This window comes from Streptomyces sp. NBC_01474 (genome assembly GCF_035918215.1).
GTDB classification, from domain to species: domain Bacteria; phylum Actinomycetota; class Actinomycetes; order Streptomycetales; family Streptomycetaceae; genus Streptomyces; species Streptomyces aureus.
In genome coordinates this window covers 5441445-5556192 of sequence record NZ_CP109449.1, presented here as the reverse complement: position 1 = coordinate 5556192, position 114748 = coordinate 5441445, and the positions used below count along the sequence as shown (strand labels likewise).

Genomic DNA, 114748 nt, shown 5'->3' with positions numbered 1-114748 from the left:
CCGTCCCAGAACCACACCTTCGTGGGACCTGCGAGAGAGCGTGCCCTGTGGCTGACGTACCTGCCGATCTTGCCGCAGTGTGGCCACGAGTTCTGGAGCAGCTCCTCGGGGAGGGCCGTGGGCAGGGCGTCGAGACGAAGGATGAACACTGGATCCGGCGCTGCCAGCCTCTCGCGCTGGTCGCCGACACCGCGCTGCTCGCCGTGCCGAACGAGTTCGCGAAGGGCGTACTCGAGGGACGGCTCGCGCCGGTCGTGGCCGAGACGCTGAGCCGCGAGTGCGGCCGCCCGATCCGGATCGCGATCACGGTCGACGACTCCGTCGGTGAACAGCCCGCCCCGTCCGCACCCCCCGTACCGCAGCACCGCTACGAAGAGCCCGAGCTGCCCTCGGCCCAGGGCCAGGGCCAGCCCCATGAGCCGTACGACCCGTACGGCCGCCGCGCGGACGACCATGCGCAGGGCCCCCGCGGTGATCAGCCCCCGGGCGCTCGCGCCGACCAGCTCCCGACCGCCCGCCCCGCGTACCCGGACTACCAGCGTCCGGAGCCGGGCGCATGGCCGCGGTCGCAGGACGAGTACAGCTGGCAGCAGCCGCGGCTCGGCTTCCCCGAGCGCGACCCGTACGCGAACCCGCCCCAGCAGCCGCAGCACGACTACCGGCAGCAGGAACGCTCTCCGTACGAGCAGCAGAACGAGCGCTCCCCTTACGAGCAGCAGCAGGAACGCTCTCCTTACGAGCAGCAGGAGCGGTCGCCCTACGACCAACAGCCGGACCGGACGGGATACGACCAGCAGTCGGACCGCAACGGTTACGACCAGCAGGTCGAACGCTCCGGATACGAGCAGCAGTCCGAGCGGTCGTCGTACGAGCAGCAGATGTCCGACCGTCAGGGGCGGCACGGCCGGCACGAGCGCCGTGACCTCAACGAAGGTCCCATGGGCGGGCGCACCGGTCGCGGTGTCCCCAGTGGTGCCCCCGGACCGCTCGCCGCGCAGCCCGCGCCCGCGACGGGTCCCGGCGAGCCGACCGCGCGACTGAACCCGAAGTACCTGTTCGACACCTTCGTCATCGGTGCCTCGAACCGTTTCGCCCACGCGGCCGCGGTCGCCGTCGCCGAGGCGCCGGCGAAGGCGTACAACCCCCTCTTCATCTATGGGGAGTCGGGGCTCGGCAAGACCCACCTGCTGCACGCGATCGGGCACTACGCGCGCAGCCTGTACCCGGGCACGCGGGTGCGTTACGTGAGCTCGGAGGAGTTCACGAACGAGTTCATCAACTCGATCCGCGACGGCAAGGGCGACAGCTTCCGCAAGCGGTACCGCGAGATGGACATCCTTCTTGTCGACGACATCCAGTTCCTCGCGGACAAGGAGTCGACGCAGGAGGAGTTCTTCCACACCTTCAACACGCTCCACAACGCGAACAAGCAGATCGTGCTCTCCAGTGACCGGCCGCCCAAGCAGCTGGTGACCCTGGAGGACCGGCTGCGCAACCGCTTCGAGTGGGGTCTGATCACCGACGTCCAGCCGCCCGAGCTGGAGACCCGAATCGCCATCCTTCGTAAGAAGGCGGTGCAGGAGCAGCTGAACGCTCCTCCGGAGGTCCTCGAGTTCATCGCGTCCCGCATCTCGCGCAACATCCGCGAGCTGGAGGGGGCGCTGATCCGGGTCACGGCGTTCGCGTCGCTGAACCGGCAGCCGGTGGACCTCGGTCTGACGGAGATCGTCCTCAAGGACCTGATCCCCGGCGGCGAGGACTCGGCCCCCGAGATCACGGCGACGGCGATCATGGCGGCGACGGCCGACTACTTCGGCCTGACGGTGGAAGACCTGTGCGGATCGTCGCGCAGTCGCGTCCTGGTGACGGCACGCCAGATCGCGATGTACCTGTGCCGTGAGCTCACCGACCTGTCCCTGCCGAAGATCGGGGCACAGTTCGGCGGCCGCGACCACACGACCGTCATGCACGCGGACCGCAAGATCCGCGCGCTGATGGCCGAGCGGCGGTCCATCTACAACCAGGTCACCGAGCTCACCAACCGCATCAAGAACGGCTGACAGCAGCCTTCAGACCCCTCTGTACGCCGTCAAAGGGCGCCCCGGGACAACTCCCGGGGCGCCCTTCTTCGTTGCGGCAGGACGGCGCGGCCGGACGCGGTGTTCGATTCCGGTCCCTGGTTACGGGTGTTCTCCACAGATGTGCGGACTTTCTTGCGTCCACACCCTGGGGACTGCCAAGTTGTCCAGACTGTGTCCACAGGGGGCCGCGTTGAATGACGATCAGACCAGGTCAGGCGGCTGTGGATTCGTGGACAAAAGATCTCCACAGGCTGTGGACAAGATTTTCCTCCACAGGGTGTGGGTTTCGTTGTCCACCGTCGACCCACAGGTCAGAGGCCCTTGTGCACAGCTGCGGGCGGCTTCTCCACACGGCTGTCCACTGTTCGGCAACGCAACGCGCAAAATCACCATGCCGAGTGAAAGGCGTCACATCGAGGGGTGTGGTTGGGCTGTGGGGAACCGGGGTAAAGCTGGGGACAGCCCTGGGGAGAAGTGGCCCCGGCCTGTGTATCGGGTGTGCAGAACTTTTCCCCGTCCACAGAGAACCTCGGTTGTCCACCGCTCGCGCCCACAGGCCCGGTGGACAAAAAACCGACTCTGACCTGCGAAAAGGCAGTTATCCACGGTTTCCACAGCCCCTACTACTACTCCCAACTAGAGAGAGCTGGGAATCAGGATTGAAGTGGGGGCTGTGCACAACTCGGGGTCCGGTGCCCGACAGCGGGCCGGCACGACTTGACCCCGAGCGGCAACGACTGTCAGCGCCGTACGTCAGACTGTTCCCCGGTGTCCTTCCCATGTGGCGGCTGAGCGACACCGAGTGACACGACGAAGACCGAAGACCAACGCAGGGCGAGAGCAGCCAGCAACAGCAGGAGGCGGCTTACGGTGAAGATCCGGGTGGAACGCGACGTACTCGCGGAGGCAGTGGCCTGGGCGGCGCGGAGCCTCCCGGCCCGACCGCCTGCGCCGGTCCTCGCGGGCCTTCTCCTGAAGGCCGAGGAGGGCGCACTGAGCCTGTCGAGCTTCGACTACGAGGTCTCGGCGCGGGTCTCGGTCGACGCGGAGATCGACGAGGAGGGCACCGTCCTCGTATCGGGTCGGCTCCTGGCGGACATCTGCCGTGCCCTGCCGAACCGTCCGGTGGAGATTTCCACAGACGGTGTACGAGCGACCGTGGTCTGCGGCTCCTCGCGATTCACACTCCACACCCTGCCTGTGGAGGAGTACCCGGCACTGCCGCAGATGCCGACAGCGACGGGCACTGTCCCCGGTGAGGTCTTCGCCTCCGCCGCGGCCCAGGTGGCCATCGCCGCCGGCCGTGACGACACCCTGCCGGTGCTCACGGGTGTACGCATCGAGATCGAGGGCGACACGGTCACCCTCGCGTCCACCGACCGCTACCGCTTCGCGGTCCGCGAGTTCCTGTGGAAGCCGGAGGACCCCGAGGCGTCCGCGGTCGCCCTGGTGCCCGCCAAGACGCTCCTGGACACCGCCAAGGCGCTCACGAGCGGTGACACGGTCACCCTGGCCCTGTCGGGCTCCGGCGCCGGTGAGGGGCTCATCGGCTTCGAGGGCGCGGGCCGCCGTACGACGACGCGTCTCCTCGAGGGCGACCTGCCGAAGTACCGCACCCTTTTCCCGACGGAGTTCAACTCCGTGGCCGTGATCGAGACCGCCCCCTTCGTGGAGGCCGTCAAGCGTGTGGCACTCGTCGCCGAGCGGAACACCCCGGTGCGGCTCAGCTTCGAGCAGGGTGTGCTGATCCTGGAGGCCGGCTCCAGCGACGACGCACAGGCTGTGGAAAGGGTCGACGCCCAGCTCGACGGCGACGACATCTCGATCGCCTTCAACCCGACGTTCCTCCTGGACGGTCTGAGCGCGATCGACTCCCCGGTCGCCCAGCTCTCCTTCACGACCTCCACGAAGCCGGCGCTGCTCAGCGGCAGGCCCGCCGTGGACGCCGAGGCGGACGACGCGTACAAGTACCTGATCATGCCGGTGCGGCTGTCGGGCTGACCCTCCACAGGGCATGGCCGCCGGGCGTTCGCCTGAGCGGCTATGCCCACAGGTGGGCGTGAGCTCCCCCTCTGCCCGAAAGGCGTGGGTGGTACCCCCAGGTTTAGGCTCGGAACACAGGTGCGGGAGTGCCTCACGCACCACCTCACGCCCCGTCGCAACTTAAGGAACCACCTGATGGAGCTCGGTCTCGTCGGTCTCGGCAAGATGGGCGGCAACATGCGCGAGCGCATCCGCCGCGCAGGCCACACCGTCATCGGATACGACCGCAATCCGGACCTCGCGGACGTCCACAGCCTCGGAGAGCTTGTGGGCAAGCTCAAGGCCCCGCGCGTGGTGTGGGTGATGGTCCCCGCCGGCGGCCCGACCCAGGCCACCGTCGACGAGCTCGCCGAACTCCTCGAGCCGGGCGACGTCGTCGTGGACGGCGGCAACTCGCGCTGGACCGACGACGAGAAGCATGCCGTCGAGCTGGGCATCAAGGGCATCGGCTTCGTCGACTGCGGTGTCTCCGGCGGCGTCTGGGGCCTGGAGAACGGCTACGCCCTGATGTACGGCGGCAGCAAGGAGCACGTCGCCAAGGTCCAGCCGATCTTCGATGCCCTCAAGCCGGAGGGCGAATTCGGCTCCGTACACGCGGGCAAGGTCGGCGCGGGCCACTTCGCGAAGATGGTTCACAACGGCATCGAGTACGCCATGATGCAGGCCTACGCCGAGGGCTGGGAGCTCCTGGAGAAGGTCGACTCCGTCACCGATGTGCGTGAGGTCTTCCGCTCCTGGCAGGAGGGCACGGTCATCCGTTCCTGGCTGCTCGACCTGGCGGTCAACGCGCTGGACGACGACGAGCACCTGAACAAGCTGCGCGGCTTCGCCGCCGACTCCGGAGAGGGCCGCTGGACCGTCGAGGCGGCCATCGACAACGCGGTGCCGCTGCCCGCGATCACCGCTTCCCTCTTCGCACGCTTCGCCTCGCGCCAGGACGACTCGCCGCAGATGAAGATGATCGCCGCCCTGCGCAATCAGTTCGGCGGCCACGCCGTCGAGAAGAAGTAGCCCAGAAAGCGAACGCACAAAGCGAACGCACAACGCATCCACGAAGCTCCACGACGAAGTAGTCCACACCCGCTCCACACCTTGGGGGAGGTCGGCGAACGACCATGCACGTGACGCATCTGTCGCTGGCCGACTTCCGCTCGTACGCCCGGGTCGAGGTCCCTCTCGATCCGGGCGTCACCGCGTTCGTGGGCCCGAACGGGCAGGGCAAGACCAACCTTGTCGAGGCCGTCGGCTATCTCGCCACCCTCGGCAGCCACCGGGTCTCCTCGGACGCGCCGCTGGTCCGCATGGGCGCCGAGCGCGCCGTCATCCGGGCGGCGGTCCGGCAGGGCGAGCGACAGCAGCTCATCGAGCTCGAACTCAACCCGGGCAAGGCGAACCGCGCCAGGATCAACCGGTCCTCGCAGGTCAGACCCCGTGATGTGCTCGGCATAGTGCGCACGGTCCTGTTCGCGCCGGAGGACCTCGCCCTCGTCAAGGGCGACCCCGGCGAGCGCCGCCGCTTCCTGGACGAGCTGATCACCTCCCGCTCCCCGCGCATGGCCGGTGTCCGGTCCGACTACGACCGCGTGCTCAAGCAGCGCAACACGCTCCTCAAGTCGGCCGCGCTCGCCCGCAGGCACGGCGGTCGGTCCATGGACCTGTCGACCCTCGACGTGTGGGACCAGCACCTCGCGCGGGTGGGCGCCGAGCTGCTCGCGCAGCGGTTCAACCTGATCGCCACGCTCCAGCCGCTCGCCGACAAGGCGTACGAACAGCTGGCGCCCGGCGGCGGGCCGCTGGCCCTGGAATACAAGCCCTCCTCGCCCGAAATCGACGGCCACGCGCGCGAAGAGCTCTACGAGCAGCTGATGGCCGCCCTCGAAGCGGCCCGCAAACAGGAGATCGAGCGGGGCGTGACCCTCGTCGGACCGCACCGCGACGACCTGGTTCTCAAGCTCGGCCAGCTGCCGGCGAAGGGGTACGCCAGCCATGGCGAGTCCTGGTCGTACGCGCTGGCGCTGCGCCTGGCCTCGTACGATCTGCTGCGGGCCGAGGGGAACGAGCCGGTGCTCGTGCTCGACGACGTCTTCGCGGAGCTCGACGCGCGGCGCAGGGAGCGTCTCGCCGAGCTGGTCGCCCCCGGTGAGCAGGTCCTGGTGACCGCCGCGGTGGACGACGACGTGCCGGGCGTCCTGGCGGGCACGCGGTACGCGGTGTCCGAAGGCACGGTGGAGCGGGTATGAGCGAGAACACATCCGGCGACGTCCCGCCGAAGGCCCCCGAGCCGTCAGGCGTCGACCTCGCGCGCGTGGCCCTGCGCGCCGCGAAGGAGCAGGCACGCGCGCGTGGAGTGGCCGACCAGCAGAAGAAGCAGGCCCGGCGCGGTGGCGGACTGAGGTCCGGGGCGCGTGCCGACGGCCGCGACCCGGTCGCGTTCGGCGCCGCGATCAACCGGCTGATCACCGAGCGCGGCTGGGAGGCGCCGGCCGCCGTCGGCGGTGTCATGGGCCGCTGGCCGGAGATCGTGGGCGAGGACCTCGCCAGGCACTCCGAGCCCCTGAAGTACGACGAGGACGAGCGCGTCCTGACCGTCCAGTGCGACTCGACAGCCTGGGCGATGCAGCTGCGGTACCTGGCTCCGACGCTGGTGGCGCGGCTCAATGAGGACCTCGGGCACGGCACCGTACGGCTCCTGAAGATCCTTGGGCCCAACGGCCCCGCTCGCCGCTTCGGCCCCCTGCGCGCCCCCGGAAGCAAGGGCCCCGGCGACACCTACGGGTGAGTCCGGAGAGCCGTCGGCCGGGCGTTGACACCCGGTTGACGCCCGGAAGCGCTGAGTGCCGCTGTGAGCCTCTTGGAGCCCCGGGACGCATATGGGGAGTCGGCAGAGGCCGGTTCAGGGCGGCACATGCGGACTCAGGTACCGGCAAACCCCCATCACTGTCAGCGCTACCGGTAGACTGAGAGTTAATCCCGCCCCACTTGTGGGACGCACCGAGCAACGCTGACTATCGCTGAACGACGCAGCCGCTCCGGCCACCGCCGGCTTGGCTTGTGCTGTGCCAGAAAGGGCGCTTCGTGGCCGATTCCGGCAACCCCAACGAGAACATCCCGTCCACTGCCGCCGACGCCGTCGGCGAGGCCCCCGCGGAGGCGCACCAGTCCTCCGGCGGAGTGACCTCGGCGTACGACGCCAGCGCCATCACAGTCCTCGAGGGTCTGGACGCGGTTCGCAAGCGGCCTGGCATGTACATCGGTTCGACCGGTGAGCGAGGACTGCACCACTTGGTGCAGGAGGTCGTCGACAACTCCGTCGACGAGGCGCTGGCCGGCCACGCCGACACGATCGACGTCACGATCCTTCCCGACGGCGGCGTCCGCGTCGTCGACAACGGCCGTGGCATCCCGGTGGGCATCGTCCCCTCCGAGGGCAAGCCGGCCCTTGAGGTCGTGCTGACCGTGCTGCACGCGGGCGGCAAGTTCGGCGGCGGCGGCTACGCGGTCTCCGGTGGTCTGCACGGCGTGGGTGTCTCCGTCGTGAACGCGCTGTCCTCGAAGGTCGCTGTCGAGGTCAGGACCGACGGCCACCGCTGGACGCAGGACTACAAGATGGGCGTCCCCACGGCGCCGCTCGACCAGCACGAGGCCACGGACGTGACTGGCACGTCGGTCACCTTCTGGGCCGACCCGGACATCTTCGAGACCACCGAGTACTCCTTCGAGACGCTTTCGCGGCGCTTCCAGGAGATGGCCTTCCTCAACAAGGGTCTGCGGATCACCCTCACCGACGAGCGCGAGTCGGCGAAGGCCACTGCCGGGGCGGACGAGGCGGGCGAGGACGAGAAGCACGAGGTCAAGAGCGTCTCGTACCACTACGAGGGCGGCATCGTCGACTTCGTGAAGTACCTCAACTCCCGCAAGGGAGACGTGGTGCACCCCACCGTGATCGACCTCGAGGCAGAGGACAAGGACAGGAGCCTGTCCCTCGAACTCGCGATGCAGTGGAACGGCGGCTACAGCGAGGGTGTGTACTCCTTCGCCAACATCATTCACACCCACGAGGGCGGTACGCACGAAGAGGGCTTCCGGTCCGCGCTGACCTCGCTGATCAACAAGTACGCGCGGGACAAGAAGCTGCTGCGGGAGAAGGACGACAACCTCACGGGTGACGACATCCGCGAGGGTCTGACCGCGATCATCTCGGTGAAGCTGAGCGAGCCCCAGTTCGAGGGGCAGACCAAGACCAAGCTGGGCAACACCGAGGTGAAGACCTTCGTCCAGAAGGTCGTCTACGAGCACCTCAACGACTGGCTCGACCGCAATCCGAACGAGGCCGCGGACATCATCCGCAAGGGCATCCAGGCGGCCACCGCGCGTGTGGCGGCCCGCAAGGCCCGCGACCTCACCCGCCGCAAGGGCCTGCTGGAGTCGGCGTCGCTGCCGGGCAAGCTCTCCGACTGCCAGTCGAACGATCCCACCAAGTGCGAGATCTTCATCGTCGAGGGTGACTCCGCCGGCGGCTCGGCTAAGTCCGGCCGCAACCCGCAGTACCAGGCCATCCTGCCCATCCGAGGCAAGATCCTGAACGTCGAGAAGGCGCGGATCGACAAGATCCTGCAGAACCAGGAGATCCAGGCGCTGATCTCCGCCTTCGGCACCGGAGTCCACGAGGACTTCGACATCGAGAAGCTTCGCTATCACAAGATCATCTTGATGGCGGACGCCGACGTCGACGGCCAGCACATCAACACCCTGCTGCTGACCTTCCTGTTCCGCTTCATGCGCCCCCTCGTCGAGGCCGGATACGTGTACCTGTCGCGCCCGCCGCTCTACAAGATCAAGTGGGGTCGTGAGGACTTCGAGTACGCCTACTCGGACCGCGAGCGCGACGCCCTGACCGAGCTCGGCCGCCAGCAGGGCAAGCGGATCCGCGAGGACTCGATCCAGCGCTTCAAGGGTCTCGGCGAGATGAACGCCGAGGAGCTGCGCATCACCACGATGGACATCGAGCACCGCGTGCTCGGCCAGGTCACCCTCGACGACGCCGCCCAGGCGGACGACCTGTTCTCCGTCCTGATGGGCGAGGACGTCGAGGCACGCCGCTCGTTCATCCAGCGCAACGCCAAGGACGTCCGCTTCCTCGACATCTGAGTCGGTCTCAGCTGACCGCATCAGAAAGGATCTTCACCAGCAATGACCGACGAGAACACTCCCCCCACGCCTGAAGAAGGCGTCGAGATCAGCGTCAGCGTCGAAACGGTGCCCGAGGAGGGCGTCCAGCGCATCGAGCCCGTCGGGCTCGAGACCGAGATGCAGCGCTCGTACCTCGACTACGCGATGTCCGTCATCGTGTCGCGCGCCCTGCCCGACGTACGGGACGGCCTCAAGCCCGTCCACCGCCGCGTCCTCTACGCGATGTACGACGGCGGCTACCGGCCCGAGAAGGGCTTCTACAAGTGCGCCCGCGTCGTCGGCGACGTCATGGGCAACTACCACCCGCACGGCGACTCCTCGATCTACGACGCCCTGGTCCGCCTGGCGCAGCCGTGGTCGATGCGTATGCCGCTGGTGGACTCGAACGGAAACTTCGGCTCCCCGGGCAACGACCCCGCGGCCGCCATGCGCTACACCGAGTGCAAGATGGCGCCGCTGTCCATGGAGATGGTCCGTGACATCGACGAGGAGACCGTCGACTTCACGGACAACTACGACGGCCGCTCCCAGGAGCCGACCGTCCTGCCGGCCCGCTTCCCGAACCTGCTGATCAACGGTTCGGCGGGCATCGCGGTCGGCATGGCCACCAATATCCCGCCGCACAACCTGCGCGAGGTCGCCTCCGGCGCCCAGTGGTACCTGGAGAATCCGGAGGCCTCGCACGAGGAGCTTCTGGACGCGCTCATCGAGCGCATCAAGGGCCCGGACTTCCCGACCGGCGCCCTGGTCGTGGGCCGCAAGGGCATCGAGGAGGCGTACCGCACGGGCCGTGGCTCCATCACGATGCGCGCGGTCGTCGAGGTCGAGGAGATCCAGAACCGCCAGTGCCTGGTGGTCACCGAACTCCCGTACCAGGTCAACCCGGACAACCTCGCGCAGAAGATCGCCGACCTGGTGAAGGACGGCCGCGTCGGCGGCATCGCCGACGTCCGCGACGAGACCTCGTCGCGCACCGGCCAGCGCCTCGTCATCGTCCTGAAGCGCGACGCCGTCGCCAAGGTCGTCCTGAACAACCTCTACAAGCACACCGACCTCCAGACGAACTTCGGCGCCAACATGCTGGCGCTCGTCGACGGCGTGCCGCGCACCCTCTCCCTGGACGCCTTCATCCGCCACTGGGTGAGCCACCAGGTCGAGGTCATCGTCCGCCGTACGAAGTTCCGCCTGCGCAAGGCCGAGGAGCGCGCCCACATCCTGCGCGGCCTCCTGAAGGCCCTGGACGCCATCGACGAGGTCATCGCGCTCATCCGGCGCAGTGACACCGTCGAGATCGCCCGCGAGGGTCTGATGGGCTTCCTGGAGATCGACGAGATCCAGGCCAACGCGATCCTCGAGATGCAGCTGCGCCGACTGGCCGCCCTGGAGCGCCAGAAGATCGTCGCCGAGCACGACGAACTGCAGATCAAGATCAACGAGTACAACGCGATCCTGGCCTCGCCGGAGCGTCAGCGCCAGATCATCAGCCAGGAACTCGGGGCGATCGTCGAGAAGTTCGGCGACGACCGGCGCTCCAAGCTGGTGCCCTTCGACGGCGACATGTCCATGGAGGACCTGATCGCCGAAGAGGACATCGTCGTCACCATCTCGCGCGGCGGCTACGTCAAGCGCACCAAGACGGTCGACTACCGCTCACAGAAGCGCGGCGGCAAGGGCGTACGCGGCACGAAGCTCAAGGAAGACGACATCGTCGACCACTTCTTCGTGTCGACGACGCACCACTGGCTGCTGTTCTTCACGAACAAGGGCCGCGTCTACCGCGCCAAGGCGTACGAGCTCCCGGACGCCGGCCGTGACGCTCGCGGCCAGCACGTGGCCAACCTGCTGGCCTTCCAGCCGGACGAGTCGATCGCCGAGATCCTCGCGATCCGCGACTACGAAGCGGCCCCCTACCTGGTCCTTGCCACAAAGGGCGGCCTCGTAAAGAAGACCCCCCTCAAGGACTACGACTCGCCCCGTTCGGGCGGCGTCATCGCCATCAATCTCCGCGAGACGGAGGACGGTTCCGACGACGAGCTGATCGGCGCCGAGCTGGTCTCCGCCGAGGACGACCTGCTGCTGATCAGCAAGAAGGCGCAGTCCATCCGCTTCACCGCCACGGACGACGCGCTGCGCCCGATGGGCCGTGCCACATCCGGTGTGAAGGGCATGAGTTTCCGCGAGGGCGACCAGCTGCTCTCGATGAATGTCGTCCGGCCGGGTACGTTCGTGTTCACCGCCACTGACGGCGGGTACGCGAAGCGGACCGCCGTCGACGAGTACCGCGTCCAGGGCCGCGGTGGCCTCGGTATCAAGGCCGCCAAGATCGTGGAGGACCGCGGGTCACTCGTCGGCGCGCTGGTGACCGAGGAGACGGACGAGATCCTCGCCATCACGCTGTCGGGCGGTGTGATTCGTACGCGAGTCAACGAGGTCAGGGAGACGGGCCGTGACACCATGGGCGTCCAACTGATCAACCTGGGCAAGCGCGATGCCGTGGTCGGTATCGCTCGCAACGCCGAGGCCGGTCGCGAGGCGGAGGAGGTCGACGGTGACGTCATCGTCGACGAGTCCGCCGAGGTCGAGACGGCTGTCGAAACGGACGAGGGCACGGAGTCCACGACCGAGTAGCGCGAGGAGTGAGTCATCGTGAGCGGAGCCACGGGCGCCGGATCGACCGGTACGGAATCGGACGGCGGCCGTGGCCCCGCCACTGACTCGAACGATTCGCACAAGTCTGATGGATCCCAGGGGGGAACTGTGACGGACACCCGAGGTCCGCAGACGCAGCAGTACGCGGCCGACACGGACGGGGCGCTGCCCGGGGAGAGGCAGCAGCCTCCGCAGCCCTCGCAGCCGTACCACCCGCCGCAGGCCTACCAGGCGGCTCCGCCGGCCGGAGCGGTCCGCAGGCCGCGCACTGGGGCCCGCACGACGCCTCGTACGCGCAAGGCGCGCCTGAGGGTCGCCAAGGCCGATCCGTGGTCGGTGATGAAGGTCAGCTTCCTGCTCTCCATCGCGCTCGGCATCTGCACGGTCGTCGCGGCCGCGGTGCTGTGGATGGTCATGGACGCCATGGGCGTCTTCTCGACCGTGGGCGGCACGATCTCCGAGGCCACGGGTTCGAACGAGTCCAACGGCTTCGACCTCCAGTCGTTCCTGTCGCTGCCGCGTGTCCTGATCTTCACGTCGATCATCGCGGTCATCGACGTCGTCCTGGCGACGGCGCTGGCCACGCTCGGCGCGTTCATCTACAACCTCTCCGCGGGCTTCGTGGGCGGCGTCGAGCTGACCCTCGCCGAGGACGAGTAGCAAGCCGAGCAGCAGGCCGAGCAGCGACCGCTTCAGTCGCTGCGACACATGTGGAGCGCATTCCCTGACGGGGGTGCGCTCCACAGGCGTTTTGGCCGGTGGGGCGGGGTCCCGGCTATCGATTTTGGGACTGGCCGGGTCGTGCGCTAATCTTCAGAGGTCAGCGCGCGGGACACACACCGCAAAGCGCGGCGGGGCTATAGCTCAGTTGGTTAGAGCGCATCCCTGATAAGGATGAGGCCACAGGTTCAAATCCTGTTAGCCCCACAAGACAGAAACCCTCAACCCATCGTGGTTGGGGGTTTTTGGCGTCTCTGGGGGGCCGGCGAGGCAGGGCCGTTGTCCGGGCGCACGCCAACGCCGAGAAGACCCTCAGCCTGTGGTGGCCGGGGTCGTGAAAGGTCGAGGGCGCAGGGGGCGCGGTCTATCGGTGTCGTGCCGTCGTGTCCGTCGCGGTCAAGCGGTGGGGCGCTTTGCCTGCGGTTGGTGCCGTCTGGATCTGGAGTGCGGCCGGCAGGTTCGGGGCGTGGCTGCGCTGATGAAGCGCTGCCTGGTGCCGCCGTGGCTCTGCGGTGCCGCGCTGCGGTGGTGCGGTGGTGCGGGTGGTGCGTTGGTCTGTGGTGCTCGTACTTGTACTCGTGCTTGTACTGGCTGCTGAGCGGCGCTGTCGGCCTGGGCCGATGAACCGTGCTGCCGGACGATCTCTGCGGTGGTGCCTGCCGGTGGTACCTGTCGGTCTTCCTCACCGGCTGTTCTTGCGGTGGAGCTTTTGCTACGGAGGGTCTGCCGCGGTTCTCAAGGGCCGGCCTTCTTGCCGTCGCCGCTTTCGTCACCGCTGGTGTCACTGCTGGTGGGGCTTCGTCTTTAGGTACTGCTGTTGTTACGACTGCGAGTGGAGTGCGTTGATTCCTGCCGCGGTCTCGTCGAACTCGCTCGCGGACTCCGTGCCGGCCGGCGGGCGGTGGCGGCTGCTGGGGGAGGAACCGTGTGCCTCGGCGCGGATGCGCTGCTTCATCGTGGGAGGCAGAGACCGTTTGAAGGCCCAGGGGGACCGGACGGCGGTAACGGCGGGGGTGTTCACTGCCGCGTTGCGGGTGCCCTCCGAGTGCTGTACGGGCGCGGCCGCGGCGGCCGGGGAGGTGAGACCCATCGCGGTCAGCACCGCGAGGAAGGCGGTGATGAGGACGGTCCACAGCTTGATGACCTTGTTGGTGGCCATGATCCCTCACTTTCGGGTTGGGCGATTTGCGTACTTTCCTCATGATGTGTATGTGGGCTCCGGAGTGGGGGACCGACGCCCGTGGCGCGTCGATGTTCAGATGAACACCACCCGGATGGCCTTAATCGCCCCTTAAGGCGGCCAATCACGCTGAATGTCACATTCTGCGAAGTGTGATCGGAGCTCCGTGATCCGGTTCGACTGGTCGTCGGGGTGCGGGAGTTGGGCCCGGGTGCAGGTCACTGATCGGTATCGGTCGGTGTGTATAGTCGGGCGCCAGAGGTCCCCTACGTCAAAGAAAGACGAGGTCGCGCGGTGAAGAAGCTTCTCCTGGTCGCACTGGCCGCCATCGGCGGGCTCCTCGTGTACCGCCAGATCCAGGCGGATCGCGCCGAGCAGGATCTGTGGACGGAGGCGACTGACTCCGTGCCCACGGGTTCGTGAGTATCGACGACAGTCTCTTCAAGGCCCCGATCGCATGAGCGGTCGGGGCTTTGTGCTGTCCGGGGTGGGGCTGGGTGTGAGGCCGCCCTGGGTCGTTTATTCGCTTGAGTAAATTATTTGCTTGCTTTGGCGAATGTCGGTGGGGTGCATGGGGCCCTGGCGGCAGGATGGTCGTCCGGCGATGAGGCGATGGCGGGGGCGACGAAGGGGCGCGTGATGAGTCGGCGCGTAGGGCGGCGCGTGGTGGGGCGCGGGCATGGGCGGCCGGTGCCGGCGCTCGGGGCTGCGATGTGTGCGGTGGCCGTGCCGGTCGTGGTGGTGGCGCTGCCCGGGATCGCGGCAGCGCAGGACTCGCCTCCGTACGTCTTCGCACAGGGGGCAAAGACAGTCCAGGGTGCGGTGACCAGCGCGGATGCGGCGGAACTCAAGGCCGGGGAGACGTATCGGAGCTCCATCGAGGCAGGGGTGAAGGGCACCGGGCTCGGTGGTGGGTCGGGCGCGATGGGAGGGGTCGGCACGCGTTATTACCGCGTCGACCTGGACGGCTCCTCCGGTACGTATGTCTCGGCGGTGGCGGTGCCGAAGGTCGGGGCGGACGTGAAGGTGGCGTTCAACGACAGCATTTCCGTGACCCTCCAGGATCAGCAGGGCAATCGCTGTGACTCCGAGGTGGCGGCGTTCCGCTCCGCCGAGTACCCGAGGCCGATAGCCGCCACCGCGGAGCGGGTCGTACGGGAGGGCGGCGGGCGCTGCCAGGATGCGGGCACGTATTACGTGGTCGTCGCGCGCAAGACTGCGCCGGATTCCACGCGGGAGCGCTGGGACCTGGAGTTGAGCGTCTCCTCGGAGCCCACGCTCAAGTCGCCGCCCGCCACCACCGGGCCCGGGGTCTGGTCGTCCGTTTCGCCGCGGCCGCCCGCCGGGATCCCTTCCGAACGACCGGGCGGCACAGGCTTCAACGACGCGCGGAGCCTGCGGCAAGGCGTGTGGAAGGACCGGATCCGCCCGGGACAGACGCTTTTCTACTGCGTACCGCTGGACTGGGGACAGCAGCTCTTCACCGAGGCCGAGCTGGGCACTTCGGCGGGGGACGCGCAGCGTAAGGGCTTCGTGCCCAGCGCACTGAATGTGACGCTGTACAACCCGGCGCGGACGCCGGTCACTTCGAAGGACGCCTCCTACGGAGGGGAGCCCTCCGTGGCGGCCCTGGACTCCCTGCCTCCGGTCGCCTACGAGAACCGCTATCTGTCGCGAGCGGACGAAGCGGGCGTGCGGTTCGCCGGCTGGTACTACCTCAAGGTCTCCCTCACGCCGGAGATGAAGGGGACCTTCGGGAACAAGGAGTCCGGGGTGACGCTCCGTCTGACGGTCCATGGGGAGGCGGCGTCCGCGCCCGCATATGTGCGGGATCCGGGTGCGTTCCAGGTCACGGACGCGGACCGGGGCGCCGCCGAGAACGGGTCCGCGCAGGGCGGTGGCTCATCGTTGCCCTCGGCGGGAGGTCAGGACGGCGGTCAGGCGGGGCAGGGCGGGTCCGTTCGGACGAACCGCATGACGGTCGTCGGGATCGCCGGGATCGGCACGGGGTCCGTGCTGGTGCTGGGGCTCGGCGTATGGACGTATGTCGCCCGCCGGCGGGCACCCGCTGGTTGGTAGGCGGGGCGTCAGGTTTTCTCAGGCCTGGGTCAGCGCCCAGATGCCCACCGCGAAACTGACCAAGGCAACGAACAGCACCGGGATCGCCACCTTCGCGGGCGGTCCCGGCCGCCGTTTCCGCACCCGCCGATGAGGGGTCGGGTTCGGGGCCGTTCCGCCGGGATTCGGGTGGCCGACGAGTTGAACCTGAACGCGCTGGGCGGTGTACGTAGAGATAGAGGCGGGCTGAGCGGGCGCCGGAGCAGGGCCTGGAGCGGCGTAGGAGCGCTGCGTGGCGGGGGTCGTGGCCGGGGTGTGAGGGGAGTGCTCGTGGGCGTGCGAGCGAGTCGGTGGGGCTGGTGGTGGTGCTTGTGGTGTCGTGAGGTGGGGGCGTGGATGGGCGGTGTACTCGGGAGCGTCGGGAGCGCTGGTGGGGGTGATCGGCCGCGGCTCGGGTGCGGTTTGCGCGAGTGGTTGTGCGGGGGGCTGCGCGGGAGGGGGCGGCGGCAGGTGGAAGCTGCCGGTCTCGGACATGCTGGTGCCGGACAGTCCGGCACCCGACGGGGCGGTCCCGGGCATGACGGTTCCGGACTGGGTGGTCCCGGACGGGGTGGTTCCGGGCGTGATGCTGCTGCCGCGCATGCCGGTCTGCGACGTGGTGGATGCCGGCCCCGGGGGCGCGGGGGTGGGCCTTGGGGCGGACGGTTCTGCCGGTGCGACGTCCGGCATCGCCGGTGCATACAACGGCGGTGGGGGTGGCGCCGGTGTCGGGGGCTCCGTGGGGAGCGCCGGCAGGGCCTCTCCTGGCGCGGGCGCGGGCTTCAGAGTCGTGGACCGGCCGGTCGTGCCGTGGTTCCGGTTCCGGTCGTGCACGAGGCCGAGGGCGACCGCCCGGGAGGTCGTGGTCGGGCCGTTCCGGGCGAACCCCGGTGGGAGCGAGCCGAGTTGGTCGAAAACCTCGACCAGTTCGTCGTCGGGTCCGGGCTCGGGAAGGAGTTCGGAGGCCGCCAGGAGGGCCTTGCGCGCGCCTGTCGCGGTACGGAAGCGCGCTTCGGGATCAGGCTGCAGCAGACCGGCCACGACGGTCCACAGCGGGCCGGGAATGCCCTGGGGCGCGCCAGGGGTGCCGTGGTCGGTGAAGTGCTCGATCAGTGCCCTGGAGTCCGGCCGGGCGCCCTGGAGCAGATACAGGGCGACGAGACCGACGGCGAACAGGTCTGCCGGGAAGTCCGGCTCACCGCCCATCGCCTGTTCTGGGGCGAAGTAGCCGGGCGTTCCCACCACATAGTCGGTCTCGGTGAGCCGGGGCTCGCCCTTGCGCATCGCGATGCCGAAGTCCGAGAGGCGCAGATGAGGCCGGGCGGTCCCGGTCGCCTCCAGAAGGATGTTGGCGGGCTTGATGTCGCGGTGTACGACCCCCTCCGCGTGCACCGCGGTGAGGCCAGCCAGGAGCTGATCCAGGAGGAGGCACACGAACGACGGTGGCAGGGGCCCGTAGTCACCGATCAGATGCGCCAGCGAGCCACCCGCGACGAGGTCCATGGTGAACAGGACCTTGTCGTCGTCCGCCGCCCAGCTGGCCGGGGCGAGGACGTGGGGGTGGTCGATCCGCAGTGCCTGTTCGCGCACGAAGCGGAGCAGGGTGTGAGCATCGCTCTGCAACAGGACCTTGGCGGCCACATATCTGCGGCGCCGGTGGTCCCAGGCGCGCCATACGGCGCCTGTTCCCCCGCGACCGATCGGGTCGGCCAGTTCGTAGCGTCCGGCGAAGACCTCACCCATCGTGGTGCGTCGCTCCCCCCTCGGCCGTCACGACGCGTCCGGCCTCTCGGATGGTCCCGCGGCCCAGGACCGGCCGCGGGACTCGCGGCCGGCCCGATGTCGCTACCGTTCGGCCGGGATCAGCTCTGGTGCGCCTGATAGTGGGTTACGGCGTCGGAGGTGCGCCCGGCGCCGTAGACCCGGAGGAACTCTGCCAGTTCCGGGTGGCTCGGGGCGAGGGTGTCCGCCGCATCGATGATGTCCCCGGCCGCGGAGACGGAGCGCAGCAGCGACTGGATCTCGCGGACCACGCGCTTCACCGTGGGTGCGCCCGAACTGGTTGTTGTCTGCGCGGTGTTGGTGAGCACCGAGCCCCCCTGTGACTTCTTGATCTCGTCCATACGCTCGGTGGCCTCGGCGGCGCTGACGCTTCCGTCGGCGACCTGGCCCGCCAGGTCCTGGAGCAGCTGGACACGCTGGACGACGGCTGGATTGCCTATCTTCGCGCGCTGACCGCTCATCAGCTGCGACAGCATGGGCGCGGACAGACCGAGTACCCCTGCGAGCCTGGCCTGATTGAGGCCCAGATCATCGATGAGGCGACGGAAGAGCGCCCCCAGCGGCTCTCCGTACCAGTTTCGCTGGAGCTCCCGGGCTCTTGCGGTAGCTTCCTGCTGTGCGGCGTCCATTGCGTCTCCCCATCGCTTCCCCAAATACGGCGGTTCGCTGCCGCGAACCACGTGGGGCATCTTACGGAGAGTGGTCGTGGACCGGGACCCCCAATCCTTTTGCGAGATCCGGGGGGTGACCCGGTACTCTGGTCTGCGATGCGCACCGGATCGCACTTCTTCCGGGTCGACGTATCGTTTTCGGGGCCTTAGCTCAGTTGGTAGAGCGCTGCCTTTGCAAGGCAGATGTCAGGAGTTCGAATCTCCTAGGCTCCACAGGTTCCATGTGAAACACGTGAACGCCGTAGGGCGGGAGACCACTGGTCTCCCGCCCTACGGCGTTACTGCTCGGTCGAGGCTCAGCCGCGGTCGTCGCGGTCGGCGGAGTCCGCCTCCGCTTCGGCCTGCTTGGCCCGGACCTCGGGGTCGAGGGCATTCTGGCCGCTGCCGTCCTCCGACGACAGGGACGTGGTGTCCGGGACCTCGGTCGCGGCCGGCGGTTCCACCAGCCAGTCCGGGTTGGCCTGCTTGTCCCACCACTTCCAGGCGGCATAGGCGCCCCCGGCGACGATGCCGACGACGAGCAAGGCCTTGGCGACACGTCCGGCCCGGGCCCGCCGTTCGTGCTTGCGGGCGAGCTTCTTGATCTCCTTCGGCGACACCTGTCCACGCAGGGCGGCGAGCGCCGCGAGACTGCGGGCGGTCGCCTCCTCGCGGACGGGCTGGGCGGCGGCGACGGCCTGCTCGATCCGCGGCCTGGCATAGACGGCGGCCTGGCGGGCGGCCTTCCGGGTGCGGACGGCTGCCTCCTGCGCGGCCTGGTCGACCTTCGGTGGCACGTGGGCGCGGGCCTGTTCAAGATGCGGCGCGAGGTACGTGTCGTACTGGTCGCGGGTTTGTTGCGCAGCCTGCGACATCACGGGCGCGAGTCGTACGCGCGCTTCCTGCGCATACAGTGCGGCCCGGTCCTTGGCCGTCTCGGCGTAGGGCGCCACCACTTCCGCGGCGTGCAGCACGCTGTCCTTCGCCGAGCCGGTGGCGGCGCGCACGCTGTCGATGCGGGTCACGGGATCCTCCTCCTCGGTGGCGTACAGGTTTTCACCTTTCCACCCTTTTTCGGATCATGCCTGCCGGGCGGCAGTGGGGCATGCGAGGGCGAGCATTCGGGGTACAAGCCGCCTTTGTACGTACCGAGGTACTCCAGGCGATAGCTGATCAATACGGTGCAAGGGGGGCTTGCGGACGACAATGCCACGGATCGCCGTACGACGCGCCTCCTCGGTGGCGACTCGGCCGGAAATTCTGCGGCTGCCGCCGGGCGACGGGTCCGCGGGGGCGTGCGAGGATCGGATCGTCACAGAAGGCAACGGAAGGCAGATCGTGGCTGAGCAGCTCTACGCCACCCTGAAGACCAACCAAGGCGACATCGAAGTCCGGCTGCTGCCGAACCACGCGCCCAAGACGGTCAAGAACTTCGTCGAGCTCGCTCGGGGCGAGCGGGAGTGGACCAACCCGGAGACGGGCGAGAAGTCCACTGACAAGCTCTACGACGGCACGGTCTTCCACCGCGTGATCAGCGGTTTCATGATCCAGGGCGGTGACCCGCTGGGGAACGGCACGGGTGGCCCCGGCTATCAGTTCGGGGACGAGTTCCACCCCGACCTGGCCTTCGACAAGCCGTACCTGCTGGCCATGGCGAACGCCGGCCCGGGCACCAACGGCTCCCAGTTCTTCATCACGGTGTCGCCGACAGCCTGGCTGACCCGTAAGCACACGATTTTCGGCGAGGTCGTCGACGAGGCCAGCCAGAAGGTCGTGGACACCATCGCGACCGCGCAGACCAACCCGCGCACGGACCGTCCGGTCAACGACGTGGTCATCGAGTCGGTCGTCGTCGAGACCCGCTGACGCGAACCGGGCCGACGCGAACCGGGCCGACGGGAACCAATCCGCCCCGCTCATCCGTAAGGATGGGCGGGGTCATGTGTTGATCGCGCGCGTTTCGTACGAGGGGATTTCCGATGGAACAGGTGCCGGGCAGTCCGCAGGGCCCCCAGGACGCGCAGGGTCCGCCCCACTGCTACCGGCACCCCGACCGCGAGACCGGGATCCGCTGCGCCCGCTGTGACAAGCCCATCTGCCCGGACTGCATGGTCAGCGCCTCGGTGGGCTTCCAGTGCCCGGACTGTGTGCGGGGCGGTTCCGGTACGGGGCACGGTCCGGCGGCCAGCCGGCCGAGGACCATCACGGGCGGCACGATCGCGGCCGACCCGCGCCTGGTCACGAAGATCCTGATCGGGATCAACGTGGCGGTGTTCATCGCGGTCCATGTGTGGGACCGGCTGCTCTCCGACTTCGTTCTGATCGGGGCGTGGCCTCCCGCGCCCTACGTCCCGAACCAGGGCGTGGCCGGCGGCGAGTGGTATCGCCTGGTGACGTCGATGTTCACGCACCAGGAGGTGTGGCACATCGCGTTCAACATGCTGGGCCTGTGGTGGCTCGGGGGCCCGCTGGAATCGGCGCTCGGCAGGGCCCGCTACATCGCGCTGTACATGGTCTCGGGGCTGGCCGGCAGTGCGCTGACCTACGCGATCGCGGGGCCGAGCGAACAGTCCCTCGGTGCGTCCGGGGCCGTCTTCGGACTCTTGGGCGCGACCGCGGTGCTGGTGCGGCGCCTCAACTACGACATGCGCCCCGTCATCGGCCTGCTTGCGCTGAACCTGCTCTTCACGTTCACGTGGGGAAACATCGCCTGGCAGGCCCACGTCGGCGGTCTCGTCGCCGGTGTGGTCGTCGGGTACGCGATGGTCCACGCCCCCAGGGAGCGCCGCTCGCTGGTGCAGTACGGGACCTGTGCGCTCGTCCTCGCCGTGGTGGTCGTCACTGTGCTTGTGAGGACGTCCCAGCTCACTTGAGCTCGGTCTGTGGCCCACGTTGTCCACAGACGGTGCCGGATCCTGTGCACTCGGTGGGGAACAGGTGTGCCCCTCGTCGCTGACCTGGGTTTCCCCAGCCAGGACAAGGGGCGAACATGTGGGCGAGCCGCGATGCGTCAGTCACACCGGCGTCAACGCCCGGTGGGTTATCCACAGATCTTCCGACCTTTTCCCCACTGTGGAAACAGCTGTGGATAACTCAGTGGATAGCTAGGGGCAGAGCTACTTCCACTGCGTGGAAACGCCGAACCCGGCGGCGATGAAGCCGAAGCCCACGACGATGTTCCAGTTGCCGAGCGCGTCCAGCGGCAGGGTGCCGTTGGTCACGTAGAAGACGACGATCCAGGCAAGCCCGATCAGGAACATCGCGAGCATCACCGGGGCTACCCAGCCTCGGTTGGTCAGCTTTATATTCGCCGCCTGCTTCGACGCCGGCGGCGGCGTGTAGTCGGCCTTCTTGCGGATACGTGACTTCGGCACGAGGGGCTCTCCTGTCGATGCGCTGCGTGGCCGCGCAGGGAACGTGGGCTGGCTCCGGGCAGCGTACAAGGGGAATCTGGGCGCTCCCCCGGGCGTCCGTTAGCGTAGTGCTTCCGCGGCGCTGAAGGAGATAAGGGTACGTTGAGCAATTCTGCCGACTCCCAGGGTGAGCCCCCCGGCGGGGGCCGCCCCCGTGCGCGCCTGCGACCGGTGCGAATTCTGACGGTGGCCGTGTTCGCCCTGGCCGGGCTGATCTTCGTCACCAGCTTCAACACCGCCAAGGGCACCAACATCCGCACGGACGCCTCGATGCTGAAGCTCTCCGATCTCATCCAGGAGCGCAGCCACAAGAACGGCCAGCTCGAGGAGTCCAACGGCGCGATCCGTGACGACGTCGACGCCCTCACCGAGCACGGCGGCGCCGGCACCAAGGCCGAGGACGCCAAGCTGTCCGCCCTGGAGAAGGCGTCCGGCACCAAGAAACTGCGCGGGCAGGCCGTCTCGGTCACGCTCGCGGACGCCCCGCCGAACGCCACCGCCAAGCTCCCCGGCTACCCCGAACCCCAGCCGAACGACCTCGTCATCCACCAGCAGGACCTCCAGGCCGTCGTGAACGCCTTGTGGAACGGCGGCGCGCAGGGAATCAAGGTCATGGACCAGCGGCTCATCGCCACCAGTGCCGTGCGCTGCGTCGGCAACACCCTGATCCTCCAGGGCCGCGTCTACTCGCCCCCGTACAAGATCACCGCGGTCGGGGACCCGGAGAAGCTGAAGCAGGCCCTCGCCGCCTCACCCCAGATCCAGAACTACATGCTCTACGTCAACGCCTATGGGCTCGGCTGGAAAGTCGAGGACGACGGGGCGGTGACTCTTCCCGGTTACTCGGGCACAGTGGATCTCCACTACGCGAAGCCCGTGGAGTAGCCGCCTGGGGGAGCCTGTGTCGGTCCGAGTGGTCGTCAGGACATTCAGTGAACTGTGCATCACGGTCGGCGCCCTGATCGTCCTGTTCGTCGCCTACGTGCTGTTCTGGACCGGCGTGAAGGCCGACAGCGCCATGGACCACCAGATCGACACCCTCCAGAACCAGTGGTCCAAGGGATCGGTGGCGGTCGAACAGCCCCGCCCGGGCCCGTCGCCGAGCCAGAGCCAGAGCGACAACCAGAGCCCCTCCCAGGACCAGGAACAGGGCCAACCCCATACCCCGGCCCCCTACAAGGACGGCAAGCCGTTCGCCGTCATGTACATCCCCCGGCTCGGTTTCACGTGGAACAAACCGGTGCTCCAGGGGACGGGCGTGGACATCCTCAAGAAGGGCCTCGGCCATTACGCGGGCACGGCGCAGCTCGGGCAGAAGGGGAACTTCTCCGTCGCCGGCCACCGCCGCACCTACGGCGACCCGTTCAAGGACTTCCCGAAGCTGCGCCCCGGTGACGCGGTCGTCCTCACCGACGGCACCACCTGGTTCACGTACCGCATCGACACCAAGCCCTACAAGACGCTGCCCAGCGATGTCGCCGTCATCGACCCGGTGCCGCGCAAGTCCGGATACAAGGAGCCGGGGCGCTATCTGACGCTGACGACGTGCGAGCCGGAGTGGGGTCACAGCCACCGGCTGATCGTCTGGGCGCACCTTGATGCCACCCAGCCCGCGGAGGCCGGGAAACCGGAGGCCCTGCGCCGTTAGTCTGTTGCCGTACGGCGACGGAAGGGACGGCATGTACGGCTGGATCTGGCGGCATCTGCCGGGAAACACGTGGATCAGAGCACTGATCTCGCTACTGCTCGTCCTCGTGGTGGTCTACGTACTGTTCCAGTACGTCTTCCCGTGGGCCGAGCCCCTGCTGCCCTTCAACGATGTGACGGTGAACAACTAGTGGGCGAGCGCAGCCGCAGCCGCATTCTCGTGGTCGACAACTACGACAGCTTCGTCTTCAACCTCGTCCAGTACCTGTACCAGCTGGGCGCAGAGTGCGAAGTGCTGCGCAACGACGAGGTCGAGACGCGGCACGCGCAGGACGGCTTCGACGGCGTACTGCTGTCCCCGGGCCCGGGTACCCCTGAACAGGCCGGTGTCTGCGTCGAGATGGTGCGCCACTGTGCGGCGACCGAGGTGCCCGTCTTCGGCGTCTGCCTCGGCATGCAGTCCATGCAGGTCGCGTACGGCGGCGTCGTGGACCGTGCCCCCGAGCTGCTGCACGGCAAGACGTCCCTGGTGCGGCACGAGGGCAAGGGCGTCTTCGCGGGGCTGCCGGACCCGTTCACGGCGACCCGCTACCACTCGCTCGCCGCCGAACCGGACACGGTCCCCGGCGAGCTCGAGGTCACGGCGCGCACCGAGGACGGCATCATCATGGGCCTGCGCCACCGTGAACTGCCCGTCGAGGGTGTGCAGTTCCATCCCGAGTCCGTCCTCACGGAACATGGTCACCTGATGCTGGCCAACTGGCTGGCCGCCTGCGGCGACAAGACCGCGGTGGCACGATCGGCCGGGCTCGCCCCGGTCGTGGGCAGGGCCTCGGCGTGACCGCCCTGCGCCCCGAGCGCGAGGGAGCCTCGTACGAGCAGGAACCGTACGAGGCTGCCGGTGCGTTCGAGGCGGCCGTTCAGAGTCTCGACGACCCACTGAACGATCCACTGCCCGGGCAGCACCCCTCGCCCTGGTTCCGCGCCACGGACGAGTCCGAGGAGCCCCAGCCGTACCCTCAACCCCAGCCCCACGCTCAACAGCCGCTCCAGGCCCAGCCGTCGCCCCAGCCGGAGCAGGAGTGGTACGACCCGCAGGGCTACGCGCAGGACTGGTACGGCGGCGAACAGCAGACCCCACAGGCCCCGTCGACGGCACAGCCGCAGGTACAGCAGGCGCCGCAGCCCGCGTACGTGCCGCCCGTCAGCGAGTACGAGGCGAGACCGCCGCAGCCCGTCCCGTACGACGAGACGGTAGCCCTGCGCACCGCGGACACCCGGCGAATAGTCGAAACCGGCACAGACGCAGACGCGTATTCAGACGTAGACACCGACACCGACACCGCCTCCGAGTCCGACTCCGGCATGCCTGGGCGCTCCGCCGCCGCGCCCGTGGTGACCGGTGGCCGGGCCGCGCGCAGGAAGGCCGCCAAGCACGGCGGCAGGCGCTCGGCGGCGGCCGCGCAGACCCCGGAGCCCGCCTCCCCGCCGCGCAGCCGCCTGGAGGCGCGCAGGGCCGCGAGGGCGAGCAGGCCCAGTACCGGCGAGGTCGCCAGCCGGGCGATCGGCGAAACGTTCATCACCATCGGCGTGCTGATGCTGCTCTTCGTCACCTACCAGCTGTGGTGGTCGAACATCCGGGCCCACCAGCAGGCGGGCAGCGCGGCGCACCACCTTCAGGACGACTGGGCGAACGGCAAGCGCGAGCCTGACAAGTTCGCGCCCGGCCAGGGCTTCGCGATCATGCACATCCCGAAACTGGACGTCGTCGTGCCGATCGCCGAGGGCATCAGCAAGACGAAGGTCCTCGACCGCGGCATGGTCGGCCACTACGGCAAGGACAGCATCGAGACGGCGATGCCGAGCGCCAAGACCGGCAACTTCGCGGTCGCGGGGCACCGCAACACGCACGGGGAGCCGTTCCGCTACATCAACCGCCTTCAGCCGGGCGATCCGATCGTCGTCGAGACGCAGGACACGTACTACGTGTACAAGATGACGAGCATCCTTCCGCAGACCCCGCCGAGCAACACCACCGTCCTCAATCCGGTCCCGCAGGGATCCGGGTTCACGGCTCCGGGCCGGTACATCACGCTGACCACGTGCACGCCGGAATTCACCAGTACGTATCGAATGATCGTCTGGGGCAAGATGGTCGAGGAACGGCCGCGCAGCAAGGGGAAGCCGGACGCGCTCGTGCAGTAGCGAGGCAAGCAGCAAGGCACAGGTTCAGGTTCAGGGACAGGGACGGGGCACAAGCAGTGGCAGCGACGACCGACCACGACGAGCGGGCCGGCGAGGCGCCGCCCGCGCCACGACGCGGCCGTGGCCGCATCGCCGGCGCCGTCAGTCTCTTCGGTGAACTCCTCATCACGGCGGGCCTGGTCCTCGGCCTGTTCGTCGCCTACTCGTTGTGGTGGACGAACGTGGTCGCGGACCGCGCCGCGCACAAGCAGGGCGACCAGGTGCGCGACCAGTGGGCCGACCATGGCCCCGGCGCGCTCGACACCAAGAACGGCATCGGCTTCCTGCACGTGCCGTCGATGAAGAACGGTGAGGTGCTCGTCGAGAAGGGCACCTCGTCGAAGATCCTCAACGATGGTGTCGCCGGCTACTACACCGACCCGGTCAAGTCCGCGCTGCCGACAGCCGCGAAGGGCAACTTCACGCTCGCCGCGCACCGGGACGGGCACGGGGCGAAGTTCCACAACATCGACAAGATCAAGAAGGGCGACCCGATCGTCTTCGAGTCGAAGGACAAGTGGTACGTCTACAAGGTGTACGACATCCTCCCCGAGACGTCGAAGTACAACGTGAAGGTCCTCGCCCCGGTCCCCAAGGAGTCGGGCGTGAAGAAGCCCGGCCGCTACATCACGCTGACGACGTGCACGCCCGTCTACACGTCCATGTACCGCTATGTGGTGTGGGGCGAGCTGGAGCGGATCGACAAGGTCGACAGCGAGCGGACGCCGCCGGCGGAGCTGCGCTGACGGCGCCACCGGCACCGGTAAGCGACCCGCACGCAAGCCCCCTCGCACCTGAGCGCCCCCGTGCGTAAGCACCTCCGCATGTAAGAACCTCCGCATGTAAGAACCTCCGCATGTAAGAACCTCCGCACGTAAGAACCTCCGCACGTAAGAACCTCCGAGTCACCACCCGAAGAGCCCGCATGAAAGAACCCCGGCACCGCGTCTGCGATGCCGGGGTTCATTCATGACGGGCGGGCGCCTACTGGCCGGTGACGCCTCCGAAGATCCCGCCACCGTTGTTCCCGCCGCCGTTCTGGCCGGGCGGGGTGGTGAGCAGGGTGACCGTGTCGCCCTTGTTCACCGGCGAGTTGGGGCCGGGCTGGCTGGTCACGACCGTGGCGTTCGGGTCGTTGGACGAGCCGGGCGACAGAGCCGGGACGAGACCGAGGTCCGTCAGCTGCTTCTGTACGTCCTTCAGCTTCTTGCCGGCGATGTCACCGGGCACCGTGATCTGCTGGGCCGCCTTGGCGACCTTCAGGGCGACCGTGGAACCGGGCTCGGCCTGGCTGTTGGCGGTGAGGCTCTGCGAGAACACCTTGCCGGGATCGACCGACGCGTTCTCCTCCTCGGTGCAGGTGCCCTTCAGGTCGTTGTCTGCCAGCTGCGCCTTCGCCTCGTCGCACGTCTTGTTGGAGACGTCCGGCACGGTGGAGAGCTTCTTCTCCTTGGCGACAGTCAGGGTAATGGTGCTCCCCTTCTGCTTCTCGGTGCCGCCTGACGGGTCCTGGCTGATGACGACATCGGGAGTCTGGCTCGACTCCTTGGTCTCCTTCACCACCTCGAAGCCCTTGTCGTTGAGCTGCGACTCGGCCTCGGTGAAGTCCAGGCCCCTGACGTCGGGCACCGCGACCTTCGGCGCACCGGTCGACACCGTCACCGTGATGGTGTCGCCCTTCTTGACGTCGGTCCCCGCGGCCGGGCTCTGCGTGCAGATCTGGCCCTTGGGGAACTTGTCGCAGGGCTCCTTCTTCGAGGCGTCCAGCTTGAGGTGCGTGTTGTCGGCGGCGAGCTTGGCATCGGGGACCGTCTTGCCGACGAATTTGGGCGCCGCGAACGGAGCGTTGTTTCCGCTCCCGTCGGTGAACCACTTGCCGATCAGGATCGCGCCGACCAGGACGAGGATGCCGGCGAGGACGAGCAGGATCGTCGACGTGCGGCTCTTGCCCTGGCTCTGGCGGCGCCGGTCGGGGCGGTCGTCGTAGCCGTAGCCGCCGTCGTCCGGATTGACCGGCGGCAGCATCGACGTCTGACCGCCTCCGTTCTGCGGGTGCAGCATCGCGGTCTGCTGGTCGTCCGGGTGGCCGCCGTAGCCGACGGCGCCCATCGCCGCGGTCGCCCCGACCGGCTGCCCGTCGAGGCACGCCTCGATGTCGGCGCGCATCTCGTCCGCGGACTGGTAGCGGTAGTCCGGGTCCTTGGTGAGGGCCTTGAGGACGATGGCGTCCATCTCGGGGGTGATCTCGGAGTCGAAGACGCTCGGCGGCTGCGGCTCCTCTCGCACGTGCTGGTACGCGACCGCGACCGGGGAGTCGCCCACGAAGGGCGGCCGCACGGTCAGCAGCTCGTAGAGGAGACAGCCCGTCGAATAAAGGTCGGACCGCGCGTCGACCTGCTCGCCCTTGGCCTGCTCCGGGGAGAGGTACTGGGCGGTGCCGATCACGGCCGACGTCTGCGTCATCGTCATGCCGGAGTCGCCCATGGCGCGGGCGATGCCGAAGTCCATCACCTTGACCTGGCCGGTCCGCGTCAGCATGACGTTGGCCGGCTTGATGTCACGGTGGACGATGCCCGCGCGGTGCGAGTACTCGAGTGCCTGGAGGATGCCGATCGTCATCTCCATGGCACGCTCGGGCAGCAGCTTGCGCCCGGAGTGCAGCAGCTCACGCAGCGTGGATCCGTCGACGTACTCCATCACGATGTACGGGATGGAGGTCCCGTCGATGTAGTCCTCACCGGTGTCGTACACGGCGACGATCGCGGGATGGTTGAGCGAGGCGGCCGACTGGGCCTCCCGGCGGAACCGGGCCTGGAATGACGGGTCGCGCGCGAGGTCGGCGCGAAGCGTCTTCACCGCCACGGTGCGACCGAGCCGGGTGTCATGGGCGAGATAGACCTCCGCCATGCCACCACGGCCGAGCACCTGGCCCAGCTCGTACCGGCCGCCGAGGCGACGCGGCTCTTCCATGGTTACCTACCAGCCCTCTCCGTCGGTCCCGACCGTCACCCGTACGGGGTCGGGCGGTGTGCTGTCCGGGCATACCGTACCCGGCCTGTCGTGCCTGACCTGCCCGAGACCGTCACCCGATACAGGACCGGTATCGCAACGTGCACCGTTGTGAAGAAGACGTGATCGGGGTCACTTCTTCGCGAGCACCGCTTCCATCACGCTCTTGGCGATCGGGGCGGCCAGACCGCCACCGGAGATGTCGTCACGGTTCGCGCTGCCGTCCTCGACGACCACGGCCACGGCGACCGGCGAGCTGCCGTCCTTGGCCTTCGCGTACGAGAGGAACCAGGCGTACGGCTTCTCACTGTTGTTGAGGCCGTGCTGGGCGGTACCCGTCTTGCCGCCGACCGTGTAGCCGGGGATCTGCGCGTTCGTACCGGTGCCCTCGCTGACGACCGTCTCCATCATCGACTGGAGGATCTGGGCGTTCTTCTCCGACAGCGGCCGGCTCATTTCCTTCGGCGTGTGCTGCTCGATCGTGTCGAGGCTCGGCGCCTGCAGCTCGTTGACCATGTACGGCTCCATGAGCTTGCCGTCATTGGCGACGGCGGAGGCCACCATGGCCATCTGCAGCGGAGTCGCCGCGGTGTTGTACTGACCGATCGAGGACAGCGCCGTCTGCGACTTGTTCATGTTGTTGGAGAACACGGACGCGTTGGAACGGACCGGCGTGAACTGCTGCTTGTTGAAGCCGAACTTCTCCGCCGTCTCCAGCATCTTGTCGTTGCCCAGGTCGGCGCCGATCTTGCCGAAGACGGTGTTGCAGGAGTAGCGCAGGGCGACCCGCAGCGTCGCGTCCTTACAAGGGATGTTGCCCTCGTTCTTCAGCGGCGTCGTCGTGCCGGGCATCGTCCACGGCAGAGGCGTGTCCGTCTTCGCGTCCGGATCTGTGTAGAGGTTGTGCTCCAGCGCGGCCGCCGCGGTCACGATCTTGAAGGTCGAGCCGGGCGGGTACGTCTCGCGCAGGGCGCGGTTCGTGAGCGGCTTGTCCTTGTTCTTGTCGAGCTTGCTGAAGGTGTTGCCGTCCTTCTGCAGGATCCCGGCGAACGACGACGGGTCGTACGAAGGTGTCGACGCCATCGCGAGGATCGCACCCGTCCTCGGGTCGATCGCGACGGCGGCACCCTTGCCACGGCTCTTGAGACCGTCGTACGCGGCCTTCTGCGCGGCGGCGTTGAGGGTGGTGACGACGTTGCCACCCTCCTTCTTCTTGCCGGTGATCATGTCCATGGTGCGGCGGAAGAACAGCCGGTCGTCGTTGCCGGTGAGGATGCCGTCCTCGATGGACTCGATCTGGGTCGCGCCGACCAGCTGCGAGGCGTACCCGGTGACGGGCGACCACATGGGCCCGTCCTTCCAGGTCCGCTTGTACTTGAGGTCGGTGCCGTCCGTCGCCACGGAGCCCGTGATCGACTTGCCGTCGACGATGATGTCGCCGCGCGGCTGCGCGTACCGCTCGATGGCGACGCGCGGGTTCTGCTTGTCGGACTGCAGCTTGTCGGCCTGGGCGTACTGGAGCCAGTTGTCGCGGATCAGCAGGGCGAGGACGAGGAGCCCGCAGAAGATCGCGATCCGGCGCAGGGGCTTGTTCACGGTCGGACCACCTGGGTCATCTCGGCGTCGGGGCTGGGGGCGGGGGCCGGCGCCGGGCGGCGCGCGGTATCGCTGATACGGATCAGGATGCCGATCAGCGCCCAGTTCGCGATCACGGAGGAACCGCCGTACGCGAGGAACGGCATGGTCATACCGGTCAGTGGGATGAGACCCATGACACCACCGGCGACGACGAACACCTGGATCGCGAACGCGCCGGACAGACCGGCCGCGAGCAGCTTGCCGAACGGGTCACGGGCCGCGAGCGCCGTACGCAGACCGCGCTCGGCGATCAGCCCGTACATCAGCAGGATCGCCATGATGCCCGCGAGGCCGAGCTCCTCGCCGAACGTGGCGAGGACGAAGTCGGAGTTCGCGGCGAACTTGATCAGGTCGGAGTGGCCCTGGCCGAGGCCCGTGCCGAGCACACCACCGGAGCCGAACGCCCACAGGGCCTGCATCGCCTGCTCGGAGTGACCGCCGACGCCCTGCCTGCTCAGCAGGTACTCGTGCATCGGGTCGAGCCACGCCTGGACACGGCTCTGCACGTGCGGCTCGAACGAGGCGACACCGACCGCGCCGACCGCCGACATCAGCAGACCGAACACGATCCAGCTGGTGCGCTCCGTGGCGACGTACAGCATCACGACGAACATGCCGAAGAACAGCAGCGACGTACCGAGGTCCGTCTCGAAGACCAGGATCAGGATCGACATCACCCAGACGACGATGATCGGTCCGAGGTCACGGCCACGCGGCAGGTACAGGCCCATGAAACGGCGGCTGGCCAGCGCCAGCGCGTCCCGCTTCACCATCAGATAGCCCGCGAAGAACACCGCGATGACGATCTTCGCGAACTCACCGGGCTGGATGGAGAACCCGCCGATGCTGATCCAGATCTTCGCGCCGAACACGTTCATACCGAGACCCGGCACGAGCGGCAGCAGCAGCAGGATCAGCGAGCCCACCATCGAGATGTACGTGTAGCGCTGCAGGATGCGGTGGTCCTTGAGCAGCATGAGTACGCCCACGAACAGGGCGATGCCGATCGCGGAGTACATCAGCTGGTTCGGCGCGTCCGGGCTGAACGACCCGTACTGCGACTTGGCCAGCTGCTGCAGGCGCTCCGACTGGTCCAGGCGCCAGATGATGACCAGACCCATGCCGTTGAGCAGGGTCGCGATCGGCAGGAGCAGCGGATCGGCGTACGGCGCGAACCGGCGTACGACGATGTGCGCGACGCCCGCGAGCAGGCCGAGGCCCAGGCCGTAGCCCAGGAGCCCGGCGGGCAGCGAGCCGTCGATCGCCAAGCCCACGTTCGCGTACGCGAAAACGGGGATGACGACGGCGAACGCGAGGAGCGCGAGCTCGGTGTTGCGCCGGCTCGGCGCACCGATCGCGCCGATGGTCGACGTGTGTGTAGTGCTACTGCTCATGGCGTGCAAAGGCCCCCAACGGCTGCTTACTGCTTACCGCACAGCGGGACCAGCTTCTGCTCATCCTCCGAGAGGCTGGGGCCAGGTGTGGGCGTCGGTGCGGTCTTGGACTTGGCCGTTCCGGACGGCGTGGGTGTCGGACTCGGCGCTGTCTTCGCCGAGGCGCGTGACGTGGTGAAAGACGTCTTGGTGGCGCCTGTGGTGCCACCCGCCTCGCCCTCGCCGGTCTTCGCGTTCTGCTCGTTCTCCGCCTGGCGGCGCTCGGCGTCCTTCCTGCAGGCCGAGGCCTGCAGCGACAGCTCGCCGATCTTGTCCTTGGCGTCACCGAAGCTGCCCTCGGTGATCGTCGCCTCGACCTGCTTGCGCTGGTACGGCGGCAGGTACTTGAGTTCGATCTCGGGGTGGTCCGTCTCGACCTTCGACAGATTCACCCACGCCAGGTCCTGGCTGATGCCGCGGTACAGCGCGACATGCGACTCGTTCGAACCGACGTAGTACTGCGTCTGCGTCCAGCGGTAGCCGCCGTACAGGCCACCGCCCACGACGGCCAGCGCCAGGACGATGAAGAAGGATCTCTTGAGCCACTTACGGCCGCGCCGCGGCTTGACGAAGTCGTCGTCCCCGTACGAGCCGAAGCTTCCCTCGGGAGCGTAACCGGTCGGGTCACCGCTGCCGGGCGGGCCGAACTCGCCGCCGCCCTGCCCGGGCACCTGCCTTCCCGAACCGCGGCCGAGCTCCGACGCACGGCCCGCGGGGGTCTGCATCGCACCGCCGTCGTGCAGTTGGTGCTGCTGGTTCTCGGCGACCGCGCCCACGATGACCGGAGCGTCGGACAGCTGACCGGCGAGCGTGTCACCGCTGTCGATGTCCAGGACGTCCGCCACGATCACCGTGATGTTGTCCGGGCCACCGCCGCGCAGCGCCAGCTGGATCAGGTCCTGCACGGTCTCCTGCGGGCCCTGGTAGCTGGCGAGGGTCTCCTCCATCGTCTGGTGGGAGACCACGCCGGACAGGCCGTCGGAGCAGATCAAGTACCGGTCGCCGGCCCGCACCTCACGGATGGAGAGGTCGGGCTCGACGTGATCACCACTGCCCAGCGCGCGCATGAGGAGGGACCTCTGCGGGTGAGTGGTGGCTTCCTCTTCCGTGATGCGGCCCTCGTCGACGAGGCGCTGCACCCAGGTGTGGTCCTGTGTGATCTGCGTCAGCACACCGTCGCGCAGCAGATACGCGCGCGAGTCGCCGACATGCACGAGGCCGAGGCGCTGACCCGTCCACAGCAGAGCGGTCAGGGTCGTCCCCATGCCTTCCAGCTGGGGGTCCTCCTCGACCATCATCCGCAGCTGGTCGTTGGCCCGCTGCACGGCCGTGCCGAGCGACGTGAGGATGTCGGAGCCGGGAACGTCGTCGTCGAGCGCGACGATCGTCGAGATCACCTCCGACGAGGCGACCTCACCGGCGGCCTGACCCCCCATGCCGTCGGCGATCGCGAGGAGGCGCGGACCGGCGTAGCCCGAGTCCTCGTTCCCCTCGCGGATCATGCCTTTGTGCGATCCGGCGGCGAAGCGCAGTGACAGACTCATGCGCACCTCGCCCGTCGGCTCCGGGTACATCCGCACGGTGCCCACCCTCCGGTCGGGAGCGCGCTCAGGTCTTGGGTGACCGCGTCGGCTCGCTCGCTCCGCTCGCTCATTGTCGTACTACTTCCGCAGCTCGATGACGGTCTTGCCGATGCGGATCGGCGCGCCCAGCGGAATCGGTTGCGGGGTGGTCAGCCGGGCCCGGTCGAGATAGGTGCCGTTGGTGGACCCGAGGTCCTCCACGATCCACTGTCCGTCCCGGTCCGGGTAGATCCTGGCATGCTTGCTCGACGCGTAGTCGTCATCGAGGACGATCGTCGAATCGTGCGCACGGCCCAGCGTGATGGTCTGGCCCTGCAGCGCCACCGTGGTGCCCGTGAGGGTGCCCTCGGAGACGACGAGTTTCGTGGGGGCGCCGCGGCGCTGCCGCCCGCCGCCTCCACCGCTGTTCTGCTGCTGGGCGCGCTGCTGCGGCGGCGCGGCCTGGCGGGCCGCCGCCTGCTGCTGGCGCCCGCTGTCACGACGCGACCCGCGCTGGGTGACGCGCGTGCCGAACAGGTCGCTGCGGATGACCTGGACGGCCACGATCACGAACAGCCATAGAACGGCCAGGAAACCCAACCGCATGACCGTCAGGGTCAGCTCTGACATTGCCCCCGCTTCACCCTTCGGCTTGCCGGTAAATGATGGTGGTACTGCCCACGACGATCCGCGAGCCGTCGCGGAGCGTAGCGCGGGTGGTGTGCTGCCCGTCCACCACGATGCCGTTGGTGGACCCGAGATCCTGGATCGTCGAGGGCGTTCCGGTCCGAATCTCACAGTGCCGGCGAGAGACGCCGGGGTCGTCGATCCGCACATCGGCTTCGGTGCTGCGGCCGAGGACCAGCGTGGGGCGCGAGATCTGATGGCGTGTGCCATTGATCTCGATCCAGTGACGCACTTGAGCGCCGGGCAGCGGTCCTGCCTGGTTACGCGGCCGAGCTCCCGCCGGTGCCTGCCCGGGGCGGCCCGGAGGCGGCCCCGCGGGCATCGGCGGCGCGCTCGCCGGCGGCTGGCCGTACCCCCCGGCAGCATTTGCCGCCGGCGGATAGCCGTAGCCTCCGCCCGCCGCCGGGGGCGCCGAAGCGGGACCCCGGCCGGGCTGCGGCGGCTGCTGGGAGGGCTGGGACTGCTGCTGGCTGGAGCTCGACGCGAGCGTGCGGCTGCGTACCCGGTACAGACCCGTGTCCAGGTCGTCCGCCTTCTCCAGGTGGACCTTGATCGGTCCCATGAAGGTGTAGCGCTGCTGCTTCGCGTAGTCGCGCACCATGCCGGACAGCTCATCGCCGAGCTGCCCCGAGTAGGGGCTGAGGCGCTCGAAGTCCGGCGCGCTCAGCTCCACGATGAAGTCGTTGGGGACGACGGTCCGCTCGCGGTTCCAGATCGTCGCGTTGTTGTCGCACTCGCGCTGGAGGGCGCCGGCGATCTCGACGGGCTGGACCTCGGACTTGAACACCTTGGCGAAGGTGCCGTTGACCAGACCCTCGAGACGCTGCTCGAACTTCTTCAGGACTCCCATGGGGCACCTCCTCCTTCGTTTTCGTCCTGGTACTGCTTACTGATCGTATCCACGCACCGGGAAATCGGCTGGTTCCCCCTGTCAGCCCGGTCGATGAGTGTCGACCCTCACAGCTGGATCGTAGAGGGGGTCCCTGGACAGTGTCCCGCACGCGGCGGGGGAGCCGGGAGGGGACGGGGAAGGTGGGGGTGCGGGGCTTGGGGGCGGAGGCGGGATCGGAGGTGTGGACGGGGTCGCCGGTCGGGTTGCGGAGTGGGGGCGCTGTGGGGTGGCGTGGATCCCCTTCAGAGGGCTTCGGACGGCCGGCGGAGTACCGGCGGACCGCTGTCGGAGTGCTCAGGACTGCTGGCGGACCGCATCGGATGCGAGGTCAGCGGGGGTGGGCCTGCCCAGCAGGTGCCCACGAAAACGGATGTGAATCCACCCTCTGCAGCGTGCTAATCTTCTGGATGTCGGAAGGCGCTCACCCCGAAAGGGCGAGGGACCGGAAGGCACACCCAATGCGCGGGTGGCGGAATAGGCAGACGCGCTGGATTCAGGTTCCAGTGCCCGAAAGGGCGTGGGGGTTCAACTCCCCCCTCGCGCACAAGTCGGAAGCCCCGCAGATCTCAGATCTGCGGGGCTTCCGCGTTTTTTCCGGACGTGAGTGGTCCTGTGCGGGTCCTGGCTCGGGCGGGTGCGGGTCTCGGCTCCGGCGGGTTCGGCCGGTTCGGCCGTGAGGACAATCACAGTGATTGGTGAAGGGTCCCCCAGCGTCGTACGGGACGGGGGGACCCTCGGGACAGCGGTGCTTCCGTGAGCGTCGGTGACGGCGCGGAGCGTCAGGCGGCGTCGGCGGAGAAGCGTGCGGCGAGCTCCTTGGCCCGGGCGTCCGCGTCCTCCAGGGCCTTGGTGCGAGACGCCTCGGCGAGCGGGATGAGCTCGCTCATCGCCGGAGTCGTGTGCGCCAGGGTCAGCTCGGGAACGATGAAGTCCACGTCCAGGCCCAGCATCGTGCCGAGAAGGTCACGCAGGTAGTTCTGCACGTACTCGAAGGGCTCGCGCGGGGTGCCCGGCGCGTACGAGCCGCCACGGCTGGCGACGACCGTGACCGGCGTCCCCTTCGCGGACGGCGTCTCGCCGGCGGTGCGCCCCATGAGGATCACCTGGTCCAGCCAGGCCTTCAGGGTCGACGGAATCGAGAAGTTGTACATAGGGGCGCCGATCAGCACCGCGTCCGCCTGCTCCACTTCCTCGATGAGCTTCAGACGCTCGGCGAAGGCCGCGGCCTGCTCGGGGCTGTGGGTGGCGGGGTCGGCGAAACCGGCGGAGGCGCCGACCGCGTCCAGGTGCGGGACCGGGTTCACGGCCAGATCGCGGTAGATCACGGTGCCGTCGGGGTGCTGCTCCTCCCAGGTCTTGCGGAAGGCGTCGGCGACGGTGCGGGAAGCGGAGGCCGAGCCGGGCCAGACGGACGAGTCGACGTGCAGAAGGGTGGGCATTGGGGCCTCCAAAGATGCGGGTGGTCGTCCGCGTAGGTAGGTGCAGTTCTGTTCGGAGCTACTGTATGAACAGTAACTTACTTTTATTTAGTCCCCTACGAGAGGGCAGTACTCTGAAGACATGGCGGGCAACGGGGAACACGAGAGCGGTGCCGCATGCGAGGCGGGGATCCACAACCCCGAAGCGTGCAAGCGGGTCGACAGCGGCATCACCCGCGTCTTCGGGCTGCTCGGCAAGCGCTGGACGGGACTCGTCGTCTCCGTCCTCCTCCAGCACCCCGTCCACTTCGCCGACCTGCGCCGAGCCATCCCCGGCATCAGCGAGCGCATGCTCTCGGACCGCCTCACCGAACTCGGCGTCGCCGGCCTCGTCGTACGCGAGGTCGACGAAGGACCCCCGCTCCGCGTCGCCTACCGCCTGACAGAAGCAGGCGCCGCCCTCGAACCGGCACTGAAGGAACTCGGGCTCTGGGCCGAGGCGCATCTGCCTGAGGGGTAGCGGGGGCTGCGCGAGGGGAGAACCCGACCGCGCCCGTACGTCCCGATCGCGCCCTTACGTTCCGACACCGCCCCGCATGCCCCGACGCCGTGGCGGCGGTCGAGGGCTCGGGTTCGGCGCTCGGGTTCCGTCCTGCGGTTCCGCGCTCGGGTTGGGGCTTCAGGTTGGGCCCTGCGGTTCCGCGCTCGGGGTCGGTGCTCCTGTCTCCGCACTCCGATTCCGCACTCCGGTTTCCACAATCGCGGGGTTATCCACAGGCTCTGACGGGTTCCGGCCGACGGCGGTACGGTCGTTGCCAGTTGATGTTCAGAGACGGGGGAGGCGGTCCGAGTGACCGAGCTCGACACGGCGGTGCCGGTACAGCGTGAGGAACCGGCGGCTCGACGACTGCGGGCCGTCGAGGGGTTCGCGATGCGACCCTCCTCCGGATCACCCAAGCAGGAGGGCAAGGCCCTGCGCGACCGCGTACCGCGCTCCGCCCACGCGGCCCTCACCCTGCACCCCGCACGCCCCGACGCCGTCGCCGCGGTCGAGGAGTCCAACCTCGGCCGTATCGAAGAGCTCACACCCATACGGGTCGGCAGGATGGCGGCGACCCCGTTCGCGTTTCTGCGCGGATCCGCCGGCCTCATGGCCCACGACCTCGCACAGACCCCCGTCACCGGCATCGGCGCCCAGATCTGCGGAGACGCCCACGCGGCGAACTTCGGCCTGTACGCCGACGCCCGCGGCGGCCTCGTCATCGACCTCAACGACTTCGACGAAACGGTGCACGGCCCCTGGGAATGGGACGTGAAGCGACTCGCCACCTCACTCGTCCTCGCGGGTCGCGAAGCCGGAGCCGACGAGGACACCTGCCGGGAAGCCGCGCACTACGCGGTGGGCGCGTACCGCCGCACGATGCGCCTGCTGGCCAGACTGCCCGCCCTCGACGCGTGGAACGCCATCGCCGACGAGGAACTCGTCTCCCACACCGACGCCCACGACCTCGTCGGCACGCTGGAACGCGTATCCGAGAAGGCCCGCAACAACACCAGCGGAAGATTCGCCGCCAGGTCCACCGAGCTGGCCGAGGACGGCACCCGACGCTTCGTCGACGCACCACCCGTGCTGCGCCGCGTACCCGACGGGGAGGCGTCCGAGGTCGCGGCATCCCTCGGCGACTACCTGCAGACACTCTCCGAAGACCGCCTCCCCCTGCTCGGCCGCTACGTGATCCAGGACGTCGCCTTCCGCGTCGTCGGCACCGGGAGCGTGGGCACGAGGTCGTACGTGGTGCTGCTCCTCGACCACCGGGGAGAGGCACTCGTGCTCCAGGTGAAGGAAGCCCGCCCCTCCGCGCTGCTGCCGCACCTGCCCGCAGTCGGCTTCGATACACCGACGCCCGTCCATGAGGGGCGGCGCGTGGTCCTCGGACAGAAGCGGATGCAGGTCGTCAGCGACATCCTGCTCGGCTGGACGACCGTGGCCGGACGACCCTTCCAGGTAAGGCAGTTCAGAAACCGCAAGGGAAGTGTCGACCCCGCGGCTCTCGCCGCCGATCAGATGGACGACTACGGCCGCATGACGGGCGCGCTCCTCGCCCGCGCCCACGCACACAGCGCCGACCCCCGACTGATCGCCGGCTACTGCGGCAAGAACGAGGAACTGGACGAGGCCATCGCCCAGTTCGCGGTCACCTACGCGGACCGCACGGAACAGGACCACGCATCCCTGGTCAGGGCTGTGCGGGAGGGGCGGGTGGGAGCTGAGGTGGGGGTTTGAGGGGGTTGGCTTGAGGGGTGAGGGGGTGAGAGGGGTGGGGGATCGGGTTTGAGTTTGGGGTCGCGGTCGCGTACCGCTAGTCGCGGGGTCGTGGGGCGCGGATCAGGGTGGCCTGGCGGGTGCGGGGTGCGGGGTGCGGGGTGCGGGGTGCGGGGTGCGGGGTGCGGGTCGGGCTGGGCTGGAGGGCCCGAGGTGTGGGGTGGGGCTGGGCTGAATTGAGCTGATATGGGGTGGGGTGGGAGGGGGCAGGGGGAGGGGATCCCCCCCCAGAACCCTTGAAATCAGGCGTCGAGCAGGGCATCCCGGCCCGTGCCCTAGGCTGGACGGGTGACGACCCCGGAAGCCGAGTCGACCCCGTCCGAGGCCCCTGCCGCTGAGCCGCAGGGGCAGCCTGTTGCTGAGGGGCGGCCCGAGGCGCGGCTTGAGCGGGCTGTGCTCGCCGCCGAGCAGGCTCTGATCGAGTACGAGATCGCGGTGGAGACGTTCCGGGTCGAGGTGGAGAACTTCTCTCGGCTGCACCACCAGAAACTCGGACCCATGTATACGCGCCTGGACGAGCTCGAGGCGCAGATCGCCGAGGCGGTCGCCGCGCGGAGCGGGGATCCGGAGGACCTGCGTAAGGCGGACGAGGCCAGGGCGCGCGTGATGCCGATGCCCGCGGTCGAGGAGCTGTTCGATCAGTGGATGGACGGCGACGGTCTCTCGCCGGAGGCGTCCGCCATGCTCACCGATCAGCCCGTTCGGCCGCCGCAGCGTGTGCGGCCGAGCGACGAGGCCCGCAAGCTCTACCGGGAACTCGTCCGCAAGGCGCACCCGGATCTGGCGCAGGAAGAGAAGGACCGGGCGCGGCGCGAAGAGTTCATCGTGCGGGTCAACGCGGCCTACGGCCGGGGCGACGAGGCGTTGCTGAAGGAGCTGTCCGACGAGTGGGCCGCGGGGCCTGTGCCCGAGGCGCGCAAGCCCAGCCCGAGCGAGGAGCTGTACGAGCGGCTCGAGTGGCTGGCGCAGCGCAAGGAGCTGCTGACGGCCGTTGCTCAGGAGCTGGAGGAGAGCGCGATCGGCGCGATGCTGCGGATGGCGCCGGACGACCCCGACCGGCTGCTCGAGGAGATCGCGGAGCAGCTGCTCGCGCAGGTCGCCGAGCGAGAGGCTGAGCTGGAGCGGCTGATGCGCGAGCAGGCGGCCGACAGCTGAGCCGGTGGTCGAGCAGGCTGTTGGTAGTTGAGCTGCTTGGCGAGCATCCTGCTTGAGCTGGGTAGCTGGGCTGGCCGATCGGTGGCTGAGCCGAGGCCCCAGCGCCAGCGCCGCTCCCACCCTGCGTCGCTGACGGGCGTCCGCGCGGCTGACCGCCCTAGTGCCTGGCGAGTCAGGGTCCCGGATGGGGTCGGGTAGCGTCGGGGGTATGCATTTCGGATCTGGTGTGCCCACGGTTGAGGTCGGCGAGCTCGTGGACGGGGACTTTCTCCTCGATGTCCGTGAGGACGATGAGTGGCAGGCGGGTCACGCCGAGGGTGCGTTGCACATTCCAATCAGTGAGTTCGTGGCGCGTTACGGCGAGCTGACCGAGGCGGCTCCCCAGGACGGTCGGGTCAACGTGATCTGCCGGTCCGGCGGCCGTTCCGCGCAGGTGACGATGTATCTCGTGCAGCAGGGCATCGACGCGGTGAACGTGGACGGTGGCATGCAGGTGTGGGCCGCCGCCGGACGGCCTGTCGTGGACGACAAGGGCCAGTCGGGCTTCGTGCTCTGACCTCTGGCTCAGCCGAGGGGATGGGCCGCCAGTAGGTCGCCGAGTGTTTCCTCGTGGGCGGCTGCCGGGCCGAGTGACAGTTCCAGATGCTTGGCCCAGGCGTGGTAGCGGTGGAGCGGGTAGTCGGTGTCGGCGCCGAATCCTCCGTGCAGATGCTGTGCGGTCTGGACGACGCGTCGTACGCCTTCCGATGCCCAGATCTTGGCGACCGCGATGTCGCCTGCCGTGGGGAGCGCTCCGTCTGCCTGGGTGCTGATGCGCCAGGCGGCCTGCCAGAGGGTGGCCTCCATGGCGCGCAGATCGATGTATCGGTCCGCGGCCTGGACCGCGACCGCTTGGAATGTCGCCACCGGGTAGCCGAACTGTTCGCGCTTGCTCGTGTAGTCGCCGGTCATCCGGAGGACGCGTTCGCCGAGGCCCAGGGCCAGGGCGCAGGTTCCGGTGGTGAGGAGCTGGTGCAGCCGGTCCCAGGCCTCGGCGGTCTCGATGATCTGGTGGGGGTCGAGGCGCACGGAGTCGAGGTGGAGTTCGCCGAGGCGTTCGCCGGTCGTGGAGATCTGTTCGGCGAGGCTGAGTCCTTCGTGCGGGTGGGGCAGTACGGCGATGACGGTGCGGCCCTGTGGGGTGTGGGCGGGTACGGCGATGTGGTCGGCGTTGTGCGCCCAAGGCACGCCGGTCTGGGTGCCGTCGAGGATCCAGGTGTCCGTGTCGCGGCGTGCGCTGACGGCGAGTTGGGCCGGGTCGTGGCCGGTGCGGCCTGCGGAGGCGGCGGTGAGGACGAGCTCACCGCGGGCTGCCCGGAGGAGGATCCGCTCCTTCAACTCGTCGCTGCCGTAGGTCTGTACGGCGACGGCGGTCGCGGTGTGCTCCAGGAGCGGGACGCGGGCGAGTGCCTTGGCGGATTCCCGTAGGACCAGGCAGAGCGCGATGGCGTCCAGGCCCGCGCCGCCGTGTTCGGGGGCGAGCAGGAGGCTGAGCAGGTCGGCGTCGTTGAGTTTCGACCAGAGAGCTCGGTCGAAGTCGTCGGCGACCGCGCCGGGGGTGAGGGCCGGGCTCGGCACGCTGTCGGGCGCGACCGGGCCGAACACGGCCTTGGCCGCCTCGACGGCCGCCTGCTGTTCTTCGGTGAAGGTGAAGTCCACTGCCCTGTCCCTCCGTGCACCGGTTCGTCGTGGCGACCGCCAGGATCTGACGGTGCGTCAAGGTAGAACAAGTTCTACGAGAAGGGAATACGCGGAGGGAATGCGAGGGCAGTGGGGGGTGCTCAGCCGTCAGCCGTCAGCCGTCAGCCGTCAGCCGTCAGCCGTCAGCCGTCAGCCGTGAGCCGTGAGCGGTCAGCGGTCGAAGTCCAGCTCCACCGTCTCCGTGGCCGGGTGGGACTGGCAGGCGAGTACGTAGCCGGCGTCGGTCTCCTCGGGTTCGAGTGCGAAGTTCCGGTCCATGCGCACCTCGCCCGAGACGAGGAACGCGCGGCAGGTTCCGCAGACGCCGCCCTTGCAGGCGTACGGCGCGTCGGGGCGGTTGCGCAGCACTGTCTCCAGGAGTGATTCGCCGTCGTCGACGGGCCAGGTGCCGGAGCGGCCGTCGAGCTGGGCGGTGACCGTGGAGTGCGCGAGGGCCGGTGCGGGGCGGGCGGGTGCCGCTCCGTCGTCGACGTGGAAGATCTCCTCGTGGATGCGGGCTCTTCGTACTCCGAGGGCGCGCAGCGTGCGCTCCGCTTCTTGTACGAGTCCGAAGGGCCCGCACAGGTACCAGCCGGCTACCTCGTCTACGGGGAGCAGCGCGGGCAGGAGGGTCGTCAGGCGCTCCTGGTCGAGGCGGCCGGAGTCGAGGCCGGCCTGCTGTTCCTCCCGGGACAGGACCGTGACCAGCTGGAACCGGTCGGGGTAGCGGTCCTTCAGGTCGGCCACCTCGTCCAGGAACATCGTCGACGCGGCGGTGCGGTCGCTGCGGATGAGGCAGAAGCGGGCGTGCGGTTCGCGGGCGAGCAGGGTGGCCGCGATCGACAGGACCGGGGTGATGCCGCTGCCGCCGACCACGGCGGCGTAGAGCCCGGGGGCGGGCTCGAGGATGAAGCGGCCGGCGGGGGTCATGATCTCAAGGGTGTCGCCGACGGCGATCTCCTTGAGGGCGTACGTCGAGAAGGAGCCGCCTTCGACGAGGCGGACGCCGACGCGGAGGGTCCGAGGGCCTTCGGGGCCCGGGGCCGGCGAGCAGATCGAGTACGTGCGCCGGATCTCGCCGTCGTCGGCCGGGCGGCGCAGGGCGAGGTGCTGGCCCGGCGCGTGGCGGAATTCCTTGCGAAGAGATTCGGGGACCTCGAAGGTGAGGGCCACGGAGTCATCGGTGAGCCGGTCGACCGCGGCTATGCGGAGCTGGTGGAAGCGGGCCATCACAGCTCCTTGAAGTGGTCGAAGGGTTCGCGGCAGTCGAGGCAGCGCCGCAGGGCCTTGCAGGCGGTGGAGGAGAAGCGGCTCAGCAGTTCGGTGTCCGTGGATCCGCAGTGCGGGCAGTGCAGAGGGGCGTCGCCTGCCTCGGGGGCGCCGAGGAGCGTCGCGGCGGCCGCGTCGGCAGCTGTGCGCGTGGGTGGTGTGGTGCGGGTGGGACCCAAGACGACGGTCACCGGTCCCTGGTGCTCCCGGACGGCGCGGGGTGGAGCTATGCCGAACTCCCGGAGCTTGCGGCGGCCCTCGTCCGTGATGTCGTCCGTGGTCCAGGCGGGTGCGAGCACCCGCCGGACGGTGACGTCCGGTATTCCGCGCTCGTGCAGGACGCGCTCGATGTCCGTGGACATGGCCTCGACGGCCGGACAGCCCGTGTAGGTGGGGGTCAGCTCCACCTCGACGCTGCCGGGGTTGAGGCAGTGGACGGCGCGGAGCACGCCCAGCTCTTCCAGGGTGAGTACGGGCAGTTCGGGGTCGGGCACGGAGCCGGCGAGGCGGCGCAGCTCAGCTTCGAGTGGCGTCTCCGGTCGGTCGGCGGTGTCCTGGGGGGAGGCCTCGGGAGCTTTGGTCACCATGACGCCCCCGGGTGGCTGCGGTGGAGGTGCTGCATCTCGGCGAGCATTCGTCCGAACGGTTCCGTGTGCAGGCCCTGGCGTCCGGCGCCGGCGCTCCAGGCCCCGGTCCGCGGTCCCTCCGGGACGGCCAGGGTCGCCCGCTCCAGGACGGCGGTGACCGACGCGGTCCAACTGGCCTCCATCTCAGGCCAGTCGATGTCGATGCCGTCGACGGGCTGGAACATCTCTCCGGTGTGGCGCCAGAGTGCGTCGCAGGCTTGCTGCATCCGGTCGTGGCTTTCGGCGGTGCCGTCCCCGAGGCGTACGGTCCACTGCTCGGCGTGGTCCTGGTGGTACGCGACCTCCTTGACCGCCTTGGCGGCGAGACCGGCGAGCGGTCCGCCGGTCTCGGCGAGACGGCCGTACATGAGGCGCTGGTACGTGGAGAAGTACAGCTGTCGGGCGATGGTGTGGGCGAAGTCTCCGTTGGGCTGTTCGACCAACTGGACGTTGCGGAAGGCGCGTTCCTCGCGCAGGTAGGCCAGCTCGTCCTCGTCGCCGACGAGGGAGAGCAGGACCCGGGCCTGGCCGAGGAGGTCGAGCGCGATGTTGGCCAGGGCGACTTCTTCTTCGAGGACCGGGGCGTGCCCGGCCCACTCCCCCAGTCGGTGCGACAGCACGAGCGCGTCGTCGCCCAGGGCGAGCGCCGCGGCAGCGGTGACGGCGCCGGCGGAAGAGGCGGGGTTCAGGGACGTGGTCACAGGTGCTTCACCCCTTCCGGGATCTCGTAGAACGTCGGGTGCCGGTACGGCTTGTCGGCGGCGGGCTCGAAGAAGGGGTCCTTCTCGTCGGGCGAGGAGGCGGTGATCGAGGTGGACGGGACGACCCAGATCGAGACGCCTTCGCCGCGGCGGGTGTACAGATCGCGTGCGTTACGCAGGGCGAGTTCGGCGTCCGGCGCGTGCAGGCTTCCCGCGTGAGTGTGCGACAGTCCGCGCCGGGAGCGTACGAATACCTCCCACAGCGGCCAGTCCTTCGCGTCGCTCATGCCGTCGCCTTTCCGTTCGCCCCGGAGTGCTTCGCCTCGGAGTGTTTCGCCGCGTGGGCCGCGGCCGCTTCCCTGACCCAGGCGCCCTCGTCGTGCGCCTGCCTGCGCTGGGTGATCCGCTGTTCGTTGCACGGTCCGTTGCCCTTGAGGACCTCCCAGAACTCCGTCCAGTCGATGGCTCCGAAGTCGTGGTGCCCGCGCTCCTCGTTCCACACGAGGTCCGGGTCGGGGAGGGTGAGCCCGAGGGACTCGGCCTGCGGGACGCAGATGTCTACGAAGCGCTGGCGCAGCTCGTCGTTCGAATGGCGCTTGATCTTCCACTCCATCGACTGCGCGGAGTGCGACGACTCGTCGTCCGGAGGGCCGAACATCATCAGCGACGGCCACCACCAGCGGTCGACGGCGTCCTGCGCCATCGCGTGCTGGGCCTCGGTGCCGCGGCTCAGGGCGAGGAGCAGTTCGTAGCCCTGGCGCTGATGGAAGGACTCCTCCTTGCAGATCCGCACCATGGCGCGCGCGTACGGCCCGTACGAGCAGCGGCACAGGGGGACCTGGTTCGTGATTGCCGCGCCGTCCACGAGCCAGCCGATGGCGCCGACGTCCGCCCAGGTCAGCGTCGGGTAGTTGAAGATCGACGAGTACTTCTGACGGCCGCTGTGCAGCTTGTCGAGGAGCTCGTCGCGGCCCGTGCCGAGTGTTTCGGCGGCGCTGTACAGGTACAGGCCGTGGCCGGCCTCGTCCTGGACCTTGGCCATCAGGATCGCCTTGCGGCGCAGCGAGGGGGCGCGCGTGATCCAGTTGGCCTCCGGCTGCATGCCGATGATCTCGGAGTGGGCGTGCTGCGCGATCTGGCGCACGAGCGTCGCGCGATAGGCGTCCGGCATCCAGTCCCGGGGCTCGATGCGCTCCTCCGCCGCGACGGCGGTGTCGAACGCTGTCTGGTACGCGGCGGTGCCCGGCGCCTGGCCCGGGGCGGTGCCGGTGGCGTCGGACGTGGCGTGGGCCGCCTGTGTCCGCGCCGCTTGGTGCGCAGCTGCTGTCGCCATCCCGGTCTCCCTCGACCTTGAGCGAATCTCCCGACCGATCGTTCGGTTCGTTGGATTCAATGGTGGGACGTGGCGCCGTAGGGTGTCAACCCTGCGAGGTCCGCCTGTGGATAAGTCCCACGCCTCTGTGCCTCGCGTGCGCGGCTGAGTACCGTGCCGGTGCGGCGGCGGGAGCGGGCCGTGGGGCGAGGAATCGGTTCGGCAAAAGCGCGGACCGGAAACATCGGGAGACTCGGGGAAACGGGGCGGCATGGACGCGTACGACAAGGGCCCGACCGCCCGGCGTTCCGGCCCGGAACCGCTGCCGGATCGTTTGCGGGGCCCTTCCCCGGACGAGGTACCTGAGGCCGGCCATGTACTTGAGGCCGGGCAAGTGCCTGAGCCGGATCTCCCGTCCCCGTCCCTCACACCCCCACCCCTCGCACCCTCACCCTCGCCCTCATCCGCTGTGCCCCGCATAGGCCTGTCGGCCCTCTCCCTCCGCTACCAGATCGCCGCCGCCTGCGCGCTCGTCGTGGTCGCTCTCGTGGCGTGTGTGCACGTCGCGATGGTGTTTCTGCACGTCGCTCCGTCCAACACGGTCTCCAAGCAGTACGGCCGGGCCGTCGACAGCTGGATCTATCCGGAGTTCGAGCAGAACTGGAAACTGTTCGCGCCGAACCCGCTCCAGCAGAACATCGCCGTGCAGGCCCGCGCGGAGGTCCGTACGGCCGACGGCGGTACGCGTACGACCGGCTGGTACGACCTGTCCGCACGGGACGGCGCCGACATCGACGGGAATCTGCTGCCCAGCCACACGCAGCAGAACGAGTTGCGCCGGGCCTGGGACTTCTATGTGTCCGCGCACGACAGCGAGAACCGCCCGAACGGTCTGCGCGGCCAGCTCTCCGAGCGCTACATCCGCCGGATCGCCGTCCTGCGGCTGTCCCACGAGGACGGGCTGACGGCCGACGGCAAGACGGCCGCCGGCAAGCAGCCCACCATCGCCCGCGTCCAGGTCCGCTCGCGGACCACCAACGTGGCGCCGCCCCCGTGGAGCGACGAGAAAGTGGATCCCAAGCCCCTCTACCGGGAGGTTCCCTGGTGGACGGTGACGGTCGCGGACCGGGCACTCGACAGCAACAGCAACAGCAACAGCCAGGGTCAGGGTCAAAACGGCAACAGCACGCGCGCGCGTGCTGCCTCTGACGGGACGGATGCCCGGTGAACCGCATCGACCGCGTCACCGGGTCCGCCCTCGGGCCCTACCAGAGCGCAGTGATCCGAATCGGTTTCTCCGCGACCTGGCTGCTGTTCCTGCTGCGCGAGTTCCCCAACCGCCACGAGCTGTACGGGCCCGACGGGCCGTGGAGCTGGGACATGGCGCAGCAGCTCATCGCCGGCAACGGCGCCTTCACCGCTCTGATGTGGTCGGACGGCCGCGTCTGGTTCGAGATCGTCTACGCCGCCGCGGTCGTGAGCAGCGCACTTCTGATGCTGGGCTGGCGCACCCGGACCATGTCCGTCCTGTTCATGATCGGCGTGCTCTCACTGCAGAACCGCAGCATCTTCATGGGCGACGGCGGCGACAACGTCATCCATCTGATGTCGATCTATCTGGTGTTCACGCGGTGCGGGCTGGTCTGGTCGCTGGATGCGCGGCGAGCGGCACGCGTGCGTGAGCACTTTGCGCGTGAGGGCGACATCGGCCCGTCCGACGTGGTGGGTCCGTTGCTGTGGTGGCTCGCGGGGCTCGGGCTCTCCGTGATCACGTTCATGGGGGTCGTGAGCGGGGGCTGGCTGGTCGTGTTCTGGGGGCTGTGGGCCGTGCAGGGCCTGTGGTGGGCGGTGAACCGGAGGGACCCGTACAGTGAGCGCCGGCAGCTGCTCGACGTGATCGCGAACTTCGCGCACAACGCCGCGCTTCTCGTGATCATGGCGGAGGCGTGTCTGATCTACGCGACCGCCGGCTGGTACAAGATCCAGGGCAGTCGCTGGCAGGACGGGACGGCGGTCTACTACCCGCTCCACCTGGACTACTTCTCGCCCTGGCCGGCCCTCGGTGATCTGCTCGCCTCCCACGGGCTGATGGTGATGCTCGTGTCGTACGGGACCGTCGCCGTACAGGTCGCCTTCCCGTTCACGCTGTTCAACCGGCGCTTCAAGAACGTCCTACTGGTCGCCATGATGTGCGAGCACGCGGCGATCGCCGTGCTGCTCGGGCTGCCGTTCTTCTCGCTCGCGATGATCGCCGCCGACGCGGTGTTCCTGCCGACGCCGTTCCTGAAGCGACTGGGTGGATGGGTGGCACGCGCGCGTGGAGGCGTGTTTTCCCGTTCGGCCGGTGCCTCTACGGTTCCGGGGCCTCGCGCCGCGGAGAGCCCCGACCAGGCCCACGTAGGCTTCACGTCGTGAGCGGGGCGAACGGCGTGCACAGGCACACAGGGTGAACAGGCAAGCAGCATGAGCAGGCACACAGCATGAGCAGGGCGCACGGCATGAACGGGCGAGCAGCATGAGCAGGGCGGATAGCGCCGGCGTCGACGAATGGCGCGCCCGTGCCGAGACGTCCGTCCTCCTCGACGGGTTCCACGCGCTCAAGCACGCCCTGCGTTTCGGTGCGCGCGTGCCCGTGGCCCTGGCTGCCAGCCGTGCCGCCGCGCTCGCCCTGGCCGAGGAGCTCGCCCCGGACGTGCGGGATGCCCTTGACGGGCTTTTGGTGGAGGTGCCGGAGGAGACGCTGCGAGCCCTCGTGCCGCGTCTGCATCCCACGGGGGTGGCCGCGCTGGCGGTGCGTCCCGACCGGGCGGCGAACCTGGCCGCCGTGGCGCACCTGCCGAGGACCGCGCCCGTCGTCGTCCTCGACAACCCCCGCAACCTCGGCAACGCGGGCGCCGTCATCCGGCTCGCCGCGGGCTTCGGGGCGACGGGCGTCGTCATGACCGGCAGCCTCGACCCCTGGCATCCGACTGTCGTACGCGGTGGTGCGGGCCTGCACTTCGCGACGGCGGTCGAGCGCCTGGCGGTGGAGGAGCTGCCGCCGGGGCCCGTGTACGCGCTCGATCCGGAGGGCGAGGACATCCGGGGGACTGCGCTGCCGGACGACGCGCTGCTCGCCTTCGGCTCGGAGCGCAGCGGCCTGTCGCCCGAACTGCGCGCCCGCGCCGACCATTTGGTGTCGCTGCCGATGCGGGCGCAGGTCTCCAGCTACAACCTGGCGACGAGCGTCGGCATGACGCTCTTCCACTGGAGCACCTGTGGCACGCCGGGCGGTCCCGCGGGCCGCCCGGCTGCCTGAGCTGACGCCGGTCGGAGGCCTCAGGCCTCCTTGCGCACCTCCACCACCCGGAAGCGGTTCGACACGAACGCTCCGTCGCACAGCGCCGCGTTGGCCGCGGGGTTGCCGCCGGAACCGTGGAAGTCCGAGAACGCCGCCGTCTGGTTCACGTACACCCCGCCCGTGAGGTTGATGGACAGCTGGGCGCACTCTTCGAGGCAGACCTCTTCGACGGCTTCGACGACCTCGTCGGAGGTCGTGTACGCGCCGACCGTCATCGCGCCCTTGTCGCGCACCGTGCGCCGCAGCAGGTCCAGTGCGTCCGTCGTGGAGTCGACGGCGACGGCGAAGGAGACCGGGCCGAAGCACTCGCTGAGGTAGGCGGACTCGGAGTCGGCGCCGTCCCAGAACTTCCGCGCGCCGTCCTGCTTGACGATCATCGGCGTACGGACGACGGCGCCCGGGAACTCCGGGTTGCTGATCTCCCGTGAGGCGAGGGCGACTTCGCCGAGGCCGGAGGCGGCCTCCAGGCGGGACTTCACGTCCGGGTTCACCAGGGCGCCGAGCAGCGCGTTCGCCCGGGCGTCGTCGCCGAGGAGGCCGCCGACCGCGGCCGCGATGTCGGTGACCACCTCGTCGTACGTCTTGGGGCCCTCGTCCGTGCTGATGCCGTCGCGCGGGATGAGCAGGTTCTGCGGGGTGGTGCACATCTGGCCGCTGTACAGGGACAGGGAGAACGCGAGGTTCGCCAGCATTCCCTTGTAGCGGTCGGTCGAGTCGATGACGACCGTGTTGACGCCGGCCTTCTCCGTGTAGACCTGTGCCTGCCGGGCGTGCGTCTCCAGCCAGTCGCCGAACGCCGTCGAGCCCGTGTAGTCGATGATCTTGATCTCGGGGCGCAGGGCGATCGTCTTGGCGATGCCTTCGCCGGGCTTCTCGGCGGCCAGTGCCACCAGATTCGGGTCGAAACCGGCCTCGGCGAGGACCTCGCGGGAGACCTGGACGGTGAGGGCGAGGGGCAGCACCGCGCGCGGGTGGGGCTTCACCAGGACGGGGTTGCCGGTGGCGAGGGAGGCGAAGAGGCCCGGATATCCGTTCCACGTGGGGAACGTGTTGCAGCCGATGAGGAGCGCGATGCCGCGCCCGACCGGCGTGAACTGCTTGCCGAGGACGAGGGGGTCGCGCTTGCCCTGCGGCTTGGTCCACTCCGCCGCGTCCGGTGTGCGTACCTGCTCGACGTACGCGTACGCCACCGCTTCGAGCCCGCGGTCCTGCGCGTGCGGGCCGCCCGCCTGGAACGCCATCATGAAGGCCTGGCCGCTGGTGTGCATCACGGCGTGCGCGAACTCGTGCGTACGCGCGCTGATCCGGGCCAGGATCTCCAGGCATACGGCGGCGCGTGCCTCGGCGCCCGCCTCGCGCCACGCGCGCATGCCCGCGCGCATCGCGGGGAGCAGGACATCGAGGTCGGGGTGCGGGTAGGTCACGCCCAACTCGACGCCGTACGGCGAGATGTCGCCGCCCACCCAGTCGTCCGTGCCGGGCTGGCCGAGGTCGATCCGGGTGCCGGAGAGCGCGTCGAAGGCGGCCTTGCCCTCGGGCATGCTCAGGCTTCCGTGCTCTCCGTAGGCCTTGGGGTGCTCGGGGTGCGGCGACCAGTACGCGCGCGTACGGATCGCTTCCAGCGCTTGGTCAAGGGTGGGCCGGTGCTTGGCGATCAGGTCGTGCGCGGTGACTTCGGCGGCCATGGCGGACCAACTCCTCGTCGAGACGGCTCTTCGTCGAGCCGGCGAGCTGGGCAGGAACAGCTGGGCAGGAACAGCTGGGCAGGAACAGCTGGGCAGGAACAGCTGGGCAGGAACAGGCAGACACGGCTAGAGTAACCGAACGATCGGTCGGGACAAGGGGGTCCGTCGAACCTGTGGAAAACTTCGCGCCCGCCGCTGCGCCCCGACCCCCGGGCCTTCGGCCGTCGTTCCGTGCGGGAGGATCGCGACCATGACAGCACTCGAGCTCGGCAGCCCCGAACGCCTTGTGGGCGTGGTGGGCACCGGCACCATGGGCCAGGGCATCGCCCAGGTCGCCCTGACCGCCGGCCACCCCGTCCGGCTCTACGACGCCGTGCCGGGACGCGCCCGGGAGGCTGCGGACGCCATCGCCGCGCGCCTGGACCGCCTGGTCTACAAGGGCAGGCTCGACGCGGCCGAGCGCGACGCCGCCCGCGCGCGTCTGAGCCCCGCAGAGTCCCTCGAGGAGTTCGCGGGGGCGGCGCTCGTCGTCGAGGCCGTACTGGAGCGGCTCGACGTGAAACAGCAGCTGTTCACGGACCTGGAGGAGATCGTCGGGGACGACTGTCTGCTCGCGACCAACACCTCGTCCCTGTCCGTCACGGCCGTCGGCGGCGCGCTGCGCCTGCCGGGCCGCCTCGTCGGCCTGCACTTCTTCAACCCCGCGCCCCTGATGCCCCTGGTCGAGGTGGTCTCCGGGGCGGCGACCGACGTCACGGCGGCCACGCGCGCGTACGAGACGGCCCGCGCCTGGGGCAAGACGCCCGTCGTGTGCGCCGACACCCCCGGATTCATCGTCAACCGCATCGCGCGCCCCTTCTACGCCGAGGCGTTCGCGGTCTACGAGGAGCAGGGCGCCCAGCCCGCCACCATCGACGCCGTCCTGCGCGAGTGCGGCGGCTTCAAGATGGGCGCCTTCGAACTGACGGACCTCATCGGGCAGGACGTCAACGAAGCGGTCACCCGCTCCGTGTGGGAGGCCTTCTTCCAGGACGTGAAGTTCCGGCCGTCCCTCGCCCAGCGGCGCCTGGTCGAGGCCGGCATGCACGGCCGCAAGACAGGCCGCGGCTGGTACGCGTACGCGGACGGCGAGGAGCGCCCGGAGCCGCACACCGCGCAGCCCGCCCAGGCGCCCGCCTACGTCGTCGCCGAGGGCGATCTGGGGCCTGCCGCCGAACTCCTCACTCTGATCCGCGAGGCGGGCATCCCGGTGCGCGAGGAGGACGAGGACAACGGCACGCGCCTGGTCCTTCCCAGCGGTGGCCAGCTCGCCCTCGCGGACGGCCAGACGTCGGTCGAGTACCGGGACGTCATCTACTTCGATCTCGCGTTCGACTACCGAGCCGCCACCCGCCTCGCTCTCGCGACCTCTCAGGAAGCGTCCCCGCAGACCCTGCGCGAGGCCACCGGGCTCTTCCAGGCCATCGGCAAGGACGTGAGTGTCATCGGGGACGTGCCCGGCATGATCGTCGCCCGCACGGTCGCGCGGCTCATCGACCTGGCGCACGACGCCGTCGCCAAAGGAGTGGCCACTCCGGAGGACATCGACACGGCGATGCGCCTGGGCGTCAACTACCCGCTGGGGCCTGTCGAGTGGAGCAGGAAGCTCGGCAAGAACTGGGCGTACTCCCTCCTCGACGATCTGCACCTGCGCGACCCGTCCGGCCGTTACGCGCCCTCGCTCGCGCTCTACCGCCACTCGTACGCCTCCGACAAGCGGGAGGGCTCCGCATGACCACCGCAAGGCGCGACACCTACACGCCCGAGACCCTCCTGTCGGTCGCCGTGCGGGTCTTCAACGAGCGTGGCTACGACGGCACGTCGATGGAACATCTCTCCAAGGCGGCCGGTATCTCCAAGTCGTCGATCTACCACCACGTCGCCGGCAAGGAGGAACTGCTGCGCCGCGCCGTCAGCCGCGCGCTCGACGGCCTCTTCGGGATCCTGGGCGAGGAGCACGCGCGCGTGGGGCGCGCCGTCGAGCGCCTGGAGTACGTCACCCGGCGCATGGTCCAGGTCCTGATATCCGAGCTGCCGTACGTGACCCTGCTGCTGCGTGTGCGCGGGAACACCGACACGGAGCGCTGGGCGATGGAGCGGCGCAGGGAGTTCGACCACCAGGTGGCCGAGCTCCTGAAGGCGGCCGCGGCCGACGGTGACGTGCGGGGCGACATCGAGGTGCGGCTCGCGACCCGCCTCGTGTTCGGCATGATCAACTCGATCGTGGAGTGGTACCGGCCGGGCGGCCGGGGCATGGACGACCGCGAAGTCGCCGACGCCGTCGTGCAGTTGATCTTCGGAGGGCTGCGCAAGGAGGGCTGACGGCCCCCGGGCGCGTCAGGCGTCCGGCTCCAGGTCCTCCTCCTCGAACACCAGCAGCGTCCGCGTGCTCAGCACCTCCGGCATGGCCTGGAGCTTGGTGAGCACCAGTTCCCGCAGTGACCTGTTGTCCTGCGTGTGCACCATCAGGAGCACATCGAAGTCGCCGCTGACCAGCGCGATGTGCGAGGCCTCCGGGAGCCGGCGCAGCTGCTCGCGCACGGTGCGCCAGGAGTTCTGGACGATCTTGAGCGTGATGTACGCGGAGGCGCCCTGCCCTGCCCGCTCGTGGTTGACGCGGGCGCCGAAGCCGCGGATGACGCCGTCGTCGATGAGCCGGTTGATGCGCGCGTAGGCGTTGGCCCGTGACACATGGACGCGCTCGGCGACGGAGCGTATAGAGGCGCGGCCGTCCATCTGGAGCATCTGCAGGATGTCGCGGTCGATCGCGTCCAGCGGGCGCGGCTGGTACTCGGGGCGGCCGTCGGGCGGCCGGTGCGGCGAGTCCGGACGGCCGACGGGGCCGGTGTCGGGCGCTCGGGGCGAGGACTCGGGGCGGTCGCCTCCCGGGCCGTCGGCCATTCGTTCAGATGCCATGTCCCCCCGCCTCCCTACCATGGACGTACTGCGTCCATCCCAGGCTGTGCAGAACCGTTTGTCCACAGCCTGGAGGTGCCTGTAGCCAAAATGTGCCGACGACCGAACAATCGGTAGGTGAGGCGCATCACACCGGCGCGTCTTTCAGCCGCTTCCAACGAGGAGGTGCCGTCATGACGGTCATGGAGCAGCGGGACGCCTACCGGCCGACCCCGCCGCCCGCCTGGCAGCCGCGCACGGATCCCGCGCCGCTGCTGCCCGACGCCGAGCCGTTCCGGGTTCTCGGCACCGACGCCGCGGCCAAGGCCGACGCCCGGCTTCTGCGCCGGCTGTACGCGGAGGTGGTGCGCGGGCGCAGGTACAACGCGCAGGCGACCGCCCTGACGAAGCAGGGCCGGCTCGCGGTCTACCCCTCCAGCACCGGACAGGAGGCCTGCGAGGTCGCGGCCGCCCTCGTCCTGGAGGAGCGCGACTGGCTCTTCCCCAGCTACCGGGACACCCTCGCCGCCGTCGCCCGCGGCCTCGACCCCGTACAGGCCCTGACCCTGCTGCGGGGCGACTGGCACACCGGGTACGACCCGCGCGAGCACCGCGTCGCCCCCCTGTGCACGCCGCTTGCGACCCAGCTCCCGCACGCCGTGGGACTCGCGCACGCCGCCCGCCTCAAGGGTGACGACGTGGTCGCGCTCGCCATGGTCGGCGACGGGGGCACCAGCGAGGGCGACTTCCACGAGGCGCTGAACTTCGCCGCGGTGTGGCAGGCCCCGGTCGTCTTCCTCGTCCAGAACAACGGCTTCGCGATCTCCGTACCGCTCGCCAAGCAGACCGCCGCCCCGTCCCTGGCACACAAGGCCGTCGGTTACGGGATGCCTGGTCGCCTGGTGGACGGCAACGACGCGGCGGCCGTGCACGAGGTCCTCACCGAAGCCGTGCGCCACGCGCGCGAAGGGGGCGGCCCGACCCTCGTCGAGGCGGTCACCTACCGCATGGAGGCGCACACGAACGCGGACGACGCCACGCGCTACCGCGTCGACGCCGAGGTCGACGCCTGGCGTGACCACGACCCGATCCTGCTCCTGGAGCGGGAGTTGACGGAGCGCGGACTCCTCGACGAGGAAGGCATACGGGCCGTGCGCGACGACGCCGAGAAGATGGCCGCCGACCTGCGCGAGCGCATGAACCAGGACCCGGTGCTCGACCCCATGGACCTCTTCCGTGATGTCTACGCCGAGCAGACGACGCAACTGCGCGAGCAAGCCGCCCAGTTGCGTGCCGAGCTCGACGCCGAGGCGGACGGGGCGGACCGATGACGACTGTCGCCGCCAAGCCGGCCACCATGGCGCAGGCCTTCGGCCGCGCCCTGCGCGACGCCATGGCCGCCGACCCCTCCGTGCACGTCCTCGGTGAGGATGTCGGCACACTGGGCGGCGTCTTCAGGGTCACCGACGGACTCGCCAAGGAGTTCGGTGACGCCCGCTGCACGGACACTCCGCTCGCCGAGGCGGGCATCCTCGGCACCGCGGTCGGCATGGCCATGTACGGCCTGCGGCCCGTCGTCGAGATGCAGTTCGACGCGTTCGCCTACCCGGGCTTCGAGCAGCTGATCTCGCACGTCGCGAAGATGCGCAACCGCACCAGGGGCGCGATGCCGATGCCCCTCACCGTGCGCGTGCCCTACGGCGGCGGCATCGGCGGCGTAGAGCACCACAGCGACTCCTCCGAGGCCTACTACATGGCCACCCCGGGCCTCCATGTCGTCACGCCCGCGACCGTCGCCGACGCCTACGGCATGATGCGCGCCGCCATCGCCTCCGACGACCCCGTCGTCGTCCTCGAGCCCAAGCGGCTGTACTGGTCGAAGGACTCCTGGAACCCCGAGCACCCGACGGACGTGGAGCCCATCGGGCGGGCCGTGGTCCGGCGGCCCGGCAGCAGCGCCACCCTCATCACGTACGGGCCGTCGGTGCCGGTCTGCATGGAGGCGGCCGAGGCCGCGCGCGCCGAGGGCTGGGATCTGGAAGTCGTCGATCTGCGCTCCCTGGTGCCGTTCGACGACGAGACGGTCAGCGCCTCCGTGCGCCGCACCGGGCGGGCCGTTGTCGTACACGAGTCGGGCGGTTTCGGCGGGCCCGGCGGTGAGATCGCCGCGCGGGTCACCGAGCGCTGCTTCCACCACCTGGAGGCGCCGGTCCTGCGGGTGGCCGGGTTCGACATCCCGTATCCGCCGCCGATGCTGGAGCGGCACCATCTGCCGGGGGTCGACCGGATCCTGGACGCGGTCGCCCGGCTTCAGTGGGAGGCGGGCAGCTGATGGCACAGGTCCTCGAATTCAAGTTGCCCGACCTCGGCGAAGGCCTCACCGAGGCGTCGATCGTCACCTGGCTCGTCCAGGTCGGCGACGTCGTGGCGGTGGACCAGCCGGTCGTCGAGGTGGAGACCGCGAAGGCGATGGTCGAGGTGCCGTGTCCCTACGGGGGCGTGGTGACAGCCCGCTTCGGCGAGGAAGGCAGCGAACTCCCCGTCGGCTCACCCCTCCTGACGGTCGCCGTGGGCACACCGGCCGAGGAGGAGGGCGACGACGAGGGATCCGGGAACGTCCTGGTGGGATACGGCACCGCGGCCGCGCCTGCGCGTCGGCGCCGGGTCCGCCGGCAGGACGCCGTCCCTGCGGCTGCGCCCGCGGCACCCGGGCGGACGGCCCCTTCCGTCTCCCCCGCACCGCCTCCGGAGGCGACACCGCGGAGCGGACCCGTGCCGGTCATCTCCCCCCTCGTGCGCAAACTCGCCCGTGAACACGGCGTCGATCTGCGCGAGTTGCCCGGGTCGGGGCCCGACGGCCTCATCCTGCGGGCCGATGTCGAGAGCGCCATGCGGGAGACGGTGCAGGTACGGACCCACGTGGCCGAAGCGGAAGCCGTGGCCCCGGCCGCGACCCAGGTCTCCGCCCAGGCTCCGACCCCGTCGGACACGAGCGCGGACGGCATCCGAGTCCCCCTGCGCGGCATACGAGGCGCCGTAGCCGACAAGCTCAGCCGCAGCCGCCGCGAGATCCCCGACGCGACCTGCTGGGTGGACGCCGACGCCACGGAGTTCATGCACGCGCGCGTGGCCATGAACGCGGCCGGCGGCGGGAAGATCTCCGTACTCGCCCTGCTCGCCCGCATCTGCACCGCCGCCCTGGCCCGCTACCCGGAGCTCAACTCCCGGGTCGACCTGGCGGCCCGCGAGGTCGTGCAGCTCGACGCCGTGCACCTCGGGTTCGCCGCCCAGACCGAGCGCGGACTCGTCGTCCCTGTCGTGAAGGACGCGCACGGGCGCGACGCCGAGTCCCTCAGCGCCGAGTTCGCCCGCCTCACGGAGGCGGCGCGGGCCGGGCGGCTGACGCCCGGGGAACTCACGGGCGGCACGTTCACGTTGAACAACTACGGCGTCTTCGGCGTCGACGGTTCGACGCCGATCATCAACCACCCCGAGGCCGCCATGCTTGGCGTGGGCCGGATCATCCCCAAACCCTGGGTCCACCAGGGGGAGTTGGCGGTGCGGCAGGTCGTCCAGCTGTCGCTCACCTTCGACCATCGGGTGTGCGACGGCGGCACGGCGGGCGGCTTCCTGCGCTACGTGGCGGACTGCGTCGAACAGCCGGCGGTGCTCCTGCGCACCCTGTGAGGACGAGCGGCCCGCCCCCGCCCACCCCGATGTGACGTAAATCCTCGCGGGTGCGGGCCGTTTCCGGGGGTCTCAATGATCCTTCGTGCGCCCATACTCGGGGGATGAACGCTGCTCCCGCGCCGAGCCGCCCCGCCCACGACGCCGTCGTGCTCGCCGGCGGCGCCGCCAGACGGCTCGGCGGCACGGACAAGCCCGCGGTCCGCGTCGGCGGCAGGCCGCTGCTCGACCGGGTCCTGGCCGCCTGCGCCACGGCCGGCACCACGGTCGTCGTCGCCGAACCCAGACCCACCGCGCGCCCCGTGCGCTGGTCCCGCGAGGACCCGCCGGGCGGCGGGCCGGTGGCCGCGCTCGACGCCGGCCTGCGCGCCACCACGGCCGACCAGGTCCTCGTCCTCTCCGCCGACCTGCCCTTCCTGAGCGAGCAGACCGTACGGCGCCTCCTCGACGCCCTGAACGCGGGAACGGCGGACGGGGTCGTGCTCACCGATGCCGACGGCCGGGACCAGCCGCTCGTCGCGGCCTACCGCAGCGCACCCCTGCGCCACCACCTCGCCGAACTCGCCGCCGCTCACGACGACGGCCTGTCCGGGCTGCCCCTGCGGCTGCTCGTCGGCCGGCTCGAACTCACCCGCATCACCGACCCGGTCGCGTCCTTCGACTGCGACACCTGGGACGACATCGCCGCCGCCCGGTCACGTATCAGGGAGCATGGGCACGTGTTGGATGAATGGATCTCCGCAGCCAAGGACGAACTGGGCATCGAGCTCGACGTCGACACCGGCGTCCTGCTCGACCTCGCCCGCGACGCCGCGCACGGTGTGGCCAGGCCGGCCGCTCCCCTGACGACGTTCCTCGTCGGATACGCGGCCGCGACCGCCGGGGGAGGCCGCGAAGCCGTCGCCGAGGCCTGCGCGAAGGCCGCCGCGCTCGCTGACCGCTGGGCGAAGGAAGCCGCGGACGAGACAGCGTCGGCGAGCGGCACGACGGGTGCCGCATCTGACGGTGCCTCCCCTGGCAGCGCCTCACCCGGTGGCTCTGCGGGCGCTCGGCCGGACGCGGGATGAGCGGTCAGAGCGCCGAGTCGCTGGCCGCGCAGGCCCGCGCGGCCGAGGACGGCGCCGTCGACGAGGCGCTCGCCCTGGTCAACGAGGCACGGGCAGCGGACGGCCGCGGCACAGGTGGCACGGGGGTTCCCGGCGCGGCGGGCTCCGGTGGCGGACGCTCCGGCAGGGCAGGCTCCGGCACGGGACGCCCCGGCCCGGAACGCGGTTCGGCAGAGCGCTCCCGGCGCACCGAACCCGCCACCCCCACCAGCCACACGGATCACCCGGGCCATCCGGACCCCACGCGCCACGGCGCCCCTGCCGACCAGCGAACCGGCTCCCGGCACCAGGCCGCCCCCTGGTCCGCCGCGCGAGCCGTCGCCGGGCGGGCCGGGCGCGCGGCCGCCGCACGCCGGGGAGGTGCGGCGGAGCGCCGCGTGCCGCTCGACCGGGCGCTCGGTCTGACGCTGGCCGAGCCCCTCGCCGCGCTCTCCGACCTCCCCTCCTTCGACACGTCCGCCATGGACGGCTGGGTCGTCGCCGGTCCGGGCCCCTGGGACGTACGGGCCGAGGGGATACTCGCCGGGCAGGACCGGCCCGAGCCGCTGTCCGACGGTGAGGCCGTCCAGATCGCCACCGGCGCCCGGGTCCCGCGGGACGCGACCGCCGTCATCCGCAGTGAGCACGGCCGCACCGACGACAAGGGCCGGCTGTTCGCCCTCGGGGACGTCGGCCACGGACAGGACATCCGCCCCCGAGGCCAGGAGTGCCGCTCCGGCGACCAACTCCTGCCCACCGGAGCCCTGGTGACGCCGGCGGTGCTCGGTCTCGCCGCGGCCGCCGGATACGACGAGCTGCTGACGGTGGCGCGCCCGAGGGTCGAAGTGTTCATCCTGGGCGACGAGTTGCTGACCGAGGGCCTCCCCCGTGAGGGCCTCATCCGTGACGCGCTCGGCCCGATGCTGCCGGCCTGGCTGAGGGCGCTCGGCGCGGAGGTCACCTCCGTACGACGTCTGGGCGACGATCCGAAGGCGCTGCTCAAGGCCGTACGGGCGTCGGACGCCGACCTCATCGTGACGACCGGCGGCACCGCGTCGGGCCCGGTCGACCATGTGCACCCGACGCTGAGCAGCCTCGACGCCGAGCTGCTCGTCGACGGAGTCGCGGTGCGGCCGGGGCACCCGATGCTGCTCGCCCGCACCAAGGAGGGGCAGCATCTCGTCGGCCTGCCGGGCAACCCTCTCGCGGCCGTTTCCGGGCTCCTCACGCTTGCCGAACCGCTGCTGCGGATGCTCGCGGGACGGCCGGAGCAGGAGCCGTACACCGTGCCGCTCCAGGGGGCTGTGCACGGGCATCCGCACGACACGCGGCTCGTCCCCGTCGTGGTGCGGGGGGAGGACGCCGTGCCGCTGCGCTACAACGGTCCGGCCATGCTGCGTGGGGTCGCGGCCGCCGACGGGCTCGCCGTCGTAGCGCCCGGCGGAGCGAAGGCCGGGCGGGAAGTGGAGATCCTCGACCTGCCGTGGTCGTGGAACCCGGCGGGTGACGACGGAGGCGACGTCTCCGCCGAGAGGTGTTTCACGTGAAACTTCCCGGCCATGACGCGATGGCCCGCCAGGACGACGAGAAGGTCGTCGTCCGTCAGGTGAAGCTGCCCAAGCGGGTCGTCGAGCGGCCGCTGCGGCAGGTGGCCGGGCGGCTGCTGATGGCGCTCACCGTGCTGGTCGCGACGGCGATCATCGTCTGGGTTGACCGTTCCGGTTACAACGACAACTCCGACGGCAGCGTCGACCTGCTGGACGCGTTCTACTACGCGACCGTCACCCTCTCCACGACCGGGTACGGCGACATCACGCCCGTCAGTGACGGCGCCCGGATCGTCAACATCTTCGTCATCACGCCGCTGCGTGTGCTGTTCCTGATCATCCTGGTCGGCACCACCCTCGAAGTGCTCACCGAGCGCACGCGGGACGAGTGGCGACTGAACCGCTGGAGGTCCAACTTGCGTGACCACACCGTGGTCGTCGGATTCGGCACGAAGGGCCGGTCGGCGATCCAGACCGTCTGCGCGACGGGGCTGAAGGCGGATCAGGTCGTGGTCGTCGACCCCAGCAGCAAGGTCATCGAGGCGGCCACGGCGCTCGGGTTCGCCGGAGTCGTCGGCGACGCCACGCGCAGTGATGTGCTGCTGCGGGCCGAGGTGCAGAGGGCGCGGCAGATCATCGTCGCGACCCAGCGCGACGACACCGCGGTCCTGGTCACCCTCACCGCCCGCCAGCTCAACCGCGCGGCGAAGATCGTGGCGGCCGTCCGTGAGGAGGAGAACGCCCCCTTGCTGCGGCAGTCGGGCGCCGACGCCGTCATCACCAGCGCCAGCGCGGCGGGCCGGCTGCTCGGACTCTCCGTGCTCAGCCCGAGCGCGGGCATGGTCATGGAGGACCTCATCCAGCAGGGCAGCGGCCTCGACCTCGTCGAACGGCCGGTCATAAAGGCCGAGGTGGGGCTGAAGGTCCGGGAGACCGAGGACCTGATCGTGAGCGTGGTGCGCGGGCACCGGGTGCTGGGTTACGACGACCGGGCCATCGGCACGCTCCAGTTGACGGACCGCCTGATCACGATCGTCCGCGCCACCCCCGGCACCCACTCCGTCCCGGACACGCGACGGCTGCCGCAGGACTGACAGTTGGGGCGCCACAGGACTGACCGGTGGGGTGTGCCCGGACGGTGAGCCGGGGCGCGCCGCGAACTGGCAGTGGCGGCACGTGCCGTCCCGCCGTCCGGATCACCGCGAGGAGTAGCCTCGCCGGCATGTATGCGATCACGATTCCGGAACCCGGTGGACCTGAGGCGCTCGTCTGGGCGGAGGTTCCCGATCCCGTACCCGGTGACGGCGAAGTGCTGGTCGAGGTGGCGGCCGGGGCCGTCAACCGCGCCGATCTGCTCCAGCGCCAGGGCCTCTACAACCCGCCGCCCGGCGCGACCGCCATCCCCGGCCTCGAGTGCGCGGGACGCATCGTCGCCCTCGGCGCCGGGGTGTCCGGCTGGTCCGTCGGCGACGAGGTGTGCGCGCTGCTCTCGGGTGGCGGTTACGCCGAGAAGGTCGCCGTCCCGGCCGGCCAGCTCCTGCCCGTACCCGAGAACACCGACCTCGTCACGGCGGCCGCGCTGCCCGAGGTGACCGCGACCGTCTGGTCGAACGTCTTCATGATCGCCCACCTGCGCCCCGGCGAGACCTTCCTCGTCCACGGCGGCTCCAGCGGCATCGGCACGATGGCCATCCAGCTGGCCAAGGCGATCGGCGCCAGGGTGGCGGTGACGGCGGGCAGCAAGGAGAAGCTCGACTACTGCGCCGAGCTCGGCGCCGACATCCTGATCAACTACCGCGAGCAGGACTTCGTGGAGGAGATCAAGCGGGCCACGGACGGCGCGGGCGCCGACGTCATCCTCGACAACATGGGCGCCAAGTACCTGGACCGCAACGTCCAGGCGCTGGCCACCAACGGCCGCCTCGCGATCATCGGCATGCAGGGCGGCATCCAGGGCGAGCTGAACATCGCCATGCTCCTCAACAAGCGCGGCGCCATCACCGCGACCTCGCTGCGCGCGCGCCCGCTGGCCGAGAAGGCAGCGATCGTCGCGGCGGTACGGGAGCACATCTGGCCGCTGATCGACTCGGGCCGAGTCCGGCCCATCGTCGACCGGAAGCTGCCGATGAGCGACGCGGCGCAGGCGCACCGCGTCCTGGAGGAGAGCGGGCACATCGGGAAGGTGCTGCTCACCGTGGAGTAGGCCGAGCGGCGGGCGGCGGTGTGGCCGGGGTGAGCGGAGCGGTACCAAGGTGCCGGAATTGTTGCGTCATGTGACGCTGATTCCGGGATTCCTCTGATCTTGGTGACTCGATTCCGGGAGGGGCGCGCGGAATGACTCCACGCCTCCGCACCACCGGCCGCCCGCTGCCGCTGCCGCCGCTGCTGTGGCCACTGCTGTTCCTGGCCCTCCTCTCCGGAGCAGCCACCACCTACGCGTACGCCGCCGAACCCTCGCCCTCACCCACGCGCGCCCCCGCCTCTGCCGATGACGAGGCGCAGGCCGGCAGCCGCCCTGGCGAGGGCCGCACGCCGCCGGGGCGGGCCGAGTCGAAGCCGCCGGACCGCGACCGTCCCAAAGAGACCCCGCCCGCGCAGCGGCCGCGCCGCAAGCCCTCCGCGGCCGCGCCGTCCGCGCCCGACACCGAGAAGCCCAAGCCCTTGGCCAGTGTTTCCCCTGGACGGCCCAGCGGATCCCACGCCCATCCGAAGGTCTCCTCCGCGGCCTCCTCGGCGGCCTCCTTCGCGGACCCCTCCCGCAAGGGCCACTCCGCCCGAAAGAGCCACTCCGCCTCGGCGTCCGCGGCCTCGGACCCGCCGAAGCGCTCCCGCGCTCCCTCGGCGGACCCGTCGCGCACCCGCTCGGCCCAGGCCGCGATACCCGTGTCCCCGGAAGAACCGCAGGTCTGGGAGGAAGACCCCGACGAGCAGCAGGTCCAGCCGTCGGTCCGGCCCACAGACGTCCCCGTGGACAACGTCGGCCGCACCCCGCCACAGACCGTTGCCGAACCCGTGATCCCTGGCGTGGGCATCCTGCCGCTGGGCTCCGGCCTCGTCCTGGTCGGCCTCGGTGTCGGATTTCTCGCCCTGCGCCTGCGCCGCACATGAATCGCTGGCGCACATCGCTGCCACCCATGAGAAACGTGCCGCCCATGAAATCTGCCCCGAACCCGAAATCGCTGCCGCCCATGACATACGCGCCGCCCATGGCATACGCCGCCACCCATGCCCCGAAGACATACGCCCCCACGGCACACGCCTCCCGCTCCTTTCAAGCCCGAGGCCGTCCTTCACGACCGGCGCGTGGCCCGCGTTCGTCGCCCCGCCCGCCCCGCAAACCGCCGCCGCCCTCGCTCAGGCCCGTACGCGTCGGGAATGCCGTCGCTCACGGTGGGAGTACGCCCGAACACGGTGGATCACCCTCGTATGGGGGCACCACCCAGGTGTGATGGTGCGGTACGAGAGAATGGCGGCATGGAGATGCCGAGGAACGAAAGGTCGCCGGAGAGCCCCCAGGTCCTGGTCGTGGGCCAGGACGGAATGGCGCTCGGTGGCGGTGGAGACGACGACTCCCGCGAGGTCCCGGTGACGGAGATGGTGGAACAACCCGCCAAGGTGATGCGCATCGGCAGCATGATCAAGCAGCTGCTCGAGGAGGTGCGGGCGGCTCCTCTGGACGAGGCGAGCCGGGTGCGGCTCAAGGAGATCCACGCGAGCTCTGTGAAGGAGCTAGAGGACGGTCTCGCGCCGGAGCTGGTCGAGGAGCTGGAGCGCCTCTCCCTGCCGTTCACCGACGAGGTGATCCCGAGCGACGCCGAACTGCGGATCGCGCAGGCCCAGTTGGTGGGCTGGCTCGAGGGACTCTTCCACGGGATCCAGACGACACTGTTCGCGCAGCAGATGGCCGCGCGGGCCCAGCTGGAGCAGATGCGCCGCGCGCTGCCGCCCGGCGTGGGCGGAGAGGACGACGACGACCCGCGGGTGGCCGGCCGCTCCGGAGGCCCGTACCTGTAGGGCGCGGGACACCTGGAGGTCCGGGCATCCCACCCAGGACCCACCGATCACACACGGCTCAGCAACAGATCTGGAAACGGCGGCGCCCGGCCGGTCACGATGACCGGCCGGGCGCCGCCGTTTGCTGTCTTTGGAGCGGGTCGGCTCAGAGGCCGTCAGGCCCCTGCACCGTGCCGGGGTCGCCGGACGGCGGCGTCTCCACCGGCGGTGAGGCCGGGTCCGAGGACGGCGGCTTCTGCGAAGTGGGCTGGGTCTTGGACGGCGTCGGGTCGGACGGCTCGTCGCTCGGCTCGGGCGCGCTGTCGGACGGTGTGACGTCACCCGTGCTGGGCTCCTCCGACGGCGAGTAGTCGGTCGCCCCGCCGGTCCCGGCGCCCGGGTCCGTCGTGCCGCGCTCGGTGGCCGTGTCGTCGGAGCCCTGGGTGGGCTCCTTCTCCTTCTGAGAGTGCGACTGCGTGGGCGACTGGGTGGTGCCGGGGTCGCCCTTGTGATCGCTGCCCTTGGTCATAGCCCAGGCCGCGCCGCCCGCGATGGCGATCACGGCGAGGACCGCGAGGATCCACATCTTGCCGCGGCCGCTGCCGCCGCCTCCGCGGTGCCCGCCGTCGAAGCCGCCGTCGTCGCTGCCCGGGGGCCGCAGCATCGGCTGGGCCGCCGTACCGCCGTCGGACGGGTGCGGCAGCGCCGTCGTGCCCGCGACGCCCATGGCCGGGGTGTTGCCGCCGCTGTGCATGTCGGCGGCGACCGGACCGGTGTTCCAGGTGTTGGTGTGGCCGCCCTGGTCGTACAGCATCTGCAGCCCGTACTGGACGAGGCCGCGCATCTCCTCGGCGGTCTGGAACCGGTCGTCCGGGTCCTTGGCCAGCGAGCGCATGACGAGCCCGTCGAGCTCCGGCGGCGCCACGTCCGAGACCTCGGAGGGCGGTACCGGGGTGTCCTGGACGTGCTGGTAGACGACGGACAGCGGGGTCTCGCCGGTGAACGGGGGCCGCAGTGCGAGGAGTTCGTAGAGCAGGCAGCCGGTCGCGTACAGGTCGGAGCGGTGGTCGACGGCCTTGCCGAGGGCCTGCTCGGGCGACAGGTACTGGGGCGTGCCCATGACCATGCCGGTCTGCGTCATGGTCGACTGCGCGCCGTGCAGGGCGCGCGCGATGCCGAAGTCCATCACCTTCACCGCACCGGTGTTGGTGATGATTACGTTCGCCGGCTTGATGTCGCGGTGCACGATGCCGTGCTGGTGCGAATAGGCGAGGGCCTCCAGGACACCGGAGACGATAATCAGGGCCTGCTCGGGCCCGGGCGCCTCGGCGTTCAGGAGCAGGTCGCGGATCGTGCGGCCCTCGACGATCTCCATCACGATGTAGGGGACGACCGAGTGGCCGACGGCGTCCTCGCCGGAGTCGTACACGGCGACGACGGCGTGGTGGTTGAGGCCCGCGACCGACTGGGCCTCACGCGTGAAGCGGGCCTTGGAGACCGGGTCCTCGGCGAGGTCGGAGCGCAGGAGCTTGACCGCGACGGTGCGTCCGAGCCGGACGTCCTCCGCGGCGAAGACCTCCGCCATGCCGCCCCGGCCGAGTCTGTGTGTCAGCCGGTACCGGCCGTCGCCGACTAGCCCGCCGTTTCCCCACAACTCCGGCGCATCTGACATACCGCCGCCAGCCGCCTCGGGGTCGGACGGGCCCTGAGCGCGCTGCGTCTGTGCCATCAGTCCTCGCCGTCGTTTCTGTCCGCGTCCGTGTCCGCACTGTCGGATGTACGCGCGGTGGTCGTTACGGTCTCCGTCGGGCCACGCTACAGGCTTCGCCCGGCGCCCCGTCCCGAGATGGACCGGCCATCAAACCTTCTGAGGGCAATGCGATGCAAATCGTCTGGGCGGTTCCTGTAACGCTTCCGCGACGCTTCTTGCCCGTACGGTCACGGAACGGGCACCGAGCTTGACGTGTCGGTGCCACGGGGCAGACTTGGCCGGGAATATTGGTGATCGATCACCGGCCGCGCCGATGGGGGACGTAGAAACATGAGCCAGGACGGCGCACAGGGCCGGTACGCAGGGCGTGCTGTCGCCGGCGGTCGCTACCAGCTGCGTGATCTGCTCGGCGAGGGCGGCATGGCCTCGGTCCACCTCGCGTACGACTCCGTGCTCGACCGCCAGGTGGCGATCAAGACGCTGCACACCGAACTCGGGCGTGAGCAGGCGTTCCGTGAGCGCTTCCGCCGTGAGGCCCAGTCCGTGGCGAAGCTCACGCACACGAACATCGTCTCGGTCTTCGACACCGGCGAGGACGACCTCGACGGGATGACCACCCCGTACATCGTCATGGAGTACGTCGAGGGCCAGCCCCTCGGCTCCGTGCTCGACGCGGATGTCGCGCACTACGGCGCGATGCCGACCGACAAGGCCCTGAAGATCACGGCCGATGTGCTCGCGGCGCTGGAGATCAGCCACGAGATGGGTCTGGTCCACCGCGACATCAAGCCGGGCAACGTCATGATGACGAAGCGGAACGTCGTCAAGGTCATGGACTTCGGTATCGCCCGCGCCATGCAGTCCGGTGTCACGTCGATGACGCAGACCGGCATGGTCGTCGGTACTCCTCAGTACCTCTCGCCCGAGCAGGCCCTGGGCCGTGGCGTGGACGCCCGCTCCGACCTGTACTCGGTCGGCATCATGCTGTTCCAACTGGTCACCGGGCGGCTGCCGTTCGAGGCGGACTCGCCGCTGGCCATAGCGTATGCGCACGTCCAGGAGGAGCCGGTGGCTCCTTCGTCGATCAACCGGTCGGTGCCCCCGGCCGTGGACGCGCTGGTCGCCCGCGCGCTGAAGAAGAACCCGAACGAGCGCTTCCCGAGCGCCGAGGCGATGCGCGACGAGTGCCTGCGGGTCGCCCAGTCGCTGCAGGCCGCGGCGCCCAGCATCGTGCCGGGCGCGCAGACGTCCAGCGGCGCGGGTGTGGGTTCCGCGGTGTTCCCGCCGGTCGACCAGTCGACGCAGGCGCCGACCGGCCCGGTGCAGACGCCGTACCAGCCGGGCCCCTACGGGACGCCGGCGCCGGCCACTCCGGGCTACGGATATCCGCAGCAGGGCTACCAGACCCCCCCGCCCACCTCTCCGTACGCGCCTCAGCCGCAGCACCAGCAGCACCAGCCGCTGCACCAGCAGACGCCCCCGCCGTACACCATCTCGCCCCAGACGCAGCCGAGTTCGTCGGTGTCCGGTGGCGGCAAGCGGAACACCGGGGTGATCGTCGGTTCGATCGTCGTCGCGCTGATCGCGGTCGGCGGTCTGATCACGGCCCTGACGATGAACGGCAATGACGAGAAGGGCGGTGGCGACGCGAAGAAGTCGCCGTCGGTCGTCGCCGGTCACAAGGGTCCTGATCTGACGAAGACGATGGAAGAGGACGAGTGCAAGGAGCCTGACACGGGTTACAACGACCCGGACAAGGTCATGCTCCCGGACTTCACGTACAAGAACATCACGTCGGTCAAGGCCTGTCTGCAGGCAGCCGGTTGGAAGTTCGACATCAGGGACGTCGACGAGAACACCTTCGGTGAGGGCACGGTCATCGTGCAGTACCCCAAGGCGGGCACGGAGATCGACCCGAAGAACCCCGAGTCGATCCAGCTCCAGGTCTCCACGGGCGACCCGGCGACGGGCTGACCCGGCCGATCCGACCGACCCGACTGCCCTGTCCGACCCGGCCGATCCTGCCCGCCCCGGCTCACTGGCGGCCGGTCACTCGGCGAACGCGTCGCGCACCGCCCCGTACTCGTTCGTCCACCACACGGCGAGCGCCGACGCCGCGGGGAACTGGGGGTCGGCGCGGTGGTCGCCGCGTTCGTAGCGCCAGCGCAGTATCCAGAAGTCGTTGAGCCGCTCCCACCACACGCGGTGGACGGCGGTCGCGAGTTCGTCCGCCCCGGCGCCCGAGGCGCGGCGGTACGCGCGCGCGTAGGCCCGCACCTTCGGCAGGTCGAGAGTGCCGACGGGACGCACGAAGAAGATCACGGCGGCGCGTACGGCCTCCTCGGCGCGCGGCTGCACCCCGAGCCGGTCCCAGTCGACGATCGCGGCCGGTACGCCCCCTTGGTAGAGCAGGTTGAACGGGTGGAAGTCCCCGTGCACCCAGCCGGTCGCCGAGGCCTGCGGAGGCCGGCGCCCCGCGCAGGACTCCAGGAGTTCGCGGCGCTCCACGAGGCGGTGCCGCGCCAGTTCGTCGAACGCGTCGTGCGGCTGATGGCGGCGCACCCGCGCCAGCAGTGTGCCGATGAGTTCAAGAGTGTCCGCGGGATCGGCGCTGGCCCGCCCGCGTGCTGGCGCGGCCCCCATGACCTGCTCCAGACACGCGTGTACGAGTCCCAGGAGCGCCCCGAGCGTGCGGCACTGGGCCGCCGTGAGCTGGGCGCCGCTGCGGTGGCGGCCCTCGACCCAGGGGTGCAGGGCGTAGCTGGCGCCGCTGATGACGGTGACGGTGCGGCCGTCGGCGGCGGGCAGGGGCGGGGCGACGGGGACGCCGAGTGCGGCCAGGCGTTCGGTGGCGCGGTGCTGGCGGGCGATGGCGGCGGGGTCGGCGGTCTCCGGGTCGAAATGGTGCTTGAGGAAGTAGCGGCCGCGCGTGGTGGCGAGCCGGTAGCCGCGGTTGAGCAGGCCCTGGTCGACGGGTTCGCAGGCCAGCGGTGAGCCGGCGTCGTACTGCCGCAGCAGGGCGCGGAGCGGTGGGGCGAAGTGAGCAGATGAGCGCGGCACGCGCCAGATGTTAGGGCACCCTGGGTAGTCGGTGGCTACAGAACGTGGTGAAAGGGTCGCTTCGGATGACGGGTGCCGGCCGTAAGTTCGTGCACGGTGACGAACTGGGGCTCGATCCGCAGATAGACGAGGTCGAAGGGCTCCCCGTCGACGAAGCGGGGCGCGGGGCCGAAGAGGTCGAGTTCGCCGGGGGCCGGTTCGACGGCCTCGCAGGTGCCGACGCACTGGACCGACCAGTGGCCGTCGGCGGGGCCGCCGTTGTTCAGGTTGTCGGCGCCGTACGCGACGACGCTGCCGGCGCAGGCCCGGTGGTAGCCGTAGGCCTTGTGCAGGCGCAGGACGACCCGGCCGTCCGCGACGATGTGGCGGGCCGAGGCGAGGAAGGGGAGCGCGCGCATGCTGGTCGCCACCCGGCCGTGGTCCACGCTCTCGATCAGCTCGACGGCGCGCTTTTCCCGGGCGCGGTCTTCCTGGCATTCGGAGGGCATGTTTTTACGGTGCGCCTCCTGGGGCGCATCGTGAAAGAGGCCCCGGCCCCGTGTGAAAGGGACGTAGGTCCCGAATTCAGTGGCGCTTCTCGGCCTGCAGCCGTGCCACGTACGCGGCGGCCTGCGAGCGGCGTTTCATGCCCAGTTTCGACAGCAGGCTGGACACGTAATTCTTGATCGTTTTCTCGGCGAGGTGGAGGCGCTCCCCGATGACCCGGTTGGTCAGGCCCTCGCCGATCAGGTCGAGGATCTTGCGCTCCTGGTCGGTCAGGTTCGCGAGCCGGTCGTCCTCCTTGCCGCGGCCGCCGTCGCGGAGCCTTTCGAGGACGCGGGCGGTGGCGACGGGGTCGAGCAGGGACTTCCCGGCGGCGACGTCACGGACCGCGTTCAGGAGTTCGTTCCCCCTGATGGCCTTCAGTACGTAGCCGGAGGCGCCCGCCATGATCGCGTCGAAGAGGGCCTCGTCGTCGGCGAACGAGGTCAGCATCAGGCACTTGATCGACTCGTCCTGGGAACGGATCTCGCGGCACACCTCGACGCCGCTGCCGTCCGGGAGCCGCACATCCAGGACGGCGACATCGGGGCGCGTGGCGGGGATGCGGACCATGGCGTCGGCCGCCGTGCCGGCCTCTCCGACGACCTCGATGTCCTCCTCCGTGGAGAGCATCTCGTGCACTCCACGGCGTACGACTTCATGGTCGTCGAGTAGAAATACGCGAATTTTTCCGTCTTCGGACACGCGGCCAGTCTCACATACTGGCTCTTCCCGTGCCCGAGGTGGCCGGGATAACGTGCCCGTGTTCCGGCCGCCTGCCAGGCTTGTGACCGGTGCTCCGAACAGTGCTTTGACCGCGTCTGACCAGCGAGTGTTCCGCAGTTGCTCGATTTACTTGGATATCCAAGCAAAATCGCAGGTCAGATGGGGTTTCGCAGATATGTGGGGCACTGGGTAACGTGCATGGTGCAGGGCGCTCGCCGGGACACCTGTCACGCCTTTACCCGGCCGAGTCGCACCCACCCCGTGCGCAGGACGGATCAGGCGAGCCTCCCCCAGGCCCTCAAAAAGCCGGGGGGAGACCCCCAGGCTTTCCCGGCGAACCCGGGGGCCGGACCGACGGAGGAGCACACGTGACCGTGGACAGCACTGCCGCCGCGCGTACGCCGCGCAAGCGCACCGCTGCGAAAAAGTCTGCGAAGAAGTCCCCGGGGACGGGAGCGCCCGACCTCGTTCAGCTGCTGAGCCCCGAGGGCCGGCGCGTGGAGGACCCCGCGCACGCCGAGTACGCCGCGTTCGTCGAGGACATCACGGCCGACGAGCTGCGCGGCCTGTACCGCGACATGGTCCTCACCCGCCGCTTCGACGCGGAGGCCACGTCGCTGCAGCGACAGGGCGAGCTGGGCCTGTGGGCCTCGCTGCTCGGCCAGGAGGCCGCGCAGATCGGCTCGGGCCGCGCCACGCGCGACGACGACTATGTCTTCCCCACCTACCGCGAGCACGGCGTCGCCTGGTGCAGGGGCGTCGACCCGACGAACCTGCTCGGCATGTTCCGCGGCGTGAACAACGGAGGCTGGGACCCGAACAGCAACAACTTCCACCTGTACACGATCGTCATCGGCTCGCAGACGCTGCACGCCACGGGCTACGCCATGGGTATCGCCAAGGACGGCGCGGACAGCGCGGTGATCGCGTACTTCGGTGACGGCGCCTCCAGCCAGGGCGACGTCGCCGAGTCGTTCACGTTCTCCGCGGTCTACAACGCGCCCGTCGTGTTCTTCTGCCAGAACAACCAGTGGGCGATCTCGGAGCCGACCGAGAAGCAGACCCGGGTACCGCTCTACCAGCGCGCGCAGGGCTACGGCTTCCCCGGTGTCCGCGTGGACGGCAACGACGTGCTGGCCTGCCTGGCCGTCACCAAGTGGGCCCTGGAGCGGGCCCGCAGGGGCGAGGGGCCGACGCTGGTCGAGGCGTTCACGTACCGCATGGGCGCGCACACCACCTCCGACGACCCGTCGAAGTACCGGGCCGACGAGGAGCGCGAGGCGTGGGAGGCAAAGGACCCGATCCTGCGCCTGCGCGCGTATCTCGAGTCCGAAACTGACACGGACGAGGGATTTTTCGCGGAACTCGAGGCCGAGAGCGAAGCGTTGGGTCTTCGAGTACGCGAGGTCGTGCGGGCCATGCCGGACCCGGACCGGATGGCCATCTTCGAGAACGCGTACGCGGACGGGCACTCGCTCGTCGACGAGGAGCGTGCCCAGTTCGCCGCCTACCAGGCGTCGTTCTCCGATGCCGAGGGAGGCAACTGATCATGGCGGTACAGAAGCTTCCGCTCGCCAAGGCGATCAACGAGTCGCTGCGCGTGGCGCTCGACACCGACCCCAAGGTCCTCATCATGGGCGAGGACGTCGGCAAGCTCGGCGGCGTCTTCCGGGTCACGGACGGGCTGCAGAAGGACTTCGGTGAGGACCGGGTCATCGACACCCCGCTCGCCGAGTCCGGCATCGTCGGCACGGCCATCGGCCTCGCGCTGCGCGGGTACCGGCCGGTCGTGGAGATCCAGTTCGACGGTTTCGTCTTCCCCGCGTACGACCAGATCGTCACGCAGCTCGCGAAGATGCACGCCCGTGCGCTCGGCAAGATCAAGCTGCCGGTCGTCGTGCGGATCCCGTACGGCGGCGGCATCGGCGCGGTCGAGCACCACTCGGAGTCGCCGGAGGCGCTGTTCGCGCACGTGGCGGGCCTGAAGGTGGTCTCCCCGTCGAACTCGTCGGACGCGTACTGGATGATGCAGCAGGCCATCCAGAGCGACGACCCGGTGATCTTCTTCGAGCCGAAGCGGCGCTACTGGGACAAGGGCGAGGTCGACACCGAGGCGATCCCCGGGCCCCTGCACGGCGCGCGCACGGTGCGCGAGGGCACGGATCTGACGCTCGTCGCGTACGGGCCGATGGTGAAGGTCTGCCTGGAGGTGGCCGCGGCCGCCCAGGAGGAGGGCAAGTCCCTGGAGGTCCTCGACCTGCGCTCCATGTCGCCGATCGACTTCGACGCGGTGCAGAAGTCCGTCGAGAAGACCCGTCGGCTCGTCGTGGTGCACGAGGCCCCGGTCTTCCTCGGTACGGGCGCGGAGATCGCCGCGCGGATCACCGAGCGCTGCTTCTACCATCTGGAGGCGCCCGTGCTGCGGGTCGGCGGCTATCACGTGCCCTACCCGCCGGCGCGCCTCGAGGATGAGTACCTGCCGGGCCTCGACCGGGTGCTCGATGCCGTCGACCGCTCGCTGGCGTACTGAGGAGAGGGCCGTGACGACGATGACAGACGCTGCGCTGGCCGAGTTCAAGATGCCCGACGTGGGTGAGGGACTCACCGAGGCCGAGATCCTCAAGTGGTACGTCCAGCCGGGTGACGCGGTCACCGATGGGCAGGTCGTGTGTGAGGTGGAGACGGCGAAGGCGGCCGTCGAGCTGCCGATCCCGTTCAACGGTGTGGTGCGCGAGCTGCGCTTCCCCGAGGGGACGACGGTGGATGTGGGGCAGGTGATCATCGCGGTGGACGTCGCGGGCGGATCCGGTTCCGCGGCCGCTGCTCCCGCGCCCGTTTCGTTGCCGGAGCCCGCGGCGCCCGAGCCCGAGCCCGCGCCTCAGGGGCGGCAGCCGGTGCTTGTGGGGTACGGGGTTTCCGAGGCGTCGACGAAGCGCCGTCCTCGTAAGGGCGACGTGGTGGCGGCCCCCGCGGCGGTCACGCAGTCCGCGCCCGCGCCCGCGCCGGAAGCTCTGGCGAAGGGGAACGGGCGGCCGCTCGCCAAGCCGCCCGTGCGCAAGCTGGCCAAGGATCTGGGTGTCGACCTCGCCTCGCTCACGCCCTCCGGTCCGGACGGCATCATCACCCGCGAGGACGTGCACGCGGCCGTCGCCCCGGCTCCCGAGCGGGTCGTGACGCAGGTACAGGTTCAGGTTCAGGCTCAGTCGCAGGAGCCGGTCGCCACCGCGCCGGCCGTCGTCCAGGACGGCGTCCGCGAGACCCGCGTCCCCGTCAAGGGCGTACGCAAGGCGACCGCGGCCGCGATGGTGGGCTCCGCCTTCACCGCGCCGCACGTCACGGAGTTCGTGACGGTCGACGTGACGCGGACGATGAAGCTCGTCGAGGAGCTCAAGGCCGACAAGGAGATGCAGGGGCTGCGGGTCAACCCGCTGCTGCTCGTCGCCAAGGCCCTGCTCGTCGCGATCAAGCGGAACCCCGAGATCAGCGCCTCCTGGGACGAGGCCGCCCAGGAGATCGTCCGGAAGCACTACGTGAACCTGGGTATCGCCGCCGCCACACCGCGCGGTCTGATCGTGCCGAACATCAAGGACGCGCACGCCAAGACCCTGCCCGAACTGGCGACGGCGCTGGGCGAGTTGGTGTCGACGGCCCGCGAGGGCAAGACGTCGCCGGGCGCCATGCAGGGCGGCACGGTGACGATCACGAACGTCGGAGTCTTCGGCGTCGACACGGGCACCCCGATCCTGAACCCGGGCGAGCCCGCGATCCTCGCCGTAGGCGCGATCAAGCTCCAGCCCTGGGTCCACAAGGGCAAGGTGAAGCCCCGCCAGGTCACCACCCTGGCCCTCTCCTTCGACCACCGCCTGGTGGACGGGGAACTGGGTTCGAAGGTGCTTGCGGACGTAGCGGCGATTCTTGAGCAGCCGAAGCGATTGATCACCTGGGCGTGAGCGAGCGACACGGGGCCGTCCCTGCGGGGTGCGGCCCCGTGTGGCGTACTCGGGCCGCGGTGGAAACACACGGAGACCTCTTCGTGACGCGACACCGCCGGCCGCGCCGCGGGTGGCTGTGGGGATGTGCTGTGGCTCCGGCTCTCCTGCTGGTCTCCTGCACCAGTGACGGTGGTACGCCGGAGGACGGGCGACCGGCCTCCTACAGTGCGCGCACCTCAGTTGCCGGTGGCCAGAAGAAGCTCACCGCTCAGGCCCGGACCGCCATCGGCGCCGCAGCGGCGGACGGCGACACACTCCTGGAAGGCGGCGTCGAGAGCCTCGCGGACGGGGTGCACTCGCGACCGACCGCGGACCATGGGCAGCACTACCGGCTGGCCGTCACCTGCGCGGGCCTCGGGGACGCTGAAGCCGTCTTCACGACCGAAGCGGGAGCCATCACCGAAGTCATCCCCTGTGACACGTCTGTCGTGCTCAAGCGTTTCACCGCTCCCGCCCGGACCATGCGCCTCGACATCTCCGGGAAGAGCCGCTCGTCCGGGGTGATCGCCTGGCGGATCAACCGGGTCTAGACCCGGCGAGAACGAACACGACCACGCCAGGAGAACAGGAAGCAAGCTCCGGCAGGTCCGTCGCCGGGCGTTCCTGTTCGTCGATCTCGTCGCTGGCGGGGGTTTGCTTCGCGACGGAGGCCGGTGCGACGAAGGGCCCGCCGCTGCATGCGGCAGGCCCTTCGTTCATTCAGTTTTCGAAGGTTACTTCTTGAAGCCGTAGTCCATGAGCTTCTTCGCGTCCGCCGTGCGGTTCGTGACGGAGGAGGAGGCGAGGACTGTGCCGATGACCGTCTTGCCGTTGCGGGTGGCGGCGAAGACCAGGCAGTACTTGGCCTCGGGGCCCGAGCCGGTCTTCACGCCGATGGTGCCGGAGTAGCTGCCGAGCAGGTTGTTCGTGTTGGACCACGACATGTAGCGGTAGCCGCCGCTCTTCGTGGTGACCTTCTGCTTCGTCGACGTCGTCTTGACGACCGAGCGGAACGTGGAGTTCTTCATCGCGGAGGACGCGATCTTCGTCAGGTCGCGCGGCGTCGAGTAGTTCGAGCCGCTGCCGATGCCGTCGAACGAGTCGAAGTGCGTGTTCTTCAGGCCCATGTCGGTGGCGGCCTTGTTCATCTTGCCGATGAAGGACTTCACGCGGGCGGCGCGCGTGCTGCCGGAGCCGAACTTGTCGGCCAGGGCGTACGCGGCATCGCAGCCGGACGGCAGCATGAGCCCGTACAGGAGCTGGCGGACGGTGACCTTGTCGCCGACGATCAGGCGGGCCGACGACGCGTTCTTCGCGACGATGTAGTCGCTGTACGCCTTCTGGATCGTGACCTTGGAGTCCAGGTTCAGATTCGACTGCGCCAGGACGACCTTCGCGGTCATGATCTTGGTGGTGGAGCCGGTGGAACGGCGGGTGTCGGCGGCCTTGGTGAACAGGCTCGTACCGGTCCCGTTGTTCATCACGTAGCCGCCCTTGGCGACGATCGTGGGGGTGGGCAGCGTTGCCGCCTGTGCGGAGGTGGCGAAGACCCCGCTCGCCAGGACCGCACCGGCGGTCACGGTGGCGGCGGCGGATACGCGGCGAATGCCCTTAATGCGGGTTTTCAAGTTGAACGCTCCAAATGCCCCTGGAATGCGGCCACATGAGGGTGCCGCTCGCTGAAGAGACTCATCAGTGCGGCGAATGGATGTGCCGGGATGCAGAGTATTTGCGGCGAGGGTGCGGCGCCGGTCATTTCGGGGTGGTGCGTCCGCATCCTGGACGACCGCCGACGATGCGTACGTGTTGTATCTATGATGTGCGCATGCCTTCAGCGCCCCCGTCCCCCACCGCCGTCAAGCGACCACCAGCGGCCGACCGCGTCTACGACCACGTCAAGCGCAGCGTCCTCGAACGCCGCTACGAGGGCGGGACGTTGCTCACCGAGGGCGAGCTCGCCGAGGCGGTAGGGGTGTCCCGCACCCCGGTGCGCGAGGCGCTGCTCAAGCTGGAGGTCGAGGGGCTGATCAAGCTCTACCCGAAGAAGGGCGCCCTGGTCCTGGCCGTCTCCGCGCAGGAGATCGCGGATGTCGTCGAGACCCGCCTCCTCGTCGAGGAGCACTCCGTACGCAAGGCGGTCCCCGCGCCCGCGAGCCTGATCGCCCGCCTGGAGGAGCTGCTCTCGCTCCAGCAGGCCCAGGCCGCCGCGGGCGAGTTCGCGGACGCGGCCAGCACCGACCGCTGCTTCCACGCCGAGATCGTGCGCAGCGGGGGCAATGCGATCCTCTCCCGCCTCTACGACCAGCTGCGTGACCGCCAGCTGAGGATGGGCGTCGCCGTGATGCACTCGCACCCGGACCGGATAGCCAAGACGCTCACCGAGCACGCGGAGATCCTCGACGCGCTGCGCGCAGGCGACGCCGAGGCGGCCGTCGCCGTCGTCCGCCGCCACGTCGGCTGGTTCTCGAACCTGGCGCGGGGCGAGGTCCGATGAGCAGCTCCGCCGGCACCACGTCGCTGCCCGGGGATCCGCCCGGCGGACGCAGGGCCATGGGCGTCTGGTCCATCGGCGTCGCCGTCTACTTCGTCGCCGTCATCTTCCGCACCTCGCTGGGCGTCGCGGGCCTCGACGCCGTCGAGCGTTTCCACATCAACGCCTCGGCGCTGTCCACGTTCTCGATCCTCCAGCTGCTCGTGTACGCGGGCATGCAGATACCCGTAGGCCTGTTGGTCGACCGGCTCGGCACCAAGCGCGTCCTGACGATCGGCGTCGTCCTCTTCACCATCGGCCAGCTCGGCTTCGCGTTCTCACCCTCGTACGGGACGGCCCTCGTCTCGCGCGCACTGCTCGGCTGCGGCGACGCGATGACGTTCATCAGCGTGCTGCGGCTCGGCACGCGCTGGTTCCCCGCCCGGCGCGGGCCGCTGGTCGCGCAGCTCGCGGGCCTTGTCGGCATGGCCGGCAACCTCGTGTCGACCCTCGTGATCGCGCGGCTGCTGCACGGCGTCGGCTGGGAAGCCGCGTTCGCCGGCAGCGCGCTCGCCGGAGTCGTCGTGCTCGTCCTGATGCTGCTCTTCCTCAAGGACCACCCGGAAGGATTCGAGCCGGAGCCCGTGCGGCACACCGGCGGGGCCTTCGTCCGCGGACAGATCGCCGCGTCCTGGCGTGAGCCGGGCACACGGCTCGGCCTGTGGGTCCACTTCACGACGCAGTTCCCGGCGATGGTCTTCCTGCTGCTGTGGGGCCTGCCGTTCCTGGTCGAGGCGCAGGGCCTCTCGCGCGGGACCGCCGGTGAACTGCTCACCCTCGTCGTGCTGTCCAACATGCTGATCGGGCTCGTCTACGGGCAGATCGTGGCCCGGCACCACGCGGCCCGGCTGCCGCTCGCGCTCGGCACGGTCGCCGGAACGGCGCTGATGTGGGCCGTGACGATCGCCTACCCGGGGGACCACGCGCCGATGTGGCTGCTCGTCATGCTGTGCGTCGTGCTCGGGGCGTGCGGGCCCGCGTCCATGCTCGGGTTCGACTTCGCGCGTCCGGCGAACCCGCCGGAGCGGCAGGGGACCGCGTCCGGGATCGTCAACATGGGAGGATTCGTCGCGTCGATGACGACGCTGTTCGCGGTCGGGGTTCTGCTGGATGCGACCGGCGACAACTACCGCATCGCGTTCTCCGCGGTGTTCGTCCTGGAGGCGCTCGGGGTGAGCCAGATCCTGCGGCTGCGCCGGCGCGCGGACCGCAGGGAGCGGGAGCGCCTGGTGGCGAGCCGGGTGGAGACGGTGCACGTGCCCGCGTAAGCGGTTCCTGCGTGAGGCCTCTCCGCGTAGACGTGACAGGCCTGAGGCGTACCCGTCCTGAGCCGTACTCCGCCTGAGCCGTACCTGCTTAAGCCGTACCTGCTTGAGCCGTATCCGCGTAAGACGTACCCGCGTAAGCGACGGGCCCCGGTTGCCGTCTCCGGCACCGGGGCCTTTCCCGTCCGCTCCGTCGCCCTGGCCCCCGTAAGGGCTACGGCGTTGTGGACAGCGAGTTCAGGATCGCCTGGGCGAGGTCCAGGTCGCCCTCCGTCTTGATCCGGTCGTACACCGCGTCGGGCACCACGCGGCCGCAGGCCAGCTTGACGTAGGTCTCCCAGTCGAGGGAGAGCGTCGCGGCCGGACCCAGCGACGGGGCGCCGTCGATCGTGCCGCGCCCGTCCGCGTCGACACGCACCGTGCGCAGGAACTCGACCGGTCCGTGCACATCGAAGACCACCGCCGAGTTCGCGGGCGCAGAGGCGTCCTTCGCGACGACCTTCGGCAGAACGGCGAGCAGCATGTCGCGCGTGACGTACGCGCCCGGCGAGTCGAGGTTGCCCGGCCGGCCGACGGCCACGCGCAGGTCCTGCTCGTGCACCCACACGTCGAACGCCCGCTTGCGCATGGCGAATTCGAGGGTCTCCTCCGTGCCGAGCGGCCCGCGCACCATCGCGCCCGGCTCACGCGACTCGTTGCGCAGCTGCCGGGAGCGCCGGATGATCGTGTACTCCAGCTCGGACGTCATCTCGGGCGCCGTGTGGTGGCGCCGCACGTCGACCTGCATCTCCATGTACCGCTGGTGGTCGTTCTGCACGTGGTACAGGTCGCGCGGCAGGGTGTGGATGGGCCGCGGGTCGCCGAGCATCTCGCAGTCGAGGCCGATGACATGGGACACGATGTCCCGCACCGACCAGCCGGGGCATGGCGTGGCCCGGTTCCATTCGCCCTCCACCAGGGGCGTCACCAGCTCGGATATCGCTTCGATGGAATGGGTCCAGGCATCGGCGTAGGACTGAAGACTGGGGTGGAGACTCACGGAACGGGACCCCTCGGGCGGTTGTGGCGCGGGCAGTGGGTGTCTTGGAACGCGTCTGCGGGGGTCCGGGGGGAACCCCCGGAAATGCACAGTACGCTGCTGGCAGGCACCCCGGCAGTGCTTTCGTGTGACGATCGTAGGCCCGTACAGACGGCTCGAATGCCAGGACGGTGGTAGTGTGCGCGCCTCGCTCATCCAGATCCGTGTAGATGATGACGAATCGCCCAATTCCCGTCGGCTGCGGGCCGCTTCGATGGTGCGGGAACAAGCCGGGTCCGCCGACCTCGTCGTCCTTCCCGAGCTGTGGACCACCGGCGCCTTCGCCTACGAGGCCTTCGCGACCGAGGCGGAGCCCCTGGAGGGCCCGACGTACGAGGTGATGGCGAAGGCCGCGAGCGACGCCGGCGTCTGGCTGCACGCGGGCACGATCCCCGAACGCGACCCGGACGGCCCGCTCTACAACACCGCGCTCGTCTTCTCCCCGGCCGGCGAACTCGCCAGCGCCTACCGCAAGATCCACCGCTTCGGCTTCGACAAGGGCGAGGCCGTGCTGATGGGCGCGGGCGAAGAACTGGTCACCGTGCGCCTGCCGGAAACCGTCCTCGGCGTCACCACCTGCTACGACCTGCGCTTCCCCGAGCTGTACCGGGGCCTCGTCGACCGGGGAGCCGAGACGCTCCTCGTGTCCGCCGGCTGGCCCGAGCGGCGCCGCGCGCACTGGACGCTGCTCGCCCAGGCGCGCGCCGTCGAGAACCAGGCGTACGTACTGGCCTGCGGCACCGCCGGTACGCACGCGGGGGTGCCGCAGGCCGGACACAGCGTCGTCGTCGACCCGTGGGGCCAGATCGTCGCGGAGGCGGGCGCCGACGAGGAGGTCCTCACCGTCGAGTTCGACGCGGCGGGTGTCGCCGCGACCCGCGAGCGGTTCCCGGCGCTCAAGGACCGGCGACTGGGGCTGGAGCCGCCTCGGCGGTGAGGGACCGCACGCCTCTGCCGTCTGCCGCCCGTCGCTCGCCGACAGCTGTCATCTGTCATCTGTCAGCCGTCATTTGTCAGTCGTCCCCCCGCTCCTTCTCCGCCAGGTGGATCACGCACACCGCGATGGCGATGAGCAGCGCCGGGTCCGCGTCCTCACGGATGACGTCGACGCCGTACGTGTCGCGGACCCGGAGCCAGCGGCGCGAGATGTGGGCGAGCATCTCGCCGTCGTACTCGACGACGAACTCGCGGTCCATGATCTTTCCGCTGACGTCGAGCTCGGTGCCGTCGACCAGTTCGACCCGGTAGTGGTTGCGCAGCAGCGACAGGCGCTTGCGCTTGATCTTGGCGAGGGCCTCGTCGCCGCGCTCGATGACCATCGTGTCGCGCAGGGCGAACATCTTCTCGTGGATGTCGATGAGCACCCGCCCGTCGGGCCCCTTCAGCTCGAAGGTGTCCCGCAGGCGCATCGCCTTGCCGTCGACGAGGAAGGCCTTGTGGCCCTGCTCGTCCTCGATCCAGTAGTCCTCGCCCACCGCGAAGAGCCGCTCTCGAACTTCGTATCTCATACGTCGAAGGGTGCCCAGCCCGCGCGTGAGGACTCGCGCCGGTCACCCGGGCGGCGGTGTCCCGAGCCGGCGGGCGAGGGGCCGTTCATGGGCGAGGACGTATCCCGTGGCGATCCCCACGCAGACGACCGTGAACAGCACGATGAGCCACGACAGCACGGTGAACACCATGCCGAGGGGGCCGAAGGCGGCCAGGGAACGGTTCAGCGTGCGCGGCATGTAGAAGCGCGACGCCCAGGCCAGGACGACCACGCCGATGCCGGTCAGGACGGCGCCCGGCAGCAGGGGGAGCCACGCCACCCGGCTGCCGAGCAGCAGATGCTGCGTCCACCACCACAGCAGGATGCTCGACACGCACGACAGGGGCAGTCCGAGCCAGGCACCCGCTCCGAATCCGTCGCGCACCAGCCCCTGGACCACGAGCGCGGCCAGCCACACCAGGAGCCACACCACCCACCGCCACGCGATGAGGCGCAGGCCCGCCGACGGCAGGTGCCAGGAGCGCTCGCACACGCGTTGCAGGGCACGGCTGCACGCGGTCGCCGACACCAGCGTGACGAGGATGCCGACGGTCCCGGAGGTCTCGCGAGTGGGGTCGTCGGACGTCCCGAACGCCAGCCGGACCTGGTCGAGGGAGGCCCCGGAGAGCCCGAGCGCGTATGTGGCCGAGTCGATGAGCTGGCCGCGTACGGACGGCGGGGCGAACGCGGCGACGGCGATGAACACCGGGATCGCCGTCAGAAAGGCCTGTGCGGCGAGCCGGGTCGAGGAGTCCAGGAGGCTCACGTCGACCATCTGCCGGGTCAGGCTCGTGATGAACGGCAGCCGTTCGCGCAGTTCGGCCGCCCGCCCGGCGCCCCACCGCGCGACCCTGGTCAGCTTGCCGGGGGAGCCGCTTCGTGAACTGTCGTCCGTCATAGCTGCCAAGCGTCGGCCACGCGCCACCCGCTCCGCCCGCAGACGCGCCGCCGGGGCCCGTGGCGGCTACCGGGATGCGGTCCCGGGTTGCGGCAGCGCCGCCTCCGCGGGGCCCCGGCCGAACCTTCTGCGGTATGCCGACGGGCTCAGGCCCGTCTCCCGGCGGAGCCGGGCGCGCAGGTTCGCGGCGGTGCCCAGGCCGCTGCGGGCGGCCACCACGTCGAGGCGTTCCTCGCCGCGTTCGATGAGGCGGCAGGCCAGGGCGACCCGTTCGCCGGTGAGCCAGGCCAGCGGGGTCGTGCCGAGTTCGGCGCGGAAGCGGCGGTGCAGGGTGGCGGGGCTGACCGCGGCGTGCGCGGCGAGGTCGGCCACGCTCAGCGGCGCACCGATCCGCTCCTGCGCCCACGCGAGCAGCGGCGCGAGAGACTCGTCCGGGACCGCGGGCACGGGCCGCTCCACGAACTGCCGCTGGCCGCCGTCCCGGTGGGCGGCGAACACGAGCCGCCGGGACACCGCGTTGGCGATCTCGGCGCCGTGGTCACGGCGTACGACGTGCAGTCCGAGATCGAGCGCGGACGCGCTGCCGGACGCGGTGAGGATGTCCCCGTCGTCCACGAACAGCACGTCGGGCTCGAGGCGTACCTCGGGGAAGCGGGAGCGGAAGGAGTCCGCCCACATCCAGTGGCAGGCGGCCCGGCGCCCGTCGAGGAGCCCGGCCTCGGCGATGGTGAACGCGCCTGAGCAGAACCCGATGAGCCGGGCGCCCCGCGCGTGCGCTCGGCGCACGGCATTGAGGACGGCGGGCCGCCTCGGCACGTCGGTGTCGGGCCGGTTGGGCACGATCAGCGTGTCCGCGGACTCGGCCGTGTCGAGATCGGCCACGTCGGTCAGCGTGAAGAACCCGTCCCGCATCACCGTCCGCGACTGGGGCGAGCAGAGCTGGAAGTCGTACAGCTCACGGCCGAGTTCGGGCCGGCGCAGGCCGAAGACCTCGATGGCGCAGGACAGCTCGAAGGGGTTGGAGTTCTCGTCGACGATCACCACGACGCGGTGCGGTGGGCGCTGCGACAGGTCCGGTGAGCGGCGCTGCGAGGATTCTTTCGCCATATGCGATTTCTAGCACTCGCCGCGGATCGGTGCCGGGCGCAGGATCGACGTATGACCACCCGCGAGAACACGCCGATCGCCCTCGACGAGGCCCTGGCCTCCTTCGACGCCCTGTGGAGCCCCCGCATCGTCACCCGCGTCAACGACTACGACGTCCGCGTCGCGAAGGTCGAGGGGGATCACGTCTGGCACGTACACGACGACACGGACGAGTTCTTCCTGGTCGTCGACGGCGAGCTGACCATCGCCCTGCGGGAGCCGGCGGGCGAGCGCGATGTCGTCCTGCCCCGGGGCTCGGTCTTCACGGTTCCGCGCGGGACGTGGCACAAGCCGCGCTCCCCGAAGGGCGCCTCGATCCTCCTCCTGGAGCCCACCGGCACCCCCACGGTCGGGGACCACCACGACGACGTCCCTGATCATGTGGATGCCACTACGGGGCATGCGCTCGCTTAGTGGCACCCTTGACCCATGAACGATGTCGACCCCGCGCCCCGTCGCGCCCGTGTCCGTGCCCCCGAGCTCATCGGCAAGGGCGGCTGGCTCAATACGGGCGGTAAGCAATACAGCCTGGCCGATTTGCGGGGACGCATCGTCATTCTGGATTTCTGGACATTCTGTTGTGTGAATTGTCTGCATGTCCTCGACGAGCTGCGTGAGCTCGAGGAGAAGCACCGGGACACCGTCGTGATCGTCGGGGTGCACTCGCCGAAGTTCGTGCACGAGGCCGAGCACGCCGCCGTGGTCGACGCCGTCGAGCGGTACAACGTCGAGCACCCCGTCCTCGACGACCCCGAGCTGGCGACCTGGAAGCAGTACGCCGTGCGGGCCTGGCCCACGCTCGCGGTGATCGACCCCGAGGGGTACGTCGTCGCGCAGCACGCCGGCGAGGGGCACGCCCACGCCATCGAGAAGCTGGTCGAGCAGCTGGAGGCGGAGCACGGCGCGAAGGGGACGCTGCGCCGCGGCGACGGGCCGTACGTCGCCCCCGAGCCGGTCGCGACGGATCTGCGCTTCCCCGGCAAGGCGCTCGCGCTGCCGTCCGGGAACTTCCTGGTCTCCGACACGACCCGGCACCAGCTCGTCGAGCTGGCCGAGGACGGCGAGAGCGTCGTACGGCGGATCGGCTCGCCCGGCGACTTCAACGAGCCGCAGGGCCTCGCGCTCCTCGACGACGCGACCGTCGTCGTGGCCGACACGGTGCACCACTCGCTGAAGGCCGTGGACCTCGCGAGCGGGGACATCACGACGCTCGCGGGTACGGGCCGGCAGTGGTGGCAGGGCGCGCCGACCAGCGGCCCCGCCCTCGAGGTGTCGCTGTCCTCGCCGTGGGACGTCGCCGTCTTCGGCGGCAAGGTGTGGATCGCCATGGCGGGCGTGCACCAGCTGTGGACGTACGACCCGGAGACGAAGAGTGTCGCCGTCGCGGCGGGCACGACGAATGAGGGGCTCGTCGACGGGCCGGGGGCCGAGGCGTGGTTCGCGCAGCCGTCCGGGCTCGCGGCGACCGGCGAGCGGCTGTGGGTGGCCGACTCGGAGACGTCCGCGCTGCGGTACGTCGACCTGGACGGCGCCGTGCACACGGCGGTCGGTACGGGTCTCTTCGACTTCGGGCACCGGGACGGCGCCGCCGAACAGGCCTTGTTCCAGCACCCGTTGGGCGTGACGGCCCTGCCGGACGGCTCGGTCGCGGTCTCGGACACGTACAACCACGCCCTGCGCCGCTACGACCCGGCGACCGGTGAGGTCACCACGCTGGCGACGGACCTGCGGGAACCCAGTGACGCGGTGCTGGTGGGGGACGACATCGTCGTGGTGGAGTCGGCGCGACACCGGCTGACGCGGCTGCGGCTTCCGGAGGAGGCCGTGCGGGTCGAGGCGGTCGCGCACCGGACGCAGCGCGCGGCGACCGAGGTCGCCGCGGGCGAGCTGAGGCTGGACGTGATCTTCCAGGCCCCGGCGGGTCAGAAGCTCGACACCCGGTACGGGCCCTCGACGCGCCTGCTGGTCTCGTCGACCCCGCCGGAGCTGCTGCTGGCCGGCGAGGGCGCGGACACCGACCTGGCCCGCACCCTCACCCTCAACCCCGAGGTCCCGGAGGGCGTCCTGCACGTCTCGGCCATGGCCGCGTCCTGCGACGACGACCCCGCCAACGAGTACCCCGCGTGCCACGTCCACCAGCAGGACTGGGGTGTCCCGGTCCGTCTCGTCGAGGGCGCCGCCCAGCGCCTGCCGCTGGTGCTGGCGGGGATGGACGAGGGGTAGCGCCCCAGGGCACGTGACGTGGCCCTTCCGAGGGGTCACCTCACGTCGACGTAGTCCTCGCGGCCCGCGCTCGCCAGGTGGGTGCTGTCCGGGTAGAGCAGCTCCGCGACCCATGTGCCGTCCCTCTGGGCGGTGTAGCCCCGGCTGAAGGTGCCGTCGGAGCGGGTCGTGGTGTTGCCCATGTCGTACCAGGTGGTCGACCCCTTGGGCCGGAAGAGGATCTTCACCGTCTGGCTTCCGTAGGCGTGCCAGGCGGACGACGTGTACTTCTGGAGCTTGCCCTTTACGGTGATGGTGCGCCCCTTGGCGACCGGCTCCGGTGAGGCGTTGCCGTCAATGATGCGGGTCTTGGTGCGCTTGACGTAGAGGACGGGGCTGTAGGAGGGCTGCCATTCTGCGCTGCCCTTGAAGTAGGCCCGGTAGTAGCCCTTGTAGGGCGCGTCGAAGGTGCCCTTGAAGGGGGCGCCCGCCTCGGGGTCGCCGGATCCGGGTGTGACGGTCTTCAGGGTGGTCCAGCCGGTCGTGCCGTCGGCCGAGTACTGGAGCTGGACCCGGTTGTCCGCGTCGCCCGGGATGCTGCTGCCCGTGTGGAGGCGGCCCTTGGCTGTGAGCTGGGAGTACTTGTTCAGTGATGCGGAGAAGTCGCTGATCGACGTCTTTCGGGCGACGTGCACCTTGACCTGCGCGGTCGGGCTGGCCTTGAGGTAGGTGCCCCTCGCGCTCTGTACCTCGACCGTTCCCGTGCGCGGCATCAGGATCTTGCCGGAGAAGTGGCCCTGGGCGTCGGTCACCGACCGAGTGGCGGCGCTGCCGTTGTCGCTCTGCCACACCGCGTCGACCCTGGCGCCGGTGAGCGGTTGCCAGCGGCCCTGCGTGTATACCTCGGCGCGGCCGGAAATCGTCGCCGACTGGCCTTCCTTGACGCCCAGTTCGGTGCTGTCGAGGGTCATCCGGGTGTCCGCGGCGGCGGGCGTGACGTACGCGTTGTCGCCGTCGTCGGTGACCTGGTAGGCGTTGTCCACCCCCTGGAGCCAGGTGCTGACGAGGCCGCCGTACTCCTGGGTGAGCGTGAACGAACCGGCGAACTTCCCCTCGGAGTCCGTGGCCACCGTGAGTTCGGAGGCCTCGGGAGTGTGGATCACCACGGGCTTGTCCACGGCGGCCGTCGTCTTACCGGTGCGCGGGTCGAGGACCGTGTAGCGGCCGCTGACCGAGACGTTCTGGTGGCTGTAGTCGGGCTGCATGGGCGAGACCTGGTAGTCCTGCAGGTCGATCGTGCGTACGTACCAGAACTGGTTGCGGCTCTCCGTGTGCGAGGTGTCGCCGTCGGCGTCGGTCAGGTCGACCACGATGCGATACGTGCCGAGGTCGGCGAGGTGCACCGCTTCGGAGGCGAGCCAGACGCCCTGGTGGTCGGTGCCGGAGTCCTGCCGGAAGGAGTCGATGGTGGCGACCTCCGGGGCGTCGGCGGGCGCGTCGGCGGCGTACAGATGTGCCGTGATCGAGGTGATGGCGCTGTCCGACTGTGCGGACACGGCGACGATCCCGCTGGACGGGCCGTGGTCGGTCGCGTAGACGAGCTCGGGCGCGACACCCGTGTCGGCGTGGGCCGCCGGCACAGGTCCGAGTGCCACCCCGACGATGACGGAGGCGCAGGCCAGCACCTCCAGCCGCGCTCTCTTTCCGGGCAGGCGCGAGCGGTTGCTGAGACTGTTCAAGGAGTCCCCCCACAGGACTGAAGGCACGGCTCAGGCGCTGCTGCGCCTGAAGAGGCGTGCGTGCAGCGGCGATCGTACGCCGGACCGGTACTCCATGGACAGGTTCAAAAGCTGGTCCCGAGGGGCCCGCTCGGCCCTTCAGGGGGCCGCTCAGCCCTCCAGGAACGCCACCAGCGCGTTGGCGAGAAGGAACGGGTCGTCGGCGGCACACAGTTCGCGGACGCTGTGCATGGAGAGGATCGCGACGCCGATGTCGACGGTCTTGATGCCGTGGCGGGCCGCCGTGATCGGGCCGATCGTGGTGCCGCAGGGCATGGCGTTGTTGGAGACGAACGACTGGAAGGGCACGCCGGCCTTCTCGCACGCGGCGGCGAACACGGCGCGGCCCGAACCGTCGGTGGCGTAGCGGTTGTTGACGTTGACCTTGAGGATGGGGCCGCCGCCGGCGCGCGGGTGGTGGGTGGGGTCGTGGCGCTCGGCGTAGTTGGGGTGCACGGCGTGCCCGGTGTCGGACGACAGGCACACCGTCCCGGCGAAGGCGCGGGCCTTGTCCTCGTAACTGCCTCCGCGCGCGAACACCGAACGCTCCAGGACGCCGCCGAGCAGTGGTCCGTCGGCGCCGGTGTCGGACTGCGACCCGTTCTCCTCGTGGTCGAAGGCGGCGAGGACCGGGATGTAGGGGAGGTCGTCCGAGGCGGACACGGCGGCGAGGGCGGCCGTTCCCGCGTGCACGGACAGGAGGTTGTCCATGCGGGGTCCGGCGACGAGCTCCTTGTCGCGGCCGAGGTAGGCGGGCGCCTCGACGGGGTGGGTCATCAGGTCCCACCCGGTGACGTCGCCCTCGGCGAGGCCGTACTCCTCCTCCAGGAACCGGATGAGGCCGCCCTCGTGGACGTCGTCGCCGAGGCCCCAGATGGGCTGCATGTGCTTCTGCTTGTCGAGCTTGAGGCCGTCGGTGTGGACGGAGCGGTCCATGTGGATGGCGAGCTGCGGCACGCGCAGCAGTGCCCGGTCGATGTTCACGAGCCGCGTCGAGCCGTCCCGCAGGGTGAGCCGGCCCGCGAGTCCGAGGTCCCGGTCGAGCCAGGAGTTGAGGAGCGGGCCGCCGTAGATCTCGACGGCGACCTGCCGCCAGCCCTGCGAGCCCATGTCGGGCAGCGGCTTGACGCGCAGGTTCGGTGAGTCGGTGTGCGCGCCGACGATGCGGAAGGGGGTGTGCGGCGCGGCGCCCTCGGGGACGTACCACGCCACGATCGCGCCGCCGCGCGTCACGTACTTGCCGCCCGTCGTCCCGTCCCACGCGTCGGTCTCGGCGACCTGGCGGAATCCGGCCTTCTCCAGGCGCGAGGCGGCGTTCGCCACGGCGTGGTACGGCGAGGGGCTGGCCGCGAGGAAGGACATGAGGTCGTCGGTGTGACCGCGGTCGAAGCGGGAGGGGTTGCTCATGCGGGCCAGCCTAACGAGCCTTCGGCCCGGCGTGCGGGGGGTCCGCGCGGGTGCGGCCGTAGGGTTCGGCCGATCTCGATACGACGGCGCCGCCACCCGGATGTGTCCGGGTGGCGGCGCCGGTGACTGCGGGCGGGCCGGGGACTAGAACGCGGCCTCGTCCAGCTCCATCAGGTCGAGGTCGACCTTCTCGGAGAGGCGGCGCTCCAGGCCGACGCCCGGCAGGACGTTCGCGGCGAAGAACTTCGCGGCGGCGATCTTGCCCTGGTAGAAGGCCTGGTCCTTGGCGGAGGCGGTCTCCAGCTTCTCGGCGGCGACGGCGGCGCCGCGCAGCAGCAGGAAGCCGACGACCACGTCGCCGGAGGCGAGCAGCAGGCGGGTGGTGTTGAGGCCCACCTTGTAGATGTTCTTGGTGTCCTGCTCGGTGGCCGCGAGGTCGGTCAGCATGACGCCGACGATGGCCTCCAGCTCGACGGCCGCCTTGGCGAGCGACTCGCGGGCCGGGGCGAGCTCCTCGCCGCCCGTGCCGACCGCGAGGAACTTCTTGATCTCCTCGGCGAGGCCGTTGAGCGCGGCGCCCTGGTTGCGGACGATCTTCCGGAAGAAGAAGTCCTGGCCCTGGATCGCGGTGGTGCCCTCGTAGAGGGTGTCGATCTTGGCGTCGCGGATGTACTGCTCGATCGGGTACTCCTGGAGGTAACCCGAGCCGCCGAAGGTCTGGAGCGACTGCGCCAGCTGCTCGTAGGCCTTCTCCGAGCCGTAGCCCTTCACGATCGGCAGGAGGAGGTCGTTGAGGGCGTGGAGCTGCGACGCGTCCTCGCCCGTGGCCTCCTTGACCGCGATGTCGTCCTGGACGGCGGCGGTGTGCAGCACGAGCGCGCGCATGCCCTCCGCGTACGCCTTCTGCGTCATGAGCGAGCGGCGCACGTCCGGGTGGTGCGTGATGGTGACCTTGGGGGCGGTCTTGTCCATGAACTGGGCCAGGTCGGGGCCCTGGACGCGCTCCTTGGCGTACTCCAGCGCGTTCAGGTAGCCCGTCGACAGCGTGGAGATCGCCTTCGTGCCGACCATCATGCGGGCGAACTCGATGATGCGGAACATCTGGCGGATGCCGTCGTGCTTGTCGCCGATGAGCCAGCCCTTGGCGGGGTGCTGGTCGCCGAACGTCATCTCGCAGGTGTTGGACGCCTTGAGGCCCATCTTGTGCTCGACGTTCGTCGCGTAGACGCCGTTGCGCTCGCCCAGCTCGCCGGTCTCCCAGTCGAAGTGGAACTTCGGGACCAGGAAGAGGGAGAGGCCCTTGGTGCCGGGGCCGTGGCCCTCGGGGCGCGCGAGCACGTAGTGGAGGATGTTCTCCGACATGTCGTGCTCACCGGACGTGATGAAGCGCTTCACGCCCTCGATGTGCCAGGAGCCGTCCTCCTGCTGGACGGCCTTGGTGCGGCCGGCGCCCACGTCCGAGCCGGCGTCCGGCTCGGTCAGGACCATCGTCGAGCCCCACTGCTTCTCGACGGCGATCTCGGCGACCTTCTTCTGCGCCTCGTTGCCCTCCTCGAAGAGGATGCCGGCGAAGGCCGGGCCGGAGCAGTACATCCAGATCGCCGGGTTCGAGCCGAGCAGCAGCTCCGCGTAGGCCCAGATCAGGGAGCGCGGGGAGGTGGTGCCGCCGATCTCCTCGGGCAGGCCCAGGCGCCAGTACTCGGAGTCCATGAAGGCCTGGTACGACTTCTTGAAACTGGCCGGTACCGGAGCGGTGTTGGTCTCCGGGTCGAAGACCGGCGGGTTGCGGTCGGCGTCCGTGAAGGACTCGGCCAGCTCGTTCTCGGCGAGGCGGGCGACCTCGTCGAGGATGCTCTTGGCGGTGTCGACGTCCATCTCCGCGAACGGGCCGCTGCCGTACAGCTTGTCGCGCCCGAGCACCTCGAAGAGGTTGAACTCGATGTCGCGGAGATTCGACTTGTAGTGCCCCATGGCGACGGCTCCGTTTGGCTGGAAGCGGGATATTCGTAAACACGCACTACTCGCAAGTAGCAAGTGCCTACGATGATGCTACCCGTCGGTAATAACGCGCAACCCCTGATCCGCCAATGTGAGCAGGGTCTAACGGAGCCCGCGCTCCGGCCCCCGCTCGGTAGTCTGGCCCTCATGTACGGCTACGACCAGACCGCGGGACCCGGGCAGCAGTACGCGCCGCCGCAGCAGGGCATGCAGGGCGGGTACGGCCAGCAGGCGCCGCCGCTGTATCCGGAGCCGTCACCTCCGTCGCTGGCGGACGCGGTCCGCGCCTTCACCACGGGCTCGATGTCCGCCGAGGACTTCCAGCAGATCTTCGCCACGTCGAAGGTCTACTGCCCGCGCGGCGACAACCCCGGCTTCCTCGCGCTGCACAACACCCAGCAGCCGGTCATCCCGATGTTCACCTCGCTCAAGGAGCTGCGCAGGTACGCGGGCAAGGAGTCCAAGTACTTCGTGATCACCGGCGCCGAGGTGATCGACCTGCTCCCGACCGGGTACGGCTTCGTCCTCGACATGGAGGGCGAGCACCGGATGGTCTTCGACGCCAAGGCGGTCGAGCAGATGGTCGACTTCGCGATGCGCCGGATGTACGGCTAGCGGTCACCGCACACGCAGGCACCAGCAACGCCCGGAGGGAATTCCCTCCGGGCGTTCCGCGTTCCAGGTGGCAGAAAGTTCTACGTTCAACTAAACTCCGAGCACAAGGAGGTCCCGACATGCCTGCAGTGACCGTCGAAAACCCGCTGACCCTGCCCCGTGTGGCCGCGTCCGCCGACGCCGTGGCCCGCCCCGTACTGGCCGTGACGACCGCGCCCAGCGGATTCGAGGGCGAGGGCTTCCCGGTGCGCCGAGCGTTCGCCGGGATCAACTACAAGCACCTCGACCCGTTCATCATGATGGACCAGATGGGTGAGGTGGAGTACGCGCCCGGAGAGCCCAAGGGCACGCCCTGGCACCCGCACCGCGGCTTCGAGACCGTCACCTACATCATCGACGGCACCTTCGTTCACCAGGACTCCAACGGCGGTGGCGGCACCATCACCAACGGCGACACCCAGTGGATGACGGCCGGCTCGGGCCTCCTGCACATCGAGGCGCCGCCGGAGGCGCTCGTCATGTCCGGCGGGCTCTTCCACGGCCTCCAGCTGTGGGTGAACCTTCCGGCCGCCGACAAGATGAAGGACCCCCGCTACCAGGACATCCGCGGTGGCCAGGTCAAGCTCCTCACCACCGCCGACGGCGGCGCCCTGCTGCGCGTCATCGCGGGTGAGCTCGACGGCCACGACGGCCCCGGCATCACGCACACGCCGATCACGATGGTCCACGCGACCGTCCGCCCCGGCGCCGAGCTGACGCTGCCGTGGCGCGAGGAGTTCAACGGCCTCGCGTACGTCCTCGCCGGCCGCGGCACCGTCGGCACCGACCGCAGGCCGGTCCACATGGGCCAGACCGCCGTCTTCGGCGCGGGCTCCTCGCTGACCGTCCGGGCGGACGAGACGCAGGACTCCAACACCCCGGACCTCGAGGTCGTCCTCCTGGGCGGCCGCCCGATCCGGGAGCCGATGGCGCACTACGGACCGTTCGTCATGAACACCCGCGACGAACTCCAGCAGGCGTTCGAGGACTTCCAGGCGGGCCGGCTCGGGGTCATCCCGGGAGAGCGGATCCCGCACACGTAAGCGGCATCTGATTGCCCGTCACTCGCGTGGCCCCGTCCGGAAGGTCGGGGCCACGCCCGCGTGATGCCCTGGGGAGGTGCACACAGGTACAGGTAAGCCGCTTCTTCCCGAACCAGCCCGCCGTACCGCCGCCTGGTGCGCCCTGGCGCTGCTCGTCACCGGGGTGGCGGCCGTCGGTGTCTGGCTGTGCATCGTCTTCAAGACAGCCGTCACGCCCCTGCTGCTCGCCCTGCTCGGCACGGCCCTGCTCGGGCCGGTGCACGGCTGGCTGATCCGCAGGAAGGTCAACCGGGCGCTCGCCGCCGCCCTCACGTGTGTCGCCCTCGTCGCAGTCGTCGGCGGTGCCGGCTACATCGTCGTCAAGACCCTCATCGACACCGGCGACCAGATCGTCGACTCGGTGCGGCAGGCCGGCAGCTGGATCAAGAGCCACTTCGGTATCACCGTGGCCGACGACCTCGGATCCGCCGCCGGCAGCCTCCAGAAGCTGCTGTCCAAGTGGGGCGCCAGCGCCGCGAGCGGAGTGATCGCCGGGCTCACCGTCCTCGGCTCGCTCCTCACGACCAGCGTTCTCGCCCTCCTGCTCACGTTCTTCTTCCTCAAGGACTCCGACCGCGCCGCGGGTCTCGCGCACAGCCTCGCGCCCGGCCGTGCCGGGGAAGTCCTGGAGGCAATGGGGCGGCGTGCCTTCCAGGCCGTCGAGGGCTTCATGCGCGGGACCACGCTGATCGCGCTCATCGACTCGATCTGCATCACCGTCGGCCTGCTCATCCTGCGGGTGCCCGGCGCGGTCGGGCTCGGCTCCCTGGTCTTCGTCACCGCGTACATCCCCTACCTCGGGGCGACGATCTCCGGCGCGGTGGCCGTCCTGGTGGCACTCGCCGACCGGGGCTGGGTGACCGCCCTGTGGGCACTCGGCGTCATCCTGGCCGTGCAGCAGCTGGAGGGCCACATCCTTCAGCCGATGATCCAGTCCCGCACCGTGCAGATGCATCCCGCGATGGTGATGCTGGCGATCACGGCGGGCGCCTCCGTCGCGGGCATCCTCGGCATGCTGCTCGCGGTGCCGTTGACGGCGGCCGCCTTCGGGGTGATCGGGGAGATGCGCAAGCGCTACTCCGCAGGCGAGGGGCCGTCGGCGCCGTCGGGGGGTTCACGTGAGACGTCGGCCGAGGACTCGTAGAGCTCGAACCAGATGCTCTTGCCCTCGCCCCTCGGGTCCACGCCCCAGCGGTCGGCGAGCAGCTCCATCAGTACGAGGCCGCGCCCGGATGACGCGAGCTCGCCCGGGTGGCGCTTGTGCGGCAGGTCGTCGCTGGCGTCGGCGACCTCGGCGCGCAGCCGCCGCGCGGGCCCGTCGGCGACCTCGGCGACCAGGAGCGCGTCACCGTCCGTGTGGACGAGGACGTTCGTGAGCATCTCCGAGATCATCAGGACCGCCGAGTCGACCTGGTCCTCGTCGGTCCAGTCGTGCAGCAGCTCGCGCAGGTGCTGACGGGCGGCGGCGACCCGCTCCGGCTCGGCCTGGGCGACGGTCATCGCGGTGCGGCGCGCGGGCACGGGCGCCTCGGGCAGGCCCGTCCTGGCGAGGAGCAGCACCGCTATGTCGTCCTCGCGCCGGTCGGCGAGTGGGCCCGTCGTGTAGTGCGAGGAGGGGCCGTGCACGGCTCGCACGAGCGCGTCGGCCAGGTCCTCCAGGCGGTCGGGGTCGGTGGAGTGCTCCCCGTGCCCGCCGTGCTCCTCGAGGATGCCGCGGATGCGGGCCCAGCCGGTGTCGAGGTCGTGGCCGCCCGTCTCGATGAGGCCGTCGGTGCAGATCAGCAGGGTGTCGCCGGGTTCGAGGGTGAGCCGGGTCGTGGGGTAGTCGGCGTCGGGGTCGACGCCGAGGGGCAGCCCGCCCGCGGTGGGCCGTACCAGGACCGTCCCGTCGGTCATGCGTATCGCGGGGTCGGGATGGCCGGCGCGGGCGATCTCCAGGATTCCCGTCTTCGGGTCGGCCTCCACGTACAGACAGGTCGCGAAGCGCGGGTCGCCCGCCTCCGAGCCCTTCTCGATGCCCTTGCCGGGGCCGCCCGTGGAGCCGTACGTGATGGAGTCGGTGACCCCGTACAAGAAGCGGGAGGCGCGGGAGAGGACGGCGTCCGGGCGGTGCCCCTCGGCCGCGTACGCCCGCAGCGCGATCCGCAGCTGTCCCATCAGGCCGGCGGCCCGCACGTCGTGCCCCTGCACATCGCCGATGACGAGCGCGATGCGCCCGGTGGGCAGCGGGATCATGTCGTACCAGTCGCCGCCGACCTGGAGGCCGCCGCCGGTCGGTACATAGCGGGCGGCGACGCTCATCCCCGGGATCTCGGGGCCGAGCGTGGGCAGCATCGAGCGCTGGAGTCCGTCCGTCAGCTCCCGTTCCGACTCGGTGATCCCGGCGCGCGACAGAGCCTGCGCCAGCATGCGCGCCACCGTCGTCAGGACGGAGCGCTCGTCGGGCGTGAACGACACCGGGTAGGCGAACGCGGCCATCCAGGTGCCTATGGTGTGGCCGGCCACGATGAGCGGCAGGAACGCCCAGGACTGCCGCTGGAAGCGCTGGGCCAGTGGCCAGGCGGCCTGGTAGCGCAGGCGGTACTGCTCGGGCGACGACAGATAGACGGCGCGGCCGGTGCGCACCACCTCGGCTGCCGGATAGTCGGTGTCCAGGGGCATGTCCGTGAACGGCCCCTCCTCGCCCGGCTCGTGCCCGTGGTGTCCGATGACCGTGAGCCGGTCGCCGCCGACGCCGAAGACGGCGAGGCCGTCCGGCGAGAACCCCGGCATGGAGAGCCCGGCCGCGACCCGCAGGACCTCCTCGGTGGACCCCGCCTCGGCGAGCGCCCGCCCGGCGTCCAGCAGGAACGCCTCGCGGGAGCGCCGCCAGTCCCCGGTCACGGGAGTACGCGCCGCGGTTCCGGGCGAGGGCTCGCTGACCTCCTGGAGCGTGCCGATCAGCTCGTACGCGTGCGAGTCGCCGTGCACGAGCGGCTTGGAGCGGCTGCGTACGGTCCTGATGACGACGCCCTGATCGTCCATGATCCGCAGCCGGGCCTCGGCGAGGGTGCCCTCGGCGACGGCGAGCTGCACCACGCCGTAGATCTCGTTCCAGTCGACGGGGTGGAAACGGGAGCGTACGGCGGCCTCCGTCAGCGTCACCCGGGATGCGGGCAGGCCGAGCAGCCGGGCCGCCTCCGCGTCGAAGGTGACCAGCCCGGCCCGGTTGTCCCACCGCCACACACCGGTGTCGAGGGCGGCGAGAACGTCCCCCACGGGCGGCAGGGGGTCACCAGTGCGCATGGCCCCACTCTAAGAAGAGGTGATCGTGGACGGCCACCGAGACTATTCGCAGAGCGATCTTGGGGCGGCCGGTACCCTGGGGCTTCGGGCATGCCCGGCCAATCCCCAATCGCAAAGACTGGATGAACGACGATGCATCGGTACAGGTCCCACACCTGCGGCGAGCTCCGCGCCTCTGACGTCGGATCCGACGTCCGGCTGAGCGGCTGGCTGCACAATCGGCGCGACCTGGGCGGCATCCTCTTCATCGATCTGCGGGACCACTACGGGATCACGCAGCTCGTCGCCCGCCCCGGTACCGCGGCCGCCGAGGTCCTCGACAGGCTGACCAAGGAGACGGTCGTCCGCGTCGACGGCAAGGTCGTCTCGCGCGGCGCCGACAACGTCAACTCCGAGCTGCCCACGGGCGAGATCGAGATCGAGGCCGCCGAGGTCGAGGTGCTCGGCGCGGCCCAGCAGATCCCGTTCACGATCAACGCGGACGACGGGGTGAACGAGGAGCGGCGCCTGGAGTACCGCTTCCTCGACCTGCGCCGCGAGCGCATGCACCGCAACATCATGCTGCGCTCGTCCGTCATCGCCTCCATCCGCTCCAAGATGGTGGCCCTCGGGTTCAACGAGATGGCGACGCCGATTCTCAGCGCCACCTCCCCGGAGGGCGCCCGCGACTTCGTCGTCCCCTCGCGCCTCAACCCGGGCAAGTTCTACGCGCTGCCGCAGGCGCCGCAGCAGTTCAAGCAGCTGCTGATGATCTCGGGCTTCGACCGCTACTTCCAGATCGCGCCCTGCTTCCGTGACGAGGACGCCCGCGCGGACCGCTCGCCGGGCGAGTTCTACCAGCTCGACGTGGAGATGTCCTTCGTCGAGCAGGAGGACGTCTTCCAGCCGATCGAGAAGCTGATGACCGAGCTCTTCGAGGAGTTCGGCGGCGGCCGCCACGTCACGTCCCCGTTCCCGCGGATCCCGTTCCGCGAGTCGATGCTCAAGTACGGCTCGGACAAGCCGGACCTGCGCGCCCAGCTCGAACTGGTCGACATCTCGGACGTGTTCGAGGGCTCCGAGTTCAAGGCGTTCGCCGGGAAGCACGTGCGCGCGCTGCCCGTCCCGGACACCGCGTCGCAGTCCCGCAAGTTCTTCGACGGCCTCGGTGACTACGCGGTCGAGCAGGGTGCGAAGGGCCTCGCCTGGGTCCGCGTCGCCGAGGACGGGTCCCTCACGGGCCCGATCGCGAAGTTCCTCACGGACGAGAACGTCAAGGTCCTCACCGAGCGCCTCGGCCTGAAGGCCGGCCACGCCGTGTTCTTCGGCGCGGGCGAGTTCGACGAGGTCTCCAAGATCATGGGCGCCGTCCGTGTCGAGGCCGCCAAGCGCGCCGGGCACTTCGAGGAGGGCGTCTTCCGCTTCTGCTGGATCGTCGACTTCCCGATGTACGAGAAGGACGAGGACACCGGGAAGATCGACTTCTCGCACAACCCGTTCTCCATGCCGCAGGGCGGCCTCGAGGCCCTGGAGACCAAGGACCCGCTGGACATCCTGGGCTGGCAGTACGACATCGTCTGCAACGGCACGGAACTGTCCTCCGGCGCGATCCGGAACCATGAGCCCGAGATCATGCTCAAGGCCTTCGAGATCGCGGGCTACGACCGTGACACCGTCGAGGAGCAGTTCGCGGGCATGCTCCGCGCGTTCCGCTTCGGCGCCCCGCCGCACGGCGGGATCGCCCCCGGCGTCGACCGCATCGTCATGCTCCTCGCCGACGAGCCGAACATCCGCGAGACCATCGCGTTCCCGCTCAACGGCAACGCGCAGGACCTGATGATGGGCGCGCCCACGGAGCTCGACGAGACGCGCCTGCGCGAGCTGAACATCCAGCTGCGCAAGCCGGTGGGCGAGAAGAAGTAGCACCCGCCAGTCGTCCGAAGGGGCCGGAACCGTTGATCGGTTCCGGCCCCTTCGCTGTGCGGACTCACAGCGCATCCCCATGTCCCTGACAGGTGGCGGTCCTAGCTTCGCTTCCCATGACAGAGACTCAGGGACCAGCGCACAAACGTGACATGACCCGCCGGAAGGTCATCCTCGCGGGCGGGGCCGCCGTGGCGGCCGTCGGCGTCGGGGGCTCCATCGCCGCCAACGCGTTCGCGGGGGAGACGGACACCGCCGACAGGAAGTCCGGGGCGGAGTCCTGCTACCGGCTCACCTCGGAGACCACCGAGGGCCCGTACTACATCGACGCGGACAAGCTCCGCCGTGACATCACGGAGGACAAGGAGGGCATCCCGATGGTCCTCCGCCTCAAGGTGATCGACGCCGAGACCTGCAAGCCCCTGCGGAACGCGGCGGTCGACATCTGGCACTGCGACGCGCTCGGGATCTACTCCGGGTACGAGTCCCTCTCCACCGGTGGCGGTGGCACGCCCCCGAGCGGCGCCCCGAGCGGAGCCCCGACCGACCAGCCGTCCGGCGCCCCGACGGGCGCCCCGCCCGGGGGCGGCGGTGGCGGCGGACACGAGGAGCCCACCGACGACGAGCGTTATCTGCGGGGCACCTGGAAGACGGACAAGCACGGCAGCGTCGAGTTCAGGACGGTCTTTCCCGGCTGGTACCGGGGCCGTGCCGTGCACATCCACACCAAGGTCCATGTGGACGGCAAGTGGACCGACGCCGGCTACGAGGGCGGCCACACCTGTCACACCGGTCAGTTCTTCTTCGAGGAGGCCGCGGTCATCGCCTCGGGGAAGGTCGCGCCGTACTCGACGAGCACGACCGAGCGCACGACGCTGACCGGGGACACGATCTACGACCAGAGCGGGACGACGGGCGGCCTGCTGAAGCTGACGTACGGCAAGGGGCGCATCGCGAAGGGCGTCATCGGGTCGATCACGATGGCGGTGGCACCCGACGAGACGCACGACAGCACGGACACGCAGCCGGGAGCTTCCGCCTCGACGGCTTCCTGACGGGCGCCGGCGCGGGCTGCGCTCAGGTGTCGTACCGGCCGTCCCACGGTTCGCCGAAGCCGAGGCGGTCCGGGTAGAGCTCGGCCCAGCCGCCCTCGTCGTCGTCCTCGGCGATCAGGCCGAACAGCACGCGGTCCACGGCGAGCCGGAACGGGCGGACGGCGATGTCGCCGTAGGCACGGCCGGGCAGGGCTGCCAGGAGTTTGTCCAAGTGGGCGTGGGCCTGGGCGAGTTCGGCGCCCCCGGCCCAGGTCCCCGCGCACCAGATCTCCGAGTCGCGGTACCTGCCCGAGGTGTCGAAGGTGTGGAGCACCGCGTAGAGACGCTTGTGCTCCTCCCAGCCGTCGTCGGGGCGGTAGCCCTCCGGGAAGGCGTACGTCACCGTGGCCAGGAACTGGCCGTCCGCGTACCGGCCGATGGTGGCGGTGCGGTGGTCCGGCTCGTGGGCGATCGGGATGGTTGCGGGAACTGGCATGGCGAAACCCTAATCGCGATCGTGGACATGCCAGTAGCGGGGTACGGGAAAGGGGTGCGGGGACAGGTCCCCGCACCCCTTTCCCCCGGAATGCGTTACTCCGGAGCGCCGCCGAAGCGCTCGCGGTAGGACTCCAGGTCCTCCTCGGTGATCTTCGCGAAGAGCACCGGCGGGACCGTGAAGGCCGTGCCCGCGGGGACGGTGTCCAGGGCCACGGCCTGCTCGGCGGTGACCCATGTGGCCGTGTCGTCGGCCAGCGCGAACGCGCCGCGCATCGCCTTCGACGAGGCCGGGATGAAGGGCTCGGACACGACCGCGTACAGGTGGATGAGGTTCATCGCCGTACGCAGCGTGAGGGCCGCGGCCTCCGGGTCGGTCTTGATCTCCAGCCAGGGGGCCTTCTCCTCCAGGTAGGAGTTGCCCGCCGACCACAGGGCGCGCAGCGCGGACGCGGCCTTGCGGAACTGGAGGGCCTCCATCTGGGCCTCGTACTCCGCGAGCAGCCCGGCGATCTCCGTGCCCAGCTTCGCCTCCGCCTCGCCGGCCTCCTTGCCCGCGGGCACGTCGTCACCGAAGCGCTTGCGGGAGAAGGACAGGACGCGGTTCACGAAGTTGCCGAGGGTGTCGGCGAGGTCCTTGTTCACCGTGGCCGCGAAGTGCTCCCACGTGAAGGAGGAGTCGTCGGACTCCGGCGCGTTGGCGATGAGGAAGTAGCGCCAGTAGTCGGCCGGGAGGATCTCCAGGGCGGCGTCCGTGAAGATGCCGCGCTTCTGCGACGTGGAGAACTTGCCGCCGTAGTACGTCAGCCAGTTGAAGGACTTGAGGTAGTCGACCTTCTTCCACGGCTCGCGCACGCCCATCTCCGTGGCGGGGAACATGACGCTGTGGAACGGGACGTTGTCCTTGGCCATGAACTGCGTGTACCGGACGTCGTCGGCCTTGTACCACCACGACTTCCAGTCGCGGTCCGCCGGGTTCTCGTCCGACCACTCCTTCGTCGAGCCGATGTACTCGATCGGGGCGTCGAACCAGACGTAGAAGACCTTGCCCTCGGCGGCCAGCTCCGGCCACGTGTCGGCCGGGACGGGGACGCCCCAGTCCAGGTCACGGGTGATCGCGCGGTCGTGCAAGCCCTCGGTCAGCCACTTGCGGGCGATGGAGGAGGCCAGCTGCGGCCACTCGCCCGCGGTCCGCGCGATCCACTCCTCGACCTCGACCTGCAGCTTCGACTGGAGCAGGAAGAGGTGCTTCGTCTCGCGGACCTCCAGCTCCGTGGAGCCGGAGATCGCCGAGCGCGGGTTGATGAGGTCCGTCGGGTCCAGGACGCGCGTGCAGTTCTCGCACTGGTCGCCGCGCGCCTTGTCGTAGCCGCAGTGCGGGCAGGTGCCCTCGACGTAGCGGTCCGGCAGGAAGCGGCCGTCGGCAGGCGAGTACACCTGACGGATCGCGCGCTCCTCGATGAAGCCGTTCTCGTTCAGCTTGCGCGCGAAGTGCTGCGTGAGCTCCGCGTTCTGCGCGGACGAGCTGCGGCCGAAGTGGTCGAAGGCCAGGCCGAAGCCGTCGTACACGGCCTTCTGCGCGTCGTGCGCCTTCCCGCAGAACTCGGCGACCGGCAGGCCCTGCTCCTTCGCGGCCAGCTCGGCGGGCGTGCCGTGCTCGTCGGTGGCGCAGATGTACAGGACGTCGTGGCCGCGCTGGCGGAGGTACCGGGAGTACACGTCCGCCGGGAGCATGGACCCCACCATGTTGCCCAGGTGCTTGATTCCGTTGATGTACGGAAGGGCGCTGGTGATGAGGTGTCGAGCCATCGGGGGCTGCTCCCAAGTCGCTGCGTGCGGTGACGGTGTACGTCAGTCGAATCAAGGAATCGTATCCGACACGGCGGGGCCGCCCCTCCCGGTATTTACGGGGTGGACGGCCCTGGGGGCGCGGTGCGGGTGCCGGTGCGGGTGCGGTGCCTAGCGGAAGTCGAAGACCAGCCGGGCCGTGACCCGGCCCGCCAGGATGTCCTCGATCGCCTCGTTGACCTCCTTGAGCCTGCGCTGCTCGCGGATGACACGGGTACGGCCGAGGCGGTGCAACTGGAAGACGTCGGCGAGGTCCTGCCGGGTGCCGACGATCGAACCGATCACGCTCTTGCCTTCGAGCACGTGCTCGAAGACGGGCAGTTCCAGCTTCCCCCCGGCGGGCAGGGCGACCAGGACGAGCGTGCCGTGCCTGCGCAGGGAGCCGTACGCCGCCCGGAGTGACGCGTTCGACACGGCGAGCCCGATCGCGACGTCGGCGCCGCCCAGCCCGCGCACCGTCTCGGCGACGTCCTGGGTGCGGGCGTCGATGACATGGTCGGCGCCCAGCTCGTGCGCGAGGCGCAGCTTGTCGTCGGTGACGTCCACGGCGACGGTCTCGGCACCCGCGATCCGCGCGTACTGGAGCGCGAGATGGCCGAGGCCGCCGATCCCGGAGATCAGGACGCGTTTGCCGGGGCCGGCGCCCGACACCTTCACGGCCTTGTACGTCGTCACTCCCGCGCAGGTCAGCGGGGCGGCGTCCAGGGGGTCGAGGCCCTCGGGGACCTTCACGACGTAGTCGCCGTGCGCGACGGCGTACTCGGAGAAGGAGCCGTCGACCGAGTAGCCGCTGTTCCGCTGCTTCAGGCAGAGCGTCTCCCAGCCGGTCACGCAGTGGTCGCAGTAGCCGCACGCCTCGCCCAGCCAGGCGATGGCGACGCGGTCGCCGACGTTGATGTGGCCCACCCGCTCGCCCAGGTCCTCGACGATCCCGATGCCCTCGTGGCCCGGGACGAACGGCGGGACCGGCTTGACGGGCCAGTCACCGGCGGCGGCGTGAATGTCGGTGTGGCACAGCCCGCTCGCCTCCATCCGGACGAGGACCTGCTGCGGGGCCGGCCGCGGGATCACGCGGTGCTGGATCTCCAGGGGCCGGGTGAAGTCGGTGACTACGGCGGCCTTCATGGTGCGCGGTCCTTCCCTCGGGGCCGGAATCCATCCAGCTTCTCCCGATTCGGGGGGAACGGCGCGGGGGAAACTGCGGCGCCCCCTGTCCCCGCCGGGGCGGGGACAGGGGGCGCGGATGGTGCGGGGGTCAGGCCTGCTGCGAGCCCAGCCACTGCGGCAGGTCCGTGAGCAGCCCCTCGTAGAGCTCGGCGTCCGTGAGCTCGCGGGGGGTGGGGCCCGCGTGGAAGAACGCGGCGTTGGGCGCCTTCAGCTTGCGCAGGTAGTCGAAGCCCTTGGCCTCGTGCTCGCCGAACGCGACGAACTGGAAGAACAGCGGGTGCCGGGCCGCGTCCGCGAGGGCCTGGTTGGCCGGGCCCTTCGCGTCCGGGGCGCCGTCCGTCTGGAAGACGACCAGGGCGGGTGTCTGCGACTGCGACTTCTCGTGGTGCGCCACGACCTCTTCGATCGCGCGGTGGTAGCTGGTACGGCCCATGTGGCCGAGCGATGCGTGCAGCTCGTCCACGCGGCCCTCGTGCCCGTCGAGGGTGAGCTCGCCGGTGCCGTCGATGTCGGTGGAGAAGAAGACGACGTGCACGGTCGCCTCGGGGTCGGTGTGCGCGGCCAGGGCGAGCACCTGTTCACCGAGCGCCTGCGCGGAGCCGTCCTTGTAATACGGACGCATCGAACCCGACCGGTCGAGTACGAGGTAGACGGTGGCCCGGACCCCGGCGAGGTCGTTCTTCTTGAGCACACTACCGGCGGCCTTGTAGGCAGCGGCGAGCCCGGGGGCGCGCGACTTGACCCGGGCGAGGGGGAGGGCGGGGGAGGAGGCCTCGGTGCCGGCCTCGGTGTCGGCCTCGGGCGCCACCTCGACGACGGGCTCGGCCGCGTCGGCCTGCGGCGCGGGCTCCGTGACGGGCTCGGCCGCGTCGGCCTCGGCGGCGACGGGCTGGGGGTCGGCGACGACTTCGGGCTCCGACGCGGCAGCGGCGACGGGCTCGGCGACGGCCTTGGGCTCGGGTTCGGCGACGGGCTCGGCGACGGCCTTGGGCTCGGGTTCGGCGACCGGCTCGACGACGGCCTCCGGCTCGCGCTCGGCGGCGGGCGCGGGCTCGACCACGGCCTCCGGCTCGCGCTCGGCGGCGGGCGCGGCGACTGCCTCGGCCTCCGGCTCGGTCTTGGCGACGGCCTCGGGCGCTGCCTCGGCCTCCGTCTTCACCTTCGGCTCGGCGACAAACTCTGCGTCAGCCACCGCCTCCGCCACCGCCGCGGTCTTGGCGACGGGCTCAGGGCTCTCGGCTGCCGGTTCCGCTTCGGCCTCGGCGACGGGCTCGGGCTCGACGGCGGCCTCAAGCTCAGCTTCGGCCTCGACCTCGGGCTCGACGGCGGTCTCGGGGGACGCCTCCGTCTCCGTCTTCAACTCCGCTTCCGTCACCGGCTCGGAGACAGGCTCCGCGGCAGCCGCCGTCTCCGTCTTCACGTCCGGCTCGGCGACGGGCTCTGTGGCCGCCTCCGCCGCCGGCTCGGTCTCCGCCTCCGCGGGCTCCGCGGTCGGTTCCGCTTCCGCGTCGGCGGTGGCCTTCTCGTCCACCGGCGCCGACGGCTTGGGGACCTTGACGTTGTCGAACGCCGCGGCCACCAGGTCGTCCGCCTCGCGCGTCGACGGCGCGGGCGTCGGCTCGGTCGAAGGTGCGGGCACCTTCGCCTTTGCCTTGGCGGGAGCGGCCTCGGGCGCCTTTGCCGACTCGGCGGGCGCAGCCTTCGGCAGGGTCGCCTCGCCGGCCGGTGCCGGGACCGTCGCCTCGGGTGCGGCGGTCGCCGCCTCGTCACCCCGCGAGGACTTCCGCGGCCTTCCGAACGCGTTCCGCAGGAGATTCCGAATGCCCATGTGCGCAACCCTTCGCATGAGTTGGTTTCCGTAACCCCTGGCCAGGGCGGACACGTAAGGTTAGCCGCCACGTTCCGTGATCTTGGGCAGGGTCGCCCACCCGGGCGAAGGGCATTCAACTGCCGCACGCCCGGCACAGGTTCACCGCTCGTTCACCCGCCGTCCCCCTCCTCGCTCGGCCACGCCCCTAGCGTCACGCCCGAGTGACCGTAAAGGGGAGGAAAAGAGTGCGCAAAACGCTGCCGCTTATCGGCTCGCACAACGGGGGCCGTGCCGCGCTGACCTGCCGGTTCCGTTGTGGGGATGCCTGTTTTCAAGAGGTGCCCAACACCAGTTCCAACGAGTACGTCGGTGACGTCATCGCCGGTGCGCTGAGCCGCCGTTCGATGCTGCGCACGGCCGCGGTCGTGACCGTCGCCGCCGCGACGGCCGGTACGGTCGTGGGCTCGGGAGCCCCGCAGGCCGCCGCCGCCACGCCGCCGGGGGCGGCAACGGGCGTAGCGCACAAGGGCGACAAGGGGGCGCGCGGACTGCGGTTCACGCCCGTCGCGCCGAACACGGCGGACCGGGTCACCGTCCCGGAGGGCCACGCCCAGAACGTCGTCATCAGCTGGGGCCAGCCCATCCTGCGCGGAGCGCCCGCCTTCGACCCGGACAAGCAGTCTGCAAAGGCCCAGGCGGGACAATTCGGTTACAACAACGACTTCCTGAGCCTCCTCCCCCTGCACGGTGAGCACGGCCGCCAGGTCCTCGTCGCCAACCACGAGTACACGGACGAGATCCTGATGTTCAAGGGGTACGACCCCGAGAACCCGACACGCGAGCAGGTGGAGACCGCCTGGGCGGCGCACGGCCTGTCGGTCGTCGTGGTGGAGGAGTCCCGGCGCAGCGGCAGGCTGTCGGCCGTCACGCGGCACCAGCTCAACCGCCGCCTCACCGCCACCAGCGAGTTCCGTCTCTCGGGCCCGGTCGCGGGCAGCGCGCTCGTGCGGACGAAGGCGGACCCGCGCGGCCGTACCGTCCTCGGCACGCTCAACAACTGCTCGGGCGGCACCACTCCGTGGGGCACGACGCTGCACGGCGAGGAGAACTTCAACCAGTACTTCGCGAATGCCGCGAAGGTGACCGACCCGGCCACGGCCGCCCGGCTCAAGCGCTACGGCGTGACCGGCGAGGCCTCCGAGCGCAAGTGGGAGCGGTTCGACGACCGCTTCGACCTGGCCAAGGAGCCGAACGAGGCGAACCGCTTCGGCTGGGTCGTCGAACTCGACCCGTACGACCCGGAGTCGACCCCGCGCAAGCGCACCGCGCTCGGCCGCTTCAAGCACGAGGCCGCGCAGCCGCGCCTGACCGACGACGGCCGCCCGGTCGTCTACATGGGCGACGACGAGAAGTTCGACTACTTCTACAAGTTCGTGAGCAGCAAGCGCGTCGCCAAGGGCCGCTCGCGCGCCGCGCACGAGCACAACCTGACGCTCCTCGACGAGGGCACCCTCTACGTCGCCCGGCTGACCGGCAACTCCCCGGCCGCCGAGATCGACGGCACGGGCAAGCTGCCCGTGGACGGAGAGTTCGACGGCGGCGGCGAGTGGCTGCCGCTCGCCACGGCCGGCCCGCACGGCGCGGTCTCGCACGTCGACGGCATGACGGCGGAGGAGGTGTACCTCTTCACGCGGTTCGCCGGTGACAAGGTGGGCGCCACGAAGATGGACCGCCCCGAGGACATCGAGCCGTCCCCGCACTCCGGGAAGGTCTACGTCGCGCTGACGAACAACTCGGACCGCGGCAAGGCCGGCAAGGCGCCCGTCGACGAGGCGAACCCGCGCAATCTCAACAAGCACGGGCAGATCCTGGAGCTGACCGAGCACCGGGGCCGCGCCGAGGCCACCACCTTCGGCTGGTCGCTCTTCCTCGTCGCGGGCGACCCGGACGACCCGGCGACGTACTTCGCGGGCTTTCCGAAGGACCGGGTCAGCCCGATCTCCTGCCCGGACAACGTCGCGTTCGACCCGCACGGCAACCTGTGGATCTCCACGGACGGCAACGCGCTCGGCACGCACGACGGCCTGTTCGGTGTCGCGACGCGGGGCGAGCGGCGCGGTGAGCTCAAGCAGTTCCTGACGATGCCGAACGGCGCCGAGACCTGCGGTCCGCTGGTCCAGGACCGCCGGGTCCTCGTCTCGGTGCAGCACCCGGGCGAGGTCGACGGCGCGTCGGTCGAGAAGCCGGCGAGCGCGTGGCCCGACGGGCCGGGGAGGATCGTCCGTCCGTCGGTGGTCTCCGTGTGGCGCGAGGACGGCTGCGACATCGGCGTCTGATCCGGCTCAGGCCGCCTCGGTCGCCTCAGGCCGACGCCGCGTCCGGCAGGCGCTCGCGATACGCGGGTGCCTGCCGGGCCGCTTCCCAGTAGGCGTCCTCCAAGTCTCCGTAGACCGCGTCCAGTTCGGCCTCCGTGCGGGCGGCCAGGACGAGGCGTACGCCGATCGGGTCGCCGTCGAGGGGTCTTATGGCCATGTCGGGACGGGCCCGCGAGGTGGGCTGGCACAGGGCGACGACCTCGCCCGTGGCGACCAGGGACGCCGCCGTGAGGTAGTCGCCGTGCAGGATCCGGGGGTTGAGCCCGGCGGCCCGAAGGACCCGCAGGAGCCCGTGCCACTCGCCGTCCACGGTGGGGTCGACCATCCACCGGTCGTCCGCGAGGTCGGCGAGGCGCACGACGCGGCGCCGGGCGGCCGGATGGTCGGCGGCCAGGGACACGTACTGCGGTTCGCGTTCGACCAGGACGCGGCAGCGCAGACCCGGCGGGACGCGCAGCGGGCTGCCCTCGACCTCGTGCACGAACGCCACGTCGAGCTGTCCGTCGCCGACGTGCCGCAGGAGCGCGTTCGCGGAGACGTCCATGCGCAGCGCCGGCTCGCCGCCGGGCGGGTGCTCGCGCTGCCGCAGCCGTCGCAGCCAGCCCGGTATGGCCCGGCTCGCCGTGGAGCCGATCCGCAGATGGGGGCCGCCCGCGGCGAGTGCGCCGGCCGCCCTGGTCTCCGTGACGAGAGCGCGCATGCCGTCCACGAGGGGGCGGGCGCGGTTGAGGACGACGCGGCCCAGGGGGGTTGCGCGGCAGCCGGTGCGCTCCCGGGCGAAGAGCGCGCCGCCGAGCGTCTCCTCGATGCGCCTGAGCTGGGTGGACAGGGACGGCTGGGTCATGCCGAGCAGGCGGGCCGCCTTGTGCAGGCTCCCGGTGTCGTCGATGGCGCACAGCGCGCGCAGGTGCCTCACCTCGAGCTCCATGGGCATCGAGCGTAAGGCGGTCACGGAGGTCGCACCAGACGTCCAAATGCGAACCGAAACGGGCGAGTTGGGCGGGTGATAGCTCCGTCCTATCGCCAATTGCCATCATCCCCAGGGGTCCCGGGCGCCTCCACACTCTCCCTCGTACCGAACCGTTCACGTAACCCCCACTCACGGAACGAGGAGGAGCCCCCCACATGAAGCTCTCCCTGCGCTACGCCTCGGTCGCGGCCGGCATCGGCCTGGCCGCCGGCGCGCTCGCCACCGCGGCCCCCGCGTCCGCCGCCCCGGCCCCGGTCGTCGCCGGCTACACCCACTACGCGGGTTCGGCCGAGGAGGCCGCCGCCAACAAGGCGTTCTTCCAGGCCGTCCTGAAGTCGGTCGCACAGAAGCGCGCCGCGCACCCGCACGCCGCGTCGGTCACCGTCACGTACGACGCGTCGGGTGCCCCGTCCTTCGCGCAGCAGATAGCCAACAGCACGTCGATATGGAACTCCTCCGTGTCGAACGTGAAGCTCCAGGCGTCTTCGGGCGGCGGCGACTTCTCCTACCGCGAGGGCAACGACCCGCGCGGCTCGTACGCGTCGACGGACGGGCACGGCAGCGGCTACGTCTTCCTGGACTACGCGCAGAACCAGGAGTACGACTCCACCCGTGTGACCGCGCACGAGACCGGTCACGTCCTCGGGCTCCCCGACCACTACGAGGGGCCGTGCAGCGAGCTGATGTCGGGCGGCGGCCCGGGCACGTCCTGCACGAACCCGTACCCGGACGCGAACGAGAAGTCCCGCGTCAACCAGCTGTGGGCCAACGGCTTCGCGAAGGCCGTGAAGTCGCTGGAGAAGTCCGCCAAGACGGGCTGACCCTCACCGGCCGACCGTCACTGACGTACCGGAGCCACCCCCCACACTGATGCGGGCCGTCCCCTCCCCGGGGCGGCCCGCATCCGCGTCTCGTACCGGCGTCAGTGCGGTGAGGCGATGGCGCGGGCGGCCGCGACCTCCTGACGTACGGGTTCCAGCACTCCGCTGCGGTCCGCCTCGCTGAAGTCGGCGCGCACCCCCTTCAGGACGTCGGAAGCGCGCAGCCCCTGTGCCAGCTCCCGCAGTTGCCCCGCGGCCTGCGCCACCTCGGCGGCCCCCGGCACCGGTGCCCCCTGCTTGACCCGGATCCGCGCCGCGGTCGTCGCGTCCACGATGCGTTCCACGGCGACGACGAGCGGCCACCAGGCGGCGGCGCGGCGGCCCGTGGGCGGCGGTTCGGTCAGGGCGCGCTGGAACTCCGAGCGGATGACGGACAGGTCGCGGTAGAGCCGGCGGCGCATCCGCGCGCGGGCGGCCGGGACGTCCGGGTCCGCGGACGCCCCGAACGCGCGCTCCACGTACGTCGCGGTGTCCGCGATGGCGTCGGCGAGCCGGTCGCCGATGCGGGTGTGCCAGCTCTCGGGCCACAGCACATACCCGGCGACCAGCGCGATGGCGCAGCCTATGAGGCTGTCCAGGAGCCGCGGCAGGACGAGCCCGATGCCCTGGTGGTTGAGGGTGTCGGACAGCAGCAGGATGGCCGGCGTGATGGCGGCGGTCTGATAGCTGTAGCCGCGCGGGGTGAGCGCCGGGATGAGCGCGGCGAGCGCCATCAGCACGGGCACGTCCCACCACCCGAGGGGCACCTCGGCGAGGACCACCGTGGCGAGTACGAGCCCGACCGCCGTGCCGAGCGCGCGCTGGACGGCCCGCGAGAACACCGAGCCGAAGTCGGGCTTGAGGACGAACGTGATGGTCAGCGCCACCCAGTAGGAGCGCGGGACCGGCACCGTCGAGACGAGGACCTGGGCGATGCCGATGCACAGGGCCAGGCGCAGCCCGTAGCGCCAGGAGGAGCCGGACAGTACGACGCGGCGCGCAGCGCGGACGGCGCGCACGCGCAGGGCGGCGGGCCGGCCGAGACGGTCGGCGTCGAGGGCGCGGTGGGGGTCCGTGTTCTTGCTGTTGACGAGGTCGGCGGCGTGCCGCACCGCGTGGTCGACGGCGCGGGCGGCGGGTCCTTCGGGTGCGGGCAGGTCGAGGGGCCCCGCGTCGGTGCTGCCGGTGTCGACCGCGTCGGCGAGGCGTCGTACGGCGTCGGGGACGGCGGCGGGGAGCGGCACCCCGTGCTGGTGGGCGGCGGGCGCGGACTCGGCGATCGGGGTGAGCGCGTTCAACAGGGCGATCAGGCGCACCAGTTCGGGGTTGCGGCCGTGGGCGAGGGCACGCCGGGCGAGGACGAGGTCGTAGGCCTGGTTGAAGGACTGGGTGACGGCGTAGCGGGTCTCGGCGTAGTTCTCGGGGTCGGCCGCCGACGCGAGCAGGTTCGCGACCGAGCGGTACGTGGCGGCGACGGCCGCGCGTTCCGGCACCCCGGACCGCAGCGGCCAGGCGAGCAGCGCGAGCGCGAGGACGAGGAGTCCGCCGCCCGTCATCAGGAGCGGCGCGAGCCACCACTCGCCCGGCAGGGGCAGCCCGGCGCCGATCACGCAGTTGAGCAGGAGCAGCAGCCCGGACACGGAGGCGACTGCGCCGATCGTCGAGATCATCCCGGAGACGAGCGCCACGCCCGTGACGGTGGCGACGGCGACCCAGCCGTGCCCGTAGACGAGCGCGCCGACCGTCACGCCGACCGCGCCGAACAGCTGCGGCACCGCGATGTTGAGGATCCGCATCCGGTAGGCGTCGGCGGTGTCGCCGATGACGCCGGACAGGGCGCCCATGGAGGCGAGCGCCCCGTACGCGGGCTGCCCGGCGGCGAGCCCGATCGCGAGCGGCACCGACAGCGCGAGGCCGGCGCGCGCGACGGCCGCCCAGGGGATCGGCGCGGGGTGCGGACGCAGGCTCCTGACCAGCCAGTCGGGCGGTGCGAGATGGCGGGCCGGGGACTCTGGGCGCATGCCGTCCATTGAACGCTACGGGGCCCCGGCGCTCAGGACGTCGCCGGTCGCCCCGGCTCAGGACGTCGCCGGTCGGTGCATCGTCAGGTCGACCAGGAGGGCGCGGTGGTCGGTGTGGGCCAGCTCGACGAAGCGGGCGGTGTGCGGGGAGAACTCCTCGCTCACCAGCACGTGGTCGATCTGGGTGCCGAGCGGCGGCCGGACGCGCGAGGGCCAGCTCGGGGCGCGGGGCTTCCCGGTGAGGCGGGCGCTGTCGTGCAGGCCCGCGTCGAGGATGCGGCGGAACGCGGCGTGGTCCTGCGTGGCGTTGAAGTCGCCGGCCAGGATGGTCGGCTGCGAGCGGCCCGCGGCGGCGAAGTCGCGCAGCTCGCCCAGCTCGGAGCGCCACAGGCCGACCTGCCGGGGCAGCGGGGGCATCGGGTGCGCGAGCTGGACCCGTACGTCGTGGCCCTTCACATCGGCGACGGCGCCTGGCATGCCCATGGTCCCGAGGACGCCCGCGGCGGCCCTGAGCGGATACCGGCTCAGAATCACCGACCCCTTCGATCCGCCCGCCTCCACTGCCTGCCGGTAGGGGAAGTCGGCGCGCGGCAGCTCACGGCGCAGGGTGTCCTGGCACCCGTAATCACACTCCTCGACGAACACCAGGCCGGGCCGCTCGCGGCGCACCGCGCCGACCAGCGACTCGGTGCCGCGCCCGAACTGGACGTTCGAGGAGAGGACCCGCACCTCCGCGACGGGCGGCCCGCTCGCCTCGACGTCCTTGCCGTACGGCTCGATGTACCAGGCGAGGGCGCCCAGGGCCGCGACGCCCCACACCATGCCGAGCCGCCAGCGCGCGAGCACCGTGAGCAGCAGCGCGGCGCCGGTGGGCGCGAGGAGCCAGGGCAGGAACGCCAGGAGCTGCGGGACGGGGGTGACCCCGTCCACGTCCGCGATCCGGCAGCCCACGACCGCGCTGACTCCGGCGAGGAGCAGGCCGGCGGCCCAGGCGGCCAGGGAGCGGCCCGGCCTGCGGTCCCGGTCGTCGTAGGAGAGGACCGGCGGCGGGCCGGGCGCTTGCGTCACATGCTCCAAGGCCGGGCCCGCCTTCCGCTCGCTCCGACACCCTGCGGCGCCGGATGCCGGAATCCTCCCTCAAAGACGGGCCGGCGCGGGGAACGGTTGCCCGGTTTCAGGCCCGGGCGGCGTGGTGCGAACTGTCGCTGACCAGTGCCCAGATGACGAAGACGCCGATGGCGATCGCGATGACCGACCAGATGGGCTCGTAGGGCAGGAACATGAAGTACGCGATGATGTACAGCGCGGCGATGGCGACGCCGACGCCGCGTGCCCAGCCCTGGTCCTTGAGGACGCCGAAGCCGGTGACCGCGACGATGACGCCGATGATCAGGTGGATCCAGCCCCACGTGGTGAGGTTGAAGGCGTACGTGTAGTTGCCGATGTGGGCGTACACGTCGTCCTTGGCGATGCCCGCGATGCCGTTCAGGATGCCCAGGATGCCGCCGACCATCATCAGGACGCCGGCGAAGACCGTGCCGCCGGACGCCCAGCCGCTGCCCGCGCCGTCGCCCCGGGTGGGGTCGGGCCCGGCGGAGCGGTGCTTGTCCGACCAGACGCCGTGGCCCGCGTCGGGGCCGGGGGGCGGTGTCGGGGTGGTGGGGGTCTCGCTCATTCAGTCCTCCTCGGTGTCACTGGCATGCTCACCCCGGAAGCGGCGGGCCGCATTTCGGGAGGATCCGGAGGGCGTGGTGGGAACCTGTGGCGCAGGCGCCCCGACAGCCAGGCGCAGACGGCCACGGCGAGGGCCGTGCCGGCCGTCCACCGGGACGCGGTGCGCACCGACGAGCTGAGGGCGTCGTAGGCCGCGGCCGCCGCGGAGCGGTCCACGTCCGAGGGCAGGTTGTCGAGGGTGAGGGAGCGGCACATCGCGAGCGCGACGAGGAGCGCCGCCGCGGCCAGGGCCACGCCGAGCGCCGTCGCGGTGAGGGCCCGGCGCCGGTGCCGGGCGAGCGTGAGCCCGGCGGCGGCGAAGGCGAACGCGGCGAACGGCAGCCACAGGCCCGCCCGTTGGAGCAGGTGCAGCGACTGGCGCAGTCGGTCGAGGTCGCGCGAGCTCATCACGATGATCGTGGTGTGCGTGACGGGGATGCGGTCGGCGAAGGGCACGCCGTCGTCGCCGAGCTGCTGCCTGACCTGCCCGGTGACGGGCGCGAGATCGATGGTGACCGGGCCGTCGGCGCCGTCGTCGATGGCCTGCTGCACGGCGTCGTGCGCGGCCCGGTTCGCCGTGTTCCACGCCGTCCGGAAGGCCTCGGTGCCGGTGAACGACTTCACCGCGTCGTGCACGAACGCGTCGACCGTCGACTGGAGCGGCCCCGCGTCGAGCTGCGTCGTGATGGCGTTCGTGACGGCCTCGGCGACCGCGCCCCGCACGGCCGGTTCCGAAGCGAGCGGAGCCATCGTCGCGACGTACCGGTCACTGTCCCCGACCTCGTACTCGGCCCATACGGAGAGCGTGCCGAGCGGCACGAGCAGGCAGGCCAGGGCCAGCAGGACGACGGACAGGGCGCTTCGCATCACCCTCCAAGGCAACGCGCGCGCGGCAGGGGGCGCCAGCGGGGACAGGGCAGATGGCGGGGTCTGCGGTGGAGGGCTCGGCCGAACGGGTGTCACCGGGCGTGGTACCGGTTCACCGGCGCCCGCCCCGTGGTCCTGATGGTCTGTCACTCATGTGTGTAGTAGCGGTAGAACATCGCCGCGAACACACCGACGGCGACCGTCAGGGCCATGATCGTGGACCGCAGGACCGTGGCGTCGGTCAGGCTGTAGAGATAGCCGAACGCGATACCGGCCCACGCGGCCCAGGTGACGGCGCGCAGTTCGCGCGGCAGTCGGGGCGACGCCCGGTGGATCCCGAAGGTGACCACGGCGACGATGATGCCCGTGAGGAAGCCGAACAGGACGTTGCCCGTGGTGATCGGGCCGGCATCGCGCCGGATGCCCGAGGCCCAGAAGCCGTAGACGATGCCGAGCAGGAGAGGGAGCGCCATCGAGAGCCTGGAGCCGGCCGCCATGGAGCGCAGGCCGGAGGTTCGTGAGGCGGGTGCCGCGTGAGCCATGACGGCTCCTTTCTGCCTTTCCCCCCGCCTTCCATTGACCTCCGTCGCCCTGCGATCCGCAACATTGCGGCCTGTTTCTATGCCGCGGGGATGCGGGCGAACCGCCCGGCGACGTGCAGATCGGCCTCGATGCGCGAGGCCGTGGCGAGCAGCGCGGGAAGGACCTCGTCCGTGACGCGGGCCAGCTCGCGGCGGCTGCTGTGCGTGGCCACGTTCACCGCGGCGACGACCTGCCCGGCGAGGTCGCGCACCGGCACGGCGACGGAGCGCAGCCCCTCCTCCAGCTCCCCGTCCACGAGCGCGTGGCCCTGGTGCCGTACGTCGTCCAGGAGCGCGCCGAGCCGGTCGGCGCCGGTGACGGTGCGCGGGGTGAGCGGGGCCAGGTCGGCGCGGGCGAGGAACGCGGCACGCTCGGCCGGGGCGAGACCCGCGAGCAGGACCCGCCCCATGGACGTGGCGAAGGCGGGGAAGCGGGTCCCGACCGAGATGTTCACGCTCATCACCCGGCTCGTCGCGACGCGTGCCGTGTACCGGATGTCGTCGCCGTCGAGCACCGTCAGGGACACCGAGTCGTGCAGCTCGGCGGAGAGCGCCCGCATGTGGGGCGTGGCGATCTCGGCCAGCGTGAGGTGGGACAGGGGCGGGAAGCCGAGGGCGAGGACGCGGGGCGTGAGCCGGAAGCCCCGGCCGCGCGAGGCGACGTATCCGAGGTGTTCCAGGGTGATCAGGGCGCGGCGTGCGGTGGCCCGCGCCAGGCCCGTCGCTGCGGCGATGCCGGTCAGGTTCAGCTCGGCCCGCCCGGGCCCGAAGACGGTCAGCACGGCGAGGCCGCGGGCCAGCGACTCGACGAAGTCCCGGCCGAGCCGCTGCTTGGCCTCGGCGGCCCACGCGGCGTCCGGTCCCGTCGCGTCCGGTCCCGTCGGCGCGGGGGCGTCCGGGACGGGCCCGCGCAGCGCCTCCTCCATGTCCGTGACGGCGTCCCGCAGCCGCCCCAGCATCGCCTCGCGCAGCGATACGGCGGTGTGCCGGCTGGTGTGGCTGACGACGCTGACCACGCACGCGACGTCACCTTCGGGGCCGCGCACGGGCACGGCGAGCGCGACGAGGCCGGGCTCGATGAGCTGGTCGTCGAGGGCCCAGCCGGCGGCCCCGGCGCGCGCCACGCGCTCCTCGAACGGCTCCTTCTCCGCCTCCTGACGGGGCGGCACCGCGGGGAACGCGCGGTCCTCGGGATCCGCGGCCCGGCGCGCCCGCCACCGCTCCCACAGGTCCTCGTCCCACGCACTCGCGAAGAGCGGGCCCGGCGCGGTGCGTTCGGCGGGCAGCAGGTCGCCGATGCGGAAGCTCAGCGACATGGCGCGGCGCCGGGTCGCCTGGTGGATGAAGCGGATCCCGTCCGCGTCGGGGACCGCGAGAGAGACCGATTCGTCGAGCTCGTCCGCGAGCCGCTCGGCGCGCGGGCCGAGCAGCGCGGGCAGCCGCAGAGCGCCCAGATAGGCGTTGCCCACGGCCATCAGCGGTGGCGCGAGTGTGGCGTCACGCCCGTCGAGGCGCAGGCACCCCATGTGCGCGAGGGTCGCGCAGATCCGGTCGACCGTGGACCGGGCGAGACCGGTGGCCCGCGCGAGCTCGCTCAGGCTCAGCGTGCCGCCTGCGTCGGTGAGCACGCGCAGCACGTCGATGCCGCGCACCAGCGGTGCGACGGCCTCCGCGGGCGCCGAGACGCCGGGGGCGAGGGTGGGAACCGGTCCAGTGGACATGTGCGATGACTGCTCTCCGTGGCGCATTCTCAGGCAACGGTAGAGGAATCCCCCCGCCACCCGGCTCCCGGCCGCCCGCGGGTGCGCTCAGCGGGCGAGGAGTTCCAGGATCCGGTCGAGGGCCGCGGGGGCGAGATGGCGGCGGAGGGACTCGACGACCTCTTCCGGGGTGCCCCGGCTGTCGATCTTGATTACGCCGTAATCACGCCGGGCCTTCGGCACGGTCGGCGGGGGTGTGCCGGTGTCGCCGGGGAGCGCCTGTTCCTCCTGGGGGAGGCGGGCGATGCGGCGGGCGTCCTCGACCGAGACGCGTCCGTCGGCCAGCGCCTCCTGGAGATCCTCGCGCAGCTTCATCAGGGACAGGCGCTGCGAGACGAAGCCCTGCGTCTTGCCGATGCGCGCGGCGACCTGGCGCTGCGAGTAGCCGTAGCTCTTGATCAGGCCCTGGATGGCCTGGGCCTGCTCCAGCTCGGTGAGGTCGTCGCGCTGGACGTTCTCGATCAGGGCGTCCTCGTCGGTGCGGGACGCGTCCTCGCGCACCAGGACGGGCACCTCGTCCAGGCCCGCCATCCGGGCCGCGGCGAGTCGCCGGTGGCCGTGCAGGACGATGTACGGGGCCCGGCCCACGGCCTCCTCGTGGTGCGGGTGCGCCGCGAGGAACACGGCGCGGGGGACCACCCCGAGAGCCTGGAGCACTCCGCGCTCGCGCACCGTCTCGGTGAGCCCGTCCAGGTCGCGCAGCTCGTGGCGCGGGTTGTCGGGGTTCTCGGCGAGGTCGGCGAGCGCGACGGTGACGGGGTGCGTGGTGTCGCGGACGGCGGGCTGCGTGCCT

At 70.2% G+C, this 114748-nt stretch carries 98 protein-coding genes and 3 tRNA genes (1 of these 101 running past the window's edge); 56 read left to right on the top strand and 45 right to left on the bottom strand.

What is annotated here, in order from left to right:
- Positions 1–47: 47 nt before the first annotated feature.
- The 9 genes from dnaA to OG758_RS25415 all read left to right on the top strand — a co-directional run bounded on the left by dnaA (position 48) and on the right by OG758_RS25415 (position 12890).
- On the top strand, positions 48–2060 hold the full coding sequence (gene dnaA / locus OG758_RS25455) for a chromosomal replication initiator protein DnaA (RefSeq protein WP_326712091.1): 2013 nt from the start codon (positions 48–50) through the stop codon (positions 2058–2060).
- Between the two features lie 891 nt (positions 2061–2951).
- Positions 2952–4082: a DNA polymerase III subunit beta gene (gene dnaN / locus OG758_RS25450; protein ID WP_116512073.1), complete on the top strand. Its 1131-nt coding sequence runs from the start codon at positions 2952–2954 to the stop codon at positions 4080–4082.
- 177 nt (positions 4083–4259) lie between these two features.
- The gene (gene gnd / locus OG758_RS25445) at positions 4260–5135 is read left to right on the top strand and encodes a phosphogluconate dehydrogenase (NAD(+)-dependent, decarboxylating) (RefSeq protein WP_326712090.1); all 876 of its coding nucleotides are present in this window, start codon (positions 4260–4262) and stop codon (positions 5133–5135) included.
- Between the two features lie 104 nt (positions 5136–5239).
- A complete protein-coding gene (recF, locus tag OG758_RS25440) occupies positions 5240–6364 on the top strand; it encodes a DNA replication/repair protein RecF (RefSeq protein WP_326712089.1) in 1125 nt (374 codons plus the stop codon).
- Positions 6361–6903, top strand: a complete 543-nt coding sequence (locus tag OG758_RS25435; protein WP_326712088.1) for a DUF721 domain-containing protein — start codon at positions 6361–6363, stop codon at positions 6901–6903. Before recF ends, OG758_RS25435 begins: the two co-directional genes overlap by 4 nt.
- Positions 6904–7199: 296 nt before the next feature.
- Entirely contained in the window at positions 7200–9272 is a 2073-nt protein-coding gene (gene gyrB / locus OG758_RS25430; protein ID WP_326712087.1) for a DNA topoisomerase (ATP-hydrolyzing) subunit B, read from the top strand.
- A gap of 42 nt (positions 9273–9314) precedes the next feature.
- Entirely contained in the window at positions 9315–11942 is a 2628-nt protein-coding gene (gene gyrA, locus OG758_RS25425; protein WP_326712086.1) for a DNA gyrase subunit A, read from the top strand.
- A gap of 18 nt (positions 11943–11960) precedes the next feature.
- Positions 11961–12623 carry a DUF3566 domain-containing protein gene (locus tag OG758_RS25420; RefSeq protein WP_326712085.1) on the top strand — a complete coding sequence of 221 codons (663 nt, stop codon included), beginning with the start codon at positions 11961–11963 and terminating at the stop codon, positions 12621–12623.
- 193 nt (positions 12624–12816) lie between these two features.
- Positions 12817–12890: transfer RNA gene (locus OG758_RS25415), tRNA-Ile, on the top strand.
- Between the two features lie 613 nt (positions 12891–13503).
- Here the strand turns inward: OG758_RS25415 and OG758_RS25410 are convergent.
- Positions 13504–13842 carry a DUF6344 domain-containing protein gene (locus OG758_RS25410; protein WP_326712084.1) on the bottom strand — a complete coding sequence of 113 codons (339 nt, stop codon included), beginning with the start codon at positions 13840–13842 and terminating at the stop codon, positions 13504–13506.
- Between the two features lie 315 nt (positions 13843–14157).
- On the opposite strand from OG758_RS25410, the gene OG758_RS25405 reads away from it, so the two are divergent.
- Together OG758_RS25405 and OG758_RS25400 are read left to right on the top strand one after the other, a co-directional pair.
- Positions 14158–14286, top strand: coding sequence for a DLW-39 family protein (locus OG758_RS25405; RefSeq protein WP_003999697.1), 129 nt, complete (start codon positions 14158–14160; stop codon positions 14284–14286).
- A gap of 216 nt (positions 14287–14502) precedes the next feature.
- Complete coding sequence (locus OG758_RS25400) at positions 14503–15942, top strand: hypothetical protein (protein ID WP_326712083.1); 1440 nt, start codon at positions 14503–14505, stop codon at positions 15940–15942.
- A gap of 18 nt (positions 15943–15960) precedes the next feature.
- Here OG758_RS25400 and OG758_RS25395 read toward each other — a convergent pair whose 3' ends face one another.
- Both OG758_RS25395 and OG758_RS25390 read right to left on the bottom strand, forming a co-directional pair.
- The gene (locus tag OG758_RS25395) at positions 15961–17703 is read right to left on the bottom strand and encodes a serine/threonine-protein kinase (protein WP_326712082.1); all 1743 of its coding nucleotides are present in this window, start codon (positions 17701–17703) and stop codon (positions 15961–15963) included.
- Between the two features lie 119 nt (positions 17704–17822).
- A complete protein-coding gene (locus tag OG758_RS25390; RefSeq protein ID WP_100597242.1) occupies positions 17823–18371 on the bottom strand; it encodes a helix-turn-helix domain-containing protein in 549 nt (182 codons plus the stop codon).
- A 182-nt stretch (positions 18372–18553) separates the two neighbouring features.
- Between OG758_RS25390 and OG758_RS25385 the strand changes: the two genes are divergently transcribed.
- A tRNA-Ala gene (locus OG758_RS25385) sits at positions 18554–18626 on the top strand.
- Between the two features lie 83 nt (positions 18627–18709).
- On the opposite strand, the gene OG758_RS25380 is transcribed toward OG758_RS25385, so the two are convergent.
- Positions 18710–19417, bottom strand: a complete 708-nt coding sequence (locus tag OG758_RS25380; RefSeq protein WP_326712081.1) for a DUF5324 family protein — start codon at positions 19415–19417, stop codon at positions 18710–18712.
- A 313-nt stretch (positions 19418–19730) separates the two neighbouring features.
- Between OG758_RS25380 and OG758_RS25375 the strand changes: the two genes are divergently transcribed.
- Both OG758_RS25375 and OG758_RS25370 read left to right on the top strand, forming a co-directional pair.
- On the top strand, positions 19731–20258 hold the full coding sequence (locus OG758_RS25375) for a peptidylprolyl isomerase (protein ID WP_266562263.1): 528 nt from the start codon (positions 19731–19733) through the stop codon (positions 20256–20258).
- A gap of 113 nt (positions 20259–20371) precedes the next feature.
- A complete protein-coding gene (locus OG758_RS25370; RefSeq protein WP_326712080.1) occupies positions 20372–21265 on the top strand; it encodes a rhomboid family intramembrane serine protease in 894 nt (297 codons plus the stop codon).
- A 243-nt stretch (positions 21266–21508) separates the two neighbouring features.
- Here OG758_RS25370 and crgA read toward each other — a convergent pair whose 3' ends face one another.
- Positions 21509–21766 (bottom strand): cell division protein CrgA, encoded by a 258-nt coding sequence (gene crgA / locus OG758_RS25365; RefSeq protein WP_116512061.1) that lies wholly within the window; start codon positions 21764–21766, stop codon positions 21509–21511.
- Positions 21767–21907: 141 nt separating this feature from the next.
- Between crgA and OG758_RS25360 the strand changes: the two genes are divergently transcribed.
- From OG758_RS25360 to OG758_RS25335, 6 genes are read left to right on the top strand one after another with little or no spacing between them, the layout of a single operon-like run.
- The gene (locus tag OG758_RS25360) at positions 21908–22690 is read left to right on the top strand and encodes a DUF881 domain-containing protein (protein WP_442810345.1); all 783 of its coding nucleotides are present in this window, start codon (positions 21908–21910) and stop codon (positions 22688–22690) included.
- Between the two features lie 16 nt (positions 22691–22706).
- On the top strand, positions 22707–23453 hold the full coding sequence (locus tag OG758_RS25355) for a class E sortase (protein ID WP_326712079.1): 747 nt from the start codon (positions 22707–22709) through the stop codon (positions 23451–23453).
- A gap of 31 nt (positions 23454–23484) precedes the next feature.
- On the top strand, positions 23485–23643 hold the full coding sequence (locus OG758_RS25350; protein ID WP_127827559.1) for a hypothetical protein: 159 nt from the start codon (positions 23485–23487) through the stop codon (positions 23641–23643).
- A complete protein-coding gene (locus tag OG758_RS25345) occupies positions 23643–24293 on the top strand; it encodes an aminodeoxychorismate/anthranilate synthase component II (RefSeq protein ID WP_326712078.1) in 651 nt (216 codons plus the stop codon). The genes OG758_RS25350 and OG758_RS25345 overlap by 1 nt, the downstream gene beginning before the upstream one ends.
- Complete coding sequence (locus OG758_RS25340; protein ID WP_326712077.1) at positions 24290–25657, top strand: class E sortase; 1368 nt, start codon at positions 24290–24292, stop codon at positions 25655–25657. Before OG758_RS25345 ends, OG758_RS25340 begins: the two co-directional genes overlap by 4 nt.
- A 56-nt stretch (positions 25658–25713) precedes the next feature.
- Positions 25714–26442, top strand: a complete 729-nt coding sequence (locus tag OG758_RS25335) for a class E sortase (RefSeq protein WP_326712076.1) — start codon at positions 25714–25716, stop codon at positions 26440–26442.
- Positions 26443–26680: 238 nt separating this feature from the next.
- Here OG758_RS25335 and pknB read toward each other — a convergent pair whose 3' ends face one another.
- The 6 genes from pknB to OG758_RS25305 form a co-directional block, all read right to left on the bottom strand.
- Positions 26681–28666: a Stk1 family PASTA domain-containing Ser/Thr kinase gene (gene pknB, locus OG758_RS25330; protein ID WP_326712075.1), complete on the bottom strand. Its 1986-nt coding sequence runs from the start codon at positions 28664–28666 to the stop codon at positions 26681–26683.
- A 171-nt stretch (positions 28667–28837) separates the two neighbouring features.
- The gene (locus tag OG758_RS25325; RefSeq protein WP_326712074.1) at positions 28838–30301 is read right to left on the bottom strand and encodes a peptidoglycan D,D-transpeptidase FtsI family protein; all 1464 of its coding nucleotides are present in this window, start codon (positions 30299–30301) and stop codon (positions 28838–28840) included.
- The gene (locus OG758_RS25320) at positions 30298–31737 is read right to left on the bottom strand and encodes an FtsW/RodA/SpoVE family cell cycle protein (RefSeq protein ID WP_326712073.1); all 1440 of its coding nucleotides are present in this window, start codon (positions 31735–31737) and stop codon (positions 30298–30300) included. Before OG758_RS25320 ends, OG758_RS25325 begins: the two co-directional genes overlap by 4 nt.
- Before the next feature lie 26 nt (positions 31738–31763).
- The gene (locus OG758_RS25315; protein ID WP_326716026.1) at positions 31764–33350 is read right to left on the bottom strand and encodes a Stp1/IreP family PP2C-type Ser/Thr phosphatase; all 1587 of its coding nucleotides are present in this window, start codon (positions 33348–33350) and stop codon (positions 31764–31766) included.
- An 87-nt stretch (positions 33351–33437) separates the two neighbouring features.
- Positions 33438–33968 (bottom strand): FHA domain-containing protein FhaB/FipA, encoded by a 531-nt coding sequence (locus OG758_RS25310; RefSeq protein ID WP_100597256.1) that lies wholly within the window; start codon positions 33966–33968, stop codon positions 33438–33440.
- Between the two features lie 10 nt (positions 33969–33978).
- Positions 33979–34875, bottom strand: coding sequence for a DUF3662 and FHA domain-containing protein (locus OG758_RS25305; RefSeq protein ID WP_326712072.1), 897 nt, complete (start codon positions 34873–34875; stop codon positions 33979–33981).
- Positions 34876–35377: 502 nt separating this feature from the next.
- Between OG758_RS25305 and OG758_RS25300 the strand changes: the two genes are divergently transcribed.
- Positions 35378–35461: transfer RNA gene (locus tag OG758_RS25300), tRNA-Leu, on the top strand.
- Between the two features lie 235 nt (positions 35462–35696).
- Here OG758_RS25300 and OG758_RS25295 read toward each other — a convergent pair.
- Positions 35697–36356 (bottom strand): FMN-dependent NADH-azoreductase, encoded by a 660-nt coding sequence (locus OG758_RS25295; RefSeq protein ID WP_326712071.1) that lies wholly within the window; start codon positions 36354–36356, stop codon positions 35697–35699.
- Between the two features lie 121 nt (positions 36357–36477).
- Between OG758_RS25295 and OG758_RS25290 the strand changes: the two genes are divergently transcribed.
- The 4 genes from OG758_RS25290 to OG758_RS25275 all read left to right on the top strand — a co-directional run bounded on the left by OG758_RS25290 (position 36478) and on the right by OG758_RS25275 (position 40369).
- Positions 36478–36855 carry a winged helix-turn-helix transcriptional regulator gene (locus tag OG758_RS25290; protein ID WP_326712070.1) on the top strand — a complete coding sequence of 126 codons (378 nt, stop codon included), beginning with the start codon at positions 36478–36480 and terminating at the stop codon, positions 36853–36855.
- Positions 36856–37266: 411 nt separating this feature from the next.
- Entirely contained in the window at positions 37267–38619 is a 1353-nt protein-coding gene (locus tag OG758_RS25285) for a DUF2252 domain-containing protein (protein ID WP_326716025.1), read from the top strand.
- Between the two features lie 327 nt (positions 38620–38946).
- Positions 38947–39813 carry a hypothetical protein gene (locus OG758_RS25280; RefSeq protein WP_326712069.1) on the top strand — a complete coding sequence of 289 codons (867 nt, stop codon included), beginning with the start codon at positions 38947–38949 and terminating at the stop codon, positions 39811–39813.
- 226 nt (positions 39814–40039) lie between these two features.
- Entirely contained in the window at positions 40040–40369 is a 330-nt protein-coding gene (locus tag OG758_RS25275; RefSeq protein WP_116512043.1) for a rhodanese-like domain-containing protein, read from the top strand.
- An 8-nt stretch (positions 40370–40377) separates the two neighbouring features.
- Here the strand turns inward: OG758_RS25275 and OG758_RS25270 are convergent, their stop codons facing one another.
- From OG758_RS25270 to paaA, 6 genes are all read right to left on the bottom strand, one after another.
- The gene (locus OG758_RS25270) at positions 40378–41511 is read right to left on the bottom strand and encodes an acyl-CoA dehydrogenase family protein (protein ID WP_326712068.1); all 1134 of its coding nucleotides are present in this window, start codon (positions 41509–41511) and stop codon (positions 40378–40380) included.
- Between the two features lie 192 nt (positions 41512–41703).
- Positions 41704–42762, bottom strand: a complete 1059-nt coding sequence (locus OG758_RS25265) for a 2Fe-2S iron-sulfur cluster-binding protein (protein WP_326712067.1) — start codon at positions 42760–42762, stop codon at positions 41704–41706.
- Positions 42762–43388 (bottom strand): 1,2-phenylacetyl-CoA epoxidase subunit PaaD, encoded by a 627-nt coding sequence (gene paaD, locus OG758_RS25260; RefSeq protein ID WP_326712066.1) that lies wholly within the window; start codon positions 43386–43388, stop codon positions 42762–42764. The genes OG758_RS25265 and paaD overlap by 1 nt, the downstream gene beginning before the upstream one ends.
- Positions 43382–44128 (bottom strand): 1,2-phenylacetyl-CoA epoxidase subunit PaaC, encoded by a 747-nt coding sequence (paaC, locus tag OG758_RS25255; RefSeq protein WP_326712065.1) that lies wholly within the window; start codon positions 44126–44128, stop codon positions 43382–43384. Before paaC ends, paaD begins: the two co-directional genes overlap by 7 nt.
- Entirely contained in the window at positions 44125–44415 is a 291-nt protein-coding gene (gene paaB, locus OG758_RS25250; RefSeq protein WP_116512039.1) for a 1,2-phenylacetyl-CoA epoxidase subunit PaaB, read from the bottom strand. Before paaB ends, paaC begins: the two co-directional genes overlap by 4 nt.
- On the bottom strand, positions 44412–45461 hold the full coding sequence (gene paaA, locus OG758_RS25245) for a 1,2-phenylacetyl-CoA epoxidase subunit PaaA (RefSeq protein ID WP_326712064.1): 1050 nt from the start codon (positions 45459–45461) through the stop codon (positions 44412–44414). The genes paaB and paaA overlap by 4 nt, the downstream gene beginning before the upstream one ends.
- A 250-nt stretch (positions 45462–45711) precedes the next feature.
- On the opposite strand from paaA, the gene OG758_RS25240 reads away from it, so the two are divergent.
- The 3 genes from OG758_RS25240 to OG758_RS25230 all read left to right on the top strand — a co-directional run bounded on the left by OG758_RS25240 (position 45712) and on the right by OG758_RS25230 (position 48738).
- Positions 45712–46668, top strand: coding sequence for a DUF5819 family protein (locus OG758_RS25240; protein ID WP_326712063.1), 957 nt, complete (start codon positions 45712–45714; stop codon positions 46666–46668).
- On the top strand, positions 46665–47855 hold the full coding sequence (locus OG758_RS25235; RefSeq protein ID WP_326712062.1) for an HTTM domain-containing protein: 1191 nt from the start codon (positions 46665–46667) through the stop codon (positions 47853–47855). Before OG758_RS25240 ends, OG758_RS25235 begins: the two co-directional genes overlap by 4 nt.
- A gap of 100 nt (positions 47856–47955) precedes the next feature.
- The gene (locus OG758_RS25230; protein ID WP_326712061.1) at positions 47956–48738 is read left to right on the top strand and encodes a TrmH family RNA methyltransferase; all 783 of its coding nucleotides are present in this window, start codon (positions 47956–47958) and stop codon (positions 48736–48738) included.
- A gap of 20 nt (positions 48739–48758) precedes the next feature.
- On the opposite strand, the gene paaN is transcribed toward OG758_RS25230, so the two are convergent.
- Positions 48759–50465, bottom strand: a complete 1707-nt coding sequence (gene paaN, locus OG758_RS25225; protein ID WP_326712060.1) for a phenylacetic acid degradation protein PaaN — start codon at positions 50463–50465, stop codon at positions 48759–48761.
- A 250-nt stretch (positions 50466–50715) separates the two neighbouring features.
- On the opposite strand from paaN, the gene OG758_RS25220 reads away from it, so the two are divergent.
- Positions 50716–52239, top strand: coding sequence for a 3-hydroxyacyl-CoA dehydrogenase (locus OG758_RS25220; protein ID WP_326712059.1), 1524 nt, complete (start codon positions 50716–50718; stop codon positions 52237–52239).
- A complete protein-coding gene (locus tag OG758_RS25215; protein WP_326712058.1) occupies positions 52236–52826 on the top strand; it encodes a TetR/AcrR family transcriptional regulator in 591 nt (196 codons plus the stop codon). Before OG758_RS25220 ends, OG758_RS25215 begins: the two co-directional genes overlap by 4 nt.
- 15 nt (positions 52827–52841) lie before the next feature.
- Here the strand turns inward: OG758_RS25215 and OG758_RS25210 are convergent, their stop codons facing one another.
- Entirely contained in the window at positions 52842–53420 is a 579-nt protein-coding gene (locus OG758_RS25210; RefSeq protein WP_326712057.1) for an Lrp/AsnC family transcriptional regulator, read from the bottom strand.
- A gap of 173 nt (positions 53421–53593) precedes the next feature.
- Here OG758_RS25210 and pdhA (OG758_RS25205) point away from each other — a divergent pair, with 173 nt between their 5' ends.
- The 9 genes from pdhA (OG758_RS25205) (at position 53594) to OG758_RS25165 (ending at position 63732) form a co-directional block, all read left to right on the top strand.
- A complete protein-coding gene (gene pdhA / locus OG758_RS25205) occupies positions 53594–54730 on the top strand; it encodes a pyruvate dehydrogenase (acetyl-transferring) E1 component subunit alpha (RefSeq protein WP_326712056.1) in 1137 nt (378 codons plus the stop codon).
- On the top strand, positions 54727–55731 hold the full coding sequence (locus tag OG758_RS25200; protein WP_266562200.1) for an alpha-ketoacid dehydrogenase subunit beta: 1005 nt from the start codon (positions 54727–54729) through the stop codon (positions 55729–55731). Before pdhA (OG758_RS25205) ends, OG758_RS25200 begins: the two co-directional genes overlap by 4 nt.
- Positions 55731–57086: a dihydrolipoamide acetyltransferase family protein gene (locus tag OG758_RS25195; protein WP_326712055.1), complete on the top strand. Its 1356-nt coding sequence runs from the start codon at positions 55731–55733 to the stop codon at positions 57084–57086. The genes OG758_RS25200 and OG758_RS25195 overlap by 1 nt, the downstream gene beginning before the upstream one ends.
- 104 nt (positions 57087–57190) lie before the next feature.
- Positions 57191–58153 (top strand): NTP transferase domain-containing protein, encoded by a 963-nt coding sequence (locus tag OG758_RS25190; RefSeq protein WP_326712054.1) that lies wholly within the window; start codon positions 57191–57193, stop codon positions 58151–58153.
- Complete coding sequence (locus tag OG758_RS25185) at positions 58150–59718, top strand: molybdopterin molybdotransferase MoeA (protein ID WP_326712053.1); 1569 nt, start codon at positions 58150–58152, stop codon at positions 59716–59718. Before OG758_RS25190 ends, OG758_RS25185 begins: the two co-directional genes overlap by 4 nt.
- Entirely contained in the window at positions 59715–60812 is a 1098-nt protein-coding gene (locus tag OG758_RS25180; protein ID WP_326712052.1) for a potassium channel family protein, read from the top strand. The genes OG758_RS25185 and OG758_RS25180 overlap by 4 nt, the downstream gene beginning before the upstream one ends.
- Before the next feature lie 128 nt (positions 60813–60940).
- A complete protein-coding gene (locus tag OG758_RS25175; RefSeq protein ID WP_326712051.1) occupies positions 60941–61921 on the top strand; it encodes an NAD(P)H-quinone oxidoreductase in 981 nt (326 codons plus the stop codon).
- A 131-nt stretch (positions 61922–62052) separates the two neighbouring features.
- Positions 62053–62826, top strand: a complete 774-nt coding sequence (locus OG758_RS25170) for a hypothetical protein (protein ID WP_326712050.1) — start codon at positions 62053–62055, stop codon at positions 62824–62826.
- Between the two features lie 366 nt (positions 62827–63192).
- Positions 63193–63732, top strand: coding sequence for a bacterial proteasome activator family protein (locus OG758_RS25165; RefSeq protein ID WP_266562185.1), 540 nt, complete (start codon positions 63193–63195; stop codon positions 63730–63732).
- A gap of 145 nt (positions 63733–63877) precedes the next feature.
- Here the strand turns inward: OG758_RS25165 and OG758_RS25160 are convergent, their stop codons facing one another.
- Entirely contained in the window at positions 63878–65440 is a 1563-nt protein-coding gene (locus tag OG758_RS25160; protein ID WP_326712049.1) for a protein kinase domain-containing protein, read from the bottom strand.
- Positions 65441–65752: 312 nt separating this feature from the next.
- Between OG758_RS25160 and OG758_RS25155 the strand changes: the two genes are divergently transcribed.
- Complete coding sequence (locus tag OG758_RS25155; protein ID WP_326712048.1) at positions 65753–67396, top strand: protein kinase domain-containing protein; 1644 nt, start codon at positions 65753–65755, stop codon at positions 67394–67396.
- Between the two features lie 75 nt (positions 67397–67471).
- Here the strand turns inward: OG758_RS25155 and OG758_RS25150 are convergent, their stop codons facing one another.
- The 3 genes from OG758_RS25150 to OG758_RS25140 all read right to left on the bottom strand — a co-directional run bounded on the left by OG758_RS25150 (position 67472) and on the right by OG758_RS25140 (position 69709).
- A complete protein-coding gene (locus OG758_RS25150; RefSeq protein ID WP_326712047.1) occupies positions 67472–68482 on the bottom strand; it encodes a phosphotransferase in 1011 nt (336 codons plus the stop codon).
- Positions 68483–68517: 35 nt separating this feature from the next.
- Complete coding sequence (locus OG758_RS25145) at positions 68518–68970, bottom strand: pyridoxamine 5'-phosphate oxidase family protein (protein WP_326712046.1); 453 nt, start codon at positions 68968–68970, stop codon at positions 68518–68520.
- A 76-nt stretch (positions 68971–69046) separates the two neighbouring features.
- Positions 69047–69709: a response regulator transcription factor gene (locus OG758_RS25140; RefSeq protein ID WP_326712045.1), complete on the bottom strand. Its 663-nt coding sequence runs from the start codon at positions 69707–69709 to the stop codon at positions 69047–69049.
- 389 nt (positions 69710–70098) lie between these two features.
- Here OG758_RS25140 and pdhA (OG758_RS25135) point away from each other — a divergent pair, with 389 nt between their 5' ends.
- The 4 genes from pdhA (OG758_RS25135) to OG758_RS25120 all read left to right on the top strand — a co-directional run bounded on the left by pdhA (OG758_RS25135) (position 70099) and on the right by OG758_RS25120 (position 74252).
- Positions 70099–71277, top strand: a complete 1179-nt coding sequence (gene pdhA / locus OG758_RS25135; protein WP_326712044.1) for a pyruvate dehydrogenase (acetyl-transferring) E1 component subunit alpha — start codon at positions 70099–70101, stop codon at positions 71275–71277.
- 2 nt (positions 71278–71279) lie between these two features.
- Entirely contained in the window at positions 71280–72260 is a 981-nt protein-coding gene (locus tag OG758_RS25130) for an alpha-ketoacid dehydrogenase subunit beta (protein WP_266562171.1), read from the top strand.
- Positions 72261–72270: 10 nt separating this feature from the next.
- Positions 72271–73680: a dihydrolipoamide acetyltransferase family protein gene (locus tag OG758_RS25125; RefSeq protein ID WP_326712043.1), complete on the top strand. Its 1410-nt coding sequence runs from the start codon at positions 72271–72273 to the stop codon at positions 73678–73680.
- Positions 73681–73811: 131 nt separating this feature from the next.
- Positions 73812–74252 (top strand): hypothetical protein, encoded by a 441-nt coding sequence (locus OG758_RS25120; RefSeq protein WP_326712042.1) that lies wholly within the window; start codon positions 73812–73814, stop codon positions 74250–74252.
- A gap of 183 nt (positions 74253–74435) precedes the next feature.
- On the opposite strand, the gene OG758_RS25115 is transcribed toward OG758_RS25120, so the two are convergent.
- On the bottom strand, positions 74436–75329 hold the full coding sequence (locus tag OG758_RS25115; RefSeq protein ID WP_326712041.1) for a D-alanyl-D-alanine carboxypeptidase family protein: 894 nt from the start codon (positions 75327–75329) through the stop codon (positions 74436–74438).
- A gap of 197 nt (positions 75330–75526) precedes the next feature.
- On the opposite strand from OG758_RS25115, the gene OG758_RS25110 reads away from it, so the two are divergent.
- On the top strand, positions 75527–76195 hold the full coding sequence (locus OG758_RS25110; RefSeq protein ID WP_326712040.1) for a GntR family transcriptional regulator: 669 nt from the start codon (positions 75527–75529) through the stop codon (positions 76193–76195).
- Entirely contained in the window at positions 76192–77499 is a 1308-nt protein-coding gene (locus OG758_RS25105) for an MFS transporter (RefSeq protein WP_326712039.1), read from the top strand. Before OG758_RS25110 ends, OG758_RS25105 begins: the two co-directional genes overlap by 4 nt.
- A gap of 211 nt (positions 77500–77710) precedes the next feature.
- Here the strand turns inward: OG758_RS25105 and OG758_RS25100 are convergent, their stop codons facing one another.
- Positions 77711–78535, bottom strand: coding sequence for a maleylpyruvate isomerase family mycothiol-dependent enzyme (locus OG758_RS25100; protein WP_326712038.1), 825 nt, complete (start codon positions 78533–78535; stop codon positions 77711–77713).
- A 178-nt stretch (positions 78536–78713) separates the two neighbouring features.
- On the opposite strand from OG758_RS25100, the gene OG758_RS25095 reads away from it, so the two are divergent.
- On the top strand, positions 78714–79511 hold the full coding sequence (locus OG758_RS25095; protein ID WP_326712037.1) for a carbon-nitrogen family hydrolase: 798 nt from the start codon (positions 78714–78716) through the stop codon (positions 79509–79511).
- Positions 79512–79587: 76 nt separating this feature from the next.
- Here OG758_RS25095 and OG758_RS25090 read toward each other — a convergent pair whose 3' ends face one another.
- The 3 genes from OG758_RS25090 to OG758_RS25080 form a co-directional block, all read right to left on the bottom strand.
- Positions 79588–80082 (bottom strand): LURP-one-related/scramblase family protein, encoded by a 495-nt coding sequence (locus OG758_RS25090; protein ID WP_326712036.1) that lies wholly within the window; start codon positions 80080–80082, stop codon positions 79588–79590.
- A 42-nt stretch (positions 80083–80124) separates the two neighbouring features.
- On the bottom strand, positions 80125–81000 hold the full coding sequence (locus OG758_RS25085; RefSeq protein WP_326712035.1) for a YhjD/YihY/BrkB family envelope integrity protein: 876 nt from the start codon (positions 80998–81000) through the stop codon (positions 80125–80127).
- Positions 81001–81066: 66 nt separating this feature from the next.
- Positions 81067–82107, bottom strand: a complete 1041-nt coding sequence (locus tag OG758_RS25080) for a GlxA family transcriptional regulator (RefSeq protein WP_326712034.1) — start codon at positions 82105–82107, stop codon at positions 81067–81069.
- A 51-nt stretch (positions 82108–82158) separates the two neighbouring features.
- On the opposite strand from OG758_RS25080, the gene OG758_RS25075 reads away from it, so the two are divergent.
- Together OG758_RS25075 and OG758_RS25070 are read left to right on the top strand one after the other, a co-directional pair.
- Positions 82159–82560 (top strand): cupin domain-containing protein, encoded by a 402-nt coding sequence (locus OG758_RS25075; RefSeq protein ID WP_116511984.1) that lies wholly within the window; start codon positions 82159–82161, stop codon positions 82558–82560.
- 15 nt (positions 82561–82575) lie between these two features.
- The gene (locus tag OG758_RS25070; RefSeq protein WP_326712033.1) at positions 82576–84369 is read left to right on the top strand and encodes an NHL domain-containing thioredoxin family protein; all 1794 of its coding nucleotides are present in this window, start codon (positions 82576–82578) and stop codon (positions 84367–84369) included.
- Positions 84370–84404: 35 nt separating this feature from the next.
- On the opposite strand, the gene OG758_RS25065 is transcribed toward OG758_RS25070, so the two are convergent.
- The 3 genes from OG758_RS25065 to OG758_RS25055 all read right to left on the bottom strand — a co-directional run bounded on the left by OG758_RS25065 (position 84405) and on the right by OG758_RS25055 (position 89504).
- Positions 84405–86087 (bottom strand): hypothetical protein, encoded by a 1683-nt coding sequence (locus OG758_RS25065; protein ID WP_326712032.1) that lies wholly within the window; start codon positions 86085–86087, stop codon positions 84405–84407.
- Between the two features lie 150 nt (positions 86088–86237).
- A complete protein-coding gene (locus OG758_RS25060; RefSeq protein WP_326712031.1) occupies positions 86238–87533 on the bottom strand; it encodes a M18 family aminopeptidase in 1296 nt (431 codons plus the stop codon).
- A gap of 144 nt (positions 87534–87677) precedes the next feature.
- A complete protein-coding gene (locus OG758_RS25055; RefSeq protein WP_326712030.1) occupies positions 87678–89504 on the bottom strand; it encodes an acyl-CoA dehydrogenase in 1827 nt (608 codons plus the stop codon).
- 174 nt (positions 89505–89678) lie between these two features.
- Here OG758_RS25055 and OG758_RS25050 point away from each other — a divergent pair, with 174 nt between their 5' ends.
- From OG758_RS25050 to OG758_RS25040, 3 genes are all read left to right on the top strand, one after another.
- Positions 89679–90146 (top strand): SseB family protein, encoded by a 468-nt coding sequence (locus OG758_RS25050; RefSeq protein ID WP_100596474.1) that lies wholly within the window; start codon positions 89679–89681, stop codon positions 90144–90146.
- A gap of 119 nt (positions 90147–90265) precedes the next feature.
- A complete protein-coding gene (locus OG758_RS25045; protein WP_326712029.1) occupies positions 90266–91228 on the top strand; it encodes a pirin family protein in 963 nt (320 codons plus the stop codon).
- A gap of 76 nt (positions 91229–91304) precedes the next feature.
- Complete coding sequence (locus OG758_RS25040) at positions 91305–92411, top strand: AI-2E family transporter (protein ID WP_326712028.1); 1107 nt, start codon at positions 91305–91307, stop codon at positions 92409–92411.
- Here OG758_RS25040 and OG758_RS25035 read toward each other — a convergent pair.
- Positions 92342–94552, bottom strand: a complete 2211-nt coding sequence (locus OG758_RS25035; RefSeq protein ID WP_326712027.1) for a SpoIIE family protein phosphatase — start codon at positions 94550–94552, stop codon at positions 92342–92344. The genes OG758_RS25040 and OG758_RS25035 overlap by 70 nt on opposite strands.
- A gap of 132 nt (positions 94553–94684) precedes the next feature.
- On the opposite strand from OG758_RS25035, the gene aspS reads away from it, so the two are divergent.
- Both aspS and OG758_RS25025 read left to right on the top strand, forming a co-directional pair.
- Positions 94685–96454, top strand: coding sequence for an aspartate--tRNA ligase (gene aspS / locus OG758_RS25030; RefSeq protein WP_326712026.1), 1770 nt, complete (start codon positions 94685–94687; stop codon positions 96452–96454).
- A gap of 152 nt (positions 96455–96606) precedes the next feature.
- The gene (locus OG758_RS25025; RefSeq protein WP_442810344.1) at positions 96607–97509 is read left to right on the top strand and encodes an intradiol ring-cleavage dioxygenase; all 903 of its coding nucleotides are present in this window, start codon (positions 96607–96609) and stop codon (positions 97507–97509) included.
- 22 nt (positions 97510–97531) lie between these two features.
- Here the strand turns inward: OG758_RS25025 and OG758_RS25020 are convergent, their stop codons facing one another.
- The 4 genes from OG758_RS25020 to OG758_RS25005 form a co-directional block, all read right to left on the bottom strand.
- Positions 97532–97984: a hypothetical protein gene (locus OG758_RS25020; RefSeq protein WP_266562144.1), complete on the bottom strand. Its 453-nt coding sequence runs from the start codon at positions 97982–97984 to the stop codon at positions 97532–97534.
- A 95-nt stretch (positions 97985–98079) separates the two neighbouring features.
- Positions 98080–99792: a methionine--tRNA ligase gene (gene metG / locus OG758_RS25015; protein ID WP_326712024.1), complete on the bottom strand. Its 1713-nt coding sequence runs from the start codon at positions 99790–99792 to the stop codon at positions 98080–98082.
- 150 nt (positions 99793–99942) lie between these two features.
- Positions 99943–100956 (bottom strand): alcohol dehydrogenase AdhP, encoded by a 1014-nt coding sequence (adhP, locus tag OG758_RS25010; RefSeq protein ID WP_326712023.1) that lies wholly within the window; start codon positions 100954–100956, stop codon positions 99943–99945.
- A 130-nt stretch (positions 100957–101086) separates the two neighbouring features.
- Positions 101087–102826 carry a VWA domain-containing protein gene (locus tag OG758_RS25005; RefSeq protein WP_326712022.1) on the bottom strand — a complete coding sequence of 580 codons (1740 nt, stop codon included), beginning with the start codon at positions 102824–102826 and terminating at the stop codon, positions 101087–101089.
- A 227-nt stretch (positions 102827–103053) separates the two neighbouring features.
- On the opposite strand from OG758_RS25005, the gene OG758_RS25000 reads away from it, so the two are divergent.
- Positions 103054–105144, top strand: coding sequence for a PhoX family protein (locus OG758_RS25000; protein ID WP_326712021.1), 2091 nt, complete (start codon positions 103054–103056; stop codon positions 105142–105144).
- Positions 105145–105169: 25 nt separating this feature from the next.
- On the opposite strand, the gene OG758_RS24995 is transcribed toward OG758_RS25000, so the two are convergent.
- Positions 105170–106111, bottom strand: coding sequence for a LysR family transcriptional regulator (locus OG758_RS24995; protein ID WP_326712020.1), 942 nt, complete (start codon positions 106109–106111; stop codon positions 105170–105172).
- Between the two features lie 197 nt (positions 106112–106308).
- Between OG758_RS24995 and snpA the strand changes: the two genes are divergently transcribed.
- On the top strand, positions 106309–106974 hold the full coding sequence (snpA, locus tag OG758_RS24990) for a snapalysin (RefSeq protein WP_326712019.1): 666 nt from the start codon (positions 106309–106311) through the stop codon (positions 106972–106974).
- Positions 106975–107075: 101 nt separating this feature from the next.
- Here the strand turns inward: snpA and OG758_RS24985 are convergent, their stop codons facing one another.
- From OG758_RS24985 to OG758_RS24955, 7 genes are all read right to left on the bottom strand, one after another.
- On the bottom strand, positions 107076–109034 hold the full coding sequence (locus OG758_RS24985) for an FUSC family protein (protein WP_442810343.1): 1959 nt from the start codon (positions 109032–109034) through the stop codon (positions 107076–107078).
- A gap of 57 nt (positions 109035–109091) precedes the next feature.
- The gene (locus OG758_RS24980) at positions 109092–110102 is read right to left on the bottom strand and encodes an endonuclease/exonuclease/phosphatase family protein (protein ID WP_326712017.1); all 1011 of its coding nucleotides are present in this window, start codon (positions 110100–110102) and stop codon (positions 109092–109094) included.
- A gap of 106 nt (positions 110103–110208) precedes the next feature.
- Complete coding sequence (locus OG758_RS24975) at positions 110209–110709, bottom strand: DUF7144 family membrane protein (protein WP_326712016.1); 501 nt, start codon at positions 110707–110709, stop codon at positions 110209–110211.
- Complete coding sequence (locus tag OG758_RS24970) at positions 110706–111614, bottom strand: hypothetical protein (RefSeq protein WP_326716024.1); 909 nt, start codon at positions 111612–111614, stop codon at positions 110706–110708. Before OG758_RS24970 ends, OG758_RS24975 begins: the two co-directional genes overlap by 4 nt.
- A 146-nt stretch (positions 111615–111760) precedes the next feature.
- Positions 111761–112156: a hypothetical protein gene (locus OG758_RS24965; RefSeq protein ID WP_326712015.1), complete on the bottom strand. Its 396-nt coding sequence runs from the start codon at positions 112154–112156 to the stop codon at positions 111761–111763.
- Between the two features lie 77 nt (positions 112157–112233).
- Positions 112234–113916, bottom strand: coding sequence for an IclR family transcriptional regulator domain-containing protein (locus OG758_RS24960; RefSeq protein ID WP_326712014.1), 1683 nt, complete (start codon positions 113914–113916; stop codon positions 112234–112236).
- Between the two features lie 87 nt (positions 113917–114003).
- A protein-coding gene (locus OG758_RS24955; protein ID WP_326712013.1) for a ParB/RepB/Spo0J family partition protein crosses the window boundary here: on the bottom strand, positions 114004–114748 show its 3' portion. The gene runs 74 nt beyond the window's last position; the window shows 745 of its 819 coding nt (coding positions 75–819); its start codon lies beyond the right edge, outside the window; its stop codon occupies positions 114004–114006.

Excerpts from the sequence above, each read along its gene's own strand:
- snpA (WP_326712019.1), top strand. The coding sequence starts at position 106,309 with ATGAAGCTCTCCCTGCGCTACGCCTCGGTCGCGGCCGGCATCGGCCTG.
- gnd (WP_326712090.1), top strand. The coding sequence starts at position 4,260 with ATGGAGCTCGGTCTCGTCGGTCTCGGCAAGATGGGCGGCAACATGCGC.
- OG758_RS25005 (WP_326712022.1), bottom strand. The coding sequence starts at position 102,826 with ATGGGCATTCGGAATCTCCTGCGGAACGCGTTCGGAAGGCCGCGGAAG.
- OG758_RS24970 (WP_326716024.1), bottom strand. The coding sequence starts at position 111,614 with ATGCGAAGCGCCCTGTCCGTCGTCCTGCTGGCCCTGGCCTGCCTGCTC.
- OG758_RS24985 (WP_442810343.1), bottom strand. The coding sequence starts at position 109,034 with ATGCGCCCAGAGTCCCCGGCCCGCCATCTCGCACCGCCCGACTGGCTG.
- OG758_RS25145 (WP_326712046.1), bottom strand. The coding sequence starts at position 68,970 with ATGCCCTCCGAATGCCAGGAAGACCGCGCCCGGGAAAAGCGCGCCGTC.
- OG758_RS25155 (WP_326712048.1), top strand. The coding sequence starts at position 65,753 with ATGAGCCAGGACGGCGCACAGGGCCGGTACGCAGGGCGTGCTGTCGCC.
- OG758_RS25310 (WP_100597256.1), bottom strand. The coding sequence starts at position 33,968 with ATGTCAGAGCTGACCCTGACGGTCATGCGGTTGGGTTTCCTGGCCGTT.
- OG758_RS25070 (WP_326712033.1), top strand. The coding sequence starts at position 82,576 with ATGAACGATGTCGACCCCGCGCCCCGTCGCGCCCGTGTCCGTGCCCCC.
- OG758_RS25265 (WP_326712067.1), bottom strand. The coding sequence starts at position 42,762 with ATGGCCCGCTTCCACCAGCTCCGCATAGCCGCGGTCGACCGGCTCACC.
- OG758_RS25290 (WP_326712070.1), top strand. The coding sequence starts at position 36,478 with ATGGCGGGCAACGGGGAACACGAGAGCGGTGCCGCATGCGAGGCGGGG.
- OG758_RS25305 (WP_326712072.1), bottom strand. The coding sequence starts at position 34,875 with ATGGGAGTCCTGAAGAAGTTCGAGCAGCGTCTCGAGGGTCTGGTCAAC.
- recF (WP_326712089.1), top strand. The coding sequence starts at position 5,240 with ATGCACGTGACGCATCTGTCGCTGGCCGACTTCCGCTCGTACGCCCGG.
- adhP (WP_326712023.1), bottom strand. The coding sequence starts at position 100,956 with ATGAAGGCCGCCGTAGTCACCGACTTCACCCGGCCCCTGGAGATCCAG.
- OG758_RS25050 (WP_100596474.1), top strand. The coding sequence starts at position 89,679 with ATGTACGGCTACGACCAGACCGCGGGACCCGGGCAGCAGTACGCGCCG.
- gyrA (WP_326712086.1), top strand. The coding sequence starts at position 9,315 with ATGACCGACGAGAACACTCCCCCCACGCCTGAAGAAGGCGTCGAGATC.
- OG758_RS25130 (WP_266562171.1), top strand. The coding sequence starts at position 71,280 with ATGGCGGTACAGAAGCTTCCGCTCGCCAAGGCGATCAACGAGTCGCTG.
- aspS (WP_326712026.1), top strand. The coding sequence starts at position 94,685 with ATGCATCGGTACAGGTCCCACACCTGCGGCGAGCTCCGCGCCTCTGAC.
- OG758_RS25435 (WP_326712088.1), top strand. The coding sequence starts at position 6,361 with ATGAGCGAGAACACATCCGGCGACGTCCCGCCGAAGGCCCCCGAGCCG.
- OG758_RS24965 (WP_326712015.1), bottom strand. The coding sequence starts at position 112,156 with ATGGCTCACGCGGCACCCGCCTCACGAACCTCCGGCCTGCGCTCCATG.
- OG758_RS25170 (WP_326712050.1), top strand. The coding sequence starts at position 62,053 with ATGACTCCACGCCTCCGCACCACCGGCCGCCCGCTGCCGCTGCCGCCG.
- OG758_RS25110 (WP_326712040.1), top strand. The coding sequence starts at position 75,527 with ATGCCTTCAGCGCCCCCGTCCCCCACCGCCGTCAAGCGACCACCAGCG.
- OG758_RS25020 (WP_266562144.1), bottom strand. The coding sequence starts at position 97,984 with ATGCCAGTTCCCGCAACCATCCCGATCGCCCACGAGCCGGACCACCGC.
- OG758_RS25175 (WP_326712051.1), top strand. The coding sequence starts at position 60,941 with ATGTATGCGATCACGATTCCGGAACCCGGTGGACCTGAGGCGCTCGTC.
- OG758_RS25080 (WP_326712034.1), bottom strand. The coding sequence starts at position 82,107 with ATGGCGAAAGAATCCTCGCAGCGCCGCTCACCGGACCTGTCGCAGCGC.
- OG758_RS25295 (WP_326712071.1), bottom strand. The coding sequence starts at position 36,356 with ATGCCCACCCTTCTGCACGTCGACTCGTCCGTCTGGCCCGGCTCGGCC.
- OG758_RS24975 (WP_326712016.1), bottom strand. The coding sequence starts at position 110,709 with ATGAGCGAGACCCCCACCACCCCGACACCGCCCCCCGGCCCCGACGCG.
- paaD (WP_326712066.1), bottom strand. The coding sequence starts at position 43,388 with ATGGTGACCAAAGCTCCCGAGGCCTCCCCCCAGGACACCGCCGACCGA.
- OG758_RS25390 (WP_100597242.1), bottom strand. The coding sequence starts at position 18,371 with ATGGACGCCGCACAGCAGGAAGCTACCGCAAGAGCCCGGGAGCTCCAG.
- OG758_RS25045 (WP_326712029.1), top strand. The coding sequence starts at position 90,266 with ATGCCTGCAGTGACCGTCGAAAACCCGCTGACCCTGCCCCGTGTGGCC.
- OG758_RS24995 (WP_326712020.1), bottom strand. The coding sequence starts at position 106,111 with ATGGAGCTCGAGGTGAGGCACCTGCGCGCGCTGTGCGCCATCGACGAC.
- OG758_RS25090 (WP_326712036.1), bottom strand. The coding sequence starts at position 80,082 with ATGAGATACGAAGTTCGAGAGCGGCTCTTCGCGGTGGGCGAGGACTAC.
- OG758_RS25400 (WP_326712083.1), top strand. The coding sequence starts at position 14,503 with ATGAGTCGGCGCGTAGGGCGGCGCGTGGTGGGGCGCGGGCATGGGCGG.
- OG758_RS25315 (WP_326716026.1), bottom strand. The coding sequence starts at position 33,350 with ATGTACCCGGAGCCGACGGGCGAGGTGCGCATGAGTCTGTCACTGCGC.
- paaA (WP_326712064.1), bottom strand. The coding sequence starts at position 45,461 with ATGGCGACAGCAGCTGCGCACCAAGCGGCGCGGACACAGGCGGCCCAC.
- OG758_RS25165 (WP_266562185.1), top strand. The coding sequence starts at position 63,193 with ATGGAGATGCCGAGGAACGAAAGGTCGCCGGAGAGCCCCCAGGTCCTG.
- OG758_RS25060 (WP_326712031.1), bottom strand. The coding sequence starts at position 87,533 with ATGAGCAACCCCTCCCGCTTCGACCGCGGTCACACCGACGACCTCATG.
- OG758_RS25370 (WP_326712080.1), top strand. The coding sequence starts at position 20,372 with ATGGAACAGGTGCCGGGCAGTCCGCAGGGCCCCCAGGACGCGCAGGGT.
- OG758_RS25230 (WP_326712061.1), top strand. The coding sequence starts at position 47,956 with ATGAGCAGGGCGGATAGCGCCGGCGTCGACGAATGGCGCGCCCGTGCC.
- paaN (WP_326712060.1), bottom strand. The coding sequence starts at position 50,465 with ATGGCCGCCGAAGTCACCGCGCACGACCTGATCGCCAAGCACCGGCCC.
- OG758_RS25025 (WP_442810344.1), top strand. The coding sequence starts at position 96,607 with ATGACCCGCCGGAAGGTCATCCTCGCGGGCGGGGCCGCCGTGGCGGCC.
- OG758_RS25035 (WP_326712027.1), bottom strand. The coding sequence starts at position 94,552 with ATGCGCACTGGTGACCCCCTGCCGCCCGTGGGGGACGTTCTCGCCGCC.
- OG758_RS25410 (WP_326712084.1), bottom strand. The coding sequence starts at position 13,842 with ATGGCCACCAACAAGGTCATCAAGCTGTGGACCGTCCTCATCACCGCC.
- OG758_RS25220 (WP_326712059.1), top strand. The coding sequence starts at position 50,716 with ATGACAGCACTCGAGCTCGGCAGCCCCGAACGCCTTGTGGGCGTGGTG.
- OG758_RS25185 (WP_326712053.1), top strand. The coding sequence starts at position 58,150 with ATGAGCGGTCAGAGCGCCGAGTCGCTGGCCGCGCAGGCCCGCGCGGCC.
- OG758_RS25190 (WP_326712054.1), top strand. The coding sequence starts at position 57,191 with ATGAACGCTGCTCCCGCGCCGAGCCGCCCCGCCCACGACGCCGTCGTG.
- OG758_RS25395 (WP_326712082.1), bottom strand. The coding sequence starts at position 17,703 with ATGGGTGAGGTCTTCGCCGGACGCTACGAACTGGCCGACCCGATCGGT.
- paaB (WP_116512039.1), bottom strand. The coding sequence starts at position 44,415 with ATGAGCGACGCGAAGGACTGGCCGCTGTGGGAGGTATTCGTACGCTCC.
- OG758_RS25195 (WP_326712055.1), top strand. The coding sequence starts at position 55,731 with ATGGCACAGGTCCTCGAATTCAAGTTGCCCGACCTCGGCGAAGGCCTC.
- OG758_RS25215 (WP_326712058.1), top strand. The coding sequence starts at position 52,236 with ATGACCACCGCAAGGCGCGACACCTACACGCCCGAGACCCTCCTGTCG.
- OG758_RS25200 (WP_266562200.1), top strand. The coding sequence starts at position 54,727 with ATGACGACTGTCGCCGCCAAGCCGGCCACCATGGCGCAGGCCTTCGGC.
- OG758_RS25075 (WP_116511984.1), top strand. The coding sequence starts at position 82,159 with ATGACCACCCGCGAGAACACGCCGATCGCCCTCGACGAGGCCCTGGCC.
- OG758_RS25105 (WP_326712039.1), top strand. The coding sequence starts at position 76,192 with ATGAGCAGCTCCGCCGGCACCACGTCGCTGCCCGGGGATCCGCCCGGC.
- OG758_RS25160 (WP_326712049.1), bottom strand. The coding sequence starts at position 65,440 with ATGGCACAGACGCAGCGCGCTCAGGGCCCGTCCGACCCCGAGGCGGCT.
- OG758_RS25055 (WP_326712030.1), bottom strand. The coding sequence starts at position 89,504 with ATGGGGCACTACAAGTCGAATCTCCGCGACATCGAGTTCAACCTCTTC.
- OG758_RS25320 (WP_326712073.1), bottom strand. The coding sequence starts at position 31,737 with ATGAGCAGTAGCACTACACACACGTCGACCATCGGCGCGATCGGTGCG.
- OG758_RS25210 (WP_326712057.1), bottom strand. The coding sequence starts at position 53,420 with ATGGCATCTGAACGAATGGCCGACGGCCCGGGAGGCGACCGCCCCGAG.
- OG758_RS25350 (WP_127827559.1), top strand. The coding sequence starts at position 23,485 with ATGTACGGCTGGATCTGGCGGCATCTGCCGGGAAACACGTGGATCAGA.
- OG758_RS24960 (WP_326712014.1), bottom strand. The coding sequence starts at position 113,916 with ATGTCCACTGGACCGGTTCCCACCCTCGCCCCCGGCGTCTCGGCGCCC.
- OG758_RS25240 (WP_326712063.1), top strand. The coding sequence starts at position 45,712 with ATGGACGCGTACGACAAGGGCCCGACCGCCCGGCGTTCCGGCCCGGAA.
- OG758_RS25085 (WP_326712035.1), bottom strand. The coding sequence starts at position 81,000 with ATGACGGACGACAGTTCACGAAGCGGCTCCCCCGGCAAGCTGACCAGG.
- metG (WP_326712024.1), bottom strand. The coding sequence starts at position 99,792 with ATGGCTCGACACCTCATCACCAGCGCCCTTCCGTACATCAACGGAATC.
- pknB (WP_326712075.1), bottom strand. The coding sequence starts at position 28,666 with ATGGAAGAGCCGCGTCGCCTCGGCGGCCGGTACGAGCTGGGCCAGGTG.
- pdhA (WP_326712056.1), top strand. The coding sequence starts at position 53,594 with ATGACGGTCATGGAGCAGCGGGACGCCTACCGGCCGACCCCGCCGCCC.
- OG758_RS25285 (WP_326716025.1), top strand. The coding sequence starts at position 37,267 with ATGCGACCCTCCTCCGGATCACCCAAGCAGGAGGGCAAGGCCCTGCGC.